Source organism: Herbiconiux flava (assembly GCF_013409865.1).
GTDB classification, from domain to species: domain Bacteria; phylum Actinomycetota; class Actinomycetes; order Actinomycetales; family Microbacteriaceae; genus Herbiconiux; species Herbiconiux flava.
Window position 1 is genome coordinate 2,354,536 of sequence record NZ_JACCBM010000001.1, and the last position, 114,183, is coordinate 2,468,718.

At 71.9% G+C, this 114,183-nt stretch carries 100 protein-coding genes and 1 tRNA gene (2 of these 101 cut by a window edge); 59 read left to right on the top strand and 42 right to left on the bottom strand.

Going from position 1 to position 114,183, the window contains the following annotated elements; all coding sequences use genetic code 11:
* Positions 1–127 carry the final stretch of an oxygenase MpaB family protein gene (locus BJ984_RS11375; RefSeq protein WP_179548119.1) on the top strand. It extends 677 nt beyond the left edge of the window, so the window shows 127 of its 804 coding nt (coding positions 678–804); its start codon lies beyond the left edge, outside the window; its stop codon occupies positions 125–127.
* 112 nt (positions 128–239) lie between these two features.
* Here BJ984_RS11375 and BJ984_RS11380 read toward each other — a convergent pair whose 3' ends face one another.
* The 3 genes from BJ984_RS11380 to BJ984_RS11390 all read right to left on the bottom strand — a co-directional run bounded on the left by BJ984_RS11380 (position 240) and on the right by BJ984_RS11390 (position 2,702).
* A complete protein-coding gene (locus BJ984_RS11380) occupies positions 240–1,022 on the bottom strand; it encodes an ABC transporter ATP-binding protein (RefSeq protein ID WP_271206590.1) in 783 nt (260 codons plus the stop codon).
* A gap of 182 nt (positions 1,023–1,204) precedes the next feature.
* The gene (locus BJ984_RS11385) at positions 1,205–1,657 is read right to left on the bottom strand and encodes a protealysin inhibitor emfourin (RefSeq protein ID WP_246306455.1); all 453 of its coding nucleotides are present in this window, start codon (positions 1,655–1,657) and stop codon (positions 1,205–1,207) included.
* Positions 1,635–2,702 carry a M4 family metallopeptidase gene (locus tag BJ984_RS11390; protein ID WP_179548121.1) on the bottom strand — a complete coding sequence of 356 codons (1,068 nt, stop codon included), beginning with the start codon at positions 2,700–2,702 and terminating at the stop codon, positions 1,635–1,637. Before BJ984_RS11390 ends, BJ984_RS11385 begins: the two co-directional genes overlap by 23 nt.
* Before the next feature lie 157 nt (positions 2,703–2,859).
* Here BJ984_RS11390 and BJ984_RS11395 point away from each other — a divergent pair, with 157 nt between their 5' ends.
* Together BJ984_RS11395 and BJ984_RS11400 are read left to right on the top strand one after the other, a co-directional pair.
* Complete coding sequence (locus BJ984_RS11395; RefSeq protein ID WP_179548122.1) at positions 2,860–4,512, top strand: Ada metal-binding domain-containing protein; 1,653 nt, start codon at positions 2,860–2,862, stop codon at positions 4,510–4,512.
* Complete coding sequence (locus BJ984_RS11400) at positions 4,509–5,012, top strand: methylated-DNA--[protein]-cysteine S-methyltransferase (protein WP_179548123.1); 504 nt, start codon at positions 4,509–4,511, stop codon at positions 5,010–5,012. Before BJ984_RS11395 ends, BJ984_RS11400 begins: the two co-directional genes overlap by 4 nt.
* A gap of 143 nt (positions 5,013–5,155) precedes the next feature.
* On the opposite strand, the gene BJ984_RS11405 is transcribed toward BJ984_RS11400, so the two are convergent.
* Positions 5,156–6,208 (bottom strand): LLM class flavin-dependent oxidoreductase, encoded by a 1,053-nt coding sequence (locus BJ984_RS11405; protein WP_179548124.1) that lies wholly within the window; start codon positions 6,206–6,208, stop codon positions 5,156–5,158.
* Positions 6,209–6,357: 149 nt separating this feature from the next.
* Here BJ984_RS11405 and BJ984_RS11410 point away from each other — a divergent pair, with 149 nt between their 5' ends.
* Positions 6,358–7,227 (top strand): universal stress protein, encoded by an 870-nt coding sequence (locus tag BJ984_RS11410; RefSeq protein WP_179548125.1) that lies wholly within the window; start codon positions 6,358–6,360, stop codon positions 7,225–7,227.
* A gap of 125 nt (positions 7,228–7,352) precedes the next feature.
* Positions 7,353–8,369 (top strand): J domain-containing protein, encoded by a 1,017-nt coding sequence (locus BJ984_RS11415; RefSeq protein ID WP_179548126.1) that lies wholly within the window; start codon positions 7,353–7,355, stop codon positions 8,367–8,369.
* Positions 8,370–8,544: 175 nt separating this feature from the next.
* On the opposite strand, the gene BJ984_RS11420 is transcribed toward BJ984_RS11415, so the two are convergent.
* Positions 8,545–9,519: an NAD(P)H-quinone oxidoreductase gene (locus BJ984_RS11420; protein WP_179548127.1), complete on the bottom strand. Its 975-nt coding sequence runs from the start codon at positions 9,517–9,519 to the stop codon at positions 8,545–8,547.
* Between the two features lie 119 nt (positions 9,520–9,638).
* Between BJ984_RS11420 and BJ984_RS11425 the strand changes: the two genes are divergently transcribed.
* The 3 genes from BJ984_RS11425 to BJ984_RS11435 all read left to right on the top strand — a co-directional run bounded on the left by BJ984_RS11425 (position 9,639) and on the right by BJ984_RS11435 (position 12,531).
* Positions 9,639–11,237, top strand: a complete 1,599-nt coding sequence (locus BJ984_RS11425; RefSeq protein ID WP_179548128.1) for an AMP-binding protein — start codon at positions 9,639–9,641, stop codon at positions 11,235–11,237.
* Between the two features lie 75 nt (positions 11,238–11,312).
* Positions 11,313–12,074, top strand: coding sequence for a dienelactone hydrolase family protein (locus BJ984_RS11430; protein WP_179548129.1), 762 nt, complete (start codon positions 11,313–11,315; stop codon positions 12,072–12,074).
* Between the two features lie 70 nt (positions 12,075–12,144).
* Positions 12,145–12,531: a VOC family protein gene (locus BJ984_RS11435; RefSeq protein WP_179548130.1), complete on the top strand. Its 387-nt coding sequence runs from the start codon at positions 12,145–12,147 to the stop codon at positions 12,529–12,531.
* A gap of 123 nt (positions 12,532–12,654) precedes the next feature.
* Here BJ984_RS11435 and BJ984_RS11440 read toward each other — a convergent pair whose 3' ends face one another.
* Together BJ984_RS11440 and BJ984_RS11445 are read right to left on the bottom strand one after the other, a co-directional pair.
* The gene (locus BJ984_RS11440; protein ID WP_173180692.1) at positions 12,655–12,993 is read right to left on the bottom strand and encodes a GNAT family N-acetyltransferase; all 339 of its coding nucleotides are present in this window, start codon (positions 12,991–12,993) and stop codon (positions 12,655–12,657) included.
* A gap of 59 nt (positions 12,994–13,052) precedes the next feature.
* The gene (locus BJ984_RS11445; RefSeq protein ID WP_271206589.1) at positions 13,053–13,718 is read right to left on the bottom strand and encodes a DNA-3-methyladenine glycosylase I; all 666 of its coding nucleotides are present in this window, start codon (positions 13,716–13,718) and stop codon (positions 13,053–13,055) included.
* A 43-nt stretch (positions 13,719–13,761) separates the two neighbouring features.
* Here BJ984_RS11445 and BJ984_RS11450 point away from each other — a divergent pair, with 43 nt between their 5' ends.
* On the top strand, positions 13,762–13,923 hold the full coding sequence (locus BJ984_RS11450; RefSeq protein ID WP_179548131.1) for a hypothetical protein: 162 nt from the start codon (positions 13,762–13,764) through the stop codon (positions 13,921–13,923).
* Here the strand turns inward: BJ984_RS11450 and BJ984_RS11455 are convergent.
* From BJ984_RS11455 to BJ984_RS11470, 4 genes are read right to left on the bottom strand one after another with little or no spacing between them, the layout of a single operon-like run.
* A complete protein-coding gene (locus BJ984_RS11455; RefSeq protein ID WP_179548132.1) occupies positions 13,920–14,357 on the bottom strand; it encodes a YdeI/OmpD-associated family protein in 438 nt (145 codons plus the stop codon). The genes BJ984_RS11450 and BJ984_RS11455 overlap by 4 nt on opposite strands.
* A 28-nt stretch (positions 14,358–14,385) precedes the next feature.
* Positions 14,386–15,180 (bottom strand): ferritin-like domain-containing protein, encoded by a 795-nt coding sequence (locus tag BJ984_RS11460; protein ID WP_179548133.1) that lies wholly within the window; start codon positions 15,178–15,180, stop codon positions 14,386–14,388.
* 18 nt (positions 15,181–15,198) lie between these two features.
* Entirely contained in the window at positions 15,199–17,550 is a 2,352-nt protein-coding gene (locus BJ984_RS11465) for an SDR family oxidoreductase (protein ID WP_179548134.1), read from the bottom strand.
* Positions 17,547–18,515, bottom strand: coding sequence for a hypothetical protein (locus tag BJ984_RS11470; RefSeq protein ID WP_179548135.1), 969 nt, complete (start codon positions 18,513–18,515; stop codon positions 17,547–17,549). Before BJ984_RS11470 ends, BJ984_RS11465 begins: the two co-directional genes overlap by 4 nt.
* 101 nt (positions 18,516–18,616) lie before the next feature.
* On the opposite strand from BJ984_RS11470, the gene BJ984_RS11475 reads away from it, so the two are divergent.
* From BJ984_RS11475 to BJ984_RS11485, 3 genes are read left to right on the top strand one after another with little or no spacing between them, the layout of a single operon-like run.
* On the top strand, positions 18,617–19,417 hold the full coding sequence (locus BJ984_RS11475; protein ID WP_179548136.1) for an SDR family NAD(P)-dependent oxidoreductase: 801 nt from the start codon (positions 18,617–18,619) through the stop codon (positions 19,415–19,417).
* Positions 19,417–20,124, top strand: coding sequence for a lysophospholipid acyltransferase family protein (locus tag BJ984_RS11480; protein ID WP_179548137.1), 708 nt, complete (start codon positions 19,417–19,419; stop codon positions 20,122–20,124). Before BJ984_RS11475 ends, BJ984_RS11480 begins: the two co-directional genes overlap by 1 nt.
* A complete protein-coding gene (locus BJ984_RS11485; protein WP_179548138.1) occupies positions 20,121–21,851 on the top strand; it encodes an FAD-binding oxidoreductase in 1,731 nt (576 codons plus the stop codon). The genes BJ984_RS11480 and BJ984_RS11485 overlap by 4 nt, the downstream gene beginning before the upstream one ends.
* A gap of 9 nt (positions 21,852–21,860) precedes the next feature.
* On the opposite strand, the gene BJ984_RS11490 is transcribed toward BJ984_RS11485, so the two are convergent.
* Positions 21,861–22,451, bottom strand: coding sequence for a TetR/AcrR family transcriptional regulator (locus BJ984_RS11490; protein WP_179548139.1), 591 nt, complete (start codon positions 22,449–22,451; stop codon positions 21,861–21,863).
* 92 nt (positions 22,452–22,543) lie between these two features.
* Here BJ984_RS11490 and BJ984_RS11495 point away from each other — a divergent pair, with 92 nt between their 5' ends.
* Entirely contained in the window at positions 22,544–23,437 is an 894-nt protein-coding gene (locus BJ984_RS11495; RefSeq protein ID WP_179548140.1) for a hypothetical protein, read from the top strand.
* Positions 23,438–23,452: 15 nt separating this feature from the next.
* On the opposite strand, the gene BJ984_RS11500 is transcribed toward BJ984_RS11495, so the two are convergent.
* The 3 genes from BJ984_RS11500 to BJ984_RS11510 form a co-directional block, all read right to left on the bottom strand.
* Positions 23,453–24,106 (bottom strand): TetR/AcrR family transcriptional regulator, encoded by a 654-nt coding sequence (locus BJ984_RS11500; protein ID WP_179548141.1) that lies wholly within the window; start codon positions 24,104–24,106, stop codon positions 23,453–23,455.
* 121 nt (positions 24,107–24,227) lie between these two features.
* Positions 24,228–26,255: a coiled-coil domain-containing protein gene (locus BJ984_RS11505; RefSeq protein ID WP_179548142.1), complete on the bottom strand. Its 2,028-nt coding sequence runs from the start codon at positions 26,253–26,255 to the stop codon at positions 24,228–24,230.
* Between the two features lie 65 nt (positions 26,256–26,320).
* On the bottom strand, positions 26,321–26,752 hold the full coding sequence (locus tag BJ984_RS11510) for an RNA-binding S4 domain-containing protein (protein ID WP_179548143.1): 432 nt from the start codon (positions 26,750–26,752) through the stop codon (positions 26,321–26,323).
* 65 nt (positions 26,753–26,817) lie between these two features.
* Between BJ984_RS11510 and BJ984_RS11515 the strand changes: the two genes are divergently transcribed.
* Complete coding sequence (locus tag BJ984_RS11515) at positions 26,818–29,325, top strand: DEAD/DEAH box helicase (protein ID WP_179549433.1); 2,508 nt, start codon at positions 26,818–26,820, stop codon at positions 29,323–29,325.
* A 97-nt stretch (positions 29,326–29,422) separates the two neighbouring features.
* Here BJ984_RS11515 and BJ984_RS11520 read toward each other — a convergent pair whose 3' ends face one another.
* Genes BJ984_RS11520 through folP form a run of 3 tightly spaced genes read right to left on the bottom strand, consistent with a single transcriptional unit; the run spans position 29,423 to position 31,649 of the window.
* A complete protein-coding gene (locus BJ984_RS11520) occupies positions 29,423–29,962 on the bottom strand; it encodes a GNAT family N-acetyltransferase (protein ID WP_271206588.1) in 540 nt (179 codons plus the stop codon).
* The gene (locus BJ984_RS11525; protein WP_179548144.1) at positions 29,959–30,726 is read right to left on the bottom strand and encodes a pyrimidine reductase family protein; all 768 of its coding nucleotides are present in this window, start codon (positions 30,724–30,726) and stop codon (positions 29,959–29,961) included. The genes BJ984_RS11520 and BJ984_RS11525 overlap by 4 nt, the downstream gene beginning before the upstream one ends.
* A 26-nt stretch (positions 30,727–30,752) precedes the next feature.
* On the bottom strand, positions 30,753–31,649 hold the full coding sequence (gene folP / locus BJ984_RS11530) for a dihydropteroate synthase (RefSeq protein WP_179548145.1): 897 nt from the start codon (positions 31,647–31,649) through the stop codon (positions 30,753–30,755).
* A 58-nt stretch (positions 31,650–31,707) separates the two neighbouring features.
* On the opposite strand from folP, the gene BJ984_RS11535 reads away from it, so the two are divergent.
* Together BJ984_RS11535 and BJ984_RS11540 are read left to right on the top strand one after the other, a co-directional pair.
* On the top strand, positions 31,708–32,610 hold the full coding sequence (locus tag BJ984_RS11535) for an NUDIX hydrolase (protein WP_179548146.1): 903 nt from the start codon (positions 31,708–31,710) through the stop codon (positions 32,608–32,610).
* A gap of 123 nt (positions 32,611–32,733) precedes the next feature.
* On the top strand, positions 32,734–33,738 hold the full coding sequence (locus tag BJ984_RS11540; RefSeq protein ID WP_218870048.1) for a DNA-3-methyladenine glycosylase family protein: 1,005 nt from the start codon (positions 32,734–32,736) through the stop codon (positions 33,736–33,738).
* 70 nt (positions 33,739–33,808) lie between these two features.
* Here BJ984_RS11540 and BJ984_RS11545 read toward each other — a convergent pair whose 3' ends face one another.
* Positions 33,809–35,038, bottom strand: a complete 1,230-nt coding sequence (locus tag BJ984_RS11545; RefSeq protein WP_179548147.1) for a coiled-coil domain-containing protein — start codon at positions 35,036–35,038, stop codon at positions 33,809–33,811.
* 187 nt (positions 35,039–35,225) lie between these two features.
* Between BJ984_RS11545 and BJ984_RS11550 the strand changes: the two genes are divergently transcribed.
* Positions 35,226–35,780 (top strand): YceI family protein, encoded by a 555-nt coding sequence (locus tag BJ984_RS11550; protein ID WP_179548148.1) that lies wholly within the window; start codon positions 35,226–35,228, stop codon positions 35,778–35,780.
* 366 nt (positions 35,781–36,146) lie between these two features.
* On the top strand, positions 36,147–37,334 hold the full coding sequence (locus tag BJ984_RS11555; RefSeq protein ID WP_179548149.1) for a DUF4192 family protein: 1,188 nt from the start codon (positions 36,147–36,149) through the stop codon (positions 37,332–37,334).
* A 197-nt stretch (positions 37,335–37,531) separates the two neighbouring features.
* Here BJ984_RS11555 and BJ984_RS11560 read toward each other — a convergent pair whose 3' ends face one another.
* The 3 genes from BJ984_RS11560 to BJ984_RS11570 are packed head-to-tail and all read right to left on the bottom strand — an operon-like array spanning position 37,532 to position 40,914.
* Entirely contained in the window at positions 37,532–38,998 is a 1,467-nt protein-coding gene (locus tag BJ984_RS11560) for an NAD(P)/FAD-dependent oxidoreductase (protein ID WP_179548150.1), read from the bottom strand.
* A 12-nt stretch (positions 38,999–39,010) separates the two neighbouring features.
* The gene (locus BJ984_RS11565; RefSeq protein WP_179548151.1) at positions 39,011–40,450 is read right to left on the bottom strand and encodes an aspartate aminotransferase family protein; all 1,440 of its coding nucleotides are present in this window, start codon (positions 40,448–40,450) and stop codon (positions 39,011–39,013) included.
* The gene (locus tag BJ984_RS11570) at positions 40,447–40,914 is read right to left on the bottom strand and encodes an Lrp/AsnC family transcriptional regulator (RefSeq protein ID WP_173180713.1); all 468 of its coding nucleotides are present in this window, start codon (positions 40,912–40,914) and stop codon (positions 40,447–40,449) included. The genes BJ984_RS11565 and BJ984_RS11570 overlap by 4 nt, the downstream gene beginning before the upstream one ends.
* Positions 40,915–41,206: 292 nt before the next feature.
* On the opposite strand from BJ984_RS11570, the gene BJ984_RS11575 reads away from it, so the two are divergent.
* From BJ984_RS11575 to BJ984_RS11625, 11 genes are all read left to right on the top strand, one after another.
* On the top strand, positions 41,207–42,022 hold the full coding sequence (locus tag BJ984_RS11575; protein ID WP_271206587.1) for a PP2C family protein-serine/threonine phosphatase: 816 nt from the start codon (positions 41,207–41,209) through the stop codon (positions 42,020–42,022).
* An 8-nt stretch (positions 42,023–42,030) separates the two neighbouring features.
* Positions 42,031–43,398, top strand: a complete 1,368-nt coding sequence (locus BJ984_RS11580) for a serine/threonine-protein kinase (protein WP_179548153.1) — start codon at positions 42,031–42,033, stop codon at positions 43,396–43,398.
* On the top strand, positions 43,395–49,547 hold the full coding sequence (locus BJ984_RS11585) for an Ig-like domain-containing protein (protein ID WP_179548154.1): 6,153 nt from the start codon (positions 43,395–43,397) through the stop codon (positions 49,545–49,547). Before BJ984_RS11580 ends, BJ984_RS11585 begins: the two co-directional genes overlap by 4 nt.
* 18 nt (positions 49,548–49,565) lie before the next feature.
* Positions 49,566–50,537, top strand: a complete 972-nt coding sequence (locus BJ984_RS11590) for an AAA family ATPase (RefSeq protein WP_179548155.1) — start codon at positions 49,566–49,568, stop codon at positions 50,535–50,537.
* Complete coding sequence (locus BJ984_RS11595; protein WP_179548156.1) at positions 50,534–51,736, top strand: DUF58 domain-containing protein; 1,203 nt, start codon at positions 50,534–50,536, stop codon at positions 51,734–51,736. The genes BJ984_RS11590 and BJ984_RS11595 overlap by 4 nt, the downstream gene beginning before the upstream one ends.
* 167 nt (positions 51,737–51,903) lie before the next feature.
* Entirely contained in the window at positions 51,904–54,198 is a 2,295-nt protein-coding gene (locus BJ984_RS11600; RefSeq protein WP_179548157.1) for a transglutaminaseTgpA domain-containing protein, read from the top strand.
* Positions 54,195–54,809 (top strand): FHA domain-containing protein, encoded by a 615-nt coding sequence (locus BJ984_RS11605; protein ID WP_179548158.1) that lies wholly within the window; start codon positions 54,195–54,197, stop codon positions 54,807–54,809. Before BJ984_RS11600 ends, BJ984_RS11605 begins: the two co-directional genes overlap by 4 nt.
* Before the next feature lie 166 nt (positions 54,810–54,975).
* The gene (locus BJ984_RS11610; RefSeq protein ID WP_246306457.1) at positions 54,976–56,202 is read left to right on the top strand and encodes an ABC transporter substrate-binding protein; all 1,227 of its coding nucleotides are present in this window, start codon (positions 54,976–54,978) and stop codon (positions 56,200–56,202) included.
* Positions 56,202–57,401 (top strand): ABC transporter ATP-binding protein, encoded by a 1,200-nt coding sequence (locus BJ984_RS11615; RefSeq protein ID WP_179548160.1) that lies wholly within the window; start codon positions 56,202–56,204, stop codon positions 57,399–57,401. Before BJ984_RS11610 ends, BJ984_RS11615 begins: the two co-directional genes overlap by 1 nt.
* Before the next feature lie 9 nt (positions 57,402–57,410).
* A complete protein-coding gene (locus BJ984_RS11620; RefSeq protein WP_179548161.1) occupies positions 57,411–58,322 on the top strand; it encodes an ABC transporter permease in 912 nt (303 codons plus the stop codon).
* Positions 58,319–59,122: an ABC transporter permease gene (locus BJ984_RS11625; RefSeq protein WP_173180724.1), complete on the top strand. Its 804-nt coding sequence runs from the start codon at positions 58,319–58,321 to the stop codon at positions 59,120–59,122. Before BJ984_RS11620 ends, BJ984_RS11625 begins: the two co-directional genes overlap by 4 nt.
* A 73-nt stretch (positions 59,123–59,195) precedes the next feature.
* Here the strand turns inward: BJ984_RS11625 and BJ984_RS11630 are convergent, their stop codons facing one another.
* Together BJ984_RS11630 and gabT are read right to left on the bottom strand one after the other, a co-directional pair.
* Positions 59,196–60,200 carry an asparaginase gene (locus BJ984_RS11630; RefSeq protein WP_179549436.1) on the bottom strand — a complete coding sequence of 335 codons (1,005 nt, stop codon included), beginning with the start codon at positions 60,198–60,200 and terminating at the stop codon, positions 59,196–59,198.
* 56 nt (positions 60,201–60,256) lie between these two features.
* Positions 60,257–61,624, bottom strand: a complete 1,368-nt coding sequence (gabT, locus tag BJ984_RS11635; RefSeq protein ID WP_179548162.1) for a 4-aminobutyrate--2-oxoglutarate transaminase — start codon at positions 61,622–61,624, stop codon at positions 60,257–60,259.
* Positions 61,625–61,676: 52 nt separating this feature from the next.
* Here gabT and BJ984_RS11640 point away from each other — a divergent pair, with 52 nt between their 5' ends.
* Together BJ984_RS11640 and BJ984_RS11645 are read left to right on the top strand one after the other, a co-directional pair.
* A complete protein-coding gene (locus tag BJ984_RS11640) occupies positions 61,677–62,144 on the top strand; it encodes an OsmC family protein (protein WP_179548163.1) in 468 nt (155 codons plus the stop codon).
* A gap of 52 nt (positions 62,145–62,196) precedes the next feature.
* Positions 62,197–62,601, top strand: a complete 405-nt coding sequence (locus tag BJ984_RS11645; RefSeq protein WP_179548164.1) for a hypothetical protein — start codon at positions 62,197–62,199, stop codon at positions 62,599–62,601.
* On the opposite strand, the gene BJ984_RS11650 is transcribed toward BJ984_RS11645, so the two are convergent.
* Complete coding sequence (locus BJ984_RS11650) at positions 62,598–63,707, bottom strand: glycoside hydrolase family 76 protein (RefSeq protein WP_179548165.1); 1,110 nt, start codon at positions 63,705–63,707, stop codon at positions 62,598–62,600. The genes BJ984_RS11645 and BJ984_RS11650 overlap by 4 nt on opposite strands.
* Positions 63,708–63,786: 79 nt before the next feature.
* Between BJ984_RS11650 and BJ984_RS11655 the strand changes: the two genes are divergently transcribed.
* From BJ984_RS11655 to ispG, 5 genes are all read left to right on the top strand, one after another.
* Positions 63,787–65,259: a DHA2 family efflux MFS transporter permease subunit gene (locus BJ984_RS11655; RefSeq protein WP_246306458.1), complete on the top strand. Its 1,473-nt coding sequence runs from the start codon at positions 63,787–63,789 to the stop codon at positions 65,257–65,259.
* An 82-nt stretch (positions 65,260–65,341) separates the two neighbouring features.
* Positions 65,342–66,325, top strand: a complete 984-nt coding sequence (locus BJ984_RS11660; protein ID WP_179548166.1) for an FKBP-type peptidyl-prolyl cis-trans isomerase — start codon at positions 65,342–65,344, stop codon at positions 66,323–66,325.
* Between the two features lie 335 nt (positions 66,326–66,660).
* Complete coding sequence (gene dxr, locus BJ984_RS11665) at positions 66,661–67,746, top strand: 1-deoxy-D-xylulose-5-phosphate reductoisomerase (protein ID WP_179548167.1); 1,086 nt, start codon at positions 66,661–66,663, stop codon at positions 67,744–67,746.
* Between the two features lie 74 nt (positions 67,747–67,820).
* Entirely contained in the window at positions 67,821–69,152 is a 1,332-nt protein-coding gene (locus BJ984_RS11670; protein WP_179548168.1) for a M50 family metallopeptidase, read from the top strand.
* Between the two features lie 89 nt (positions 69,153–69,241).
* Positions 69,242–70,393, top strand: a complete 1,152-nt coding sequence (gene ispG, locus BJ984_RS11675) for a flavodoxin-dependent (E)-4-hydroxy-3-methylbut-2-enyl-diphosphate synthase (protein WP_179548169.1) — start codon at positions 69,242–69,244, stop codon at positions 70,391–70,393.
* Between the two features lie 87 nt (positions 70,394–70,480).
* Here the strand turns inward: ispG and BJ984_RS11680 are convergent, their stop codons facing one another.
* The 5 genes from BJ984_RS11680 to BJ984_RS11700 all read right to left on the bottom strand — a co-directional run bounded on the left by BJ984_RS11680 (position 70,481) and on the right by BJ984_RS11700 (position 74,756).
* Positions 70,481–70,783 carry an endonuclease domain-containing protein gene (locus BJ984_RS11680; RefSeq protein WP_179548170.1) on the bottom strand — a complete coding sequence of 101 codons (303 nt, stop codon included), beginning with the start codon at positions 70,781–70,783 and terminating at the stop codon, positions 70,481–70,483.
* A 344-nt stretch (positions 70,784–71,127) separates the two neighbouring features.
* Positions 71,128–72,462 (bottom strand): NtaA/DmoA family FMN-dependent monooxygenase, encoded by a 1,335-nt coding sequence (locus tag BJ984_RS11685; protein WP_179548171.1) that lies wholly within the window; start codon positions 72,460–72,462, stop codon positions 71,128–71,130.
* Positions 72,459–73,106 carry a cysteine hydrolase family protein gene (locus BJ984_RS11690; RefSeq protein WP_179548172.1) on the bottom strand — a complete coding sequence of 216 codons (648 nt, stop codon included), beginning with the start codon at positions 73,104–73,106 and terminating at the stop codon, positions 72,459–72,461. Before BJ984_RS11690 ends, BJ984_RS11685 begins: the two co-directional genes overlap by 4 nt.
* A complete protein-coding gene (locus tag BJ984_RS11695) occupies positions 73,103–74,200 on the bottom strand; it encodes an LLM class flavin-dependent oxidoreductase (protein ID WP_179548173.1) in 1,098 nt (365 codons plus the stop codon). The genes BJ984_RS11690 and BJ984_RS11695 overlap by 4 nt, the downstream gene beginning before the upstream one ends.
* A 133-nt stretch (positions 74,201–74,333) precedes the next feature.
* Positions 74,334–74,756, bottom strand: coding sequence for a hypothetical protein (locus BJ984_RS11700; protein ID WP_218870052.1), 423 nt, complete (start codon positions 74,754–74,756; stop codon positions 74,334–74,336).
* A 221-nt stretch (positions 74,757–74,977) separates the two neighbouring features.
* On the opposite strand from BJ984_RS11700, the gene BJ984_RS11705 reads away from it, so the two are divergent.
* From BJ984_RS11705 to BJ984_RS11730, 6 genes are read left to right on the top strand one after another with little or no spacing between them, the layout of a single operon-like run.
* The gene (locus BJ984_RS11705; RefSeq protein ID WP_179548174.1) at positions 74,978–76,093 is read left to right on the top strand and encodes an ABC transporter substrate-binding protein; all 1,116 of its coding nucleotides are present in this window, start codon (positions 74,978–74,980) and stop codon (positions 76,091–76,093) included.
* On the top strand, positions 76,090–77,175 hold the full coding sequence (locus BJ984_RS11710; protein ID WP_179548175.1) for a zinc-binding dehydrogenase: 1,086 nt from the start codon (positions 76,090–76,092) through the stop codon (positions 77,173–77,175). The genes BJ984_RS11705 and BJ984_RS11710 overlap by 4 nt, the downstream gene beginning before the upstream one ends.
* A complete protein-coding gene (locus tag BJ984_RS11715; RefSeq protein WP_179548176.1) occupies positions 77,172–77,975 on the top strand; it encodes an ABC transporter ATP-binding protein in 804 nt (267 codons plus the stop codon). The genes BJ984_RS11710 and BJ984_RS11715 overlap by 4 nt, the downstream gene beginning before the upstream one ends.
* Entirely contained in the window at positions 77,972–78,787 is an 816-nt protein-coding gene (locus tag BJ984_RS11720) for an ABC transporter permease (protein WP_218870053.1), read from the top strand. Before BJ984_RS11715 ends, BJ984_RS11720 begins: the two co-directional genes overlap by 4 nt.
* A gap of 9 nt (positions 78,788–78,796) precedes the next feature.
* Positions 78,797–79,825 carry a LacI family DNA-binding transcriptional regulator gene (locus tag BJ984_RS11725; RefSeq protein WP_179548177.1) on the top strand — a complete coding sequence of 343 codons (1,029 nt, stop codon included), beginning with the start codon at positions 78,797–78,799 and terminating at the stop codon, positions 79,823–79,825.
* A 52-nt stretch (positions 79,826–79,877) separates the two neighbouring features.
* Complete coding sequence (locus BJ984_RS11730; protein WP_179548178.1) at positions 79,878–81,242, top strand: NtaA/DmoA family FMN-dependent monooxygenase; 1,365 nt, start codon at positions 79,878–79,880, stop codon at positions 81,240–81,242.
* 4 nt (positions 81,243–81,246) lie between these two features.
* Here BJ984_RS11730 and BJ984_RS11735 read toward each other — a convergent pair whose 3' ends face one another.
* The 5 genes from BJ984_RS11735 to BJ984_RS11755 form a co-directional block, all read right to left on the bottom strand.
* A complete protein-coding gene (locus BJ984_RS11735) occupies positions 81,247–82,632 on the bottom strand; it encodes a hypothetical protein (RefSeq protein ID WP_179548179.1) in 1,386 nt (461 codons plus the stop codon).
* An 83-nt stretch (positions 82,633–82,715) separates the two neighbouring features.
* Positions 82,716–84,458, bottom strand: coding sequence for a dipeptide ABC transporter ATP-binding protein (locus tag BJ984_RS11740; RefSeq protein WP_179548180.1), 1,743 nt, complete (start codon positions 84,456–84,458; stop codon positions 82,716–82,718).
* Complete coding sequence (locus BJ984_RS11745; RefSeq protein WP_179548181.1) at positions 84,455–85,312, bottom strand: ABC transporter permease; 858 nt, start codon at positions 85,310–85,312, stop codon at positions 84,455–84,457. Before BJ984_RS11745 ends, BJ984_RS11740 begins: the two co-directional genes overlap by 4 nt.
* Positions 85,309–86,400 carry an ABC transporter permease gene (locus BJ984_RS11750; RefSeq protein ID WP_179548182.1) on the bottom strand — a complete coding sequence of 364 codons (1,092 nt, stop codon included), beginning with the start codon at positions 86,398–86,400 and terminating at the stop codon, positions 85,309–85,311. Before BJ984_RS11750 ends, BJ984_RS11745 begins: the two co-directional genes overlap by 4 nt.
* A gap of 7 nt (positions 86,401–86,407) precedes the next feature.
* On the bottom strand, positions 86,408–88,063 hold the full coding sequence (locus BJ984_RS11755; RefSeq protein ID WP_271206585.1) for an ABC transporter substrate-binding protein: 1,656 nt from the start codon (positions 88,061–88,063) through the stop codon (positions 86,408–86,410).
* Between the two features lie 99 nt (positions 88,064–88,162).
* Here BJ984_RS11755 and BJ984_RS11760 point away from each other — a divergent pair, with 99 nt between their 5' ends.
* The 5 genes from BJ984_RS11760 (at position 88,163) to ndk (ending at position 94,668) form a co-directional block, all read left to right on the top strand.
* Complete coding sequence (locus BJ984_RS11760; protein WP_179548183.1) at positions 88,163–88,738, top strand: TetR family transcriptional regulator; 576 nt, start codon at positions 88,163–88,165, stop codon at positions 88,736–88,738.
* A 231-nt stretch (positions 88,739–88,969) separates the two neighbouring features.
* Positions 88,970–92,359: an isoleucine--tRNA ligase gene (locus tag BJ984_RS11765; protein ID WP_179548184.1), complete on the top strand. Its 3,390-nt coding sequence runs from the start codon at positions 88,970–88,972 to the stop codon at positions 92,357–92,359.
* A complete protein-coding gene (locus tag BJ984_RS11770) occupies positions 92,352–93,827 on the top strand; it encodes a bifunctional folylpolyglutamate synthase/dihydrofolate synthase (RefSeq protein WP_179548185.1) in 1,476 nt (491 codons plus the stop codon). Before BJ984_RS11765 ends, BJ984_RS11770 begins: the two co-directional genes overlap by 8 nt.
* A complete protein-coding gene (locus BJ984_RS11775) occupies positions 93,824–94,222 on the top strand; it encodes a DUF4233 domain-containing protein (RefSeq protein ID WP_271206584.1) in 399 nt (132 codons plus the stop codon). Before BJ984_RS11770 ends, BJ984_RS11775 begins: the two co-directional genes overlap by 4 nt.
* A gap of 23 nt (positions 94,223–94,245) precedes the next feature.
* A complete protein-coding gene (gene ndk, locus BJ984_RS11780) occupies positions 94,246–94,668 on the top strand; it encodes a nucleoside-diphosphate kinase (protein WP_173180749.1) in 423 nt (140 codons plus the stop codon).
* Between the two features lie 30 nt (positions 94,669–94,698).
* Here the strand turns inward: ndk and BJ984_RS11785 are convergent, their stop codons facing one another.
* Entirely contained in the window at positions 94,699–95,313 is a 615-nt protein-coding gene (locus BJ984_RS11785) for a vitamin K epoxide reductase family protein (protein ID WP_271206583.1), read from the bottom strand.
* 307 nt (positions 95,314–95,620) lie between these two features.
* Between BJ984_RS11785 and BJ984_RS11790 the strand changes: the two genes are divergently transcribed.
* Positions 95,621–98,647, top strand: coding sequence for an Rne/Rng family ribonuclease (locus BJ984_RS11790; protein WP_179548187.1), 3,027 nt, complete (start codon positions 95,621–95,623; stop codon positions 98,645–98,647).
* 10 nt (positions 98,648–98,657) lie between these two features.
* On the opposite strand, the gene BJ984_RS11795 is transcribed toward BJ984_RS11790, so the two are convergent.
* Positions 98,658–98,960, bottom strand: coding sequence for a DUF4031 domain-containing protein (locus BJ984_RS11795; RefSeq protein WP_179548188.1), 303 nt, complete (start codon positions 98,958–98,960; stop codon positions 98,658–98,660).
* A gap of 157 nt (positions 98,961–99,117) precedes the next feature.
* Here BJ984_RS11795 and rplU point away from each other — a divergent pair, with 157 nt between their 5' ends.
* From rplU to BJ984_RS11845, 10 genes are all read left to right on the top strand, one after another.
* The gene (gene rplU, locus BJ984_RS11800) at positions 99,118–99,426 is read left to right on the top strand and encodes a 50S ribosomal protein L21 (RefSeq protein ID WP_173180753.1); all 309 of its coding nucleotides are present in this window, start codon (positions 99,118–99,120) and stop codon (positions 99,424–99,426) included.
* Between the two features lie 12 nt (positions 99,427–99,438).
* Entirely contained in the window at positions 99,439–99,699 is a 261-nt protein-coding gene (gene rpmA, locus BJ984_RS11805; protein ID WP_173180754.1) for a 50S ribosomal protein L27, read from the top strand.
* Between the two features lie 94 nt (positions 99,700–99,793).
* Entirely contained in the window at positions 99,794–101,302 is a 1,509-nt protein-coding gene (obgE, locus tag BJ984_RS11810; RefSeq protein ID WP_179548189.1) for a GTPase ObgE, read from the top strand.
* Positions 101,299–102,105, top strand: coding sequence for a glutamate 5-kinase (proB, locus tag BJ984_RS11815; RefSeq protein ID WP_179548190.1), 807 nt, complete (start codon positions 101,299–101,301; stop codon positions 102,103–102,105). Before obgE ends, proB begins: the two co-directional genes overlap by 4 nt.
* A 10-nt stretch (positions 102,106–102,115) precedes the next feature.
* A complete protein-coding gene (locus BJ984_RS11820; protein WP_179548191.1) occupies positions 102,116–103,366 on the top strand; it encodes a glutamate-5-semialdehyde dehydrogenase in 1,251 nt (416 codons plus the stop codon).
* Positions 103,367–103,411: 45 nt separating this feature from the next.
* Complete coding sequence (locus BJ984_RS11825) at positions 103,412–103,633, top strand: hypothetical protein (protein WP_179548192.1); 222 nt, start codon at positions 103,412–103,414, stop codon at positions 103,631–103,633.
* 9 nt (positions 103,634–103,642) lie between these two features.
* Positions 103,643–104,320 carry a nicotinate-nucleotide adenylyltransferase gene (gene nadD, locus BJ984_RS11830; RefSeq protein WP_271206582.1) on the top strand — a complete coding sequence of 226 codons (678 nt, stop codon included), beginning with the start codon at positions 103,643–103,645 and terminating at the stop codon, positions 104,318–104,320.
* A 47-nt stretch (positions 104,321–104,367) separates the two neighbouring features.
* Positions 104,368–105,399 carry a hypothetical protein gene (locus BJ984_RS11835; protein WP_179548193.1) on the top strand — a complete coding sequence of 344 codons (1,032 nt, stop codon included), beginning with the start codon at positions 104,368–104,370 and terminating at the stop codon, positions 105,397–105,399.
* A 25-nt stretch (positions 105,400–105,424) separates the two neighbouring features.
* Positions 105,425–105,796, top strand: coding sequence for a ribosome silencing factor (gene rsfS / locus BJ984_RS11840; RefSeq protein ID WP_179548194.1), 372 nt, complete (start codon positions 105,425–105,427; stop codon positions 105,794–105,796).
* Positions 105,797–105,876: 80 nt separating this feature from the next.
* A tRNA-Ala gene (locus BJ984_RS11845) sits at positions 105,877–105,949 on the top strand.
* Between the two features lie 70 nt (positions 105,950–106,019).
* Here the strand turns inward: BJ984_RS11845 and BJ984_RS11850 are convergent.
* The 4 genes from BJ984_RS11850 to BJ984_RS11865 are packed head-to-tail and all read right to left on the bottom strand — an operon-like array spanning position 106,020 to position 111,048.
* Entirely contained in the window at positions 106,020–106,835 is an 816-nt protein-coding gene (locus BJ984_RS11850) for a hypothetical protein (RefSeq protein WP_179548195.1), read from the bottom strand.
* Between the two features lie 7 nt (positions 106,836–106,842).
* A complete protein-coding gene (glmS, locus tag BJ984_RS11855) occupies positions 106,843–108,654 on the bottom strand; it encodes a glutamine--fructose-6-phosphate transaminase (isomerizing) (RefSeq protein ID WP_179548196.1) in 1,812 nt (603 codons plus the stop codon).
* Positions 108,654–109,664, bottom strand: coding sequence for an NAD-dependent epimerase/dehydratase family protein (locus BJ984_RS11860; protein WP_179548197.1), 1,011 nt, complete (start codon positions 109,662–109,664; stop codon positions 108,654–108,656). The genes glmS and BJ984_RS11860 overlap by 1 nt, the downstream gene beginning before the upstream one ends.
* Positions 109,665–109,698: 34 nt before the next feature.
* Complete coding sequence (locus BJ984_RS11865; RefSeq protein WP_179548198.1) at positions 109,699–111,048, bottom strand: nucleotide sugar dehydrogenase; 1,350 nt, start codon at positions 111,046–111,048, stop codon at positions 109,699–109,701.
* A 313-nt stretch (positions 111,049–111,361) separates the two neighbouring features.
* Between BJ984_RS11865 and BJ984_RS11870 the strand changes: the two genes are divergently transcribed.
* The gene (locus BJ984_RS11870; protein ID WP_179548199.1) at positions 111,362–112,666 is read left to right on the top strand and encodes a glycosyltransferase family 2 protein; all 1,305 of its coding nucleotides are present in this window, start codon (positions 111,362–111,364) and stop codon (positions 112,664–112,666) included.
* 3 nt (positions 112,667–112,669) lie between these two features.
* Here the strand turns inward: BJ984_RS11870 and BJ984_RS11875 are convergent, their stop codons facing one another.
* On the bottom strand, positions 112,670–114,183 hold the 3' portion of the coding sequence (locus BJ984_RS11875; protein WP_179548200.1) for a helix-turn-helix transcriptional regulator. 1,123 nt of this gene lie beyond the right edge of the window; the window shows 1,514 of its 2,637 coding nt (coding positions 1,124–2,637); its start codon lies beyond the right edge, outside the window — the gene reads right to left on this strand; it ends in the stop codon at positions 112,670–112,672.

Genomic DNA, 114,183 nt, shown 5'->3' on the forward strand with positions numbered 1-114,183 from the left:
TGTGCAGCAGCACCGCCTCGACCGCCTCTTCCGGGTCGTCGGTCCCGTCTACCGGCGCCTCCCGCGCGCCCTCCGCCACCTCCCGCAGCGCCGTTACCTCGCCACCCTGGCCCGCCGCTACCCCTGACGCGCCAGCCGCGCGCCGGGCTGCCGTCCGACGTGGCCGGGCCGATCGTGGTCGCTGTCGGGGTGGGCGGACCGCGCATCCCTCACCCGCCCGTGGGGCGGCGGGGCGGCGGTCAGGCGCGGTGGGCGGCCGAGTGAGCGTGCCAGCGGCCGTGGCGGTGCTCGATGGCGATGGGGTGGGCGAAGGCGGCCGTGACGTTCGCCGTCGTGAGGACGGTGGCGGCCGGGCCGATCGCCGTGACGCGGCCGTGAGCGAGGAGCATCGCGTGGGACGTCGTGCTCGGGAGCTCCTCGAGGTGATGCGTGACGAGCACCGAGGCGAGGCCCGGGTGCGTCTCGCGCACGCGGTCGAGGGTCTCGAGCAGCTGCTCGCGGGCGGCGACGTCGAGGCCGGTCGACGGCTCGTCGAGCAGGAGCAGCTGCGGATCCGTCATCAGCGCCCGCGCGATCAGGGTGCGGCCGCGCTCGCCTTGCGAGAGCGTCGTCCACGGTTCGGCGGCGCGGTCGGCGAGGCCGAGCAACTCGACGAAGGCGTCGGCGCGCTCGCGATCATCCGCACCCGGGGCCCACCGCGGCACGAGCTCGACCGACCCGGTGAGCCCGGTGAGCACCACCTCGCGGATGCTCAGCCCCGACCCGAGCGGATGCCGCGGATTCACGTGCCCGATCGACCGCCGCAGCGCCTGCAGCTCGACGCGCCCGATGCGCTGCCCGAGCACGTGCACCTCTCCGCTCGACGGATGCTGCACCGCCCCCGCGAGGCTCAGGATCGTGCTCTTCCCGGCCCCGTTCGGCCCGATCAGCGCCCAGTGCTCGCCGGACCGCACCTCGAATGACACGTCGTCGAGCAGCACCCGCCCCTGCCGCACGAACCGCACCCCGCGGAACTCGAGCACCGCCGCATGCGCGCTAGCGGGCGCCTCGAGGTCGATTGGCGCACGCGTGGCGCCGACCGAGCCGCTATTCGCCTCGGTGGACGTCTCGCGTGGTCGAACCCACGCTCCGGGTTCGGGGGAGGAGGGCGGAACGCTCATCCGTCCATTCTCACCCGGGCCGGGGACGCGGGTGGTGCGCGCGGTCAGCGGCGGGAGGCGTCCTTCACCCGGTCGACGAGGTCGCGCCACGGTCCGTCGAGGTGCTGCTCGGGCACGCGAGCGCCATGCTCGACCTCCGGCTCGTCGGGCGCGTCGACGAGCACGCGGATCGTGTAGACGAAGCGGTCGGCACCGGATGCCCCGTCCCCGTCCCCGTCCGCCCCGGATGCTCCGCTCCCGTCGGCCGGATCGGGTGCGTCCCACGGGCACGACTCCACGAGCGACAGCCACGAGTCGACGTCGTTCTCCTCGGACGCCTCGATGCTCCACTTCGGAGACATGCCGGCGACGCCGCCCGACCGCGCGACCGTGATCCGCAGTTCCCGACCACCGGCAGCGGACTCGGGCGCACCGGCACCGGCATCGCCGTCGTCGCCCACGGGCTGCGGTGCTCGCGCGGGTTCGGTGTCGGGTTCAGGCGGGGTCTGGTCGGTCATCGCTCCTCACGCCCACGGTAGCCCATGCCGACACGATCGCGGCAGCCTCGGTGGAGTCGTCGCCGAAGCGCGAGCGGGCCGCCGCCACGGTGGCCTCGGCGAAGGCCGCGAAGTCGGCGGTCGGCGCGAGCGACCCGGTGATGGCGTCGTACCAGACCTGCCCCGCCCGCTCCCAGGCGAAGCCGCCCAGCTCGATCGCCGCCAGCGCGAACGCCCGGTTGGGGATGCCCGAGTTCAGGTGCACCCCGCCGTTGTCGTCGGCGGTGTCGACGTAGTCGTCCATCGACGCCGGCTGCGGATCCTTGCCGAGAACGTCGTCGTCGTACGCCGTGCCGGGCGAGAGCATCGAGCGCAGCGCCCGGCCCTCGACGGCGTCGGTGAACAGTCCTTCGCCGATCAGCCAGCTCGCCTCGGCGGCGGTCTGACCCAGCCGGTGCTGCTCGACGAGGGCGCCGATCACGTCGCTGAACGACTCGTTCAGCGCGCCCGACTGCCCCTGGTACTCCAGTGCCGCCGTGTACTGCGTGACCCCGTGCGCCAGCTCGTGCCCGATCACCGACAGCGATGCCGTGAATCGGCCGAAGACCTCGCCGTCGCCGTCGCCGAAGACCATGCGCTGCCCGTCCCAGAAGGCGTTGTCGTAGTCGACGCCGTAGTGCACGGTGGCGTCGAGCGGCAGCCCGCGCCCGTCGATCGAGTCGCGCCCGAAGGCTTCGGCCAGTAGCGAGTGCGTCGCACCGAGCCCCTCGTAGGCCTCGTTCACCGCCGGGTCGCCCGACACCGCATCGCCCTCGCGCCGCACCACCCGGCCGGGCAGCGTCTCGGTGCCCCCGGCGTCGGAGATCGTGCGCTCGGGAGCGGCGTCGTCGGCCGCCACCGGCTGCCCAGGGACGGGCGGCACGAACGCCTCCCGGCGCCGCTCCTCGCGCAGCGGCGGATCGGCCAACAGCGAGCGACGAGCCGCCTGCGCGGCCCGCTGCATGCCGTCGGCCTCGGTCTCGGCGATACGGGCCAGCAGGTACGGGGGAACGATCGAGTGCGCCATGCCCCGACCCTACGGCCACCCTCCGACACCCGCACCGGCCGGGGCGGCCGACCCCTGCACCAGTCCCGAGGCCGCCGCGCCCGGCCGATCAACCCCGCCCCACCGCCGTGTCCGATTCCCGCTAGAAGCGAGCGGATGCCCGTGCGAGACTCCCTCCATGGACTTCGCCGAGCGCTACCGGATCATCTCCTCGCGCGACCCCCGCTTCGACGGCCAGTTCATCACCGCCGTCCGCTCCACGGGCATCTACTGCCGCCCCAGCTGCCCCGCGCGCACCCCGAAGGAGCAGAACGTCACCTTCTACGAGACCAGCGCCGCCGCCCACGAGGCCGGCTACCGCGCCTGCAAGCGCTGCCTCCCCGAGGCCGTGCCCGGAACGCCGGCATGGAACCTCCGCGACGACCTGGCCGGCCGCTCCATGCGCCTCATCTCCGACGGCGTGGTCGAGCGCGAAGGCGTCGACGGCCTCGCCCGCCGCCTCGGCTACTCGACCCGCCACCTCGCCCGCGTGCTCACCGAGGAGCTCGGTGCCGGCCCGCTCGCCCTCTCCCGCGCGCACCGCGCCCAGACCGCGCGCACGCTGCTCACCTCGACCGACCTCCCGATGGCCGACATCGCCTTCGCGGCGGGCTTCTCGAGCATCCGCCAGTTCAACGACACCGTCGCCGAGGTCTTCCAGCTCACTCCGACGTCGATCCGCGAGCGCCAGTCGCGGCACGACACGGCCGCCCCCGGTTCGATCACGCTCTCCCTGCCCTATCGCGAGCCCCTCGACATCGGCGGCCTCTTCGTCTGGCTCGCGGTCCGCGCGATCCCGGGCGTCGAGCACCTCGGAACCGACGCCGAGGGCACCTTCGACTCCTACTCCCGCTCGCTCGCGCTGCCCGGAGGCCCTGCGTGGTTCACGGTTCGACGGATGCCCGGCGGCAGCAGCCCGCGCCTCCTCCTCGACGCCCACCTCACCGCTCTCGGCGACCTGCCCGTGCTGGTCTCGCGCATCCGCCGCCTGTTCGACCTCGACGCCGATCCGGTGGCGATCGACGAGGCGCTGTCGGCCGCCGCGCAGGCCTTCGGCGCCGAGGGGGGCGCGTCAGCGGTGGCGGGGCGGGCGCTGGCCGCTCGGGTGGCGGCGACCCCGGGCATCCGGATGCCCGGGGCGGTCGATCCCGCCGAGATGCTGTTCCGCGCCATCGTCGGCCAGCAGATCACCGTGGTCGCGGCCCGCACCCTGCTGCACCGGTTGACGCTCGCGGCCGGGTCCGCGTTCCCCGCCCCGCCCCCGGGCGCCGCCCCGGATCCGTCCACGCCGACCCTCCTCTTCCCCACGCCGGCGCAGATCGCCGAGCACGCCGGAGCGGTGCTCACCGGCCCCCGCGCCAAGATCGCCACCGTGGTGAACACCGCTGAGCTGCTGGCCTCGGGCGCCCTCGAGCTCTCGTTCGGCGACGACGCGGCCGAGCAGCGGCGGCGCCTCGTCGCCCTGCCGGGCATCGGCGACTGGACCGCCGGCTACCTCGCCATGCGCGTGCTCAAGAACCCCGACGTGCTGCCCACCGGCGATGTGGCGCTCCGAACCGGTGCGCGCCGCCTCGGGTTCCCGGATGCTCCGCGGGCGCTCGCGGCCTGGGCCACCCCCTTCGCACCGTGGCGCACCTACCTCTCCCTGCACCTCTGGTCGGCGTCGGCCCCACCGCCTCGCCCGCCCGAAGCCACGCCGACCCGGCGGACAACCGCCACCGCGGCCACGCGCACGCCAACACCCACGACTCGCCGGAAGCCGCCCACCATCCCCACCGAGGAGACCCCATGACCGCCGTCATTCAGTTCGTCGACACCCCCGACGGCCCGTTCGGCCTGATCGCCGACGCCGAGGGCCGCGTCATCGCCTCCGGCTGGACGGCCGACCCCGCCGCGCTGCTGGCGCGCCTCGCGCCCGCCCTGCAGCCGGCCGAGCTGGAGCCGGGCGAGACGAGCGCCGCGGAGGCGGTCGCCGCCTACTACGCCGGCGAGGTGAGGGCAATCGACACGGTCGAGGTCGCCCAGACGGGAGGGGGATTCCACCGCGCCGGATGGGAGGCGCTGCGGACGATCGAGCCCGGGCATCCGCTCAGCTATCAGCAGTTCGCCGCGCACCTCGGACGCCCCACCGCCGTCAGGGCGGCGGCCAGCGCCTGCGCGCGCAACGCGGTCGCGCTGTTCGTGCCGTGCCACCGGGTGCTGCGCACCGACGGCACCCTCGGCGGATTCGCCTGGGGCACCGCCGTCAAGCGCTCGCTGCTCGCCCGCGAGGCCGAGGCCGCCGCGGCCTGACCCGCCCTTCGCTCGCCACCTGACACAACATGTGGCACCTCGGCGCGACTTGACGCAAGTTGTGGCAACTGGGCGCGACCTGACGCAAGTTGTGGCGACTGTGCGCGACTTGACGCACGTTGCGGCAACTCGCCGCACAGCGATCAGGCCGGAACCGGCGCCTCCGCCAGCAGCTCCCGCACCCGCGGGATGACCTGCGTGCCGTACAGCTCGATGCTCGTCATGAGGTTCGCGTGCGACAGCGGCCCGTTCCCGTACTTGAGGTCGAAGCGGTCGACGCCGAGCACCCGCACGGCCGACGCGATCTTCTGCGCCACCGTCTCGGGCGATCCCACGTAGAGCGAGCCGTGCGGCCCCGCCTCCTGCTCGAAGTGCGCCCGCCCCATCGGCGACCAGCCGCGCTCGCGCCCGATGCGGTTCATCTGCGACTGGTAGTGCGGCCAGAGCTGCTCGCGCGCCTCCTCGTCGGTGGCGGCGACGTGGCCGGGGGAGTGCACGCCGACCGGCTGGCGCTCGAAGCCGAACTGGTCGAGGGCGCGGTGGTAGAGGTCGGCGAAGGGGGCGAAGCGCACCGGGTCGCCGCCGATCACCGCGAGCATCAGCGAGAAGCCGTAGCGGGCGGCGCGCACGACCGACTCGGGGCTGCCTCCGACGCCGACCCAGGTCTTCAGGAGGCCGGTCTCGAGCTGCGGGAACACCTGCTGGTCCTTCAGCGGAGCGCGCGTCGAGCCCTCCCAGGTGACCGGCTCGCCCGAGCGCACGGCGGCGAAGAGGTTCAGCTTCTCCTCGAACAGGCGCTCGTAGTCGCCGAGCTCGAAGCCGAACAGGGGGAACGACTCGGTGAACGACCCGCGCCCGAGGATGACCTCCGCGCGCCTGTTCGACAGCGCATCCAGGGTCGAGAACCGCTGGAACACGCGCACCGGGTCGTCGCTCGAGAGCACCGTGACGGCCGAGCCGAGGTGGATGCGCGAGGTGCGCGCCGCCACCGCCGCCAGCACGACCTCGGGGGCCGAGACGGCGAAGTCGTCGCGATGGTGCTCGCCGAAGCCGATGAAGTCGACGCCCACCTCGTCGGCGAGCACGGCCTGGTCGACGAGGTTCCGCAGCACCTGCGCGGCGGGCAGCAGGCTGCCGTCGGGGGCCGCGGTCACGTCGCCGAAGGTGTCGAGTCCGAGCTGGAGCTGCTCTGCCATGATCTGAAGTCCTGTCCGTCGGTGCCGCGTCTCACGCCCATTATCCATGCGTGTGTATGAAACCAGCCAACCGGATGCTCGCCCGCAGTATTCCGCGCGGCCCCCGCCTGCCAGACTGGAGCCCAGTCACCCGTCGTGAGGAGCCCTCCATGCCCGCCCCCATCCTCGTCGGATTCGACGGATCGCCCGCCGCCCAGACCGCCCTCGACTGGGCCCTCCGCCGCGCGGAGGCCACCGGCTGCGACCTCGAGGTGCTCTACGTCGCCGACACCTCGTGGGACTCCGAGGCGTTCACCGCCGCCCCGCTGCTGCAGCAGAAGGGCGAGGTCGTCGCCGCCGAGGCCGCCTTCCATGCCGACAGCAAGGCGCCGCACGTCACCGTCACCTCGAAGGTGCGGCGGGGCAACCCCGTCACCGAGCTCGTCGCCGAGGCCGAGGCGATCGGCGCGAGCCTGCTGGTGGTCGGCAGCTACCGCAAGGACCTCTACGAGCGCCTGACCACGAGCGCGGTGAGCCTGCGGGTCGCGGCCTCGGCGACGGTGCCGGTCGCGGTGATCCCCGACGTCCCCGCGACGAAGCGGCACGGCGTGGTCGTCGGCATCGACGGCGGGCCGTCGTCGGCGCGCCTGGTGAAGACGGCGCTCACAGAGGCCGGGCTGCTCGGCGAGCCGCTGCAGATCCTCACGGCCTGGACCTTGCCGCCGCTGATGCAGCCCGAGTTCACCGACGGCTCCGAGCTCTACGAGGCGCTCGAGCAGCGCGCGAAGGACGTGGCCGAGGAGACGGCGGGGGAGGCCCGCGGCGAGGGCGGCACCGAGACGCCGGTCGAGACGCGCGTCGTGCTGGCGGCTCCGTCGGCCGCCCTGGTGACCGCGGGCAAGGAGGCCGCCCTGCTCGTCGTGGGCAGCCACGGCCGGCACGGCATCGGCCGCTTCCTGCTCGGCTCGGTGAGCCACGACGTCATCCTCGGGGCGCAGTGCCCGGTGCTCGTGCTGCGGGTGACCGACAAGGTGTCCTGACCCGGGCTACCCCGCGGCCCGACCCGCGCCACCCCGCAGCCCGACCCGCGCCGACGGCCGGAGCGTGCGATTCCGCTGACCGCGCATTCGGCGAACACCCCGGAAACGCCCGGTATCGTGAACGCGTGTCCGACAGCCCTCTCGCCCAGAGCCCCTACGAGGTGCTCGGCGTCGGTGCAGCGGCGACTCAGGACGAGCTGAAGAAGGCCTACCGCCGCCTGCTCCGCGAGACCCACCCCGACACCGGCGGCGACGCCGTGCGCTTCGTCGCGGTGCAGCGGGCCTGGGAGCTCGTCGGCGCTCCCGACGACCGGGCCGCCTACGACCGCGGGTCGAGGGGCGGAGGCGCCGGCAGCACGCACACCGCCGGAGCGTCGGGCTCGGCGTCGACCCCGGGGTCGGGCTTCGGCCCGGCGACCGGCGGCCGCGCATCCGGTCGCCCCGCCAGCTCGACCGTGAAGGCCCGCACCTACGGGCACCCCGGTGGACAGGAGCGCGAGGTCTACCTCACCCTGCTGCGCGAATGGGTGGGCCGCGGCGTCGAGATCGCCGACCCCTACGACCCGGCGCTCGTGCGCAGCGCACCGCGCGAGATCCGCGGCTGGCTGGCGAAGGCGATCGCCGAGGAGTCGACCGCCGGCCTCGTCTCGACGCTCGGCATCGGCTACACGATCTGGAACAACGTGCTCTCGGGCCGTTCGGCGAACGGCGTGCCCGAGACCATCGACCACGTCGTGCTCGGCCCCTCGGGCCTCTACGCCATCCAGTCCGAGGACTGGGGCGCCGAGGTGCGGCTGAAGAAGGACGAGCTGGTGGGCGAGTCGGTGCACCCCGACGAGGAGCCCATGCACGAGCTGCACCGGGCCGCGAAGTCGCTCGGCCGCTCGCTGGGCGTGAAGTTCACCTCGCTCGTCGTGGTGGTTCCGGATGCGGCACTCGCCGAGCCCGCGGAAACGGTCGATCGCGGCCGGCTCTCGGGCTCGGTCGTGGTGCGCCGATCGCTGCTGCCGCAGCTGCTGCGGAACGGCGTCGACGGGGCCTCGGGCGGGCGCGGAGGCTGGGGCGGTGGCGCCGAGCGCACGAGCATCGACCGCGTGTTCGAGCTGCGCACCCGCCTGCAGAACGGCATCCGCCTGGCCTGACCGGCCCACCTGCCCGCGCCCGCGCCAAACCGCTACCGGGTGGCGGTGAGTCGCGCCAAACCGCTGCACTTACCCGCGACTCAGCTCCCAGAGCAACACTCAGGCGCGACTCAGCCTCGGTGCGCTCATGCGGGCTCTGCCGGGCGACCGCGCGCCTCGCCCGTCAGCCGGCCGGTCAGACCACGAGCAGGATCTTGCCGATGTGCGCCGAGGACTCCATCAGCCGGTGGGCATCGGCCGCGTCGGCGAGCGGGAAGCGTGCTCCGATCACCGGCCGCACCCGCCCGTCGGCCAAGAGCGGCCAGACGTCCTCGAGCACGCTGCGGATGATCTCGGCCTTCTCCTCGTCGGGCCGGGCGCGCAGGCTCGTCGACCGCAGCGTGCCGCGTTTCCGCATCAGCGCCCCGAGATCGAGGGCGGCCGGCCCGCCGCTGGAGGAGATGTTCGCGATCCGCCCGTTCACCGCGAGCGCGGCGACGTTGCGGTCGAGGTAGTCGCCGCCCACCACGTCGAGCACGACGTCGGCGCCTCCGGCCTCGCTCTGCACCCGCTCGACGAAGTCGTCGCGGGTGTAGTCGATCAGGATGCTCGCCCCGAGCTCCCGGCACGCCTCGAGCTTCTCGGCCGAGCGTGCCGTCACCGCGACCCGGGCGCCGAACGCGCGGCCGAGCTGCACCGCCATCGTGCCGATGCCGCTGGATCCGCCGTGCACGAGCAGGGTCTCGCCCGAGCGCAGTCCGGCGAGCTGGAAGACGTTCGACCACACCGTCGCCACCACCTCGGGCAGCCCGGCGGCGTCGACGAGATCGACGGAGTCGGGCACCGGCAGCACGTGCCCGGAGTCGACCACGACCCGGGTGGCGTAGCCCCCGCCGCCCAGCAGGGCGCAGACCCGGTCGCCCACCGCGAAGCCGGAGGCCTCCGCACCCGGCCCGAGCTCGCCGACCGTGCCCGACACCTCCAGGCCCGGCCACGCGGGAGCCCCGGGCGGCGGGGGATAGTGACCCTGCCGCTGGGCGACGTCGGCGCGGTTCACCCCGGCCGCCGCCACCTCGATCAGCAACTGACCGGGGCCGGGGCGCGGGTCGTCGACGTCGGAGAGTTCGAGAACGGATGCGTCGCCGGGGTGGGCGATCAGAACGGCCTGCATGACGGCCACGCTACGCCCCTGTCCGCGCTCGGAGTCGCACCCGCGAGAACGCCGGAGAACTTGCGAGAACTCCTCGATTCGGTGTCGAATAGGCCAACGACTATCGAAGGAGATAGCTCATGACCCGTTCGTCCTACCCCGACGTCGACATCCCCGACCTCAGCGTCTACGACGCCCTCTTCTCCGGCATCGCGGAGTCCGACCTCGACCGGGTCGCCCTCGTCGACGGGCCGAGCGGCGACGAGACGAGCTACCGCGCCCTGATCGCCCAGATCGACGCGCTCGCCGGCTCGCTCGCCGCCCGGGGACTCGCCGTGGGCGACCGTGTCGGCATCCTCTGCCCGAACGTGCCGGCCTTCGCGACGGTCTTCCACGGGGTGCTGCGGGCGGGCGGCACCGCCACCACGATCAACTCCCTCTACACCGCGGAGGAGATCGAGAACCAGCTGACGAGCGCCGGCGCCACCTGGCTGTTCACGGTCTCGCCGCTGTACGCCCACGCCGCGGAGGCGGCGGAGAAGGCCGGCATCGGCGCCGACCATCTCGTCGTGATCGACGGCGCCGAGGGCCACCCGTCGCTCCGCGACCTGCTGTTCGAGCGGGCGGCGCCGCCCGAGGTCTCGTTCGACCCGTCGACGCACCTGGCCGTGCTGCCCTATTCCTCCGGCACCACCGGGCGGCCGAAGGGGGTCATGCTGACGCACCGCAACCTGGTGGCGAACATCCACCAGTGCCGCGACGTCATCCCGCTCTCCCGCGACGACCGGGCGCTCGCCGTGCTGCCGTTCTTCCACATCTACGGCATGTCGGTGCTGCTCGACTACGCCCTCCTGCAGCGGGCCGCCCTGGTCACGATGCCCAAGTTCGACCTGGTCGAGTTCCTCCGCACGGTCAGTGACGAGCGCTGCACGTGGGTGTTCATCGCGCCACCGATCGCGGTCGCGCTGGCCAAGCATCCGCTCGTCGACGAGTACGACCTCTCGGGCGTCGAGGTGATCTTCTCGGGGGCCGCCCCGCTCGACCGGGAGCTGGCCAAGGCGGTCGCCGGCCGCATCGGCTGCCAGGTGCGTCAGGGCTACGGCATGACCGAGACGAGCCCCGTGACGCACGCGATCCCGATCGAGGGCGACATCGATCTGTCGTCGATCGGCCTGGCCATCCCGAACACCGAGTGCCGGCTGGTCGACCCCGAGACCGGTGCCGACATCGAGTTCCCGGATGCCGGCACCAGCGCCCCCGGTGAGCTGCTGATCCGCGGGCCCCAGGTGATGAGCGGCTACCTCAACGACGAGGAGGCCACGGCCCGAACCATCGAGGCCGACGGCTGGCTGCACACGGGCGACATCGCGACCGTCACGGCGGAGGGCGTGTACGCGATCGTCGATCGGCTGAAGGAGCTGATCAAGTACAAGGGCTACCAGGTGGCTCCCGCCGTGCTCGAGGCGGTGCTGCTCTCCCATCCCGACGTGGTCGACGCGGCCGTGGTGGGCGTTCCCGACGACGACGCGCAGGAGGTGCCGAAGGCCTTCGTGGTGCGCCGTCCCGACGCCGGCGCCGACTTCGACGAGACCGCGGTGATGGCCTTCGTCGCCGACCGGGTCGCGCCGCACGAGAAGGTGCGGCTGGTGGAGTTCATCGACGCCATCCCGAAGTCGACCTCCGGCAAGATCCTGCGGAAGGACCTGCGCTCGCGGGTGGGGCGGCACGCGCTGACCTGAGGGGCGGGGTGTCGCCCGCGGCAGCCGACCGCACCCGTCCACGGGACTGTCGGCGGGAGGTGGTAGACCGAGAGGATGACCGACTACAGCTCCACGCACCAGGCCCTGCTCGACACCGTCCCGCTCCGCGAGGGGGCGCGCATCGCGAGCGAGCGTGTGCACTACGACGAGGGCGGTACCGCGCTCGACGGCTTCTTCGTCGCCGACGCCGCGATCGACGGGCCGCGGCCGGCGGTGCTGGTGCTGCACGACTGGACGGGGGAGCAGGAGTACACCCGCGTGCGCGCCGAGATGCTCGCTCGCCTCGGCCTACTGGCCTTCGCCGCCGACCTCTACGGCGCCGGGGTGCGCCCGACCGGTGACGACGCGGCCACCGAGGCCGGGAAGTACTACGGCGACCTGCCGCTCCTGCGCCGCCGGGTGCAGGCGGCCTACGACGTTCTGGCGAGCGACCCGCGGGTCGATCCGTCGCGCATCGTCGTGATCGGCTACTGCTTCGGCGGCTCGGCCTCGATCGAGTTCGCCCGCACCGGAGCAGCGCTCGCCGGGGCCGTGAGCTTCCACGGCGGTCTCGTCACGCACGAGCCGGCCGACGTCGAGAGCATCCGCACGCCCCTGCTCGTGCTCACCGGCGCCGACGACCCGGTCGTCCCCGACGACGCGGTCGTCGCCTTCGAGGACGAGTTGCGGCAGAACCCCGCGCTCGACTGGCAGATCGTGCTCTACAGCGGCGCCCCGCACGCGTTCACGCTGCCCGAGGCGCCGAGCTGGCGGCCGGTGGCCGACGCCCGCAGCTGGCGGGCCTTCCGCGCGTTCCTCGACGAGGTGCTCGCCTAGTCCGTCAGCCGGAAGCCTTTACCCGCCGCCGGAGCCGTGGCATTGTGGACACTGTACACAGGAGGTGCACATGCTCACGACCACCCACGGTTTCAGCGGTTTCAGTGTGACCGACATCGAGGCGTCCACGACGTTCTACCGCGAGGTCCTCGGGCTCGAGGTGTCGGCGAACGAGATGGGCATCCTCGACATCGCCCTGCCCGGCGGGGGCGCGCACGTGCTCGCCTACCCCAAGGACGACCACGTGCCGGCGGTGTTCACCATCCTGAACTTCGCCGTCGACGACATCGACCGGGCGGTCGACGAGCTCGAAGCGGCCGGGGTGGCGCTCGAGCGCTACGAGGGCATGCCGCAGGACGAGCGGGGCGTGATGCGGGGCAAGGCCGCTGATCGCGGCCCCGACATCGCGTGGTTCCTCGACCCGTCGGGCAACATCCTGTCGGTGCTCAGCGACTAGCCCGGGTTCGGCGCCCGGGCGGGCGGCGTCGCGCGAGCATCCGTCGCCCGAGCATCCGTCGCCCGAGCATCCGTCGCCCTAGCATCCGTCGTCCGAATATCCGTCGCCCGAGCAACCGGCGCTCTAGAGCGACGAGCGCAGCTCGATCGACACCGGGTCGATGATGTCGTCGAAGTCGTGGTGCTTCTCGACGTAGCGCACGACGAAAGGGCAGATCGCCACGGCCCGGAGGCCGGCGTCGCGCACCTGCTCGAGCGTGCCCTTGATCAGGGTGCTGCCGTAGCCGTGCCCCTCCTGGGCCGGATCGACCTCGGTGTGCAGGAAGACGCGGTCGACGCCGCGGTCGGTGTACTCCGTGAAGCCCACCTCCTCGCCGTCGACGAGCAGCGCGTAGCGGTTCTGCTCGGGCTGGGGCACGACCTCGACGGTCGCCTGGGGGTTGTCGCTCTCGTTCTCGCTCATGACCCCAGCGAAGCAGATTCCGAGCGGATGCGCGAGCGGCGCACCTGGCCCCGCCGGGGTCACCTCGGCGAGCCGTCGGGCGCCCACACCCCCGAGCTGCCCCGGCGATGACTGCCGACCAGATGCGTGTCGAGGATCCCGACCGCCTCCATCAGCGCGTGCATCGTCGTCGGACCGACGAAGCGGAAGCCCTTCGCGCGGAGCGCCGCCGCCAGCGCGGTCGACTCGGGGCTCACCGTCGGCACCTCGGCCATCGACCGCGGAAGCGGGGTGCGGGCCGGCCGGAACGACCAGATCAGCCCGGACAGCCCACCCGGAGTGGCCGGATCCTCGCGCAGGGCGACCGTCGCCCGGGCGTTTCCGATCGTCGCGAGGATCTTGGCACGGTTCCGCACGATCCCGGCATCGCCCAGCAGCCGGTCGATGTCGTCGTCGCCGAAGCCGGCCACGGCCTCCGGGTCGAAGTCGCAGAACGCCGCCCGGAACGCCGGCCGCTTCCGCAGGATGGTCGCCCAGGACAGCCCCGACTGGAAGCCCTCGAGGCTCAGCCGCTCGAACAGCCCGCGCTCGTCGCGCACCGGCACACCCCACTCGGTGTCGTAGTACTCCCGCAGCAGCGGATCGACCGAGGCCCAGGCCGGGCGGGCCAGGCCGTCAGGACCGGTCACGACGTCGGAGCCGGACACGGCGGGGGAGGCGGCGGGGGCGTTCTCTGCGGGCGGCACCCGTCTAGTATTGAACGAAGCCACTACTGAGGAGGATCACCGGATGAACGTGCTCGCTGCCATCGGAGCCATTCTGCTGTTCCTGCTCGGCATGTTCCTGTTCGGCACCCTCGCCAACGCGTGGGTCTTCTTCGCCGGCATCCTGTGCGTCTCGGGCTCGGTCTTCCTGGCCACGTCGATCCTGTCGACGCAGCGCCGCCACTAGGAGACCAGCTCCTCCAGCGCCTTCGCCAGGCGTCGCTCGCGCGTGGCATCGGTCTTCGCGTCCTGGATCGAGAGCGCGATGCGCTTCTTGTTCGTGAACGAGAGTGCGGCGAAGGCGGCCGCGGCATCGGCGTCCCCGGCCAGAGCGGCGGCGAGGGCATCCGGGAGCTCGACCTCGCGCGGAGCCTCGTCGAGCTCGACGCCGACCACGACGGTGTCGCCGGCGACCACGCCCGCGGCCGCCCGGTTCTCGGCGCTCAGCGCGATCAGGTACTGACCGGTGTAGAACACGATCGAGCTTCGGTAGCTGTGGCCGCCGACGGTGACGACGACCGGGATGCGCTTGCCGCGATCGAGTGCCGTCACCACGCTCTCGGGCACCGGGATGCCCGTGTTGTTCTTGCCGCTGGCGAGGATCGTCGTGCTGAACTCCATGTCAGCAGTATGGCCCAGCGGAATGGCGTCAGGCGGCGATGCCGCGCGCGTCCAGGGCGTCCTGCACGATGGTGAGACCCTCGAGCCCCGGCATGCGGGCGATGTGCGCGTCGATCTTGGCCGCCTCGCGACGACCCTCCGGCCCGCCCATCAGGTGGCCCATGACGTGCTTCACCTCGTCGTCGCTCATCACGCCCGAGCCCACGGGCCCCCAGAAGTTCTTCAGCGCGAAACGGGCCAGCACCTGGGCCTTCTTGCTCTTGCCGAGACGCTCGCGGGCCTGCGTGGCGTAGAAGGCCACGTGACGCGCCTCCTGCTTCGCGATGCGGCGCAGCAGCTCGGCGAGCACCGGATGCGCCTCGAGGTCGGCGAGCCGGTTGTAGGCGGCGACGGCCGACCACTCGTTGGCCGCGCCCCACACCATGTGCACGGCGATGAAGCCCGAGCCGACGATGTTGCCGAGCAGGGACTGCTTCACCGGGTCGAGACGGTCCTTCCAGCCGAGCTTCAGGCGGGTGGCCTTCAACTCGTCGAAGTCGACGATCACGTCGTGCTCGGCCAGTACGGCCGCGAGGGCCTCGCCGTGCCAGAACTCCTCGCGGTTCCACATGGTCATGAACGCCGTGACGTCCTCGTCCTTGTGGGAGGGGGTGACCAGCATGTCGCGCAGGTAGCAGACCGTGTGGTACTCGATATCGCACATGTAGCGGAGGCTCCGCAGCGTGCCCTCGGGAAGGGGGTGCTCGCGGAAGTCGGAGAAGTCGAGATCCTGCCACGCGACCTTCGTGGAGGTCTCCGTGTACTTGTCGATGTCGAATGCCATGCGGGTGTCGGGGGAGCGTCAGGTGGCGCTCGACCGGTCTCCTTCCTCGGGTGCGGATGCCGGTGCGTCGGGCAGCAGAGCCAGATTAGCCGGTGTGACGGGGCGATCGGATGAACGTCTGGTCCAGTCCTCCACCGTCCACTTCATTCGTTGCGCGTGCCGATACAGATCGGTGTCGGGATTCACGACCGAGGCGTTTCCCAGCAGCTTCAGCCAGGCGACGTCGGCGAGGCTGTCGCCGTAGCCGTACGACTGGGTCAGATTCGCGCCGTGACCGGCCGCGTACTCGCGGAGCCAGGCGGCCCGCGCCTCGTCGACCAGCGGGGGAGCGGCGAGGTAGCCGGTGAGCACGCCCTTCGAGGCGTGCATCTCGCCGGCGACGACCTCGTCGAAGAACGCGGAGAAGGGTTCGGCGGCCGAGCTCATCGCACCCGTGACCAGAACCGTGCGGTGCCCGGCGGCGCGGTGCTGGGCGACGCGGTCCAGAGCATCCGGAATCGCCCGGCTCAGCATGGCGGCGCCGAAGCGGCCCTGCACGAGCTCCTGCAGCTCCTCGACGCGGATGCCCTTGTAGCGGCGCACGAGGGTGCGGATGAACTCGCCGCGGTCGCGCCGCTCGGCCCGGAGGAACCCGGGCACCGAGACCACGAGGCTCGCGAACTCCTGCGGCCACTGGGCCTTCGGGGTCATGCCGAGCCGCATCCAGAGGTACTGCTCGACGAGGTTCGACTCGACGACGGTGCCCTCGAAGTCGAACACGGCCAGCACGTCGCTGCGCACCGGCAGTGCGCGCTTGGCTCGGACCCGGCCGGCGGGCCGCTTGGCGAACGCCTTCGTCAGCCCGGTGATGGAGGGGAAGTGGATGCTCTGGAAGTACTCGTGCCAGTCGATCTCGGCCACGTCGAAGCCGCGGTCGGCCTTCAGCTCGTCGGGGATCGAGGCGTGCAGCGCCCGCGTGTTGCGGTCGTCGAAGATGAGCTCGGTCTGCACGTAGGCGCGGTAGAGCTCGGCGAAGTAGCGCAGCTGGTCGAGGCCCTGCTGGCGGCGGCGGAGCGTCTCGGTCCACTGCCGCGTGCGCGGGTTCGAGGGCATGCGGATGACGGCCTGGTCGGCGACCGAGGCGATGCGCTCCTGGAGGCGGAGCGTCCGCTCGACCGAGCGGCCGCCGGGGAAGCGCCACGACGGGACGGCGATGCCGCCGTCGTCGCCCGGCATGGGGTTCTCGGTGAAGAACTCCTTGACGTTCTCGTACATGGTGTGGAACGGCAGCGGGTTCCGCGCGCCGGACACGACCTGGTAGTAGCGCGGCTCGTCGACGGGCGCCGGCGTCACGGCGGCCGCGAGGATCGCGTTCACGACGAAGTCGACCGGGATGACGTCGAGGATCGAGTCGGGCACTCCCGGGAACTCGGGCAGCTGGCCGCGGCCGTAGGCCATGATCAGCGGGTCGGCGACCTTGAAGCCGTCGAGCCAGCCCGGGAACGGGTGGCGGAGGGCGCTCTCGATGATGGAGGGGCGGACGATCGACAGGCGGTGCCCGGCCGTGCCCCACAGCTCCTCGGCGGCGCGCTCGGCGAAGGCCTTGGTGAGCGTGTAGACGTCGGTCCAGCCGAGCGACTCGGCGCGGATGCGGCCGTGGTCGATCAGGCGCTTGGTGACCCACTCGATGCGGGCGGCCTCGGCGTCGGCGGCGACCGCCTGCGGGCCGACCTTGCCGAGCTTGGCGCGGCTCTTCGCGAGCAGGCCCCGCAGCACCTCGGGCTGGCGGGAGGCCATCTCGACGCGGCGGCGGGCCGACTTCGCGGCGGCGTTCTCGGCGCGCCAGTCGATCTCGTGCTCGAGCGGCGCCTCGGGCGAGACGCCCTTGCGCATGCCCCCGACGTAGGCGGTGGAGACGTGCACCACGTGCGGGTCACTGCCCGAGGCGAGCAGCGCGCCGTAGAGGCCGGTGGCTCCGTCGACGTTGGTCTGGAAGGCCTCGTCGATCGGCGGGTCGAACGAGACGGTGGAGGCGCCGTGCAGCACCACGTCGATGTCGCCCGGCAGCTCGCCCGGGTTGGCGAGGTCGCCCTGGATGACGGTGAGGCGCTCGCTGATGGCGCGCTCGACCTCGGCCTCGCCGACGGCCTCGCGCCAGGTGCGGAACACCGGCTTCTTCAGCAGCGTCTGCAGGCGGGTCTCGCCGGTGGTGCGCGACTTCGGCCGGATCAGCAGCGAGACCCGGGTGTCGGGGTGCGAGGAGAGCAGCCGTTCCAGCACCGCCTGGCCGACGAAGCCGGTGGCGCCCGTGAGCAGCACACGGGAGCTGCCCAGAGAGAAGGCGGGGTCGGCGGGGGTCGTCGTGGGGTCGGTGGGGGTGGCGTCGGTCATCCGGTCGCTCCGCCTTTCGTGGAGGTCGAGGTGGTCGAGGAGGTCGAGGTCGTTCGGGTGGATCGGGTCGTTCGGGTGGATCGGGCCGCTCGGGCGGGTGCGAGACCGTGGCGGAGGCCGGCGAGGCGGCGGCCGAGGGCGTGCCCCGCTCCCCGCGAGGGGGCGAGCGCGCGCTCGCGGGCCGCCCGCACCACGTGCAGCGCGCCGAGCCCCGGGAGCTCCCGCACCTTCGCGTCGACGCCGGCGGTGAGCTCGGCGTCGAGGAGTTCTTCGTAGAAGAAGGCCGAGGCGGATTGCTGCACGCTGGCCGCGCCGATCGGCCACGGGGTGCGCGGCAGGGCGCGGCGGGCGAGGTTCTGAGCGCGGCGCGAGGCGGTCAGGCGCGCTCGGGCGTCGGGCTCGACGAAGGCGCGGTGACGCTTCTTCACCTCGAGGATGCGCTCGAGCAGCGAGACCAGCTCGGGGTTCGGGTCGAGCGTCTTGAGGCGGAGATAGGCGGCCTCGGTCATCCACTCGTCGACCGCCACGGTGGTGAGGTGCACGCCGATCACGTCGGGCCCGATCGCGTTCGCGCGGAACGACTCGACGATGGGCGTCGCCCGCTCGGACAGCTCGAGCGCGATCGCCTTGAGGCGGGGGAGCTCCTCGATCGCGGTCGGGTCGACGCCGTGGGCGCGCACGATCACCTCGAGGGCGTCGGCGATCCAGTACTTCTCGAACGCCCAGGTGGTGAGGAACGCGGTGACCCGCGCGTCCTTGTGGGTGGGGGTGACGAGCACGTTGCGCAGGTAGGTCATGGTCGAGCGCTCGAGCTCGCGCAGGTAGGCGAGCAGGCGCACGGTGCGATCGGTGAGCGGATGCTCGGCGAACGCCTCGAGATCGATCTCGCCGCGGTGGCTGCCGACCGCGGTGCGGGCGAAGTCGCGCACGTCGAAACGCTCGGGAACTCGTTCTTCGACGGACATCTGGTCTCTCCGAGGCGGACTGTCCCCGGCGTGGTCGGCGAGGAGGGGTGAACGGATGCGCTCGTCTAACGCTACGCACTCCGTAGCGTATCCTAAGCACCATGGCGACGGCTCTGGTGACCGGTGGAACCTCGGGGATCGGTGCAGCATTCGCCCGGGCCCTCTCCCTTCGAGGGTACGACCTCGTCCTCGTCGCGCGCGACGAGGAGCGGCTGCGCGAGACGGCCGCCGAGCTCTCCCGCGACGGCGCGACGAAGGTCGAGACCATCTCCGCCGACCTCTCCGTGCGGGCCGATGTCGACCGCGTCGCCGAGCGGCTCGAGTCGACGGATGCGCCCATCGACTTCCTGGTCAACAACGCCGGCTTCGGCATCCACGGCTCGCTGCTCGAGCGCGACGTCTCCATCCACGAGCGCGCCCTGTCGGTCATGTGCCTCGCCGTGCTGGTGCTCGGCGGTGCGGCCGGACGGGCGATGAAGGCCAGGCACAAGGGCGCGATCCTGAACGTCTCCAGCGTCGCGGGCACCATCGCGACCGGCAACTACTCGGCGGTCAAGGCGTGGACGACGGCGTACACCGAGGCGCTCGCGGTCGAGCTCAAGGGCACGGGCGTTCAGGTCACGGCGGTTCTGCCGGGCTGGGTGCGCACCGAGTTCCACGAGCGGGCGGGCATCCGCACGAAGTCGATCCCCGAGTTCCTCTGGCTCGACGCCGACGCGCTGGTGGAGGAGTGCCTGCGCGACGTCGCACACGGCAAGGTGCTCTCGGTGCCGTCGAAGCGGTTCCGTTTCCTCATGCTCTTCACGCGCCACCTGCCGCGCCGTACCATCCGCTGGATCTCGGGCCGCATCTCGTCCAGTCGAAGCAAACCGATCGTGCCGTCGGAGGCGAAGACCTCATGATGACCCACAACCACCCGCACCTCATCCGCGCCCCGAAGGACCGCTTCACGAGCGGCGTCATGGCGAACATGCGCTTCGTCGCGCAGCGGATGCTGCTGAAGCCGGTGGTCTGGTCGATCACCCGCGTCAGCGTGCACGGGCACGACGCCGTCAAGGGTGTTCAGGGCGCGTTCATCGCGGTCGCGAATCACTCCAGCCACCTCGACGCTCCGCTGATCATGTGCGCGCTGCCGCGGCGCATGGGCCGGTACCTGGCAGCCGGAGCCGCTGCGGACTACTTCTTCGACATCTGGTGGCGGCGCATCCTGACCGCCCTGTTCTTCAACGCCTTCCCGATCGACCGCACCGGCACCGCGCAGAAGCAGGGCGTGTCGAAGAAGCTGCTGAACCGCGGGGTGCCGCTGCTCGTCTTCCCGGAGGGCACGCGTTCGAAGACCGGCGAGATGGCCGACTTCAAGGCCGGCGCGGCCGCGCTCTCGCTCGCCTGCGACGTGCCGCTCGTGCCCGTCGCGCTGGTCGGCGCGAGCGCCGCCATGCCGCGCGGACGCAACTGGCCGATCCCTGGGCGCCCGCCCGTGGCGGTCATCTTCGGGGAGCCTATGATCGGACTGCCCGGCGAGACGCCCGACCAGTTCTCGAAGCGCATCAAGGCCGAGGTGCAGCGACTGCACGCGACCGGAAGCAGCACTCTGAAAGGATCCTCATGACCGACGTGAAGCACATGAAGTGGTGGGGCTGGGGCCTCGAGGGCGTCGGATTCCACTTCGAGGACAAGCCCGACTTCGCCCCGTTCGTTCAGAAGGCGGTCGCGCTCGACATCAGCGTGCCGCCCGTGCCGCCCCTGTCGTTCGACGAGCTCACGGTCGAGCCGCCGCGCATCACGGCGTCGTTCGAGGCCGAGCTGGTGTCGATCGTGGGGGCGTCGCACTCGACGACGGATGACATGGCGCGGGTGGTGCACACCTACGGCAAGAGCATCCGCGACCTGCTGCGCGTGCGCCGCAACGAGATCGCCCGCGTGCCCGACGTCGTCGTCTACCCGGCCGACGAGGCCGAGGTGCAGCGCATCGTCGACGCCGTCGTCACCGAGGGCGCCGTGCTCATCCCGTTCGGCGGCGGCAGCAACATCGCCGGCAGCCTCGAGCCGCTCGCCGACGAGAAGCGCACGATCGTCTCGCTCGACCTCGGCCGCCTCCGTCGCGTGCTCGACATCGACGAGGGCTCGGGCCTCGCCCGCATCCAGGCCGGCGCCCAGGGCCCCGACCTCGAGGAGCAGCTGAACGCCCGCGGCTGGACGCTCGGCCACTTCCCCGACAGCTTCACCCACTCGACGCTGGGTGGCTGGGTCGCGACGCGCTCCTCGGGCATGCAGAGCGACAAGTACGGCGACATCGCCGACATCGCGCGCGGCCTCCGCATGGTGCGCCCGGGCACCGTCGTCGTGCTGCGCCCGCTGCCCTCCACCTCCACCGGTCCGTCGGTGCGCGAGATGATCATCGGCTCCGAGGGCCGTCTCGGCGTGATCACCGAGGTCACCGTGCAGGTGCACCGCCAGCCCGCCGTTCGCGAGGTTCAGGCCTACTTCTTCCCGAACTGGAAGGCCGGCCTCGCGGCGATGCACGAGATCTCGGAGTCCGACGCGTCGCCGTCGATCACCCGGGTGTCGGATGCTCGGGAGAGCGGCTTCTCGCTCGCCACCCGCAAGGAGTCCAAGGGTGTCTCGTCCTTCGTGACCAAGACGCTGATGTCGGTGCTCCAGCGCCGCGGCTGGGTGCTCGAGGACATGTGCCTGTCGTTCATCGGCTTCGAGGGCAGCTCCTCGCACGTCTCCTACGAGAAGAAGCTCGTCTCGAAGATCGTGCGCAAGCACGGCGGCCTCGGCGTCGGCAAGGGCCCGGGCGCCCTCTACGACCAGAAGAAGTTCGACACGCCCTACCTCCGCGACTTCCTGCTCGACCGGGGCGCCGCCGCCGACGTGTCGGAGACCGCGGCCCCGTGGTCGAAGCTGCAGAAGGTCTACGACGACACCGTCGCCGCCGCGAACAAGGCCTACGACGCGCTCGGCGTGCACGGCTGGATCATGTGCCACCTCTCGCACTCGTACCACTCCGGCGCCTGCCTCTACTTCACCTTCGCGTTCGTGCACGGCGACGACCCGATCGCCCAGTACGAGGTCGTGAAGTCGAGCATCCAGCAGGCCTTCATCGACGCCGGCGGAACCCTCTCGCACCACCACGCAGTGGGCGTCGAGCACTCGCCGTGGATGGAGCAGGACATCTCGGCCGGCGGCGTCGCCCTCATGCAGGGCCTGTTCGACGCGGCCGACCCCGGGCAGCAGTTCAACCCGGGCAAGATCCTCGGCACGCCGATCACGCCCGAGGAGGTCGCCGACCGCGTCGCGCACGCGCCCCGCGCCGGCACCCCCGCCCACTAGCGGACAGGGCTACTGCGGGGGAGTCAGGGCCGGCCAGAGCAGCGTGAGCAGCCGGTCGGCCCACTCCTCGTCGGGTTCGCCGCCGCGGATCACCTGACCGACAGCCGAGCCGAGCAGCACGCTCACCACGAGCTTCACGTCGAGGCCGGCCCGCAGGTCGCCGCGCTCGACGGCCTCGTCCAGGAACGAGACGAGCTGGTGGCTGCGCATCCGGATCATGTCGCGCAGCTGCTCGGTGAAGGGCGCGTCGCCGTCGTCGACCAGGATGGCGGCGACCGTGCCGCGTCCCACGATGTCCTGCACGCGCACGCGCGCCGCTCCGAGCAGCCAGTGCAGCGTGTCGTAGGTGCTCATGCCGCTCGGCAGGGTCACCTCGGTGGTCGCGGCGTCGATCGCGGCGGTCAGGAGCGCCTCGCGGTCTTCGTAGCGGCGGTAGATCGTCGTCTTCGCGACGCCGGAGGTCGCGGCCACCGCCTCGACCGTCACCCCGGCCGGGCCGCGGTCGCGCAGCAGCTGCAGCGTCGCCGCCACGATCCGCTCGTCGGCGGCACCGCGCTGCGCGCCGTCGTGCTGCCCCGCGGGGGCGCCGGAGCCGCTCATCCTGCCATCATGCCAGTCCCGATGGGTGCGCTCACGTGGCTTGACATGAGCTATGCTCGCGTTCCATGAGGAAATTGATCCTGATCCTGGCGGTGCTGCTCGCCGTCGCCGGCGGGCTCGTGGCAGGGGCGCCACCCGCGCAGGCTCTCGGCTGCGTGCTCGGGCCCAGCCTCGCCAGTGCGGCCCGTGCCGTCGGGATCAGCTGCCCCCAGATCGACGGAGGCTCAGGCGCTGAGCACTGGGGTGCGGCCGGTGGGGCGTGCAACTTCGGCTGGGAGTCCACGAACCTCCCGCCCGGCCTCCTCGACTTCCTCTCGGCCACGATGATCACCCGGGCGCATTTCACGTCTGACGGCGACTCGGTGACCGCGACTTTCTTCCGGAAGAGGGGGAAATTGGTCGGCGCCATCACGATCATCTCGAGGCCCGACAAGACGTTCACCATGAACGTCGATGTCTATGGTCGTGACGGCATCGGCTGGGAAGGCGTCGGCTTCGACTGCAAGACCTCGAAAGACGGTCCGATGTACAAGATGGAGCCCTTCCTCGAGACGAAGGTCCTCCCGGATCCCGGTGGCACCCGATCCGCAGTGACGAGTTTCGTGTCGGTGCGCGGTTCGATGACGGCGGTGGGGACGGCCACTCATCTGCTCCGGGTCGACGTCACGAACAACGGTACCCATGACACGATCGCCGACGTGCAGCTCGATCTCGACGGGTACCGGGTGACGGGTGTTCCCACCCTGCCGCCGGGTGCCTTCTGCACGCCGGCGGAGGGTTTGGTCTGCATGGCCGACGGAATCGCTCCAGGGGCCACAGCGAGCTATGTGCTTCTGCTGCAATCCGACGGCGACTTCGCGGCAGGGGCCTCGATCGATGCCGCTGTCTCGAGTCAGGGGCTCGTGAAGTCGAAGACCTCGATCGGAGCACCGCCGGTCAGGAGGGCTGGTCTGGTGACCGACTTCTTCGTCATCGACCGGCCATGACGCCGACGGGGCGGGTCAGAGGCCGCGGTCGACCATGTCGAGGAGGCGGGAGGTCGCGAAGTCGACCATGCGGTCGTCCAGGCCCCGGAGGGGGCCGTCGATGATGAGCATGCCGAGGCCGTGCACGGTGGCCCAGGCCAGGAACTCGGCGTTCTGGCGGCGGGCCGCGGGCATGGCGCCGGTTTCGACCATCGCGTCGAGCGCGAGGCCGACGAGCTGGAACGGGGTGCGGCCGGCGCGGCCCGCCTTGGCGGCGTCGAAGGCATGGCTGAGGTCGTCGGGCACCGAGTAGGCGGTGCGGAAGAGGCCGGGCTCCTCGCGGGCGAAGGCGAGGTAGCCGAGGCCCACGGCCCGAAGCATCGCGCGGGCGTCGGCTTCGGTCAGCGTTCCGTCGGGGCCGGTGGGCGGATGCTCGGCGAGCTCCCGCTCGATGCGATCGGCCGCGAAGCCGAGGCAGCTGTCGCTGACGGCCTTCAGCAGCGCCTCCCGGTCGGCGAAGTGCCGGTAGGCGGCGTTGGGGGAGACCCCCGCGCGGCGCGTCGCCTCACGCAGAACGACGGCGTCGGGTCCGCCTTCGCGAGCCATCCCGATTCCGGCCTCGAGCAGCGCCTCGCGCAGCCCGCCGTGCCGGTAGGTCGACCGCGACGGCGGTGGCTCCTCATCGCTCATGCTCAGCCTCTGGGGGTAGGGATGCGTCCGCGGGTGACGGACGCTCTTGTGGACAGCGTACACATGGCGACGCCGCTCCTTCCGCGAATCGGGCGGAGCGACGTCGCCAGGCGAACCGGTTCTACTCGTCGGCGCCCGCGATGGCGTTGAGCACGAGCACGGCCGAGTCGTTGGCGCCGATGGCGTACTCGTTGGTCTCGTCCTCGTCGCAGAGCTGGCCGGTGGCGATCTCCTCAATCTCGGTGACGAGGGCCCTGGCCTGCCGCAGCTCGACCTCGAGCGTCGAGGCCTGGGTCGACCGGTTGGCCTGGGCGGCCATCAGCGCGTCGCTCAGCTTCTCGCGGTCCTCGAGCGAGATGGCCGCGTCGGAGAGGGCGCGGTCGCGCTCGTCGGCGAGGATGCCGATCTCGGTGCGGGCGGCCCGCAGTTCGCTCTCGAGGCGGGCGACCCGGTCGCGGGCGTCGTCGAGGTCGTCGCCGCCCCCGCCGAGGCCGAGGGCCTCGAACCCCTCGGGCTCGCGCTCGGTGTCCCGGCTCGACACCGAGGCCGCGGCCGACGCGGCGGCGGCCGCCGTGGCGGCGGCGGCATCGGCGTCGCGACGCGCCTGAGCGGCCTCGGCCTGCGCCTCGGCCAGCTCGCGCTCGAGGGCGTCGACCCGGCCGCGCGCTTCGGCGAGGGCCGCTTCGTGCTCGGCCCCCGCATCCGTCGCCGGGGTCTCGTCGGCGAAGGTGGCCGCCGTCGCGGCGTCGCTCTCGGCCCGCGCGGCCGCCAGCTCGTTCTCGAGCTGCACGACCCGCGCGCGGCTCTGCTCGAGCTCGTCGGCGGTCTGCGCGATCGCGGTGGCCGCGCCCTCGCCGTTGGCCGACAGGGCGGCGACCGTGGTGGCGTGGTCGCTGCGGAGCTGCTCGATCTCGGCGGTGAAGCGCTCGGTGAGGGTGGTGTTCTCGCTGCGGAGGCCGTCGAGCTCGGCGGCGGCCGCGGTGCGCTCCTGCTCGAGCTCGGCCTCGTGCTGGGTGCGCAGCTGCTCGAGCTCGGCCTGGTGGGCCGCGGTGAGCTGCTCGATCTCGGCGACGTGGGCGGCGCGCAGCTGCTCGTCGTGCATCCGCAGCTGGTCGCTCTCGGAGGCGTGACCGGCGCGCAGCTGGTCGGTCTCGGCCGCGTGCGCCTTGCGCAGCTCGTCGACCTGGGCGGCGTGCGCGGCGGTGAGCTGCTCGATCTGACCCGCGTGCGAGGAGCTGAGCTGCTCGAGCTGGGCGACATGGGAGCCGCGCACCTCCTCGAGCTGGGCGGCATGGGCCGTGTGCAGCCCCGCGATCTGCACCTCGTAGCCCGAGGCCATGGCCTGGTGCTCGTCGGTGAGGCGCGAGGTGGTCGACGCGAGCTCGGTCTGCAGGCGGCCGGTCTCGTCGAGGCGCTGGGCCTCGAGTCGTGCGGTCTCGTCGGCCAGCTGCGCCTGCAGGGCGGCGGTCTCGGAGGCGAGGCGCTGCTGCAGCGCCGTGGTCTCCGACGCGAGACGCGCCTGGAGGGCGAGCAGCTGCTCCTCGCGCTCGGCCAGGTCGGCCGCGGTGGAGTCGAGGGTGGCCTGGGTGCGCTCGTAGCGCGCAGTCATCTCGGCCAGGCGGTCGCTCGTGTCGGCGAGGCGCTGCTCGGCGTCGGCGCGGGCGTCGTCGCGGAGGCGCCGGTCGTCGAAGACCAGGCCGAGCTGCGAGCGGATGATCTCCAGCGGGTCCGTCTCCTCGACGTCCTCGATCGGCGGCACGGGCGGCGGCTCGTAGGCCGGGTGCGCCTTCGGGTCGATGAAGTGCTGGCGGTAGAGGTCGTCGATGACGGCGGCGTAACGGGCCCGGAACTCGGGCGTGCCGATCTTCAGCGAGGCGCCGACGAAGCTGAGGGCGGTGCGGTCACGCCCGGTGAGCTCGTAACCCGGGTCGGGCTCGGGGGCCGGCTCCGACGCCGGGGCCGTGTAGGCGGCGGTCGCGGCGGTGCCGGAGGCGTCGTCGTCGTGCTCGGCGAGGCTCGCGAACAGGTCGGTCTCGGGCTGCGCCTCGTCTGCCTGTGCGGCGGGCCGGGCGGTCTCGGCCCCGTCGACCTGGGGGTGGGTGGTGTGGGGCCGGGTGGCGTCGGGGTCGGTGGGGGTGGCGTCGGACATGATGCTCCTACTGGCCTCGCGGGGTGGTGGTGAGGGCTGCCGCTCGTCGTCGCGGCTCGTCGTGGTCAAGGGTACTGGCCGTGCCTGAGTCCCGGGTCTCCGTCTTCGTCGTCGCGCGGGCCTGCGCCCGTACCGAGACCGCGCAGCCGCTCCAGCTCGCGCCGATCGCGCTTGGTGGGGCGCCCGGTTCCGCGATCGCGCACGGGCACGGAGGCCACCTCCTCGCGCGGCGGCGGCGGCGGAGTGAGGTCGGCGAACAGCTCGGCCGCGACCGAGGCCGAGCCGCGCTTGGCGCCCAGCTTCTGCACAATCAGAATGCGGTCGAAGCCGCTGATGCGCGCCCGCACCTCGTCGCCGGGCCGAACGGGCTGGGCAGCCTTGACGCGGTCGCCGTTCAGCTTCACGTGACCGGCGCGGCACGCCGCGGTGGCGAGCGAGCGGGTCTTGTAGACGCGGGCAGCCCACAGCCAGCTGTCGATGCGCACGCCCTCGCTCATCCGTCAAGCCTCGCACAGGCCGCCGTAGGCTGGGGCACGTGATCTCCACCCCCTCCCGCCCGGCGATGCCGCAGCCCTTCGACCCCGATGCGGCCTACGACGCCTTCACCGAGTGGGCGGCCGAACGCGGCACCCCGCTCTACCCCGCGCAGGACGAGTCGGTGCTCGCCATCGTCTCGGGCGAGAACGTCATCTTGAGCACCCCCACGGGCACGGGCAAGTCGCTGGTCGCGGTCGGTGCCCATGCCACGGCACTGGCCCAGGGCATCCGGAGCTACTACACGGCCCCGATCAAGGCGCTGGTGAGCGAGAAGTTCTTCGACCTGGTCGAGATCTTCGGTGCGACGAACGTGGGCATGGTGACGGGCGACTCGTCGGTGAATCCGGATGCTCCGATCATCTGCGCGACCGCCGAGATCCTCGCCAACCTCGCACTCCGGCACGGGGCCGACACCGAGGCCGGCCAGGTCGTGATGGACGAGTTCCACTTCTATGCCGACCCCGACCGCGGCTGGGCGTGGCAGGTGCCGATCCTGGCGCTGCCGAACGCGCAGTTCGTGCTGATGTCGGCGACCCTCGGCGAGGTCGACTGGCTGGCTGAGGACCTCTCCCGCCGAACCGGCCGCGAGACCACCGTCGTGACCGGCGTGGAGCGTCCCGTGCCGCTGACCTTCAGCTACGCCACGACGCCCATCCAGGAGACGGTCGAGGAGCTGCTGCAGACCCAGCGCGCCCCCGTCTACATCGTGCACTTCTCCCAGCTCGCCGCCATCGAGCGCGCGCAGGCCCTGTCGAGCATCAAGGTCGCGAGCCGTGAGGTGCGCGACGAGATCGCCGAGCTGATCGGCCCGTTCCGCTTCACGACGGCGTTCGGCAAGACGCTCGCCCGGCTGATCCGCATGGGCATCGGCGTGCACCACGCGGGCATGCTGCCGAAGTACCGGCGGCTCGTCGAGCGCCTCGCCCAGCGGGGCCTGCTCAAGGTCATCTGCGGCACCGACACGCTGGGCGTCGGCATCAACGTGCCGATCCGCACGGTGCTGCTGTCGGCGCTGACGAAGTTCGACGGCACACGGATGCGCCAGCTCACCGCACGCGAGTTCCACCAGATAGCGGGTCGCGCGGGCCGCGCCGGCTACGACACCGCGGGCACGGTCGTGGTGCAGGCGCCCGAGCACGAGACCGAGAACCTCAAGGCGCTCGCGAAGATCGGCGACGACCCCAAGAAGCGCCGCAAGTTCATCCGCAAGAAGGCTCCCGAGGGCTTCGTCTCGTGGGGCGAGCCGAGCTTCGAGAAGCTGATCGCGGCCGAGCCCGAGAAGCTCACCTCGCAGCTCACGGTCACCCACGCGATGGTGCTCAACACGATCGCGCGCGGCGGCGACGTCGTGGCGAACATGCGTGCCCTGCTGGAAGACAATCACGAGCCCCGCGCGAAGCAGCGCGAGCTCATCCGCCAGGCCCTCGCGATCTACCGCACCCTCCGCACCGCCGGAGTGGTCGAGCAGGTCACCGATGCGGTCACGGGCATCACGATCATCCGCCCCACGGTCGACCTGCAACCGAACTTCGCGCTGAACCAGCCGTTGTCGCCGTTCGCGCTGGCGGTCTACGACCTGCTCGACGAGGACTCGCCGTCGTTCGCGCTCGACGTGGTGTCGGTCACCGAGGCCATCCTCGACGACCCGCGGCCGGTGCTCTCGGCGCAGCAGTTCGTGGCGCGTGGCGAGGCGGTGCAGGCGATGAAGGCCGAGGGCATCGAGTACGAGCAGCGCATGGAGCTGCTCGACGAGGTCACCTACCCGAAGCCGCTGCTCGGCCTGCTCAGCGAGGCCTTCGACACCTACCGGGCCTCGCAGCCGTGGATCGGCGACTTCGACATCTCGCCGAAGTCGGTCATCCGCGACATGTACGAGCGGGCGATGTCGTTCGGCGAGTACATCGCGTTCTACCGGCTGCCCCGCTCAGAGGGCCTGGTGCTGCGCTACCTCTCCGACGCCTACCGCACGCTGCGCTCGACCGTGCCCGACGAGCTGAAGAACGACGACCTGCTCGATCTGATCGAGTGGCTCGGCGAACTCGTGCGCCAGACCGACTCGAGCGTGCTCGACGAGTGGGAGGCGCTGATCGACCCCGCCGCCGTCGAGGCCGCCGCCCGGCGGGAGGAGTCGGAGGAGGCCGTGGTGCCGCCGGCGCCGAAGCTGCTGACCTCGAACCCGCGGGCGTTCCGCATCCTGGTGCGCAACGAGCTGTTCCGCCGGGTCACTCTCGCCGCGCGCGAGGCCTGGGACGAGCTGGGCGAGCTCGACGGCTCCTCGGGCTTCACCGCCGACCGCTGGGCCACCGCGATGGACGACTACTACGACGTGCACGACTCCGTCGGCATCGGCCCGCACGCCCGCAGTGCCGCCCTGCTCATCCTCGAGGAGCAGCCGACGGTGTGGCGGGCGCGGCAGATCTTCGACGACCCGGCCGGCGACCACGACTGGGGCATCACCGCCGAAATCGACCTCGCGGCCTCGAACGAGGCGGGCACGGCGGTCGTGCGGGTGACGGCGGTCGACCAGCTCTAGGCTGCTGCCTCACTTATCGCTGCTGCCTCTCTTATCGCTGCCGGCGTCTCTTATCGCTGCCGGCGTGGCCGGCGACGAACGGATGCTCGGCCGGCGTTCACCCGTCGGCGGGCCGTTCCAGGCAGACGAGCCCGGCGCGCGGGTCCCACGACGCCACCCTCCCGAAGCCGAGCCGCTCGTAGAGGGCGATCGCGGTGGTCCGCCACTCCCAGACCGAGAGCCGGAGCCCGCAGCCGTCGGCGGCGGCGCGGTGGGTGGCCTCGACCAGCAGATGCCTCGCTGCACCCCGGCCGCGGGCCTCCGGCTGCACCCAGAGCCGCTTCACCTCGTGCCAGCCGGAAATGGCGGGCGTGAGGACGAGCATGCCCAGAGATGCCTCGCGCGACGTTTCGCCCGCTGCTGCCTCGTCCGCCCGGTCGGCGGCGCGTCCCCTCGCCAGGAGCACCGTCGAACCCGCGAACGCCGCCGCCGGGTCCTCGGCCTCGGAACGGTAGCGGCCGGGCAGCTCGACCGCCCGCGACCCCTTCTCGCTCTCGGTCTGTTGGTGGTAGCGCAGCACCATCGCCGCGACCGCGGCCCGGTCTTCGGCGTCCGCCGGGTTCCAGGGTTCGACGTGCAGCGGGGCCGTCGCAGTCACCGTGCCGCCCTGCTCCAGCGCGAGAGCAGCAGGCTGCCGCTGCGGAGGAGACCCGCGAGCTCGAGGTGTCGCGGCACGACGGTGTCGCCGCCGGCCCGGGCGATGCGCGGGCCGATGCCACCCTCGAGCACCGGGCTGATCGTGAGGCAGAGCTCGTCGACGAGATCGGCTGCGATCAGGTCGCCGAAGAACGACGGACCGCCCTCGCAGAGGATCTGGGTGAGGCCCCGCACGTGCAGCTCCCGCACGACGAGGGTCGGGTCGACCCGCTCGTCCCCGGCGTCGACGACGTCGGCGACGGGGGCGAGCCGCCGCCGGGCGTCCGGCGGCGCTGCCTTCGAGGTGAACACGAGGGGTCGGCGGGGCGCCTTCGCGAAGAGGTCGGATGCCGGGTCGAGGTCGAGCCGACCGCTCACCAGCGCCATGGCGGGGTGCACCGGCATCCGGAGTGCCTCGCGCCAGCCGTGGAAGCGCTCGTCGACGGTCAGGGCGCCGTACCCTTCGGCGCGTGCGGTGCCGGCGCCGACGAGCACGACGTCGGAGACCCCGCGCAGGATGTCGAAGACGACCTTGTCGGCCGGGCCGCCGAGGCCGCCGGAGAGGCCGTCGACGGTCGCCGATCCGTCGAGACTCTGCACGAAGTTGACCCGGAGTCGCGGGGTCGCGCGGTCGGGAGCGTACAGCGCGAGCAGCTCCTCGGGGGCGAGCGGGGCGGAGGGCAGGGGGAAGAGCTCGACGATGTCGGGGGTGGGTGGGACGGTCATCCTGAGGCCTTCTCTCGGCAGGGGGGTCAGACGTTGTGCGACAGGAAGGAGGGGTCGCGGAAGCCGAGCACGGTCTCGAGCATGCGCATCGACGCGACCGAGGCGCGCACGTCGTGCATGCGTATGATGCGGGCGCCGAGCATCGCGCAGACGGTGGCAGCCACGAGCGAGCCCTCGAGACGGTCTGGCTTGGCGGCGTCGAGCGATTCGCCGACGAAGTCCTTGTTCGACACCGCCGCGAGGGCGGGCAGGCCGATCGAGGCGATCTCGTCGAAGCGGCGGGTGAGCTCGAGGCTGTGCAGCGTGTTCTTGTTGAGGTCGTGCCCGGGGTCGATGTAGAGCGCGCTCTCGGCGACGCCGGCGTCGACCGCGCGTTCGACCCGCTCCACGAGGAAGGACCGCACCTCGTCGACCACGTCGTCGTAGTGCGGCCGCGGATAGGGCGTGCGCGGCTCGGCGAGCGAGTGGGTGATGACGAGCGATCCGCCCCCGTCGGCGACGGCTGCGGCCATCTCGGGGTCGCTCAGCCCGGTCGTGTCGTTCACGACGTGCGCGCCGGCGGCGAGGCAGGCGGCGGCGACGGATGCGCGGAAGGTGTCGACCGAGATGACGACGTCGCTCGCCCCCGCCAGCTGCGCCACCACCGGCAGCACGCGGTCGAGCTCCTCGGCCTCGCCGATCTCGGGCCCCGGAGCGAACTTCGCCCCGCCGATGTCGACCCAGTCGGCGCCCGCCTCGGCGGCTGCGACAGCACTCGCGACCGCCTTGTCGAGCGCGAAGGTGGCGCCGCGGTCGAAGAAGGAGTCGGGCGTGCGGTTGACGATCGCCATCACAGCGATGCGCCGATCGAAGTCGATCACCCTCTCGCCGAGCCGCGTCGGGAAGCGCCGCAGGGGGTGGCGGAGCTCGGGTGTGACGATCATGTTTCCATCATGGTCGTTCGGGCGGGTCGGCCGGGCCGCACCGTGAGAAGGTGGAGTCATGACGGCACCTCCCCCGACGCATCCGCGGGACAGCGGCGACGCCTGGGTCGAGGGGCCGGACGGCCGCCGGTTCTGGGGGCGCTACGGTGCCGCGGGGCTGCTGGTGCACGACGAGACGGCGGGAATCCTGCTGCAGCACCGCGCCGAGTGGAGCCATTTCGGCGGCACCTGGGGGCTGCCGGGCGGTGCCCGGCACGAGGGCGAGTCGGCGGTCGACGGCGCCATCCGCGAGGCCGAGGAGGAGGCCGGGGTGCCGGCTGACGCGTTGCGGCTCGCGTTCACCTCGGTGCTCGACCTCGGCTACTGGTCGTACGTGACCGTCGTGACCCGCACGGCGCGTTTCTTCGACCCCCGCATCGGCGACGCGGAGAGCCTCGAGCTGCGGTGGGTGCCGCTCGACGAGGTCGAGTCGCTGCCGCTGCATCCCGGGTTCGGCTCGGCCTGGCCGGCACTGCGGGAGCGTCTCGGTGAGCGCATCCGGGTCGTGGTCGACGCGGCGAACGTGGTCGGCTCGGTGCCGGACGGGTGGTGGAAGGATCGCGCGGGCGCTGCTGCCCGGCTCATCTCGCGGCTGGAGCTGCTCGGCGACGCCGGCATCGCCACCTCGGAGTTCTCGCCTGAGGCCGGGGCGGGCCGCAGTTGGCCGCAGTTCAGTGTCGTGCTCGAGGGGCAGGCGAAGGATGCGGTGGTCGCCTCCTCGGGTCAGGTCGGCGTGCTGCGAGCGGCCGGCTCCGGCGACGACGCGATCGTCGACGAGGTCGCGCGGGCTGCCGCGCTGCCGGTTCCCGGCCGGATCGTCGTGGTGACGGCCGACCGCGGGCTGAGCGAGCGGGTGCTGGCGCTCGGCGCCGAGGTGCGCGGGCCGGGCTGGCTGCGGGGGCTGCTCGACGCAGTGGAGTGACGCCGGTGCGTGACTCCCGGAGGCGACGCCGTCGTGGGATCGCGATGTCTGGGGCATGACTCTCGCAGGTGACGTCGGCGTGCGACCGCGATGTCCGGGGTGTGACGTAGTCTTCATGCCACGATGAGCTCCCCGACCGCTTCGCCCCAGGTGCACGCACCCGGGCTCGAGACGGTCTACCGGCCGCGGGGGCGGCTCGATCTGCGGGCCACGCTGGCGCCCCATCGGCGTGGGCCCGGAGATCCGTGCACGCGGCTCGACGAGAACGGCGGGGTGTGGATCGCACTGCGCACCGCCGGTGAGAGCCCGGGCGTCGCGACCCTGCTGCTCACGCCGGTGTCGGGCGAGGTGAGGGTGCGGGCCTGGGGGAGTGGAGCATCCGCTGCTGTGTCGATGGTGCCCGAACTGCTCGGCGAGGGCGACGACTGGAGCGATCTCGACACCTCGGGCCACCCCCTGCTCGCCGACTCGGCGCGCCGCAACCCGGGCCTGCGGCTGACGCGCTCGGGACGGGTGCTCGATGCTCTGGCACCGGCGGTGATCGAGCAGCGGGTGACGTCGGTCGAGGCGTTCCGGGCGTGGCGCATCCTGGTGACGGCGTACGGCGAGCTCGCGCCGGGGCCGCTCGGCAGCGGGGCTGTCTCGCACGGTCGCGCTCGCCCGGCCTTCGGGCACGCGCCGCTGCGGCTGCCGCTCACGCCGGAGCAGTGGCGGCGCATCCCCTCGTGGGAGTGGCATCGGGCCGGAGTCGACCCGGGGCGGTCTCGCACCGTGCTGCAGGCCGCGACCGTGGCGTCGGGTCTCGAGCGCACGCTCGCGCTCGGCCGCGGCGGCGACGAGGTCTGGCGACGGCTTCGCACGGTGAACGGTGTCGGCGTGTGGACGGCGGCCGAGACGGCCCAGCGGGCGCACGGCGACCCCGATGCGGTGAGCTTCGGCGACTACCACCTCGCGGCCACCATCGGCTGGGCGCTCGTCGGGGAACCCATCGACGACGACGCGCTGGCCGAGCTGCTGGAGCCGTGGCGGGGTCAGCGGCAGCGGGTCGTCAGGCTGGTGCTCGCGAGCGGGTTCCGGCCACCGCGGCGGGGGCCGCGGATGACGATCCAGGATCATCGGGGGTACTGAGGGGCGCCGGTCTGCGCTCACGTGGGTCGTGCGTGCCGCGGGGTGCGGCTCGGAGGGGTGCCGGGACGGCTCAGTACCAGTGGGGGTTGCGCGCGTTCCAGGCCGAGAGGGCGCCGCAGGGGGTGCCGTAGCGGTCGGAGATGTAGTTCATGCCCCAGATGATCTGCGTCTCGTGGTTGGTGACGTAGTCGGTGCCGACCGACGCCATCTTCGACGCGGGCAGAGACTGCGGGATGCCGTACGCCCCGCTCGAGGGGTTGTAGGCGTTCGCGCGCCAGCCCGACTCGCCGATCCAGAGCTGCACGAGGCAGCCGAACTGGTCGCCGCCCCAGCCGTAGTTGCCGAGGATGCTCTGCGCGTAGGCCTGCGCCACCGACGCCGGGGCGACCTCGCCGGGCACCCAGGCACTGCCCGGCGCCTCCTGGTCGGCGAGGGCCTGGCGCTGACGCTCCTCCTCCTGCCGCTTGGCCTCCTCGCCGGCGCGGTAGCGCGACTCGACGTCGGCCGTGACGTTCTTCAACGAGGCCAGCTGGGTGACGAGGAAGTCGCTGCGGTCCTGCTCCTCCGCGAGCTGGGCGTCGGCGGCGGCCTGCGCGTCCTGGGCGGCCTGCAGCCGCTCGTCGGCGGCCGTCTGCAACGTGTCGCGCTCGTTCTTCGCCGTCTGCGCCTGCTTCTCGAGGGCCTGGGCGGTGTTCTTCGCGGCCTCGGCCGCATCCCGGATCTGGCCCGTGCGCTCGGTCAGCTTCGTCATCGTGCCGAGCTGGTAGAGCAGCGAGTCGGAGTCGTTCTGGTTGAGCACGAGGTTCATCGTCGTGTCGCCGCCGGAGCGGTAGAGCTGTGCGGCGAGGGCGCCGACCTGGGCGGTCGCGGTGTCGGCCTTCGCGGTCGCGTCGTCGGCCTGGGTCTGCAGGGTGGCGGCGTAGGCGCTCGCGGCCTCGGCGGCGGCCTTGGCCTGGAGGTACTCCTGGCCGGCCTGCAGCGCCTCGTTCGCGCGCTGGGCCGAGACCGACGAGAGCTCGTCGAGGAGGGAGGTGATCTTGGTGACCTCGGCGGCGGTGGCCTGCTCGTTCTGCTTGGCGGCGTTGACCTCGTCCCAGCTGGGGTAGTCGACGCGGGGGGCGATGGCGACGGCGGCCTGCACTGCCTGGGCCGTGCCGGCCTGCGCCGAGCCTGTCTGGGCTGTGCCGGTCTGTGCGGCGCCGGGCGTCCCGGCGGCCGCGCTGGCCGGCACCCCGGCGCAGGCGACGAGCGCGCTCACGACGGCGACGGTGCCCCAGCTGCGGGCGGACGGCTTCCACATGGCCTCCAGGGTATGTGACGAAAGTGAAAGATGGGACGATCGCACCGGGCGCGTCCGCCCGCTTCCACGCCGATTCGGAGCTTCGCGTCACGAGCCCGGAATAAAGCTGTGCTTTCATGCATTTGTATAGACCGTGGGGACGGGTGATCGCTCCCCGCCATTGCTCACACTCACGAAAGAGGAACACATGACCGACACCATCGAGATCCCCGGGTACAAGGCCGGCACCTGGACCGTCGACCCCTCGCACTCCGAGGTCGCCTTCTCCGTCCGCCACATGCTGATCAGCAAGGTCAAGGGCAAGTTCGAGAAGTTCGACGCGACCTTCGTCACGACCGAGAACCCGCTCGAGACCAAGGTCACCGCGACCGCCGACGTCGCCTCGGTCAACACCAACGACAAGAACCGCGACGGCCACCTCGCGACCAACGACTTCTTCGACGCCCCCACCCACCCCGAGCTGAAGTTCGTCTCCACCGGCGTGCGCGTCGAGAACGGCGACTACAAGATCGACGGCGACCTCACCATCAAGGGCGTCACCAAGCCGGTCACCTTCGACTTCGAGTTCGGCGGCTTCGGCACCGACGCCTACGGCAACTACAAGGCCGGCTTCGAGGCCAAGACCGAGATCGACCGCAACGACTTCGGCGTCAACTGGAACGCCGCGCTCGAGACCGGCGGCGTCCTCGTCGGCGACAAGGTCACCATCTCGCTCGACGTGCAGGCCGTCCTCTCCGCCTGATCCACCCCGTCCCGACGGCCCGGCTGCGCCCTGCGCACGCCGGGCCGTCGTGCGTCCGCGGCCCTGCCTCCTCCACAGATCCCGGATGCGCCCGAGCCCTCCACAGATCACCCCACGAGGCGGGTCGCCTCCGCCCCCGCCGCTCACACTGTGGCCATGACATCGTCGACCGCCCCGAGCGCGCTCCCCACGACCCTCCCTCCTGCCCCTCGTCACCCGTCGCCTGGTGCGGTGACGCTCGATCAGGCTCCGCCTCCACCGCCCGGTGCCGGCCGGCCGCCCGCAGACGGTCACCGCACTCTGCGGCAGCGCGAATCAGCTCCGACGGCGTCGCCCCAGCCCGACCGACCTCTCGAGGTGAGGATCGTGGCCGACATCGTCACCACACTCGGCTTCGTCCCGCGCGGGAGTCTGGCTCTCCGTATCCGCCGCCGCCGGCGCCCCTTCGCGGTGCTCCGACTCGATCTGCCACCTGCGACCGATGCCGATGCCGATGCCGATGCCGATGCCGATGCCGGTGGCGGTGGCGGTGCCGACTCGGGTGCCGACTCCGACGCGGTCCTCCACGTGGCCGGCACCCTCACGACGCTGCTCTCCCGCCTGACCGGCGTCGCACGCGTCGACCTCGTCTCCTTCGCCCTGGCCGGCGGCGACGATTCCCTCACTGCACCACCCCGGCGACCACGCCGGGCGGGAGTAGATGCGGGCACTGCCGCGGACCTCATGGCGCTGGCGGCGCGCCTCGACGCGGCGGGCTTCTCCGTCGGAGCACTGCTCGAGGTGTCCGAGAGCGCCGTGCACCGCCTCGAGCCCGACTCGTGGCGCGGCGACCGGCCACGCCGACCGCGAGCGGGAACGCCTGTCCCACTTCCCGAGTCGATGCTCTCCGCCGAAAGAGTGCCGACTGCTGCCTCTCATCACCTCCTCGGCGGCGATCGATCAGGTGGCGAACCAGCCGGCGACCCGCACCGGGGCGCTTTCGTCCCTTTGCGCCGGGCGCCCGAGGAACTGACGAACGCGGCACTGGCTGCCCTGGGGCTGCCGGCCGACGACCACGACCGCGCCGAGGTCGATCCGATGCGGGCGCTGCAGCTGTGGTGCACTGCCCTCGACCCGGCGGGTGGCCTGCCGACGGAGCTCGGCGCGATCCGCCTGGCATGGCCCTTGAGGCGACGACTGCTCCGAGACCTGGTGCTGATGCAGTGCGCCTGGGGGCTCGACGGTGCGGTCACCGCGCTGGCCGAGTCCCTCGACGGCAGTGACGCCCGAGCCGGATCCGTCTTCTCCACCTTCCTCGGTGCCGCCGCCGACGCGCCGCGTCCGCAGACCCTCTGCCGCTCGGTCGACGTGCTGCGCCGGGTCGCCGAGTGCGTGCCGCCCTCGCTCGCCGCCTCTCCGCTCGTGATGCTGGCCTGGCTCGAATGGTGCCGGGGGCGCGGAACGGTGGCGGCGGCCTACCTCGACGAGTGCCTCGCCGCCGACCCGGCCTGCTCCCTGGCCCACCTCTTCCGCCAGATCCTCGACCAGGGCCTGGTGCCGCAATGGCTCGATTGACCCGTCCGCACAGCCTGTGCCCCACGCCGCCTTCGCCGGCCCCCGGTGCGGCGAAGGTGGCCGGCGATGCTGTCCGTCGTGAGGGCGGCGCGGAGATCGACTCGGTGGCCCGAGACCGGGCGCTGGCTGCCCGTGGGCGGGCACCGGCCCCCGACGACCCCCATCGTGAGGGCGGTGTCGGCAGCTCGCGGCTGGGGTCAGTGACCCGTCAGGGGGCCGAGCAGGCGGGCGGCGAGGGAGGGGCGGCCGGTGAGTGCCTCTTCCGTGTCGGCGGCGGTGGTGCCGAGGAGGCCGAGGTTCGCGCCGAGGAAGCGCAGCGGCTCGGGTTCCCACTTGGGCGAGAGGTGGTTCACCCACGGCAGCACGGTGAGCTCGGTGTCTCGAACGCCGATCAGGTCGGCCAGGGTGCGGCCGGCCAGATTGGTCGTGCTCAGCCCGTCGCCCACGTACCCGCCCGCGAAGGCCACGCCGGTCCGCGGGTTGAAGCTCGCGGTCGCGTGCCAGTCCCGGGGGACTCCGAGCGGCCCGCCCCACCGATGGGTGATCTCGGCGTCGGCGACGGCCGGGAACAGGTCGACCAGTGCGCGCTCCAGGTGGGCGAAGACCGGAGCCGAGCGGTCATGGCCCGGGGTGATGCTGCTGCCCCAGTGGTAGCGGGCCCCGCGCCCGCCGAAGGCGAAGCGATCATCCGCGGTGCGCTGCCCGTAGACCAGCAGGTGACGGAAGTCGGAGAAGGTGGTGCCGTGCTCGATCCCCAGCTCGTCCCAGAGCTCGGCCGGCAGGGGTTCGGTCGCGATCATCAGCGAGTACAGCGGCAGGATGCGCCGCCGCACTCCCGGCAGGCCCGCCCCGTAGCCCTCGGTGGCGATCACGACCGTGTCGCAGTGCACCAGCGACTGCCCGGTCTCGCCCTGGCAGAGCACGCGACGCGGCGCCCACTCGACGACCTCCGTCTGCTCGGCGATCACCACGCCCATCGTCTCGACGACCTCGGCGAGCCCCCGCACGAGCTTGGCAGGATGAAGCCGGGCACAAGACGGATCGAACGCCGCGGCCGACGACCTCGTCGCCTCGAGGGCCCGCACCAGCGCAGCCGTCCCACCCAGCTCGTCGGCGTCGCCGGTGCCCGAGTCGGAACCACCGGCACCGCTGCGGGCGGCTGCCGTGATCAGCTGCAGGCGGTCGGGCCCGAAGGCGCTCGCCGCAGCGACCTCGGCGCGCGCCGCCGCGAGCTGCACGTCGCTCCGGGCGAAGGTGAGCGTTCCGCCCTTGACGTAGTCGCAGTCGATGCCCTCGGCCGCGACGACGCGGCCCACCTCGTCCACGGTGTCGATCATCGCCTGCCGCATGGCGATCGCGGCCTCGTCGCCGTAGGCGCGCCTGAGGGCGTCTGTCGAGGTGGGGAACAGGGCCGAGCACCATCCGCCGTTCCGCCCCGAGGCCCCGAAGCCCGCGATGTGCTTCTCGACGACGGTGATCGCGAGCTCCGGATTCGCCCGCTTCAGGTAGTACGCCGTCCAGAGGCCGGTGAGCCCGCCGCCGACGATGCACACGTCCGTGCGCTGGTCGCCGACGAGGCCGGCCCGCGGTGTGAGGTCGTCACGGCCCGATCCGGCGAGCGAATCGAACCAGAACGAGAGGTCTCGGTAGTCGGTCGCAGCCATGTGGGGCGGGGCCTACAGCCGCGTCCAGGCTTCGGACAGCACGCCGCGGAGGATCTGCTCGATCTCGTCGAACTCGCTCTGCCCGATCGTCAGCGGCGGTGCCAGCTGGATGACGGGGTCGCCCCGGTCGTCGGCCCGGCAGTACAGTCCGGCGTCGAACAGCGCCTTCGACAGGAACCCGCGCAGCAGCCGCTCCGACTCGTCGTCGTCGAAGGTCTCCTTCGTCGCCTTGTCCTTCACCAGTTCGATGCCGAAGAAGTAGCCGTCGCCGCGCACGTCGCCGACGATCGGCAGATCGGTCAGCTTCTCCAGTGTCTGGCGGAACAGCGGCGAGTTCTCCCGCACACGCTCGTTCAGCTTCTCCTCCTCGAAGATGTCGAGGTTCTCGAGGGCCACGGCCGCCGAGACCGGATGCCCGGCGAAGGTGTACCCGTGGTAGAACGCCGTCTGACCGTGCTTGAACGGCTCGTAGACCCGCTCGTTCACGATGGTGGCGCCGATGGGGGAGTACCCGCTCGTCATCGCCTTGGCGCAGGTGATCATGTCGGGCTGGTAGCCGTAGGTGTCGCAGGCGAAGTAGTTGCCGATGCGGCCGAAGGCGCAGATGACCTCGTCGCTGACGAGCAGCACGTCGTACTTGTCGCAGATCTCCCGCACCCGCTGGAAGTAGCCGGGGGGCGGCGGGAAGCAGCCGCCCGAGTTCTGCACGGGCTCGAGGAAGATCGCGGCCACCGTCTCGGGCCCCTCGAACTGGATCATCTCCTCGATGCGGTTCGCCGCCCACAGGCCGAAGGCCTCCTCGGTGCCCTCGAAGCCCATCTCGTGGGCGCGGTAGTAGTTCGTGTTCGGCACGCGGAAACCACCGGGGGTGACCGGCTCGAACATCTCCTTCATCGCCGGGATGCCCGTGATCGCCAGGGCACCCTGCGGGGTGCCGTGGTACGCGATCGACCGCGAGATGACCTTGTGCTTGGTGGGCCGGCCCTGCAGCTTCCAGTAGTGCTTCGCCAGCTTGAAGGCCGTCTCGACGGCCTCACCGCCACCGGTGGAGAAGAACACGCGGTTCAGGTCGCCGGGCGCGAGATCGGCCAGGCGGTCGGCGAGCTCGATGGCCGACGGATGCGCGTACGACCAGATCGGGAAGAAGGCGAGCTCCTCGGCCTGCTTCGCCGCGACCTCGGCGAGGCGTCGGCGCCCGTGCCCGGCGTTCACCACGAAGAGTCCCGACAGGCCGTCGATGTACTTCTTGCCGGTGGAGTCCCAGATGTGGTGGCCCTCGCCCTTGGTGATGATGGGCACACCGCCGCCCGACTCCATCACCGACTGGCGGGAGAAGTGCATCCACAGGTGGTCCTTCGCCATCTGCTGCAGCTCGGCGTCGGAGCGCGCGGCCCGCCCGCCCAGTGGTGCGCCGGTGCCGGAGGTCGTGACGGGCTGTTCGGTGGTGGTCATCGTGTACCCCAGTTGTAGAGCTGCTTGTGCAGCTTCAAATAGACGAATGTTTCGGTGGACTGCACGCCGTCGAGCTTCCGGATCTCGGAGTTCAGCAGGGCGATGAGGTCGTCGTCGTCCTCGCAGACGACTTCGGCCAGGATGTCGAACGTTCCCGCGGTGAGCACCACGTAGTCGACCGCCGGCATGGCGGCCAGGGCGTCGGCGACCTCGCGGGTGTCGCCGGAGACCTTGAGGCCGATCATGGCCTGACGGTAGAAGCCGAGCTGCAGGGGGTCGGTCACGGCCACGATCTGCATCACGCCCGACTCGGTGAGCTTCTGCACGCGCTGTCGCACCGCCGCCTCCGACAGCCCGACCGCCTTGCCGATCTCGGCGTAGGAACGGCGCCCGTCGTCTTGCAGCTGCTCGATGATCGCCTTGGAGGTGTCGTCGAGAGCGGAGGGCTTCGGCTTCGTGCTCATGCTTCGATCCTGTCAGGTGATCGGCCCTCGGGCAAGCGAATCCGTAGGTGGATGGCCAGAACAACGCGGATTCCGTCGTTATGGACGTAACCCTCGACCGCAGGCGAGAGCGAGGGAGTCCATGCGGCGGGATTCGGCGGTCGCGGGCCGGTCGGCTATCGTCGGAATCGGCGTCGGGAACCGCATCCGCACCCCGCCGCAAGGCCGAACAAGCACCGGGATCACACCGTAGGGTTCCGGAACGTCGTCAGGAGTTGTCACCGTGACCCAGATCGGTCGAACGAGTGCGCGCGTGAGCGTCACGCGCGAGGGCGCCGTGCCCCGGCAGGTCACCCTCTCCTGGGCGGCCATCAGCGACAAGGGCAACAAGCGCGCGGGCAACGAGGACAGCTCGATCTCCGACATCCCGATCTTCGCCGTCGCCGACGGCATGGGCGGCCACTCGGCCGGCGACGTCGCCAGCGCCGCCGTCGTCGACCGGCTCGGGGAGATCGGTGACGCCGTCACCACCGCCGACCGCATCGAGGAGGCGCTCGCCGAGGCGCTGACCGACATCGACCGCGTGGGCGACGAGTCCGTGCTGGGCACGGGCACCACCGTCACCGGGGTGGCGCTCGTCGAGGTCGAGGACGATCTCGCGTGGATGGTGTTCAACATCGGCGACTCGCGGGTCTACCTGCTGCAGGACGGCGAGCTCCAGCAGCTCACCGTCGACCACTCCGTCGTCCAGGAGCTCATCGACGCCGGGCTGATCACGCCCGAGCAGGCCGAGCGCCACCCCGACAGCAACGTCATCACCCGCGCGGTGGGGTTCCACGAGAAGCCGATCCCCGACTACTCCACGATGCCCGTCGTCGCGGGGCAGCGGGTGCTGATCTGCTCCGACGGGCTGACGAAGGAGCTCACCGACGTCGGCATCCGCCACTACCTCTCCATCTCGCCGACGGCCGAGCGGGCCGCGAACGAGCTGGTCGCCGCGTCGCTCGCCAACGGCGGGCGCGACAACGTGACGGTCGTCGTGGTCGACGTGGAGTCCGACGAGAACGACGGCGCACCCGCGGGCGACGCCGATGAACGCCCGGGCGACCGCGGCACCTCGCAGCCCTAGACCGCACCGTGCCGCGCCGCCTCCCCTCACCGCCCCCCACGCTCCCCGGGTTCACCCCGGTGCGCGTGCTGGGCTCGGGCGGCTTCGCCGACGTGTTCCTGTTCGAGCAGAACATGCCTCGCCGCCAGGTGGCGGTGAAGGTGATGCTGCCCGAGGTCGTCGACGAGCAGGTGCGCCGCATGTTCCAGGTCGAGGCCGACCTGATGGCGGGGCTGAGCGCGCATCCGTCGATCCTGACCGTGTACGAGGCGGGCGTGTCCGGTGACGGCCGGCCGTATCTCGTGATGGAGCTCTGCTCCTCCTCGCTCGGCCAGCGCTACCGGCGGGAGCCGCTGCCGGTGGCCGAGGTGTTGCGCATCGGCGTGAAGATCGCCGGGGCGCTGCACACCGCGCATCAGCAGGGCATCCTGCACCGCGACGTGAAGCCGTCCAACATCCTGATCACGGCCTACGGGGCGCCGGTGCTCTCCGATTTCGGCATCGCGCAGTCCACCCGCGGGCGGGCCGCGGGTACCGACGCGGTCGGGCTGTCGGTCCCGTGGTCGGCTCCCGAGGTGGTGTCCGACCAGACCCAGGGCACGATCGCCTCCGAGGTGTGGGGGCTCTCGGCGACCCTGCACTCGCTGCTGGCGGGGCGCTCGCCGTTCGAGGTCCCGGGCGCGGCGTCGACGACCTCGTCCGAGCTCTCGTCGCGGATCGTCACGGCCAGGCCCGCCCCGATCGGCCGTACGGATGTGCCGGATTCCCTCGAGAGGGCGCTCCTCCGGGGGCTGTCGAGGAAGCCTGAGAACCGCCCGGCCTCGGCGCTGGAGCTGCTCCGAGACCTGCAGTCGATCGAGACCGGGCTCGGCCTTCCTCAGACCGAGGTCGAGGTCTCCCGAGCCGAGTGGGCCGCCGACTCGAGTCGAGACCACCCCGACCGCACCGTGCTGCAGGCACCGTCCGGCGAGACCCGTCGGATCCGTCAGGGCGGCGGCACGGAAGGGCTCCGAGCATCCGGAACCGAGCGACGGACAGGCCGGGGACACCGGCGAACGCGAGTCATCGCGGGCCTCGTCGCCGCGGCGGTCGTCGTGGCCGGGGGAGCGGTCGCCGCGGGTCTGGTGCTGCTGCCGCGAGGCGACGACATCCCGGCGGTCGGGGCGATCAGCACGGAGGTCGACGGCGGGCGCATCCTGTTCCGCTGGAACGATCCGGGTCTCGCCGAGGGCGACAGCTTCCGCGTCGAGACGTCGACGGGCGAGAGCTCGGTGCAGCGCAGCAGCGAGTTCGCGGCCTTCCCCGCCGACGGCACACCGGTCTGCATCACCGTGACCATCGTTCACGCGGGTCGCTCCGGCGACGCCGGCACCGAGAAGTGCGCGAGCCTGCCGTGATCCGGGTGATCCGGGCGATCCGGGAGCGCGACGAGGGAGGCCGGCACCGTCGCTCGTCGGCCGCCAGCATCGGGGTCGGCGCCCTGATCACGGCCGTGGTCGCGGTGACGGCCGTCGTCTCGTCGGGGTACAGCGCGCAGAAGGTCGACCTCGACGACGCCGCCGTCTGGGTGACGAGCGACCTGCACCAGGCGGTCGGCCGGGCGAACCCGCAGGTCGGGGAGCTGAACACGGCCATCCGCATGGAGTCGGGCTCGCTGTCGGTCGCGCAGTCGGGGCAGAACGTCGTCGTGCTCGACGAGGGCGGCGGCGAGGGGCGCCTCATCGACACAGCCTCGGCGGGAGTCTCCGACACCTTCCCCCTGCCGGCCGGCGACGTCGAGGTGGCGCTCGCCGGAGGCGTCGCCGTGGTCACCGCCCTCGCTTCGGGCGACGTCTGGGTCGTTCCCGTCGCGTCTCTCGCCACCTTCGATCCGGCTAGCCCGGCCGACCTGACCCTGGGGGCGGGCGGCGCGACCGCGGTGACCGCCGACGGCACCGTCCTCGCCGTCTCGGCCGCCAGCGGGTCGGTGTTCAGCGTCGACACCGACGCCCTGGCTCGCGGCGAGCGAGCGGATGCCCGACCGCTCGACGTCGCCACCGACGACGAGCTGGCGATCAGCGCGGTCGGCGACCGCTGGGTCGTGCTCGACCGTTCGGCGGGGCGTCTCATCACCGCCGACGGCACTGTGCCCGTCGATCTCGCGGCCGGCACGGGCGCGGGTGACGCCGGAGGCAGCCCGCAGCCGGGCGATGAACCGGACGAAGGGACAACCGATCCCGCTGGGAACCCGCCCGGTGCCGAGAGTCGGCCCGTCTGGCTGCAGAGCCCGTCAGAGGACGCCGACAGCGTGATCGTCGCGACCCCGGCGGCCCTCCTGTCCGTCACCCTCGCCGATGGCTCGGTGGACGTGCTCTCCGACGGACACTCGGGCACCTCCACCGCGCCGGTGCAGATCGACGGCTGCTGGTTCGCGGCCTGGACCGACGGCCGCAGCTGGACGGGCTGCGACGACTCCGGCGCCGACGGCCGGAGCGAGGGCGGCACGACGGCCGGCGGCCCGGACGCGGGCCCGTCGGCCGCCTCGGGCGGGGCCGACGGGGTCCTCCCGGGAGCAGCATCCGGAGACCGTCTCGTCTTCCGCACGAACGGAACCGGCGGCGTGCTGCTGAGCGACGCGGCCAGCGGTCGCTCGTGGGACGTCACCCGCGGCAACGCCCCCATCGACGACTGGGACGCCCTGCTGCCCGAGAAGCCCACCCGGCCCACGAGTGCCCAGACGGTCGCCGACGACGACCAGGCTCCCGACCCCGACCAGCAACCGCCGGTCGCGACTGACGACGAACTCGGCGCCCGCCCCGGCCGCTCGATCGTGCTGCCGGTGCTGCAGAACGACTTCGATCCGAACGACGACGTGATCGTGATCGACTCGGTCGCTCTGCCCGAGGGCGCCGGCTACACGGTCGACCTCGTCTCCGACGACCAGCAGCTGCAGCTCACCACGCCGGCCGCCGCGGGCCCCGGCGGGGAGGCCGGCGACGTGCTCGAGTTCGGTTACACGGTCTCCGACGGCCGCGGCGGAACCGACGACGCCGTCGTGAGGGTGACGCTGCGCGCAGACGACGAGAACACGGGCCCCGTGCAGAGCACCCGCGAGACGCTCGACGTGGCGCTCGGCGGCCGGGCCGAGCTCGACCTGCGCGGCGACTGGTTCGACCCCGACGGCGACGCCTTCTATCTGCAGTCCGCCGCCGTCGCGGCCCCCGACTCCGTCAGCTGGACGCCGGAGGGCGTGGTCACGGTCACCGACGCCGGCGCCACCACCGGAACGAAGGAGGTGACCGTCACCGTGGGCGACGGCGTCACCTCGACGACCGGCTCGTTCACGGTCGAGGTCCATCCGCCCGACCAGGTGCCGCTCCGGGCCGAGGGCTTCGTCGTGCTGGCCCGGGTGGGCCAGGCCGTCGAGATCGACCCCCTCGCGCACGTCACGGGCGGCGACTCCGAGCTCCGGCTCGCCGCCGTGCCCGCCCGGGAAGGGTTCACGATCGCGCCCGACTTCACCGGCGGCACGGTGCGCGTCACCGCCGACACCGCGGGCAGCACCACCCTCGACTACGCCGTCGGCGACGGCAGCCGCAGTGCGACCGGGGTCATCCGCGTGGTGGCGACCGTACCGCCCGACGCGAACGCCCGCCCGGTCACGGTGCCGCACTCCGCCTTCGTCCGCCAAGGCTCCGTGGTGCCGGTCGACGTGCTGGCGGGCGACTTCGACCCGGCGGGTGGCGTGCTCATCGTCACGGGCGCCGACGCGGCGGGCGATCCTGCGCTCCGGGTCGAGGTGATCGAGCAGCGGATGCTCCGCGTCACCCTCACCGGCCCGCTCACCGGTGGGCGCGCCAGCGCCGCCTACACCGTCACCAACGGCTTCACGGCGGCGCAGGGCACCGTGACGGTCGTCGAGATCCCGGAGCCTCCCGTGCGGCAGCCCCCGGTCGCCGTGCCCGACCGGGCGGCCGTGCGCGTCGGCGACGTGGTCGACATCCCCGTTCTGGCGAACGACGTCCATCCCGACGGCGACCGGCTGAGCCTCGACCCCGCCCTCGTCTCGGCCCCCGCCGGGCAGGCCGGGCTGCTGTTCGCCTCGGGCGACCGCCTGCGATTCCTCGCCCCCGCGACGCCGGGTGACGTCACGGCGGTCTACCGGGTCGACGCGCCCGACGGGCAGTGGGCGACGGCGGCGGTCACGATCACCGTGCGCGAAGCCGATGCGACCGTGAACGCGGCACCGGTGCCCGCGCTCGTCACGGCCCGGGTGATCGCCGGCGAGACCGTCCGCGTCAGCGTGCCGATCGAGGGCATCGACCCCGACGGCGACTCCGTGCAGTTCCTCGGCATCGACTCGGTGCCGGCGAAGGGGCAGGTCGTTCGGACCGGGCCCGACTGGATCGAGTTCGCCGCGGGGGAGTACTCCTCCGGAACCGACACGTTCGGCTACACCGTCGCCGACCGCCTCGGCGCCAAGGCGAGCGGCACCGTGCGCGTCGGCATCAGCCCGCGCCTCGACAGCGTCCGGAATCCCGTCGCCACCCCCGACGAGGTGCGCGTCCGTCCGGGGCGCACCGTGCTCCTCCGCGTGCTCGACAACGACTCCTCGCCCGGGGGCAGCCCGCTGAGCATCGCCGCCGTGGAGCCTCTGACGGGGCCGGGCGTGGTGCCGTCCGACGGTGGGCCGGGCTCGGCCTCCGCCGCCGAGACGGTGTCGATCGAGGGGGCGCTGCTGAGCATCCGTGCGCCCGATCAGCCCGGGCGGTACGGCGTCGTGTACACGGTCGCCGACGAGCGCGGCGGCACCGGGTCGAGCTTCGCCACGATCGACGTCGACCCCGATGCCCCGCTGGCCCGGCCGGTCGTCGACGACACCGTGCTGACGCTCGGCGACATCCTCGACCGCTCGGTGGTCGACGTCGACGTTCTGCGGAACGTCTTCTTCGCCGAGGGGCCGCCGAGCGCCCTCACCCTCACGGTGCAGGACGGCTTCGCCGAGAGTGCCCGCGTCGTCGACGGACGGCTCCGCGTGCGGATCGCGTCTGCGGCGCAGGTGATCCCCTTCACCGTCGCCCATCCCGACGACCCCGCCGTCCGATCGTCGGGCTTCGTCCGGGTGCCCGGAACCGACGACGCCCTGCCCCAGCTGCGCCAGGGCGCGCCGGTGCTGCAGGTGGAGTCGGGTGCCCTGCTCGAGATCGACGTGAACGACGTCGTCGTGGCCGTCGGCGACCGCCCGGTGCGGATCGCCGACCCGAACACCGTGCGGGCCACGCACGCCGACGGCGGCCCGCTCGTGGTCGGCGACGACACGCTCGCCTTCCGCAGCGCCGACCGCTACTTCGGCCCCGCCTCGCTGTCGTTCGAGGTGACCGACGGCGACGGACCGTCGGCGCGGCGCGCCACCCTGGTGCTGCCCATCACGGTGACGCCGCGGGAGAACCAGCCCCCGGCCTTCGCCGGCGCGGTCGTGGAGTTCGAGCCCGGGCAGCAGAAGGCGATCGACCTGGCCCGGCTCACCACCTCCGCGACTCCCGGCCCCCTCGCCTTCGCCGTGCAGGACGCGCGGCCCGAGGGCTTCCAGGCGGTGCTGATCGGCAGCACGCTCACCGTCACCGCCGCTCCCGGCACGCCGATCGGCACGACCGGCGAGCTCGGCGTGCAGGTCACTGCGAACGGCGACGCGGCAGCCGGCACCTCGGGCACGATCGCGGTGTCGGTGGTGCCCTCGACCCGCCCGATCGCGGTGCCGGCGGTCGACTCCGTTCTGGCGCCGCGAGGCCGCACCACCCCGGTCGACGTGCTCGCCAACGACGCCGCGACGAACCCGTTCCCGGCCACGCCCCTCCGCGTCGTCGCCGTGCGGGGCCTCGACCGTTCCCGGCTCCCCGCCGGTGTGAGCATCGCCGCGGGGAGCAGCGACAGTGTGCTCGAGGTCACCGTCGCCCCTGACGCGCCCGCGGCCGACATCGCCGTGCAGTACCAGGTGCTCGACGCCACCGGCGATCCCTCGCGCGCCGCCTGGGGCACGGTGCGCATCTCGGTCGCCGATCGGCCGTCTCCGGTGACCGGCCTGTCCGTCACCGGCTTCGGCGACCGCAGCATCACCCTCGCCTTCTCGCCGGGGCCCGCCAACAACTCAGCCATCACGGGCTTCGAGGTCGAGGCCCGCACCGCGGCCGGCGCGGTGACGACCAGTCGTTGCGCGAGCACGAGCTGCGACGTCGGCACCCCGGGCAACGGCCCGGGCGACGCCGTCACGCTGAGCGTCTCGGCCGTCAACGCGATCGGCTCGTCGGATGCACGGAGCTACTCGGTGCCGGTCTGGTCCGACCTCCTGCCCGCAGCTCCCGGCACCCCCGAGCTCGCCCCGCTCGACGGCGCCCTCGGCGTGCGGTGGGAGCCGGCCTCGGTGCCCGCCGGTGGCTCGGCCGTGCGGCAGTACGACGTCACGGCGAACGGCGTGGCGGTCGCCACCGTCGATGCGGCGAGCTGCGCGGGCGACGGATGCTCGACCACCGTCACCGGCCTCCAGAACGGCTCCTCGGTCGACGTGGTCGTCACGGCCCGCAACGGGGCGTACCCGCCGCTCGCGGCCTGGCCGTCGGCCGGCGCGACGGGCACGCCGTACGGTGCGCCGGCCGCATCCGCCGTCACGGCCGTCGCCACACCCGAGGCCGGCCCCGGCACCGTCGTGCTCAGCTGGCCGGGCTTCGAGGGCAACGGAAGCGCTGTCGCCGGCTACTACGCCCAGGCCCTGCGCCCGGGCACCGGGCAGCCGGCCGGAGCGCAGGCCTGCTCGGTCTCGACACCCGCGCCGGGGCGCCCGACCGCACCTGAAGCCGGCGGCGACGTCATCGCACAGCAGGCGCTCGGCTCCGGAGCGGGCAGTGCGACCTTCACCGGCCTGACCGACGTCGACGCGGCCTACGGCTTCGTCGTCTGGGGCTACAACGCGGCCGGCTGCGTGGCCTCGTCGGTCGTGACGGCGGTCGCCTACCCGAGCCCCGGCCAGGTGCAGGCGGCCGGGGTCTCGGTGGCCATGGTGCAGTCCGGCACCGCCTTCGACGCCCAGGTGCTGTCGGCCCCCACCTCCGGCACCTCGTCGGGAGACACCCGCTACCGGGTGCGCCGGGTCGATTCGTCCGGGTCACCGACGGGGGAGCCGCAGGCGTTCACCCTCGGCGGCTTCCCCCGCTCGCTGACCGGCGGAGCGTTCGGCGAGGCCTACCGCTTCCAGCTGCAGGCGTGCAACCGCTGGGGCGGTGCGGAGGTCTGCGGCGCGTACTCCGACACGGTCACGGCGCCCGAGCCCTCCCTCACCTTCGCGTTCGACCGGGGGCCGGACTACGACGGCACCCGCTGGACCTGGTCGGGCGAACCGTCGAACGGTGCTCTGGCTCCGGCCTACACCTGCGGCTCGGCCGACATCACGCCCGAGGGGGAGCCCGGCGGCCAGGTCGTCGTGCCCGGCTCCTGCACACCCGGGACCCCTGCCGCACCCGGTGACGCGGGACTCTCGGTGCAGATCGGCGATCACCACTATGTGTACCGTGGCTAACGGAGAGGCAGCACCACGATGACGATGACGAGCGAGCAGGCGACCCGGTTCGCCGATGTCTTCGACCGCCTCACCGCGACCATCGAGCAGACGCTGCACGGCAAGGCGCACGTCATCCGGCTCGCACTGGTCGCCCTGTTCAGCGAGGGCCACCTGCTGCTGGAGGACGCGCCGGGAACGGGCAAGACCTCGCTCGCGCGCGCGATCGCCGACAGCGTGCGCGGGTCGTCGAGCCGCATCCAGTTCACCCCCGACCTGCTGCCCGGAGACATCACCGGCGTCAGCGTCTACGACCAGCGCACCGGGGCCTTCGACTTCCACGCTGGGCCCGTGTTCGCGAACGTCGTGCTGGCCGACGAGATCAACCGGGCCAGCCCGAAGACGCAGGCCGCGCTGCTGGAGGTGATGGAGGAGGGGCGCGTCACGGTCGACGGCGTCTCCCACCCGGTCGGCGAGCCGTTCATGGTGATCGCCACCCAGAACCCCATCGAGCAGGCGGGAACCTACCGGCTGCCCGAGGCACAGCTCGACCGCTTCCTGATCAAGACGAGCATCGGCTACCCCGACCACGCGACGACCCTGCGCATCCTCGAGGGCGCCACCGAGCGCGCCCACGGCGAGCCGAAGCCCGCGGTGATCACCGCCGAGGGCGTCGTGCTGCTCGCGTCCGAGGCCCGCACGGTGCACGTCGACGCAGCCATCAACGACTACGTCTCGCGCCTGGTGCAGGCGACCCGCGACGCCGAGGAGACCCGGCTCGGCGGCAGCGTGCGCGCCGCCCTCGCCCTGGTGCGCGCCGCCAAGACCTACGCGGCGTCCGACGGCCGGCACTACGTCATCCCCGACGACGTCAAGGCGCTCGCGGGCCCCGTGCTCGCGCACCGCCTCGTGCTCGACCCCGAGGCCGAGTTCGACGGGGTCACCGCGCTCGGCGTCGTCTCCCGCGTGCTCCTCGACGTCGCGCCTCCCGGGGACGCGCCGGGCGCATGACCGGCGCGACCGCCGCCGTCCCGTCCCGCCCGGTCGCCGTGTCCGCCGCGGGGTGGTCGGTGCTGGCTGCCGCCGTGATCGGCCTCGCCCTCGGCGTCGCCCTCGGCTGGACCGAGCTCCTCGTCGTCGGCCTCACCGCCGCCCTCCTCGTGCTCGTCGCCGCGCTGTTCCTCGTCGGACGCAGCTCGGGCGGCCTGGCCGTCTCCGTGCTCGAACGCCAGGTCGTCGCGGGTGGGACGGCCACCGTCGTGGTGCGGGTGACCGGCGACGGCCGGGGGCGGCAGCGGGCCCGCGACGCGGAGCTCCCCGTGGGTGATCGGGTCGAGAGCGTCCGGCTGCCCGCCGTCGCCGCGGGGGAGACCCGCGAGGTGCAGCTCCGCGTGCCGGCCGGGCGCCGGGGCGTCGTGCAGCTCGGCCCCGTGACGCTGGTGCGCCGCGACCCGTTCGGGTTCGCGCGGCGCGAGTCGGCGCGGAGCGGACGGGCGCTGCTGTACGTGCATCCGCCGACCGCTGCTCTCACCGTCGCTACGAGCGGCCTGCTGCGGGATCTCGAGGGCATCGCCACCACCGACCTGACCGACAGCGACATCGCGTTCCACGCCCTGCGGCCCTACGTCGCGGGCGACGACCGGCGGCACATCCACTGGAGGAGCACGGCCAAGACCGGCGCCTTCCTCGTGCGGCAGTTCGAGCAGACGCGGCGCAGTCACCTGATCGTGCTGCAGTCGCTCGCGGCCGCCGACTACGCCTCGGACGACGAGTTCGAGCTCGCGGTGAGCGCGGTCGGGTCGATCGGCGCGCGGGCCATCGCCGACGGCACCACCCTGTCGGTGTTCGCCGGGGCCCCGCGCACCCGTGGCGAGGCCGGCCGGCTGCGTTCGCGGGGCCGGCGGGAGCTGCTCGACGACCTCAGCGGCATCCACGAGCTGCCCGCCGCGACCCCGGTCGCCGGGCTGGCACGCACCGTCGCCCAGCAGGCGCCCGATGCCTCGCTCGTCTTCGTCGTCTGCGGGTCGACCGTGCCCGCGCGCCGCCTCCGGGCCGCCGCGGCGAACTTCGCGCCGGGGGTCGAGGTGGTGGCGGTCGTCACCCGGCCCGAGTCGCCGCCGACGCTCGTCCGCATCGAGGCGCTGCGGATCATGCGCATCGGCTACCTCGACGACCTCGTGCGGGGACTGGCCCGGGCGGTGGGCGCGTGAGTGAGGCAGCCCGATCGTCCGGGTCGGCCCGGTCGGTTGCTCGGGCGACGTCGGTGCGTCCGGCGGCACCGCAGCCGGAGGGCGGGGCGCCGCCGCCGTCACGGCGGCCCCGGCGCGGAGGCGGGGGGCGCGACGCCGCCCGGAGCGTCCGGAACCGCGCGGCGGGGATGGTGCTGCTCCTCGGGATCGGGGCAGCTGCCTGGTGGCCGGTGCACGAGTCGCTGTCGTTCGTGGTCGCGGCGGGCGTCGCGATCGCCGTGGGGGTCGCGATCGGCGCTCTCGGGGCGGCGTTCCGGTGGAGCGGGCCCGTGGTGCTCGGAGCGACCGTCGCCGCGTGGCTCGTGCTCGGTGTGCCGCTCGCGGTGCCGGGCAAGGCGCTCGGCGGGGTGCTGCCGACAGGTGAGGGCCTCCTCGACCTGATCGTCACCACCGCGACCGGCTGGCGCCAGCTCGTCACCATCGAGCTGCCCGTCGGCGACTACCAGGCGCTCCTCGTGCCGGTTTTCTCTCTGACCCTCGCCGCGGCGGTCGTGGGCACCACCGTCGCGACCCGCACGCCCCGTCCCGAAGCCGCCCTGCTGCTCCCGGCGCTGGTGCTCGTCGCAGGAATCGCGCTCGGCGCCCCGCGAGGTCACGCGCCGGCCGCCCTCGGAGGCGCCTTCGCCGTCGTGTCACTCCTCTGGCTCGTCCTCGTCCGTCCCCGGTCGTCGACGCCGTCGGCCGGGCGGCGGCGAGGGCGGGGGGTCGCGGTGGCGCTCGTCGCCGGTGCCGCCGCGGTGTCGGTGCTCGTGGCCGGGGCACTTCCTGCCCCCGATCGACGCGTGGTGCGTGAGGCGGTCGCGCCGGTGTTCGACGCCCGCGACCACGCCAGCCCGTTGTCCGGGCTGCGCGCCCTGCTCAAGCAGCCCGCCGCCGACGAGACCCTGCTCACGGTGACGGGCGCCGAGCCCGGATCGCGGCTGGCCCTCGCCCGCCTCGACGCCTACGACGGCGTCGTCTTCACCGTGGCCGGCAGCGACGCCGCGCCCGCTGCGACCGCCTCCGGCGAACCCGCCGCCTCTCCGACCGATCTCTTCCAGCGCGTCACCGGCCGGCTGAGCGCCGCCACCGACCCCGCGAGCGCAGCGGGCGGTGTCCACGACGTGACGGTCGGGGTCGAGGGGTACGCGGGCGTCTGGGTCCCGATCCCCGACGGGGCGTCCGCCGTCGCGTTCACCGGCCCCGACGCGTCCACGCTGCAGAACGCGTTGTTCGCGAGCAGGCGGCTCTCGATGGTCGCCGATCTCGTCGCGCTCCGGCGGGGCGACGGGTACGTGGTCACGGGCACCGCGTCCGCGCCGTTCGTCGCGGTCGATCGGCTGTCCGAGCTCGAACCGGGGGCGGCGGCGTCCCCGGCGGCGACGGCTCCGGATGCCCTGGCCGAACGGCTCGCCGAGTGGGCCCCCGATTCCCGGCCGCCCGGTGATCGCCTGGCCGGTGTGATGGCCGGTCTCCGCAGCGGCTACCGCTCCGGCGCCCCCGGCAGCGACGTCTTCAGCCGGTCCGGCCACGGGGCGGACCGCCTGCAGGAGCTCCTCACCGCCTCGCCCATGGTCGGCGACCCGGAGCAGTACGCGGCCGCCGCCGCTCTCCTCGCCCGCGCGGCCGGCTTCCCCTCCCGGGTCGCCGTCGGCTTCGTCGTCCCGGCACTCGCCGACACCGGCGCCGACACCGAGCCGGACGCCGACACCGACACCGACACCGGCGCCGAGGGCTCGCCGGTCGACCTGCAGGGGAGCGACGCCACCGCGTGGGTCGAAGTCCTCACCACCGAGGGCTGGGTCGCGATCGACCCGACGCCCGAGGTGAAGCCGATCCCGCCGAGCGCCCTCGAGGACGGCGCCGGATCCGTGCAGCCCCCCGAGGTGCTGCCGCCGGCGTCCGAAGGGCTCGCCGACCCGGATCCGGGCACACCCGCGCAGCAGAGCGACGACGAGCCCGCGCCGCGTGACGACGACCCCGGCCCCCTGCTCGCGATCGTGCTGGGCGTGGGTCTCGGGTTGCTCGTGCTCGCGGTGCTGCTGGCGCCGTTCGCGACGGTGCTCGCGCTGAAGGCGCGGCGGCGCTCCCGGCGCCGGAGCCGCGGCAGCGCGCGCGAGCGTGCCGCCGGCAGCTGGGCCGAGGTGCTCGACACCGTCCGCGACCGCGGCGAGCCCCCGCCGCCCCGGACCACCCGGCGCGAGGCCGCGGCGGCGCTCGAGTCCGAGAGCGGCCTGCTGCTCGCCGAGCGAGTCGACGCTGCGCTGTACGGGCCGGGCGACCCCTCGGCGGCCGAGCTCGACGCCCTCTGGGCCGCGTCGGATGCCGAACGCCGCCGCCTGCTCGGGCAGGAGCGCGGGCTCGCGCGCCTGAGGGCCCGGCTCTCGCCGCGGTCGCTGCGCACCTATCATGGCAAGGAGATGAACAGGCGGACCGAGCGGTGAAGTGCAGAACCTGCGGCACGACCCTGAGCGCGGGCGCCGTGCTCTGCGGCGAGTGCGGGACCTCGGCGATCGCCCCCCGCCCCACCCTCGGTGACACCGCCCGGCACGACCGCCGCGCCCTCCTCGCGGCGCTCACGGCCGAAGCCGCCGCCCGCGCCGCGACCCCGCCCGCGCCCCGAGCCACAACCCAGCCAGCGCCCCGAGCCGCGACCCCGCCGGCACCTCCGGCCGCCGCCACCCCGCCCCCGCCCCCGGCGTTCACCCTCGTCTTCAGCACCGGCGAGAGCATCCGCGTGCACGGCCCGGGCCTCGTCGGCCGCAACCCCCAGCCCGCCGACGGCGAGCGCGTCGACTACCTCGTGCAGCTGATCGACCCCCAGCGCAGCGTCTCGAAGACGCACCTCGCCTTCGACGTCGACGGTGACACCCTCTCGATCACCGACCGCCGCTCCTCCAACGGCACCCGCCTCGTCACCCCACCCGACCTCGACGCGGCCCCCGGCGACCCTTCTGCCCGCCCGCGGAGCATCGAGCTCGAGCCCGGCGTGCGAATGCCGGTGCCCCGCGGCAGCCGCGTCGGCATCGGCGACGAGTGGTTCGACGTGCGCTGACGCAGGCCGCGCATCCGTCGCCCGGAATGTCGAAAAGACACGTCGATCGACCGATACGGCACTGATTTCGTAACGAGTATGTTTCGCGGGTGTGTTTTTCGTCGTTCGCGCTAACTCCCTGAAGCACCCGTGTGCCAGTATCGAGTCACTCATTTCAGGGAGGATGATGACCGTGCACACTCCGCGAGACCCCCAGATCCTGCAGGCGATCAAACACTCCCAGGCACTGCAGCGTGCCCGGGCTCTTCAGCTCACTCGACGCGGTTTCCTCGGCGCCACGGGTGTCGGAGCCACGGCCCTCGCCCTGGCCGCGTGCGCCCCGGGCGAGAAGAAGGAGCTGACCCCGGCGAAGGACGTCAGCGCCACCGAGAAGACCCTCACCTGGGACAACTGGCCCGCCTACATGGACGAGGACGACGCCGGCGACTACCCGACCCTGATGGGCTTCGAGGACCAGTCCGGCATCACGGTCACCTACAACGTTGCCGTCGACGACAACAACAGCTACTACGCCAAGGTCAAGGACCAGCTCGCGCTCGGCCAGGCCATCGGCGCCGACACGGTCTGCCTCACCGACTGGATGGTCGCCCGCCTCGTGCGGAACGGCTACCTCCAGGAGCTCGACCACGCGAACATCCCGAACATCGCCAACCTCAGCGAGAGCTTCGCGAACCCCGACTTCGACAAGGGTCGCAACCTCTCGCTGCCCTGGCAGGGCGGCTTCGCCGGCATCTGCTGGAACAAGGAGAAGGTGCCGAACGGCCTCAAGTCGGTCGACGACCTCTGGGCCGCCGACCTCAAGGGCCGCGTCGGGGTGCTCAGCGAGATGCGCGACACGATGGGCCTGATCATGCTGAACCAGGGCACCGACATCACCGGCGAGTGGGGCGACGACGAGTTCGCGAACGCCATGGATGCGTTCACCGAGCAGGTCGAGAACGGCCAGATCCGCAACATCAAGGGCAACGCCTACCTCAACGACCTCCAGTCCGAAGACACCTACGCCGCCATCTGCTGGTCGGGCGACATCACCTCGCTGAACGCTCAGGCGGGCGACAAGTGGGAGTTCGCCATCCCGGATGCGGGGGGCACGCTCTGGAACGACACCTTCGTCGTGCCCATGGGTGCGACCCACAAGGCCAATGCCGAGGCCGTCATGAACTACTACTACGAGCCCGAGGTCGCGGCCGAGCTCGCCGCCTGGGTCAACTACGTGACGCCCGTCAACGGAGCGAAGGAGGCGATGGACGCCATCGATCCCGAGCTCGCGGCGAACCAGCTGATCTTCCCCGACGAGGACACGCTGAGCACGGTGCACGTGTTCCGCACCCTCACCCCGCAGGAGGAGAACGACTACCAGGCCCAGTTCCAGAAGGTGCTGCTGGGCAGCTGATGGCCATCGCATCCTTCGCCGAGAGCGGCGCCGACCTCCAGCTGACCGGCATCACCAAGCGGTTCCCCGGCTTCACGGCCATCGAAGACCTGGAGCTGACGATCCCGGCGGGCTCGTTCTTCGCCCTGCTCGGCCCCTCCGGCTGCGGCAAGACGACGACGCTCCGGCTGGTGGCCGGGCTCGAGGAGCCCACCGAGGGGAAGATCCTGATCGGCGGCAAGGACGTCACCGAGACGAAGCCCTACCAGCGGCCGGTGAACACGGTGTTCCAGTCGTACGCGCTGTTCCCGCACATGACGATCCTCGAGAACGTCGCCTTCGGGCTGAAGCGCCGCAGGATCGGCGACGCGGTCGCGAAGGCGCACGAGGCGCTGAAGCTGGTCGAGCTCGACCACCTCGCGTCCAGGCGCCCGGCGCAGCTCTCGGGCGGCCAGCAGCAGCGTGTCGCGCTGGCCCGTGCGATCGTCAACCGCCCGGCCCTGCTGCTGCTCGACGAGCCGCTCGGCGCCCTCGACCTGAAGCTCCGGCGACAGATGCAGCTCGAGCTCAAGACCATCCAGACCGAGGTCGGCCTGACCTTCCTGCACGTCACCCACGACCAGGAGGAGGCCATGACCATGGCCGACACCGTCGCGGTGATGAACAAGGGCCGCATCGAGCAGCTCGGTGCGCCCGAGGAGCTCTACGAGCTGCCCCGCACGGCGTTCGTCGCCAACTTCCTCGGCCAGTCGAACCTGTTCACGGGCGACGTCGTCGCGAGCGGGCCCGACCACATCAGGGTCGACGTGGCCGGGGTGTCGATCGTGGTGCCGCGCATCCGGAGCCGTCGTCACGCGGGAGAGGTCGCGATCGGCGTTCGCCCCGAGAAGGTCACGCTGCTCACCGAGGCGCCGGCCACGGTGACCGGGCGCAACGTGCTCGGCCCGGGGCGGGTCACCGACGTATCCTTCTCGGGCGTCAGCACGCAGTACCTCGTCGAGGTGCCGCACGTGGGCGAGCTCGTCGTGTTCGCGCAGAACATGGTGTTCGGGCCGGTGGTGAACGTGGGCGCCGAGGTGTGGCTGTCGTGGAACGTCGAGCACGGCTTCGGCCTCGACGACGAGCCCGGCACCGTGCCGCGCTTCGTGGCGGATGACTCGACCGAGTCGATCGCCGTCCAGCGCCGCATCGCGCTCGAAGAAGAGCTCGAGCAGGCGTAGGGCGCGGGCATGGCCTTCACCGCGTTCGCCTCCACCCCGGCCGTCGAACAGGCGCCGAGGAAGCGGAGCTTCGTCGCGCTCGTGCTGCTGCTGCCGGGCATCCTGTACCTCGTCCTGTTCTTCCTCACTCCGCTGATCTCGCTGGTGCTCACCTCGTTCCAGCAGCCCGTGCTCGACGGCGACATCGGCGAGTACCAGGCCGGCTTCAACTGGCAGAACTACACCGACTCGGTGGGGGAGTACTGGCCGCTCATCCTTCGCGCGTTCGGCTACGCGCTCGTCGCGACCGTGCTCGCGCTCGTGATCAGCTACCCGATCGCCTACGTCATCGGCGTGAAGGCCAGGCGCTGGCCGCTCCTGCAGAGCCTGCTGCTGACGCTCGTGATCGCGCCGTTCTTCATCAGCTTCCTGCTGCGCACGCTGGCCTGGAAGCAGATCATGTCGGATGAGGGGCCGATCGTGCAGGCGCTCAAGGCGGTCGCGATCCTGCCCTCGGACGGGCACCTCACCGGCACCACCTTCTCGGTGATCTTCGGTCTGACGTACAACTTCATCCCGTTCATGACGCTGCCGCTCTATGCGACGCTCGAACGGCTCGACCTGCGCTACATCGAGGCGGGGGCCGACCTCTACGCGAGCCCGTTCACGGTGTTCCGCAAGGTCACCATCCCGCTGTCGATGCCGGGCATCGTCTCGGGCACGCTGCTGACCTTCATCCCCGCGGCCGGTGACTACATCAACGCGAGCCGCGACTTCCTCGGCTCCTCGTCGACGGCGATGGTCGGAAACGCGATCGAGGCGAACTTCCTCGTGCTGCAGAACTACCCGGCGGCCGCCGCGCTGTCGATCGTGCTGATGGCGGTCATCCTGGTGATCGTCGGCGTCTACGTGCGCCGCTCGGGAACGGAGGACCTCGTATGAACCGCCGCACGAAGGGCCTCGGGCTCTGGATCTACACGATCATCGCCCTCGTCTTCCTGCTCATCCCGATCGCGTACACCTTCGTCTTCTCGTTCAACGACTCGGGCAAGCTCAACATCGCCTGGCAGGGGTTCACGCTCGACAAGTGGCTCACGGTGTGCAACACGCAGGGGCTCTGCGAGGCGTTCGGCAACAGCATCCTCGTGGGTCTCGTCGCGACGGTGCTCGCCACGGCGCTCGGCACCCTGATCGCGATCGCGCTGGTGCGCTACCGCTTCAAGGCACGGTCGGCGATCAGCCTGCTGCTGTTCCTGCCGATGGCGACCCCCGAGGTCGTGCTCGGTGCCGGCCTCGCCGCGCAGTTCCTGACGGTGGGCGCCGAGAAGGGGCTCGGCACGATCATCCTCGCCCACACCATGTTCTGCATCAGCTTCGTCGTCGTGACGGTGAAGGCGCGCGTGGCGTCGCTCGACCCGGCGCTCGAGGAGGCCGGGCGTGACCTCTACGGATCGCCCGGGCAGGTGTTCTGGCGCATCACGTTCCCGCTGCTCATCCCCGGAATCGCGGCGGCGGCGCTGCTGTCGTTCGCGCTCTCGTTCGACGACTTCATCATCACGAACTTCAACTCGGGCGCGGTCGACACCTTCCCGAAGTTCATCTACATCGCTGCCGCTCGCGGCATCCCGGCACAGGTGAACGTGATCGCGTCGGCGGTGTTCCTGCTGGCGATCGTGATCGTGGTGGTGACGCAGGTCTCGCGGGCGGCGCGGGCGAAGCGGCTCGCGCGGCAGATGGGCTGACGCGGGCGAAGCGGCTCGCGCGGCAGGTGGGCTGACGCCCGCTACAGCGTGGGCCCGTTACAGGGTGGGCCCTCTACAGGGTGGGGGAGACGCGGATGGTGCCGACGGGGTTCGCGCCGCCGTAGACCGCCAGGCCGAGCTCGGGCGTGAGTTCGGCGACCTGCTCGCGGGTGAGTGAGCCGTGCCGGGCGAGCAGCTCGAGCGCCACGACCGTGGCCGCGCGCAGGCTGCCGTCGAGCATCTTCAGGGCGACGGATGCGCCATCCGGCGTCGCCATCACCATGACCCCCTCGGCGCCGAGCTTCGCCACCACGCCGAGGCGGTCGATGACGACCGTGTTCGCCCGCCCGGGCCCGTCGATCGCCCACCCGTTCGCGAGGATGCTCTCGGTGAGCTGCCTCGCCGGCCCCTCGGTGGCCCGGCGCAGACGGCCGATGCCGCGGGCCAGGGCGACGAGGGACATCGCGTGCACGGGAGCACCGCATCCGTCGACGCCCGAGTGCGCGACCGGAGCACCGGTCTCGCGCTCGACCACGGCGAGGATGCGCTGCTGCAGCGGGTGCTCCGGGTCGAGGTAGCTCGCCGTGTCCCACCCGTTCTGCACGCAGGCGAGCAGCATGGCGGCGTGCTTGCCCGAGCAGTTCATCAGGATGCGCTCCTGATGCCCGTGCGCACGGATGACGCCGTCACGCGCGGCCGAGTCACCGGGCCAGTCGGGCGGGCAGCCGAGGTCGTCGGCGTCGAGGCCGGCCTTCTCGAGGATCGAGTCGACCACGCGCACGTGCTCGGGGGTGGCCGCGTGGCTCGCCGTGGCGAGCACGGTCTGCACCGGGTCGAGCTCGACGCCCGACTCGAGCACGGCCAGCGCCTGGAACGGCTTCATGCACGAGCGAGGGTAGACGGGGAGCTCGGGGGAGCCGACCGCGATCGCGACCTCGCCCGTGGCGTCGAGCACGACGGCCGAGCCGATGTGGCGCGACTCGACGAAGCCGTTGCGCTCGAGCACGGCGAGCTCGACCGACTCGGCGAGACCGGCGGTGCCGGGAGTGCCGGCCCCGGGCGTACCGGCCCCTCGCATGCCGGACTTGCGCATCCCGGACTCGCTCACCGGCTTGACCCGGGCGTGCTGCCCGCTCACAGCTGCGCGAACGCCTCGTCGATGACCGACAGCGCGTCGGCGATCAGCGCGTCGCTCGTGGCGAGCGACGGCAGGAATCGCAGCACGTTGCCGTAGGTGCCGGCCGTGAGCACGAGCACACCCCGCTGGGTCGCGTAGGACACGATCGCGTTGACGGCATCCGTGTTGGGGGCCTTCGTGGTGTCGGCGGTGCCGGGCTGCACGAGCTCGATCGCGATCATCGCGCCGATGCCGCGGATCTCGCCGATGATGTCGTACTTGCGCTGCAGCTCGGTGAGGCCGCCGACCAGAGCGGTCTCGATGCGGGCCGCCTCGGCGAGCAGGTCGTTCGACTCGATCGACTCGAACACGGCCACCGCGGCCGCCGCCGCGACGGGGTTGCCGCCGAAGGTGCCGCCGAGGCCGCCGGGCTGCGCAGAGTCCATGATCTCGGCGCGGCCGGTGACACCCGCGAGCGGCAGGCCGCCCGCGATGCCCTTCGCCGAGAGCACCATGTCGGGCACCAGGCCGAAGTGGGTGCTCGCGAAGTACTCGCCGGTGCGGGCCATGCCCGACTGGATCTCGTCGGCGATGAACACGATGCCCTCGGCGGTGCACCACTCCTGCAGCGCGGTGAGATAGCCCTCGGCCGGCACGACGAAGCCGCCCTCGCCCTGGATGGGCTCGACGACGAGGCAGGCCAGGTCGGCAGCTCCCACCGTCTTCTCGAGGTAGGCGATGGTGCGGGCCGCGGCCTCGGTGCCGGAGAGGCCGTCGTGGTACGGGTACGAGTTGGGCGCGCGGTAGACGTCGCCGGCGAAGGGGCCGAAGCCGGTGGCGTAGGGCGAGGCCTTGTAGTTCATGGCCATCGTGAGGTTGGTGCGGCCGTGGTAGGCGTGCTCGAGCACCGCGACGCCGTTGCGGCCGGTGTGCTTGCGGGCGATCTTGACGCCGTTCTCGACGGCCTCCGCGCCCGAGTTCACGAGCACGGTGCGCTTGGCGAAGTCGCCGGGGGTGTGCTGGGCGAGCAGTTCGGCGACCCGCACGTACTCCTCGTAGGGCGTGATGGTGAACAGCGTGTGCGTCACGTCCTGCAGCTGGGCCGCGGCGGCGGCGACCACCGAGGCCTCGGTGTGGCCGATCGTGGTGACGCCGATGCCGGCGCCGAGGTCGATGAACTGGTTGCCGTCGACGTCGACCAGGATGGCGCCGTTCGCCTTCGCGATGTACACCGGCAGCGCGCTCGACACACCGGGCGGCACGACCTCGAGGCGTCGGCGGTGCAGCTCCTCGGACTTCGGTCCGGGAACGGCGGTGACGATCTTCCGCTCCTGGGGGACCGTGTAGACGGGGGTGGCGACCGGGGTGTCGAGGATGTCAGTCATAGTCCTCCGAGTTTAGGCCAGCCTTCCTGTGGCCCCGCGCTAGCATGGCCGGGTGAATCGTGAGCATCACTACAGCGTCGATGTCGCCTGGCTTGGCAATCGCGGCACCGGCACGAGCGGCTACCGCGAGTACGGTCGGCAGAGCGTCGTCACGGCCGCCGGTAAGCACGACCTCGAGGCCTCGGCCGACCGCACCTTCCACGGCGACGCCGACCGCTGGAACCCCGAGGAGCTGCTGCTCGCCGCCCTCGCCGAGTGCCACATGCTCTCCTTCTTGCACGTCGCCGTGAAGCACGGCGTGGTCGTCACCGACTACACGGATGCCGCCGAGGGCACCATGGAACAGCAGGGCGACGGGGGCCGGTTCACCTCCGTGACGCTCCATCCCGTCGTCACCGTCTCGGCGCCTCTCGACGACGAGCTGTTCGCGACCCTGCACCACGAGGCGGGTGAGGCGTGCTTCATCGCCAACTCGGTGAACTTCCCTGTGCGGCACGAGCCGCGTGTCGTCGTCGGCTGATCGTCCCGCCGGCACGAGTGGCGGGGATGCCGTGGCTCATCGTCCCGACGGCATGAGCGGCCTGGATGCGGTGCACCTCGTCCTGGTCGGGCGGACGCTCCGGGGAACGCTCGGGCAGGTGTTCCGGGCCGAGGCTCTCGCTCTGGTGGGCGCCACCGGCGCTGCGACGTCGGCCATCAGCCGGACGGTGGAGCTGACGGCGGTCGCCGTGAGCGAGGTCGGGGCGGTGCGGGTGAGGGCGTCGATCGCCGATCCGTCGTTTCCCGGGGGAGGTGTCGCCGCCGCGCCCGTCGAGGAGGGGTGGCAGCGGTTCGTCGTCGCGGTGGACGGGGTGGCGGGCATCCGGCCGCTGACCGGGCCGCCGGGGGTGGATCTCGCGCGCACGGTGACGGTTGACGTCGCCGCGCCGGCGGGCGGGCGCCCTCGGCTCGAGGTGCACGTCGTGGAGCGGGACTAGGCGGGGACGGGGGCCGGGGTCGTCCGGTCCAGGCGCCAGCGCGCCTCGAGCGCGAGGGTGGCCGCGAGCTGCGTCGAGAGGAACGTGACCGGCGGGGCCGGGCGGCTCCAGTCGTCGCCCACGCGGCCGGTCTCCTCGGCGGACCGGGTGCGGATCAGGGCATCCGTCGACCCGGCGATGAAGTGGGTGAGCGTCTCCCGGTCGGCACCCGTGGGCAGGGCTGCGGCGACCTCGGCCAGGTATCTCACGTGGATGCCCTTGAAGAGGCCGGCGTCGCCGCCGCCGGGGTGGTCGGCGCGGGCCGTCTCGCCCTCGACGAGACCGTGCGGGGCGAGGCGGGGGAGCGCGGCGCGGGCGATGCGGGCGGCGGCGGCCGGGGCATCCGGAACCCAGGCCCGCTCGAGCACGGCGGCAGCCACCACGCCCTGGTCGTAGCTGAAGACCCAGTCGGTGTCGACGCGGTGGTCGCCCTGGCGGTTGACGCCGTCGAGCACCGTGCCGTCTTCGGCGACGAGACGCTGCTGGAGCCACGCGACGGTCTCGTCGGCCGCGACGCGGTAGCGCGGGTCACCCGTGCGGGCGTGCAGGCGGGCCGACGCGAGGGCGAAGGTGCCGTTGCTCGGAGCGTTCTTGTAGTCGGGCTGCTGCTCGCGCCAGGCGACGCTCGGGCCCTCGTGGTCGTTCCAGCCACGGGTGCGGATGCGCTGCCAGAGCGTCTCGGCGTCGCGGAGGTGCCGTGGGTCGGCGGTGGCGTCGAAGAGACCGATCAGGGCGAGGGTCAGCCAGCCCATGTCGTCGAAGTAGTCGTTGGCGAGGCCGCGGTTGCGGATCCGGAGGAGGCGCAGCACGCTCTCGGCCTGGCGGAGGCGGCGTTCGTCGCCGGTGCGGTGGAAGGCGTCGAGGCGGGCGTCGACGAGGTGGGAGAGCCACCAGTGGTTGAGGGGGAGCAGCTGCGGGAGGCGGCCGAGGCTCGGCGGGGCGACGTTCAAGGCGGCACCGGGGATCGCGCGGATCGAGAAGGTGCGGTCGAGGGTGCGCTGGGCGCCGTCGGCAGCGGCCTGCACGGATGCCGCCCGCTCGGCTGCGGCGCGAGTCTCCTCCTGCACAGCCACACCCTACGGCGGATCGGCGCACATTCGACATCCTGCCGTCGTCGGGCGGGCACGGATGCACGAGACTGAGCAGATGGCCGAGAAGATGTCCTCCCCCCAGCGGCTGGTGCTGGTCGTGGCGATCCTGAGCGCGTTCATCTCGTTCCTCGACGCGACGGTGATCAACGTGGCGCTGCCCGCCATCAGCCGCGAGCTCGGGGGCGAGCTGTCGTCGCAGCAGTGGGTGGTCGACGCCTACCTCATCACCCTCGGCGCGGTCATCCTGCTCGCGGGGTCGCTGAGCGACGTCTTCGGGCGCAAGCGGGTGCTGCTCGTCGGGCTCCTCGGGTTCGGGCTGACGTCGCTCGCCTGCGCGTTCGCCCCCACCATCGAGTTCCTGATCGTGTCGCGCGGGCTGCAGGGCGTGGCCGGGGCGCTGCTCGTTCCCTCGTCGCTGGCGCTCATCCTCGCGAACTTCAGCGGGCCGGCGCAGAGCCGCGCCATCGGCACCTGGACGGCGTTCACCAGCGTGGCCAACATCGCCGGGCCGATCCTCGGCGGGGTGCTGGTCGACCAGTTCACCTGGCGGCTGGTGTTCGGCATCAACGTGCTTCCGATCATCGTGGCCGTCGTGCTCGTGGCGAAGTTGCCGAACGACGCCCACCACACCACGGGCGCCCGCATCGACGTGTTCGGGGCCGTGCTCGGCATCCTCGGGCTCGGGCTGCCGGTGTTCGCGCTGATCGAGCAGGCGAACTTCGGCTGGGGCTCACCGGTCGTGCTGGTGCCGCTGATCGTCGGGGTGCTGGCCTTCGCCGCTTTCCTCGTGCACGAGCGGCGGGCATCGCAGCCGATGCTGCCGCTGTCGCTGTTCCGGGTGCGCAACTTCTCGGTCGGCAACATCTCGACGTTCCTCATCTACGGGGCGCTCTCGCTCGGCTTCTTCAGCATCGCCGTGTTCCTGCAGCAGGTCGCCGGCTACACCGCCACCGAGGCGGGTTTCGCCATGATCCCGACGAGCCTGCTGCTGATCGGCCTGTCCTCGCTGTTCGGGCGGCTGTCGGGCCGCCTCGGGCCGCGGTTGTTCATGACCGTGGGTCCGATCCTCGCCGGCGCCGGGTTCCTGCTGATGCTCCGGGTCGACGAGAGCGCCGACTACCTCACCCAGGTCCTCCCGGCCATCGTGGTCTTCGGCCTCGGCATGGCGATCACGGTCGCGCCGCTGACGGCGGCCATCCTCGGTGCCATCGACCCGGCGCGCTCGGGCATCGCCTCGGCGGTGAACAACGCGGTCTCGCGGGTCGCCGGCCTCATCGCGGTCGCGCTCGCCAGCCTCATCGCCGGAACGGCCGTGCTCGACCTCGAGGGCTTCCACCGCGTGGTGCTCGTCACGGCGATCGTCTTCATGGCGGGCGGCCTCGTCTCCCTCGCGGGCATCCAGAACCCGAAGCGCGACGCCCCCGCTCCGGCGACTCCTGCGCCGACCCCGGTCCCGGGCCATGCGCCGGCCCCCGCCCCGGCCCCGGCCCCGGCCCCTGCGCCGGCCCCCGGCACGCCCACGGCCTGAGCCGCTCCCAGCGCGTCACCAGCTTGCTGCAAGGCGGCTGGGCGAGACTGGGCCCTTCCCCCCACTGTCACGAAGAGGACTCATGCGCTCACTCCCGGCCTTCGCCGCCGCAGCCGTCGCCGCCACGCTCCTGCTGGCCGGCTGCTCGGCCTCGACCCCCTCGTCCGACGACGCGACCTCGTCGCCGGCCGCCGACGCCGTCCAGTGCGCCACCGACGGCAGCGCCTCGAAGGCCGTCACCGTCACCGGCGACTTCGGCGCCCTGCCGACCACGAGCTTCACCGGCCCGCTGAACGTCGACACCACCGAGCGCAGCGTCGCCATCGAGGGCGACGGCGAGACCATCGAGACCGGCATGACCGCCACCGTCGACTTCACGGTCTACAACGGCACCAGCGGCACGAAGGTCTTCTCCACCCTCGACGAGGGCGGCACCGCGCTGCAGCTCAGCACCGACGACACGCAGTACATCCCGGGCCTTCTGAAGGCCGTGCTCTGCAGCACGGTCGGGTCGCGCGTCGTCGCGGTCATCCCGCCGGCCGAGGCGTTCGGCGACCAGGGCAACGAGTCGCTCGGCGTCGCGGCGAGCGACTCGCTCGTCATGGTGGCCGACGTCGAGGCGATCATCCCCGACCGGGCCGACGGCGTCGACCAGCCCGCGCAGGACGGCTTCCCCACCGTCGAACTCGCCGACGACGGCGCCCCGACGGTCACGATCCCCGACGCCGACCCGCCGACCGAGCTCGAGATGGAGACCCTCAAGAAGGGCGACGGCGCGGTCGTCGGCGACGGCGACAACGTCACCGTCCAGTACCAGGGCGTCATCTGGGGAACCGGCAAGGTCTTCGACCAGAGCTGGGGCACCGGCGGCCCGACCACGTTCCAGACCACGGGCGTCGTGAAGGGCTTCTCCGCCGCCCTCGTCGGCCAGACGGTCGGCTCGCAGGTGCTCGTCGTCATTCCCCCGGAGCTCGGCTACGGCAGCGAGGGCAACACCGCCGCCGGCATCTCGGGCACCGACACCCTGGTCTTCGTGGTCGACATCCTGGCCAGCGCCTCGGCGTAGCCCGCCCGCAACCGCACCACCCCGACGGGGCCGACCTCCACCGAGGCTGGCCCCGTCCGCGGTTCCGCGCGGCCCCGTTCGCGGTCCCGCGCGGCCGCGGTCGCGGTCCACCCGCGGTCGCAGTCCACCCCGCGGTCGCAGTCCACCCGCGGTCGCAGCCCACCCACGGTCGCCGGCGATCCCAGCACCTCTGCGACGAGTGGGGCGTTCGCGCACGCGAGCCGGCTGCCGACCTCACCACGCGCTCGGCACCCGCCAGGCGTGCGCGACGGCAGCAGGCGGCCCGTCGGCGACCCGCCTCGGCGTAACCGGGGCGGATGCGGGATGATGGCGGGGTGAGACGCGTCATCATCCTCGGTTCCACCGGCTCCATCGGCGTTCAGGCGCTCGACGTGATCCGGGCCAATCCCGAGCGCTTCGAGGTGGTCGGCCTCGTCGCCGGATCCAACCGCACGGTGCTCGACGCCCAGGCCGCCGAGTTCGGCGTCGCCGACACCGGCCTCGGCGAGATCGAGGCCGAGCAGCTCGTGCGCGACATCGACGCCGACGTCGTGCTGAACGGCATCACCGGCAGCGTCGGCCTCGGCCCGACCCTCGCCGCCCTCGAGGCCGGACGCACCCTCGCCCTGGCGAACAAGGAGAGCCTCATCGTCGGCGGCGACCTCGTGCGCGGCGCAGCGAGCCCCGGCCAGATCGTGCCCGTCGACTCCGAGCACTCCGCGATAGCGCAGGCGCTCCGCTCGGGCACGGCGGCCGAGGTGTCCCGGCTCGTGCTCACCGCCTCCGGCGGCCCCTTCCGCGGACGCACCCGCGAGCAGATGAAGGACGTCACGCCGGGCGAGGCCCTCGCCCACCCCACCTGGGACATGGGCCTCGTCGTCACCACCAACTCCGCCACCCTGGTCAACAAGGGCCTCGAGGTGATCGAGGCGCATCTGCTGTTCGACGTCGCCTACGCCGACATCGAGGTGACCGTGCATCCGCAGTCGGTCGTTCATTCGATGGTCGAGTTCGTCGACGGGTCGACCATCGCCCAGGCCTCGCCCCCCGACATGCGGCTGCCGATCTCGCTCGGTCTCGACTGGCCGAACCGCGTCGCCGGCGTCGGCACCCCGCTCGACTGGACGGCCTCGCACGAGTGGACCTTCGCCCCGCTCGACGAGGTCGCCTTCCCCGCCGTCGCGCTGGCCAAGCAGGTCGGCCGGGCGGGCGGCAGCTTCCCGGCGGTGTTCAACGCGGCGAACGAGCAGGCGGTGGCGGCGTTCCACGCGGGGCGCATCGGCTTCCTCGATATCGTCGACACGGTTCAGCGGGTCGTCGACGCCCACGAGATGCCGGGGGAGACGGTCACCCGCGAATCGCTCGCCGAGTCCGAGCTCTGGGCGCGGGCCACCGCCGACCAGCTGATCGCCGCGCACTAGCGGCACCGCGCGCGTCGAGCATCCGTTCAGCCAACGGTCAGCGCCGCCATCGGGGCGGCGGGTAGTGTCCTCGTGTGGAAACGGTCCTGCAGTTCATTCTCGGCGTGCTCATCATCGCCGTCGGGCTCGCCGTCTCCATCGGCCTGCACGAGGTCGGCCACCTGGTGCCCGCGAAGCTGTTCGGCATCAAGGTCACGCAGTACATGATCGGCTTCGGCCCGACCGTGTTCTCGCGCCGCAAGGGCGAGACCGAGTACGGCTTCAAGGCCATCCCGCTCGGTGGCTACATCTCGATGATCGGCATGTTCCCGCCGCGTCGCCAGGGCCAGAAGGCGGTGGCGAACAGCACGGGCTTCTTCCAGTCGATGGCTCAGGATGCGCGCGAGCAGTCCCAGCTCACCATCGGTGTCGACGAGGACGACCGCGCCTTCTACCGCAAGCCTGTCTGGCAGCGCGTCATCGTCATGCTCGGCGGACCGTTCATGAACCTCGTGCTCGCGGTGCTCTTCTTCTCGATCACGCTCGTCGGCTTCGGCACGGCCCAGTCCTCGACCACCATCGGCAGCGTCTCGGCGTGCGTGCTGCCCGCCACGAGCGAGCGCCAGACCTGCGAGGCCGGCGACCAGCCCTCTCCGGGTGCCGCCGCCGGGCTGCAGCCGGGCGACACCCTCGTCAGCATCGACGGCACGCCCATCGACACCTGGGAGCAGTCGACGGCGATCATCCGCGACGCCGCCGGCGAGACCCTTCCGGTCGTCGTCGAGCGCGACGGCGCCGAGCAGACCCTGAGCCTCACCCCGCTCCTCACCGAGCGCTACGTCTACGGCGACGACGGCAAGATCGCCACCGGCGCCGACGGTCAGAACCTCACCGAGGAGGTCGGCTTCGTCGGAATCGGCGCCGCCAGCGAGCTCGTGCCCCAGCCGATCACCGCGGTGCCCGCGTTCATCGGCGAGAACATCGGCCACACGGTCGCCCTCGTGGCGAACCTGCCGCAGCGCCTCTACGACGTCGCGCAGGCCGCCTTCGGCTCGGGTGAGCGCGACCCGAACGGACCGATCAGCGTCGTCGGCGTCGGCCGCGTCGCCGGCGAGATCGCCTCGATCGACACGATCCCGCTCGCCTCCAAGGCCGCGAGCCTGCTGGGCCTCCTCGGCTCGCTGAACATCGCGCTGCTCGTGATCAACCTCGTGCCGCTCACCCCGCTCGACGGCGGTCACGTCGTGTCGGCGCTCTGGGAGGGCATCCGCCGCTTCGTCGCCAAGCTCTTCAAGCGCCCCGACCCGGGGCCGGTCGACGCGGCGAAGCTGATGCCGCTGACCTTCGCGGTCGTCATCCTGTTCGGCGGCATGACCGCGCTGCTCGTCTACGCCGACATCGTGAAGCCGATCGACCTCTTCGGCTGACGGGCGAGCTCGTCGGCCGAGGCTCGGCGAACACCCAGGATGCGAGCCGCGCTGACCGTGCATCCAGCCGACGGATCTAGACTGAAGCCGTGCCTGCAGTCAACTTGGGGATGCCCAAACCCCCGCCCGAAACCCTCGCTCCCCGTCGGAAGTCCCGCCAGATCAAGGTCGGCAAGGTCCTCGTGGGCGGCGACGCCCCGGTGAGCGTGCAGTCGATGACCACGACGCCCACGCCGAACATCAACGCCACCCTGCAGCAGATCGCCGAGCTCACCGCCTCGGGCTGCGACATCGTCCGCGTGGCCGTGCCCTCGCGCGACGACGCCGAGGCGCTGCCCATCATCGCGAAGAAGTCGCAGATCCCGGTGATCGCCGACATCCACTTCCAGCCGAACTACGTGTTCGCCGCGATCGACGCCGGATGTGCGGCGGTTCGCGTGAACCCCGGCAACATCCGCAAGTTCGACGACAAGGTGGGCGAGATCGCCGCCGCGGCCAAGGCCGCCGGGGTCTCGATCCGCATCGGCGTGAACGCCGGCTCGCTCGACCCGCGCCTGCTCGAGAAGTACGGCAAGGCCACCCCCGAGGCACTCGTCGAGAGCGCCGTCTGGGAGGCGTCGCTGTTCGAGGAGCACGACTTCCACGACTTCAAGATCTCGGTCAAGCACAACGACCCGATCATCATGGTGAAGGCGTACCGCCTGCTCGCCGAGCGCGGCGACTGGCCGCTGCACCTCGGGGTCACGGAGGCCGGACCCTCGTTCCAGGGCACGATCAAGAGCGCGACCGCGTTCGGCATCCTCCTCTCGGAGGGCATCGGCGACACCATCCGCGTCTCGCTGTCGGCCCCGCCGGCCGAGGAGGTCAAGGTCGGGCTGCAGATCCTGCAGTCGCTGAACCTGCGCGAGCGCAAGCTCGAGATCGTGTCGTGCCCCTCCTGCGGGCGTGCGCAGGTCGACGTGTACAAGCTCGCGAACGACGTCACCGACGGGCTCGAGGGCATGACCGTGCCGCTCCGCGTCGCCGTGATGGGCTGCGTCGTGAACGGCCCGGGCGAGGCCCGCGAGGCCGACCTCGGCGTCGCCTCGGGCAACGGCAAGGGCCAGATCTTCGTCAAAGGCGAGGTCATCAAGACCGTCCCCGAGTCGGAGATCGTCGCGACCCTGATCGAGGAGGCCAACCGCCTCGCGGCCGAGATGCCCCCCGGCGAGCTCGGCGCCCCCGAGGTCGTCACGGTCTGACCGACGGTCGGTACGGGAGGAGAATGCTGCCGTTGACCCCATATCCGGGTCAAGGGCCTGATTCTCCTCCCGTGCCGACCTGGGGGGTCACGGGCGGCAGCCGCCCGGCGGCCATCGGTGCTCGCCCGCCCGCACGAGCCGCATGGTGACTCCCTCGTACGCGTCCCAGTCGAACGTGACCTGCCGCCAGCTCAGCCGGAGCACGCGGTACCCGCGCCGGGCGAGCTCGAGGTCACGGTGCCGGTCCTCCTCGAATCCCGTCCTCGACGAGTGCCAGCGGTACCCGTCCAGCTCGAGAACCAGACGGTCGCCGAGCAGTAGATCGACCCGGCCGACGCCCTCGATCTGAACCTGGCTCCGCAGGCGCTTGCGCCGACTCCGGATGCGCAACCAGGGATGCGCAGGCGAGCGCTGTCGCGACGTCGTCGAACGCGGCAAGCGGTGGGGCGATCCGCGCCGAGCGATGCAGTCGTGCGGCGCGATCCACCCTACGGAGGTGGCCGGCATGCGGCGCGACCCGCACGTGCAGCCGGCCATCATGGGCCGTCCAAACCTGTCGGTGGTCGAGGAGCGAGGTGCAGCTGAGAGCGCCGCCGATACCGACGCCACCCCTCCCGCCGACGCCAGCTGCTCGATCATCCACCGAGGATGGTGGCCGAAGCGACGGCCGGTGAGGGCGACACGCAGGTGGTGGACGGCTGAACGCCGACCGCGTCTGTGCAGGAGGGGGCACGTCAGGGGCGGAGGTTGTCGCGCAGGGTGGGCCCGGGGTAGCGCGGGGCGAGGGCACCGCGGCGGCGGAGTTCGGGCACGAGGAGCTCGGCGAGGTCGGCGACGCCCGAGGGTGCGGCGAGGGGGCTCGCGAACATGTAGCCGCCGCGCGAACCGGTGGCGGCGAAGTTCTGCTCGAGCTCGTCGGCGATGGAGGCCGCCGTTCCGCAGAGCGTGTGGTCGAGCCCGGTCGCGTGGCGCCAGCCGTGCTCGAAGAGCTCCGCCCGTGTGAGCGACGCCGACGGGCCGAGCTCGGTGACGAGCGCCCCGACGAAGCCGCCCTGGGCGCCCTGCACGCGCTTGACCTCGTCCATCAGCTCGCCGACGGTGAAGCGCGCGGGCAGCGTCGAGAAGTCGAAGCCGACGTTGTGCGAGAGGAACGCGCCCACCGCCTCCTCGTGCCAGAACGCCGCGACCTCGTCGCGTCGAGCGGCCGCCTCGCGGGCGCTCCGCCCCACGATCGCCTGCGTCGCCCAGAGGATCCCGACCGATGCGGGGTCCCTCCCCGCGGAGACGAGCGCCGCGTCCAGCGCAGAACGGTGCCGCTGCTGACCGGCGACGCTCCCGCCGAAGCCGAAGACGAGCTCCACGAACTCCGCCGAGGTCGCGATGCCTTTCGGCGAGTTGCCTGCCTGCACGAGCACGGGTGACCCCTGCGGGCTCGGCATGCTGGCCAACGGCCCCTTCACGCGGAAGTACCGCCCGACGTGGTCGATCGCCGCGATCTGCGACGGGTCGGCGAAGCGCCCCGACGAGCGGTCGGCGATGATCGCCGAGGCCGGCACGGATGCCCAGAGCGCCCGGCAGACGGCCATGAACTCGCTCATCCGGTCGTAGCGCTCGTCGTGGTCCATCCGCTCGTCGAAGCCGTAGTTGGCGGCGTCCGCCCCGCGCGCCGACGCCACCACGTTGAAGGCGATGCGCCCGTTCGTCACGTGGTCGAGCGAGTTCAGCAGCCGGGCCACGGTGAACGGGTGCAGGAAGGTCGACGAGTAGGTCAGCCCGAAGCCGATGTGCTCGGTGACCGCGGCCATCGACGTCACGACCGGGCTCATGTCGTGGCGCGGCCACTGGATGCCCCACTCCAGAGCCGCGTCCATCGACCCGCGCCAGGTGTCGGGGATGCCGCTGCCGTCGCCGAAGAAGAGCAGGTCGACGCCGGCACGCTCGGCGGTGCGGGCGATCTCCTGGTAGATCCGCACGTCGGGGAAGCCGGCGCCGATCCAGGACCCGGGCCGCGCCCAGCGCCCCTCGGTGTGGGCGAACGACAGGTCGAAGGCGGTGTGCATCCCGGTCATGCGGCGCTCCAGAGTCGTTCGACGTCCGCGACGCTCCGCACGTCGGCGACGTTCAGCGCCATGCTGGCGAGCGCCGCATCGTGCAGCGCGACGTCATAGGCGGCGGTCGCGTCCCGGGCGATGACGACCGGCAGATCGTGCTGGGCCGCATCCGTCGCCGTCGCCTGGATGCAGCACTCGGTCGTCAGCCCCGCGACCACCAGCCACCCGGCCTGCAGCTCGTCGAGCACGCCGGCGAGGGAGGTCTGCACGAAACCGCTGTAGAACCGCTTCGGCACCCGCGCCTCACCGGGGCCCGGCGCGAGCCGCCACCATTCGGCACCCGGGCTCCCGGCCACACAGGGGAACGTGTCGGTGGGGGAGTCGGGGCTCCCGGTCTGCAGCCACGCGCTCGCCCGCCAGGGCCGCGCCGGGTCATAGGCGAGCTCGACCCAGACCACGGGCACGCCGAGCCGTCGCGCGGTCGCGACCAGCTCGCCGCACCGGGTGACGGCGGCGTCGACCGCGGCGAGGCCCGTCTCGTCGACCCCCCAGCCGGCCAGGAGCGCCGGGTCGGCGAAGTCCCGCTGCACGTCGACCATCACGAGCACCGGATGCCCGGCGGCGCGCAGCCCGGCCCCCCGCACGTCTTCGTCGCCGCTCATGCCCGCACCCCCTCGAGGTTCCGCAGCTCCGGCAGCACCGACTCCCCGAACACCGGCAGATCCGCCAGGTAGTCGGGGAAGATCAGCATCAGCCCGTCGAGCTCGGCGGTGTCCATCACGGTCGCGATGTGCTCCACGACCCTCGACGGACCGCCCGCGACGTACACGGTCTGGAAGGCCTGCTCGCCGTCGGCGCCCTCCGCCCAGGCGAGCGCCCGCTCCTCGGGCATGCCCCAGGACTTCCGCATGTTCGCGAGCGCGACCCGGTCGAGCCCGCGACCGTACTCCGTGGCCCGGGCGGTGGCGTCGGCATCCGTGTCGCCGAGCACCACCGTGAGCATCGCGTAGGTCTTGACCGAGCGCCCGAGCGAGGCCGCGCGATCGTGCACGTCGCGGGAGGAGGCCCGCATGTCCTCGAGGGTGTCGGCACCGAGGAACGCGCCGTCGGCGTACTCAGCCTGGAAGGCCCGGCCCGCCGGCGACGTCGCCGCGTTGATGATCTCGGGCCTCGTGACCGGATGCGGCCGGGACTGGCAGTCGGTGAGGGTGTAGAACTCACCGGCGTGCGTCACCGAGTCCTCGCTCCAGAGCCGCGTGACGAGGTGGGCCCACTCCGCGGTCATGCGGTAGCGCTCGTCCTTCGTCATGCCCGCGTCCCAGATGCCCATCTGCTCGAACTCGTCGGCGTAGGAGCCGTTGACGATGTTCATGCCGGCGCGGCCGTGGCTGATCTGCTGCAGGGTCGTGAAGACCTTCGCGGCGAAGGCTGGGTTCTGCATGTTCGCGTGGATCGTCGCCCACACCTTCACCCGCTCGGTGGCCTCGGCGATGCCCGCCATCATCGTCATCGACTCGATGGTCTCGCCCCAGTGGTCGGTCGAGCCGCCGAAGCCGCGCCACTTGGCCATGGCCATCACGAAGTCGAGGCCGATCTCCTCCGCGAGCCGGGCGATCTGCTTGTTGTGGTCGTAGTCGGCGGGTGGGTAGGGCGCCGTCGTCGAGACGAGCCAGCCGCCGGCCGCGTTCGGCAGGAAGACGCCGTACTCGCGGGGCGACGCGGGCGACGTGGGCGACACGGGCGGTGATGCGGACATGGTGCTCCTCCAGTTCGAGTGCGCCGGCGGACGCCGACGAACCAGGACACGGTGGGAAGCGTGCGATGCGAACCGTGGTTGCGTCGCGGAGTCCAGCCTGGTCCGAGTATAGGAACCCCGCGTTTCGGGCGGGTTACGGCCCGGACGACTCCGTCAGCGGCTCCACGTGGCCGGGGCCCTGCACGACGACGACGGTGATGCGGAGGTCGCGCGCGGCGGCGGCGAGCCAACCGCGGCGGGCCAGGAGGGTGGCGACGGTGGGGCTGACGCAGAGCACGGCGCGAGCATCCGGAACCAGGGCCTGCCGCACCCAGACCAGCTTGAACAGATCGGCCGCCACCTTGTTGCGCAGGGTGGACTTCACCGCCCCGCCGTTCAGCACGAACTGGGCCACGACGGTGCCCTCGGCGTCCATCGCCTCGACCTCGACGGCGGTGCCGTCGGCGAGGGTCAGCCGACGGGGCCTGAGGGCGGTGCCGAGGTGCTCCGCGAGGGCAGCGGCCGCCATGGCCTCCGGGCTCCCGGGGCCGTAGCGCGTGCTGTCCGTCTCGTTCATCTCACCACCCGCGATCAGGATGCCAGCGTCGCGGGCGGCGCAAAGAGTCCGTGACGAACCTTTTACACGCTCGAAATAAAACGATTTACCGCGGGGCGGGGGGTGTTGTTAGTGTGCCGAACACGCGATCGCTCACGCAGCTCCATCACGGGCACGCCGGCTCCACGAAATTCCCCCCTCAGTCAGCCGGGACCTCCCCGGCGCCTCTCGGAAGGCCTCGTATGTCACCCGCACCGCTCCTGAAGACCAAGCCCCTCGTGGCCCTCGCGGCCCTCTCCGCCTCAGCCCTCGTGCTCACCGGATGCTCGGGCTCGAGCACCGCCTCCGAACCGAGTGCCTCGACCTCGGGCGGCAGCGACCTGATCAGCGCCGAGCGCTGCGCCGAGAACGAGGCGGCCGGCCCGATCACCTTCCTCACCTCGTTCGGCTACGTCGCCTCGGCCGGTCTGCTCGACGTGATCACCGCCAAGGAACGGGGCGTATTCGAGGACCTGTGCCTCGACGTCACCCTCCAGCCCGGCTCGAACAACGCGCAGCTGGTGAGCGCCGGCACCGCCCAGTTCGCCGGGGTCGGCAGCCCCTCCGACGCGCTCGTCGCCATCGACAACGGCGCCGACATCTCGGGCGTCGCGACCTACGGCAACACCGTGGCGATCACCCTGATGACGATGACCGACGGCGGACCCGCGTCGCTCAAGGACTTCAGCGGCCTGACCGCCGGCTACAAGGGTGCGATCCCACCGCAGATCCAGGCAATGTTCCTCGCCGAGGACGTCGACCCGGCGACGATCAACTGGGTGTCGGTCGGCTACGACCCGACCATCCTGCCGAACGGACAGGTGCAGGCGCTGACGGGCTACAAGTCGAACGAGCCGCTCGCACTCAAGGCGCAGGACTACGACATCACGGAGTGGGACCCGGCCGAGTACGGCATCGAGTCGGCCTTCAACACCCAGATCGTCAACAACACCTTCAAGGAGGAGCACCCCACCGCGGTCGAGGACTTCCTGCGCGCGAGCCTGTACTCCTACGACTGGATCAACGAGTCCGACGCGAACCTCGACGAGGCCCTGTCCTACGCCGAGGCGCTCTCGGATGCCGGCTACGACCTCGAGTCGAGCCGCGCCCGCTGGGCCACCGAGGTCGGCCTGATCGACGAGAGCCAGCCCGAGGGCCTGCCGATCGGCGGCGAGACCGTCGAGCAGTGGACGCCGGAGGCCGACATGCTCGTGCAGTTCGACCTCGTCAAGGCCGAACCCGACGTCGAGGCCGCGATCGACCCGAGCTTCATCGAGGCCATCCACGACGGCACCGAGCTCATCTGGCCCGCTCCGTGAGAGCCTGGCTGCAGACGGGATTCGGGGGGCCGGAGGTGCGGCGGCTGACCGAGGTCGCCGCGCCCGCCCCGGCGGCCGACGAGGTGACGGTGCGGATGCTCGCGGTCGCCCTCAACCGTCTCGACGTGCTGCAGCGGCGGGAGCCCGTCATCCCCGGCATGACCGTGCCCCACGTAGCGGGCATGGACCTGATCGGCGAGGTCGTCGCGGCGGGGGCCGACGGCCCGGAGCTCCTCGGAGTCGTCGTGCTGATCGACCCGGTCGTCAGCTGCGGCCGGTGCGAGCTGTGCCTCGCCGAGACGCCGACGTACTGCGAGGCGTTCCAGACCATCGGCTCTACGCGCGACGGGGGGATGGCCGAACTGGTCACGGTCCCGGCGCGCAACTGCACGGTGGTGGAGGTCGCGGCCGACGACTCCGACTCGCTCGCGCGCCTCGCCGCCGTGCCGGTGGCCGGTGCGACCGCGTGGCGGGGCCTGCTGGGTGCCGGAGGGCTGCGCGCCGGGGAGACCGTCGTCATCCCCGGTGCCGGCTCCGGCCTCGGGGCGGCGGGCATCCAGATCGCCCTCGCGCACGGTGCCGAGGTGATCGCGCTGGTGTCGGGGGCCGCGAAGAAGGAGCGCGCCGAGCGAGGCGGCGGGGTGCGGGTGATCGACCGCTCGGCCACCGACGACTGGGTCGCCGAGGTGCTCGCCCTCACGGGCGGCCGCGGGGCCGACCTGGTCTGGGACCACGTCGGCGGACGCTTCCTCGGCCAGGCCCTCCGTGCCACGCGCGCCGGCGGCCGGGTCGTGCTCTCGGGCACCACCGACGGGCTCGACACCGAGCTGCACCTGCCCGACCTCTACCAGCGCGGCCGCAGCATCATCGGGCACGGCAGCTACAGCCGGGCCGACATGGCGGCGGCGGTCGCGGCGTTCGGCACCGGCCGCTTCGAGGTCGTGATCGACAGCGTGTGGCGGTTCGAGCAGCTACCCGAGGCCGAAGCCCGCCTGGAGTCGAACGACTTCTTCGGCAAGATCGTCGTGCTCGGGCCCTCGTTCTCCCCCTCCACCGCACCCGAACGGAAGGATGCCGCATGAGCGACACGACGGCGCAGATCGAACTGACCCGGGTCGGCCGCACCTACACCCGCGGCAAGAAGACCGTCGAGGCCCTCACGGGCGTCGACCTCACCATCGAGCAGGGGGAGTTCATCACCCTCTTCGGCCCGTCGGGCTGCGGCAAGTCGACGCTGCTGCGGCTGATCGCCGGGCTCGACACCCAGACCACGGGCGAGATCTCGATCTTCGGCAGCACCCCCAAGGAGGCGTCGTCGCGGAAGGACATCGCCTGGATCCCGCAGTCCTCGGCGCTCCTGCCCTGGCTCGACATCGAGTCGAACGCCTCGCTGTCGTCGGTGGTCAACACCCGTGCCGACCGCAGCGGCGCGACGACCCGACGACCCGAGGCCTCCGTCGGCATCCTCGAGGAGGTGGGGCTGGGGGACTTCCGTGCCTCTCGCCCCGACCAGCTCTCCGGGGGCATGCGGCAGCGCGCCTCGATCGCCCGCGGTTTCGCGCAGGGCGCGCCGCTGATGCTGATGGACGAGCCGTTCTCGGCACTGGACGAGCTCACCCGCGACACCCTGCGCATCCGTCTGCTGGAGCTCTGGGAGCACCACCGCAAGACGATCGTCTTCGTCACCCACTCGGCGATGGAGGCGGTGCTCTTGAGCGACCGGGTCGTGGTGATGAGCCCGCGGCCGGGCCGCATCCGCGAGGTGGTTGACATCGACCTGCCCCGGCCGCGCACCTGGGAGCTCACGGAGACGCCGGAGTTCACCGCCAAGGTCGCGCAGGTCAAACAGATCCTCTGGAGCGCCTGGGAGGGTGACGAATGACCGTCGGAATCGATCCACTGAACCCCGCGGTGGCCGTGGCGCCCGCGCGCCGCAGCCGTCGGCGGATGTCCTCGCGCACCGGAGGGGCCCTGCTCACGGTCGGCGCCCCGCTGGCCCTGTTCGTGCTGCTCGCGATCGCCTGGCAGTGGACTGCGGCGACGTTCAAGAGCGTGCTTCCGCCGATCCAGGACATCGTGACCGACATCGCGGGGCGGCCGGAGTTCTACCTCGAGAACCTCCTCGTGACGCTCGAGGCCGCGCTCCTGGGCTTCCTGATCGGCGTCGTCGTCGCGCTGCTGCTGGCCGCTGCGATCGTGCACTTCCGCTTCCTGCGCGCCGCGATCATGCCCGTGGCACTGCTGCTCAACGTCACACCGATCGTCGCGATCTCTCCCGCCCTCGTGGTGGCGTTCGGGTTCAACCAGATCCCGCACGTCATCGTCGCGGCGCTCAGCGCCTTCTTCCCGACCCTGATCAACTCGATCACCGGGCTCCGCGCGGTCGACCCGCAGGCGCTCGAGGTGTTCGACGCCATGTCGGCGTCGCGCACGGAGGTGTTCTTCCGGCTCCGGGTGCCGTCGAGCCTGCCCTACCTCTTCGCGGGGGCGCGTCTGTCGGTGGCGGCGGCCGTGATCGGTGCGGTGGTGTCGGAGTTCACCGGCTCGAGCAAGGGGATCGGTGCGGTGATCGTGATGGCGACGACCTACCTCAACCTCCCGCAGATGTGGGCGGCGATCTTCTTCTCGGCTCTCACCACGCTGGCGCTGCTCGGTCTCGTCGGGCTCCTCGAACGCCTGGTGGTGCGCTGGTAGCGTCGGCACATGAAGATCGTCCCGCCCGGCCGCGGCCCGGTCACGCTCCGAGACGTCGCCGAGCACGCGCAGGTGAGCATCGCCACCGCGAGCAACGCGTTGACGGGCGCGCGCCGGGTGGGCCCCGACTCCGTGGAGCGGGTGCTCCGCTCGGCGGCCGAGCTCGGCTACCGGCCGAACGGGGTCGCGCGGTCGCTCCGCACGGGGCTCCACCGGAGCATCGGCCTCGTCATCCCCGACGTGACGAACCCGTTCTGGGCGGGCATGGTCAGCGTGATCGAGGGGCTGGCCGACGAGTCGGGCTTCCAGCTCTCGCTCGTCAACACGGGCTTCGACGCGGGGCGTGAGTCGGCGTCGCTGACCCGGCTCGCCGGCTCGGTCGACGGCGTGCTGCTGTTCTCCACGAACCCGAGGGCGACGATGCTCGCTCCGGCTCTCGGCGGCGGCCTGCCGATCGTGGCCGTCGACGAGGGCTTCGAGCTCGAGGGCATCGGCGGGGTGTACAGCGACAACGTCGGCGGGGGACGGCTCGCCGCCGAGCATCTCGTCGACGCCGGCGGCACGGTCTTCGGCCTGCTCGCCGGCCCCGCCAGCCTCACCACGGCCGCTCAGCGCAGCGCCGGCTTCGCAGCAGGCCTGGCCGGGCGCGGGGTCGACCCCTCCCGCCTGCACCGGGTGACCGCTCCGTACTCCTTCGAGGGCGGCCGCGAGGGGGTGCGCCGGATGCTCGACCGGCACCCCGAGGTCGACGCCCTCTTCGCCTGCACCGACAACCAGGCCATCGGCGCCACCTTCGAGGCGCACGACCTCGGCCGGCTCGTCCCCGACGACCTGCTCGTCTGCGGATTCGACGACATCAGCTGGGCGTCCCGCATCACCCCGGCTCTCACCACGCTCCGCCAGGACTCCGCCGGCATGGCCCGCCGTGCGTTCGAGCAACTGGTCGAGCTCGTCACCCACGGGGGAGCGCCCGAGGTGACGGTCTTCCCCGTGTCCCTCGTGGAACGGGCGTCGACGCGCCGCGTTACGAGTGTGTAAAACGTTTTAGCGCGGCTCGCGGCGGTCCGATCCCCTCGACGATGCTGGAGGCATGGTCAAGCCCCTCTCCCTCGGCGTGTTCGAGATCCTCACCCCCTCCAACGGCGTCCCGACGTGGCGGCACCCGAACGGCCGAGGGGACCGGTACGGCAGCCCCGAGTACTGGACCGGGCTCGCGAAGACCCTCGACGACGCCGGGTTCGACTTCATCCTCTTCGCCGACAGCTACGGCTACCCGCAGATCGACGGCGACGTGCCCGAGGAGGTGCTGACGCACGGCATCCTCTTCCCGGGCTACGACCCGATGCTGCTCGTCGCCGCGCTCTCGCAGGCCGCCCCCTCGCTCGGCATCGTGGTGACCTCGTCGACCTCGCTCGAGCAGCCGTTCCCCACGGCCCGGCGCTTCGCCACCCTCGACGCCTTCACGAACGGCCACATCGGCTGGAACGTCGTCACCGGCAGCACCGCCCAGGTCACCGAGCAGCTGTTCGGCATCACCCAGTTCGACCACGACGCCCGCTACGACGTGGCCGACGAGTTCGTCGACCTCGCGCGCAGCCTGCTCGAGGACGTCTGGGACGACGACGCCTGGGTCTTCGACCGCGAGAGCAACACGCTGATCGACCCCGCGCGCATCCGCCCCGTGTCGTACCGCAGCGAGCACTTCTCCAGCCACGGGCTGTTCAAGGTGCCGCCGGGGCGTCAGCGCACGCCCGTGCTGTTCCAGGCCGGTATGTCCGGCCGCGGCCGTGACTTCGGGGCGCGCAACGCCGAGGCGATGTTCATCCAGGGCCAGACCGCCGAGCAGGCGCGCACGGCCTCGCAGGACATCCGTTCCCGGGTCGCCGCCGCCGGCCGCGACCCGCACGACCTCAAGATCATCAGCGGCGTCACGGTGACGGTGGCGCCGACCCGCGAGGAGGCGCTCGCGAAGCGCCGGGAGCTCGAGGAGCAGTTCTCGATGGACGACGCAGCGGTGCTGTTCGCGGGCTTCACCGGCATCGACCTGCGTGCCCTCGACCGCTCGATGCCGATCGAGGACATCGCCGGCACTGATCAGGGCCACACCCCGCTCGACCGGTACCGCTCGATGCCCGGCATCGAGACGGTGCAGGACGTGCTCGACGCCTTCCGGGTGCAGGAGCGCGGCTTCGTGATCACCGGCTCGCCGGCCGAGGTCGCCGAGGAGCTCATCGCCACGGCCGAGACCGCCGACCTCGACGGCTATCTGCTGGAGCCCACCTTCGGCGACTCCGGGGCCTACGAGGAGTTCATCGCGCTGGTGCTGCCCGAGCTCGAGGCCCGCGGCGCGTGGCGGCGGCCCGACCGCTCGCTCACCCTCCGTGAACGCCTCGGCTTCCCCGGCCCGCACCCGGGCTTCCGCCCCTCGACGAAGAATCTCGAGCCCGGCGCCTGAGCTCTCAGGGTGCCGTCCTCGAGGCGGACGGGCCCGGTGCGGTCGGCCTCGGCGGGGCGACGGCCGCATCGGGAACGGGTGGGATCGGGTCTGCGGCGGGCCCTCCGTCGGGTGACACGGGCGCAGCGCGCCGCGCCGTGTCGGCCGGGGCCTTCGAGGTCTCCACGACGATCGGATGCGCCTCCGCGTAGCTGTCGTGGCGGATGCCCGTGACCTGCCACGACACCTCGATGCCGGGTTTGTCGGTCTTCAGCTCGAAGCTGTTCCGCGCGACCTTCCGCGAGACGACGGCCTGGGCGAAGCCGCCGCCGATCACCGTCAGCTGGTAGCGGAAGTCGCGGTTCAGCGCCTCGAAGTAGTCGGGGAGCGTCACGGTCGCGTCGCCCTTCGCGTCGGTGGTGACGTTGCCGTTGTAGACGTTCATCATGTCGGGCGACTCGACGAACGAGTGCGAGAGCCACTTGTTGTCGGGGTCGAGCGGATGATCGATCTGGAACGAGCCGGAGGACTTCGACAGGGTTCCCGTCACACGGGCGTTCCCGGAGGCGTAGAGGGCGTAGCCGGTCGGGCTCGCGGTGGAGCCGAACAGGCCGTAGTTGTCTCCGCTGGTGCCGGTCGCACGCCCGTAGACGCCGTAGGTGGCGCCGTCGCCCCAGACACCGACGTAGGGGCTGACGCCGCGGACGCTCGCCGTACCGCCGTTCTCGGCCAACACCCCGTACTGGCCGCCGGCGGCGCGCACGGCCTGGGCCGACCCCGAGGCGTAAACGGCTGTCGTCCCGAAAGCCCGCACGCCGAACGCCGCGCCGTCGGCCTGGAGGCCCGTGTCGCCGCCGCTGAAGAAGGCGCCGTAGCCCGTTCCCTCGCCCCGCATGGCGACCGATCCGCGGGCGTAGACGCCGAGGTAGGCGCCGTCGCAGTACCCGGCGGTGTCGTCCGACTTCGCGAACACGCCGTACCCGCCCTTGGCGATACCCGAGAGCGCCCGGCCGGCCGTGGTGGTGGCGGTGCTCGTGCCCTGCACCGCGATCGTGCTCCCGACCGCGTCCAGCCGGGCCTTCGGGTCGGTGACGCCGAGCCCCAGCCGGCCGATGGCCGAGAGCCGCATCTTCTCGCTCAGGCTGGAGCCGGCGTCGTTCTTCGTCTTGAAGATCAGCGGTGCACCCGCGTTCGTCGGGCCGAGGAAGTTGTTCGTGCTGACGCCGGTGTTGCCACCGAGCGCCCACGGGGTCGTGGCGGGAGCGGCTTCGGCGGGCGGAGCACCGGCCAGGGAGAGGGCGGCGACGCCGGCCGCTGCACCGGCGAAGAGGAGGCGGCGGGGGAACCGCCGTTCGAACTCCGGCGAGACCGGATCGGTGGTGAGGGCGGTGGAGCTGGCGTTCTCAGGCATGGCGACCTCCGTGGCGGGCACGCGCACGTCGCGCGCGTTGCGCGAGAGTGTAGCGCCGGGAGGGCCCCAGGGATACGGCGGATTCAGCGGGGGCCGATGCGCGGTGCGGCGGCGAGCAGCGCCTGCGTGTACGGGTGCGCGGGGTTGTCGAAGACCGCGGATGCGCGTCCCTGCTCGAGCACGCGACCGTCCTTCATCACGGCGAGCGTGTCGCTCATGTGCTGCACGACGCCGAGGTCGTGCGAGATGAAGAGGTAGGCGACGCCGTGCTCGCGCTGCAGGCGGTCGAGCAGGTCGAGGATCTGCGCCTGGATCGAGACGTCGAGCGCCGAGACCGGCTCGTCGAGCACGATCACGCGCGGGGAGGGCGCGAGGGCGCGGGCGATCGAGACGCGCTGGCGCTGTCCACCGGAGAGCTCCAGGGGGCGGGCTCCGGCGAGCGAGGGCGAGAGACCGACGTCGTCGAGCAGTTCATCGACGGGGCGGGGGGCGGATGCTCCACGGAGCGCGTCCGCGAGGATCTGCCGCACGGTCATCCGCGGGTCGAACGACGACAGGGCGTCCTGGTAGACGGCGCCGACGAGCGGACGGCGGGAGCGGCGGTCGCGCTCGGGGCCGGGCGCCCAGGGGAGCCCGTCGAGGCGCACGGCACCCGTGTCGGGGGCGGCGAGACCGAGGGCGATCCGGGCGAGGGTGGTCTTGCCCGAGCCGGACTCGCCGACGAGGCCGAGGGTGGTGCCAGCCGGGAGCGACAGGCTCACGTCGTCGACGGCGAGCCGATCGCCGAACCGCTTCGAGACACCGGTCACCTCCAGCACTGGATCCGACGATGATGCACCCGTGGGAGCGCCGGAGACCGCCGGGTCGGGCGGCGCAGGCGGGGCGGGGCGGGCGCTCAGCGCGACGCCGCGCGGCACGCCCGTCGGCACCGCGCGCAGCAGCGCCTTCGTGTACTCGTGCCGCGGGTCGCCCAGCACCTGCGCCACCGGGCCCGACTCGACGACGCGGCCGGCGCGCATCACGAGCACGTCGTCGGCGATGCGGGAGACGACCGCGAGGTCGTGGCTGATGAAGAGCAGGCCGGTTCCGGCGTCGCGCACGCCCTCGAGCAGCGCGAGGATCTGCGCCTGCACCGTGCTGTCCAGTGCCGTCGTCGGCTCGTCGGCGATGAGGAGGCGGGGAGAGGCGGCCAGCGCCGAGGCGATCAGCGCGCGCTGACGGAGGCCGCCCGAGAGCTCGCCCGAGCGCTGGTGCACCCGCGACGCGGGGTCGGGCATCCCCACCGATTCGAGCAGCGACAGCACCCGTGCGCGCCGCTCCGCCGCAGAGAGCGGCGTGTGCAGCCGCAGCGCGTCGCCGATCTCGCGCCCGATCGGCCGCAGCGGGTCCAGCGACACCAGCGCGTCCTGCACCACCAGCCCGATCGCCCGCCCACGCAGCTTCCGCCAGGCGGCGGCCGAGAGGCCCCGGGCGATCCCGTCCGCTCCGACGGGTCCGAGAACGGATGCTCCGACCACCTCCAGCGCCGACGCCGACGTCCACGCCCCGGCACCCGCCAGCCCCACCAGCGAGCGCGCGGTCACCGACTTGCCCGACCCCGACTCGCCCACGATCGCGAGAGACCGCCCCGCCCGGAGCGTGAACGACACCCCGTCCACGACCGCAGGACCGCGCCGAGCGCCCCTCCCGCCGAAGCCGACGCGCAGCTCCTCGACCCGCAGCAGCTCCTCGACCCGCAGCAGCTCCTCGCCCGCCGAGCCGCCGATCGAGTCGCCGATCGCGTCGCCCGTCGAGCCGCCCGTCGAGTCACCCACCGTCCCGCTCATCGCGCCCCCCGCTTCTGCAGTGCCCGCCCCAGCACGGTCGTCGCGGCGGCCGCCAGCACGATCGCGAGCCCGGGGAAGAACGTCAGCCACCACGCCGTCGCCAGGTAGTTCTTGCCGGCGTAGAGCATCGCGCCCCACTCCGCGGCGGGCGGCTCGGCGCCGAGCCCGAGGTAGCTGAGCGCCGCGGCCCACACGATCGCCTGGCCGACGCCGAGCGTCACCAGCACGAACACGGGCAGCACGGCGTTCGGCAGGATGTGCTGCACCAGGATGCGCCCCCGCGACCGTCCGAGCACCACCGCCGCCTCCACGTACGGCGAGGTCGCCACCGACCGCGCCTGCGCCCGGATGATCCGCGCGTACCCCGGCGCCGTCGCCAGCCCCACCGCGATCGTCGAGGTCACGATGCCCGGTCCGTAGACCGTGATGACGAGCAGCGCCAGCAGCAGCCCGGGGAACGCGAACAGCACCTCGAGCAACCGGTTCACGCCGAAGTCGACGACCCGGCCGCCGAGCGCGGCGGCGAGCCCCAGCACGAGTGCGAGCGAGATGCCGATCGCCGTGGCGGCGACGCCGATCACGAGCGAGGTGCCGGCGCCGTGTACGACGCGGGTGTAGATGTCCCGGCCCGATTCATCGGTGCCGAGCGGATGCCCCCACCGCGGCGACAGGAACGCGTCCACAGGGGCGATCGCGAACGGGTCTCCCGGCGCGAGCACCGCGGGCGCCACGGCCGCGAGGAGCAGCAGCACGAGCACGGCGACGGCGACCCACTGGGCGGGACCGAGCATCCGTCGGCCCCGTCGGGCGGCCGTCGCGACGGCGGCCACCGTCGACACGGGAGGGAGGCTCATGCGCGCACCCCTTCAGCAGAGGCCGGCCGCGAGGACGACGGCCGCGACGAGCGGGAGGGCCGCGAGGCGGCCAGCCGCGGGTCGGCGATCCGCGACACCACGTCGGTCAGCAGCGTCATCACCACGTACCCCACCGCGACGACGAGCACCACGCCGATCACGAGCGGCACGTCGCGCAGCTGCACGGCGTTCAGCAGCGTGCGCCCGAGCCCGGGCCGCGCGAAGATCGTCTCGACCACGACGGCGCCCGAGATCAGCCAGCCGAACGCCCAGCCCGAGAGCGCGATGCCGGGAAGGGCGCCGTGCCGCAGCACGTGCCGCCAGCGCACCCCGGCCTCGCTCTCGCCGCGGGCGCGGGCCGAGAGCACGAACGGCGCCTCAAGGGCGTCGAGCACCGACTCGCGCATCACCTGCCCGAGGAAGCCGGCGAGCGGCAGCGCGAGGGTCAGCACCGGGAGCACGAGCCCGGCGGGCCCGTCGGTGCTGACCGCGGGGAACCAGCGCAGCGTCGTGCTGAACACGAGCACCAGCACGGTCGCCAGCCAGAAGTGCGGCACCGCGGCGGCGACGATCTCGAGGCCGGATCCGACGGCGGCGGCGAGCCGGCCCCCACGGGTCGACCACACGGCGAGCCCGAGCGCGAGCAGCCAGGCGACCGTCAGTGCCAGCACGGCGAGCAGCAGGGTGCCGCCGATCTGGCTGCCGATGATCGAGGCGACCGACTGCCGCTGCGAGTACGAGGAGCCGAGGTCGCCGGTGACGAGGCGGCCTAGGTATCGGAGGTACTGCATCCAGATCGGCTGGTCGAAGCCGTACTCCGAGCGCACGGCGGCCAGCGCCTCGGCGCTCGCCTGCGACCCCGGCCCGCCGAGCACGGCCTGCGCCGGGTCGCCCGGGATCAGCCGGAGACCGAAGAACGTCAGCGTCGCCGCCGCCCAGAGCACGAACACGGCCCCGCCGAGAGCCGCGGCGACGCGCAGCACCCGGCTCCGCAGAAGACCCGAGCGCGGTCGACCCGGACCGCCCGGCACCCGGCCATCGAGCGGGCCGCCGGAGGGGCGGCGCCCGCCGAGGGCCGAGCCGCGCATCCGCCCGCTACTCACTCACCCAGGTGTCGCCGAAGTACGGGATCTGCAGCGTCGGCAGCAGCGACAGCCCCTGCACCCGGTCGCCGTAGCCGATCTTCTGCAGGTGGTCGTACAGGGGCAGCACGTACGCCCCGTCGGCCAGCAGCTCCTGCGCCTTCTCGTACAGGGCGGCCCGTTCGTCGGGGTCGGTGGTCTGCCCCGCCGCGGTCACGGCGTCGTCGAGCTCGGGGATCGACACGTGCGCGTTGTTCGGGTGGTACCCACTCGGTGCCGGGATGATGTTCTCCGAGTCGTACAGGATGCGCAGCACGTCGGGCGAGTTCTTCGTGTAGATCGCGCTGGTGAGGTCGAAGTCCCAGGAGCCGAGCGCGGCGTACCAGCTCGACAGGTCCATCGGGTGCAGTTCGACGTCGAAGCCGACCGCCTTGGTGGTGGCCTGGATCTGTTCGAACAGCGACACCTCGGCCGGGATCGACTGGTTCGTCGAGACGGGGAAGTCGACGGTCAGCCGCTCGCCGTCCTTGGTGCGGTAGCCCTCGGAGTCGCGCGACATCCAGCCGGCCTCGTCGAGCAGCTGGTTCGCCTTGTCGGCGTCGATGGCGTAGTCGTCCTCGAACGAGGCGCCGAACGGCGTCGACGACGACAGCACCGAGTACGAGCGCTCGACGGTGCCGAAGAACAGGCTCTGGATGCCCGGGTTCACGTCGGCCGCGGCGATGAAGGCCTTGCGCACCAACTCGTCGTCGAAGGGCGCGTAGCCCGAGTTCAGCTCGAGCCGGATCGAGGCACCGGGCAGCGCGCCGGTGAGCACGTCGAGCCCGCTGCCGTCGGCGGTCGCGGCCACGACGTTGTCGGGCTGCATCTCGTCGATCGCGTCGACCTCGCCCGACTGCAGCGCGGCGAAGCGGGTGGCCGGGTCGGGGATGAAGCGCCATTCGATCGTGTCGAGGTAGGCCGGCCCCTCGTGGGTCGCGCCCGCAGGCGCCGAGGTCCAGTCGTCGTTGCGGGTCAAGGTCACGTGGTCCTGCTTGACCCACTCCGAGAAGACGAACGGGCCGGTGCCGATGGGCGCCTCGCAGTTGGCTTCCATGCCGCGCTCGAGGCCGGCGGGCGACTCCATCGCGAGCCAGGTCTGGGCGAGCGACTCGAGCAGCGCGCTGTCGGGCTCGCTCAGCACGAAGCGGGCGACGGTGGGGGAGACGACATCGACCGAGGAGACCTTGCCGAGCGCGAGGATCGCGGTCGAGGAGGCGGTCTCCGGATCCTTCATGTGCTCGACGTTGGCCTTGACGGCCTCGGCGTCCATGGGCGTGCCGTCGGTGAACGCGATGCCGTCGCGGAGGGTCACGTCCCAGCTCAGTCCGTCGTCGGCCGCGACGCCCGACTCGGCGAGCCAGGGGACGATGGCGCCGGTCTCGTCCTGCGAGAAGAGCGACTCGAGCACGTTGGTGCCGACGAGCGCCTGCGGCATGTTGCCGCCAACGTGCGGGTCGAGGCAGGTGGGCTCGCCGAAACCGGTCGCGTAGGTGAGGGTGCCGCCGGCGACCGGGGTGGCGGGGGTGTCCGACGGGCCGGCGTCGGCCGAGCATCCGGCGAGCAGCAGGGCGGAGGCGGTGGCCAGCCCGGCGAGCGAGAGGGCGAGGGAGCGGTGACGCAGAGGCACGACGGAGCCGTTCTGTATGGGATGGTGGGAGGGCGATCTGCTGTGATCGTCACCCAGTCTAATTCTTGTACGCGATCTATTTATTCCCCGGGAGCGAGAATGGCCGGTCGGCCGAGGGCGTCGTCGGAGCGGATGCTCGAGGAGGCCGCCTCCGAGCTCTTCCTCGAGCAGGGCTACGCGAAGACCACCATCGAGCAGATCACGCGCCGCGCCGGGGTCAGCCGCAACACCTTCTTCAACTACTTCCCCGGCAAGGCCGACCTCCTCTGGGTCGAGCTCGACGCGAGCCGGGCGGTGCTGACGGATGCTCTCGCCGCAGCCCCCGCGACCACCGACCCCCTGGCCGCCGTCGAGGCGGCCCTCGCCACGACGGCCGCCGCCCTCACCCCCGGCCGAGCGCCGCTCGCGCTGACCCAGTGGGAGGTGATGGGCATCGACGAGGAGCTGAAGGCCGCCGGACTCGCCCGTGCGCTCGCCCACGCCGGAGTCGTCGAGGCCTTCCTCCTCGGCCGCGGCCTCGACGCCCTGACCGCGCGGGGGATCGCCCTGGCGGTGGTCGGCGCGGCGTCGGCCGCCGTGGGTCGGTGGGCCGCCGACGGACCGGAGCGCGCACCGCTCGAGACGTATCTGCAGAAGGTCGTGCATCCTGTGCTCTCGGGCTTCGGCATCGGTTAGAATCGCCTACTGAACGACTGTGAACCGGCCATCACCGGGGAGTCTTCGGAAGAACGGCGGCCGGGCGACCGGAGGCCAAGTAGAACCGAACGGGTCGGGCCCGTCACAGCCTAAGAACGAGCGGCCATCCGGGGCGAACGCACCGGGCGGCAAGCGAGGTGGTACCACGGCGGGTGAGAGCCCACCGTCCTCGTGGAACAGGCAGCACCGATCAGGCCGTCCAGGAGAACCATGACGTACCCCAAAGACTCCGACGAGTTCAGCTCCGTCGTCCCGTCGCCGAGCTTCCCCGAGGTGGAGGAGGGCGTGCTCGCCTTCTGGAAGGGCGACGACACCTTCCCCGACTCGATCGCGAACCGCGAGGGCGGCGCGGAGTGGGTCTTCTACGACGGCCCCCCGTTCGCCAACGGCCTGCCCCACTACGGGCACCTGCTCACCGGCTACGCCAAGGACGTGTTCCCGCGCTTCCAGACCATGCGGGGCAAGAAGGTCGACCGCCGCTTCGGCTGGGACACCCACGGCCTGCCCGCCGAGCTCGAGGCGATGAAGCAGCTCGGTATCACCGAGAAGAGCCAGATCGAGGAGATGGGCGTCGAGGTCTTCAACGCCGCTTCCCGCAAGTCGGTGCTGAAGTACACCGACGAGTGGCGCGCCTACGTCACCCGCCAGGCCCGCTGGGTCGATTTCGACAACGACTACAAGACGCTCGACACCACGTTCATGGAGAGCGTGCTCTGGGCCTTCAAGCAGCTGCACACGAAGGGCCTCGCCTACGAGGGCTACCGCGTGCTGCCGTACTGCTGGAAGGACGAGACCCCGCTCTCGAACCACGAGCTGCGGATGGACGACGACGTCTACCAGATGCGCCAGGACCAGACGGTCACGGTCACCTTCCCGCTCGTCGGCTCGCGCGCCGAGGCGCTCGGCCTCACCGCCGTGCGAGCCCTGGCCTGGACGACCACGCCCTGGACGCTGCCCACCAACATGGCGCTCGCGGTCGGCCCCGACATCGACTACGCCGTGGTGCCCGCCGGTCCGAACGGAACCGCGGATGCAGAGGTCGCTGGGCGCGCTGCAGCTGAAAGTGACGATCCGGTGGATCGTCACCGCGACGCCAGCGCCGACGAAGCTGTGCTTCGTCGGTCGTCGACGTTGACCGTGCTGGGTTCCGACTACCTCCTCGCGAGCGACCTGGTCGGCAACTACGCCAAGGAGCTCGGCTACGACTCGGCCGACGAGGCCCGCGCATCCGTCACCCGCACCCTGAAGGGCCGCGAGCTCGAGGGCGTCGCCTACGCGCGGCTCTGGGACTACTACGCCGACACCGAGAAGTGGGGCACCCAGAACGCCTGGCAGATCCTCGTCGCCGACTACGTCTCGACCACCGACGGCACCGGCATCGTGCACCAGGCCCCCGCCTACGGCGAGGAGGACCAGAAGGTCTGCGAGGCGGCCGGCATCCCCGTGATCATCTCGGTCGACGACGGCGGGCGCTTCCTCTCGACCGTCTCCGACGTGGCCGGGCAGCACGTGTTCGAGGCGAACAAGCCGCTCACGCAGCTGCTGAAGGCCGAGGGCAGGCTGATGCGCCAGGCGAGCTACGAGCACAGCTACCCGCACTGCTGGCGCTGCCGCAACCCACTGATCTACAAAGCGGTGTCGAGCTGGTTCGTGCGCGTCACGAGCATCCGCGACCGCATGGAGGAGCTCAACCAGCAGATCGACTGGGTGCCCGAGAACGTCAAGGACGGGCAGTTCGGCAAGTGGCTCTCCGGCGCCCGCGACTGGTCGATCTCGCGCAACCGCTACTGGGGCTCGCCCATCCCGGTGTGGAAGAGCGACGACCCCGAGTACCCGCGGGTCGACGTGTACGGCTCGCTGGCCGAGCTCGAGGCCGACTTCGGCACGCTGCCGCTGAACCGCGACGGCGAGCCCGACCTCCACCGCCCGTTCATCGACGACCTCACCCGGCCGAACCCCGACGACCCCACCGGGCGCTCCACCATGCGCCGCATCCCCGACGTCTTCGACGTCTGGTTCGACTCGGGCTCGATGCCGTTCGCCCAGGTGCACTACCCGTTCGAGAACCAGGACTGGTTCCGCACCCACAGCCCCGCCGACTTCATCGTCGAGTACATCGGGCAGACCCGCGGCTGGTTCTACGTGATGCACGTGCTGTCGACCGCGCTGTTCGACCGGCCGGCCTTCCGCAACGTGATCAGCCACGGCATCGTGCTCGGCTCCGACGGGCAGAAGATGTCGAAGTCGCTGCGCAACTACCCCGACGTCTCCGAGGTCTTCGACCGCGACGGCTCGGATGCGATGCGCTGGTTCCTGATGTCGAGCTCGGTGCTGCGCGGGGGCAACCTCGTCGTCACCGAGGAGGGCATCCGCCAGGGTGTGCGCGAGCTGCTGCTGCCGCTCTGGAGCACCTATTACTTCTTCACGTTGTACGCCAACAGTGCGTCGGAGGGCGGCTACGAGGCGCAGTGGCGCACCGACTCGAGCGACGTGCTCGATCGGTACCTGCTCGCCAAGACGCGCGAGCTCGTGCAGTCGGTGACCGCCGACCTCGAGGCGCTTGATGCGACCGTCGCCTCGGCCAAGCTCCGTGACTTCGCCGACGTGCTGACCAACTGGTACGTGCGCCGCTCGCGCGACCGCTTCTGGTCGGGCGACGACCACGCCGCGTTCGACACGCTCTTCACCGTGCTCGAGACCGTCACCCGGGTGGCCGCCCCGCTCATCCCGCTGGTCGCCGAGGCGATGTGGAAGGGCCTCACCGGCGGACGCAGCGTGCACCTGACGGACTGGCCCGACGAGAACGACTTCCCGGCCGACGCCGGCCTGGTGCACACGATGGACACGGTGCGCGCCATCTCGTCGACCGTGCTGTCGCTCCGCAAGCAGAACGGGCTGCGCGTGCGCCTCCCGCTCGCCGGGCTCACCATCGTCACCGACGACGCGTCGAACCTGGAGCAGTTCGAGGCGATCCTGCGCGACGAGCTGAACGTGAAGAGCGTGAGCTTCGTCGACCAGCACGCCACGAGCGCCGCCGAGTTCGGCATCACCTCGCGCCTCACGGTGAACGCCCGGGTCGCCGGCCCGCGCCTCGGCAAGAGCGTGCAGCAGGCCATCAAGGGTGCCCGTTCGGGCGACTGGAACGAGGCCAACGGCGTCGTGAACGCCGGCGGCATCGACCTGCTCGAGGGCGAGTACGAGCTCGTGCTCGAGGCCGCGGCCGACTCGGCCGAGGGGGAGTCGGGGCAGAGCACCGCGCTCGCGCTCCTGCCCGCCGGCGGCTTCGTTCTGCTCGACACCACGCTCACCCCCGCGCTGGAGGCCGAGGGCCTCGCCCGCGACGTCATCCGCGCGGTGCAGAGCCAGCGCAAGTCGAGCAACCTGCTCGTGACCGACCGCATCCGGCTCACGCTGAAGCTCGACGACGAGTCGCGCACCAGCTTCGCCGAGTATCCCGAGCTGCTCGAGCTGGTCGGCCGCGAGGTGCTGGCTGCCGGCGTGCCCGTGCTGACGGAGATCTCGGAGGAGGAGCGGGTCAAGCCCGTCCCGGTGGGCTCGTCCGGCCGGGTGTCGATCGAATTGGAGAACGCCCTTGTCTGACAACTTCTTCGGCGGCGACTTCGGCCCGCCCGCCGACGACCCCGACGAGAACGAGGTGGAGGCGGGCGTCTCGCCCGGCGACGACTTCGACCGTGTCGGCCTCGACGCGCCCGACGAGTACGTCGAGCAGGGCGACGCCGTGTACGAGGCGCTGCTCTCGCGCCTCGGGGAGGCGCAGCCCCAGCCTCGGCTCTCGGCCACGCGGCGGGTGGTGGAGCTGCTCGGCGATCCGCATCACGCGTACCCGATCATCCACATCACCGGCACCAACGGCAAGACCTCGACCAGCCGCATGACCGAGAGCCTGCTGCGCGCACTCGGTCTTCGCACCGGCCTCTTCACGAGCCCGCACCTCGAGCGCCTGAACGAGCGCATCATGATCGACGGCGTGCCCATCACGAACGAGGCGCTGGCGTCGAACTGGGGCGACATCGAGCCCTTCCTGGAGCTCGTCGACAGCGAGCTGGAGGCCGCGGGGGAGCCGCACCTGACCTTCTTCGAGGCCCTCTCGGTGCTCGCCTTCGCCTCGTTCGCCGAGGCGCCGGTCGACGTGGCCGTGATCGAGGTCGGCATGGGCGGCGAGTGGGACTCCACGAACGTCGGCGACGGCCAGGTCGCCGTGATCACGCCGATCTCGCTCGACCACACCAACCGGCTCGGCTCGACCGTCGCCGAGATCGCGCGCACCAAGGCCGGCATCATCAAGCCCTCGGCGCAGGTCGTCACGGCGGCCCAGCCGCCCGAGGCGCTGGCCGAGCTCCAGCGCGCCGCCGAGCTCTCCGAGGCGACCTTCGCCGTCGAGGGCACGGCTTTCCGGATGCTCGACTCCACGGTCGCGGTCGGGGGGCAGCTCGTCACGATCCAGGGCCTCGCCGGCACCTACCGCGACGTCTTCCTGCCGCTCTACGGAACGCACCAGGGCCACAACGCCGCCGTCGCCATCGCGGCGGTGGAGTCGTTCCTCGGGGGCGGAACCCAGGCCCTCGCCGACGACGTGGTGACCGAGGGGCTCGCCACGGCGACCTCGCCCGGCCGCCTGCAGCTCGTCGGCACCGAGCCCACCGTGCTCGTCGACGCCGCGCACAACCCCGGCGGCGCCGAGGCGCTGGCCACCGCCGTGGGGGAGTACTTCACCTTCGACAAGGTGGTCGCCGTCGTCGGCATCCTGGCCGACAAGGACGTGGCCGGCATCATCCGCGCCCTCGACCCCGTGGTGTCGGAGTTCGTCGTCACGACGAGCTCCTCCGAGCGGGCGATCGACCCCGACGAGCTCGCCTCGGTGGTCGTCGGCATCGCCGGCGCCGACCGGGTGCTCGTCGAGCCGTCGCTGGAGGAGGCGCTCGAGCAGGCGCGGGAGTCGGCCGGCGAGACCGAGAAGGGGGCCGTGCTCGTCACGGGCTCGATCACCCTCGTCGGAGAGGTCATCACGCTGGCCGCCCGCGAGGGCTGGAAGGGCGAGACCGAGTGAGGGGAGCATCCGTTCGCCAGAGCCTCGCCTCGATCGTGCTCGGCTTCGAGTCGATCGTGATGTTCTTCGCGGCGCTGGTGATCTTCGGGCTGAAGGCGCTGCCGGCGCCCGCGGCCCTGATCGGCGGCGCGGTGCTCTGCCTGCTGCTCGTCGTGAACGTCGCGCTGCTGCGCTTCCGCTGGGGCTACTGGCTCGGCTGGGCGCTGCAGGCCGTGATCGTGGCGGCGTGCTTCCTCGTGCCCTCGCTCGCGATCGTCGCGGCGATCTTCATCGGCCTGTGGATCTACTGCATGGTCAAGGGCGCCCAGATCGACCGCCAGCGCGCCGCCTGGCGGGCCGCGCAGGAGGCCGAGGAGGGCGACGGGCAGGGCGGCTCCCCGGCGGCGGCCGTCTAGTTTCGTTCGCTAGGGTTTAGGGCATGACCACCTACGTCGAAGAAACCCTCGTCCTCGTCAAGCCCGACGGCGTGGCCCGCAACCTCACCGGCGAGATCCTGCGCCGCATCGAGGCGAAGGGCTACCAGCTCGTCGACATCAAGCTGATCGAGCCCGACCGGGAGCTCCTGGCGTCGCACTACGAGGAGCACCAGGGCAAGCCGTTCTACGAGCCCCTGGTCGAGTTCATGGAGTCGGGCCCGATCGTGGCCCTGCGCATCACGGGCAACCGTGTGATCGAGGGCTTCCGATCGCTGGCCGGCACCACCGACCCCACCACGGCCGCGCCCGGCACCATCCGCGGCGACCTCGCCCGCGACTGGGGCCTCGCCGTGCAGCAGAACCTCGTGCACGGCAGCGACTCGCCCGAGTCGGCGCAGCGCGAGCTCGCCCTCTGGTTCGGCTGAGCCCGGCCGCTCGGCCGAGCCGCTTCTCGGCTAGAGCGTGCGGAGGATCGTGGTGAGGGCGTCCAGCCTCAGCTGCGCCAGCACCACGATCACCAGGTAGCTCAGCAGCACCAGCGTCCACACCCAGGGGTAGACGAGCGCCGCGATCTCGCGGCTGCCGCGCCCGTTGCCGAAGTGGCCCTGCTTCACGTTGTACGCCGTGACGTACCAGAACATCGGGATGACAACGGCCCAGACGAGCATGCAGTAGGGGCAGAGGGTGCCGAGCACGAAGATGCTCACGCTCATCAGCCACACGATGAACGCCACGGCGCCCACGAAGCCGAGGTTGAACAGCACCCAGAACCACTTCGCGAAGCGCGCCCCGGCCAGGATGGCCATGCCCACCACGATCGGCGCGATGAACGCCGCGACGCCGATGATCGGGTTCGGGAAGCCGAACACCGAGCCCTGCGAGCTCGCCATGTTGGGCCCGCAGGTGACGAGCGGCGAGATGTTGCAGCTCGGGACGTAGTCGGGGTTGATCAGCGTCTGGATCTTCTCGAGCGTCAGATCGAACGAGGCGTACCAGCCCAGGAGGCCCGCCACGATGAGCAGAACGGCGAGGCCGATCGGGCGGCGGTATTCAGCTGTTTCGGCAGGCACCCGGCCAGTATCGCAGAGCGCGTTCGCGAGCATTCTGGGAATGCGTGCGATAATCGACGGAGGTTTCGGTGATCGTCAGCGAAACCGCCAACGAAGGCTTTCCGGGCTCATCGTCCCCGGGCACCGCAGACGCGCTGCCCCACGAGGCGTCAGACCCCGACACGAAGACAGACAGAGCGACCGGGTCCGCCAGCAGGCGGGCCGGCGCATGAGCGAGATCAGCGGAGGAGACGCGCAGGCGGACCTTCGCTCGTGAGAGTACCTGCCGGTGGGTGAGAGCCCCTGGCTGGCAAGGAGTGCACCAGAGATGGTGGAGAACAGTTCACACAATGACAACGACACGAACAACCAGGAGGGAACGGGCCGGCGCAAGACGCGGCTGTTCGGCGGTCGCCGAGCAGGCAAGAAGACGGATGCTCCGGTGACCTCCTACCGCGACGCCCCCACGTCGCCCGAGCCGGAGCCCGCGGCATCGGCCGAGCCCGGGGTGCCCGCTGACGTGCTTCAGGCCCCCGCCGAGGCGCCCGCCGCCGAGGTGCCCGCGGATGCAGGCGAGGCCCCTGCGGATGCGTCCGAGGTCCCCTCCGATGCGTCCGAGGTCCCCGCCGCCGACGAGCCGGAGGCTCCCGTGCTCGAGGCCGGCCCGCACGACGACGAGCCGGGCCTCGCCCCGTTCAGCGCCGCGGGTTCCGCCTTCCAGGCGCCCGAGCGCCCGCGGGCGCTCAGCACCACCTCGCTGATCTTCCAGGCGCCCGACCTCCCCGACCTCCCGCCGCTGCCGCCGCGCGACCGCGACCCGCGGGACCGGGATCGGGACCGCGACCCGCGCGACCGTGAACCCCGCGATCGCGACCCGCGAGACCGTGACCCCCGCGACCGCGACGAGCAGGCCGCGGAGTCCTCTGTGCGCCGCCGCTCCCGTCGCCGCTCGGGCGAGGAGACCCGCGGAGGCCAGGACGACCCCGAGAACACCGTCGTCAAGGTGCGCACCCCGCGCGAGCGCGAGGAGCGCCAGCCCGAGCTCATCACCGAGCCGCAGCGCATCAAGGGCTCCACCCGCCTCGAGGCCAAGAAGCAGCGCCGCCGCGACGGTCGCGACGCCGGCCGCCGCCGCCCCGTGGTGACCGAGGCCGAGTTCCTCGCCCGCCGCGAGGCCGTCGACCGCCAGATGGTCGTGCGCGCCAAGAACGACAAGATCCAGATCGCCGTGCTGGAAGACGGCGTGCTGGTCGAGCACTACGTCGCCAAGGCGCAGGATGCCTCGCTGATCGGCAACGTCTACCTCGGCAAGGTGCAGAACGTGCTGCCGAGCATGGAGGCCGCCTTCGTGGACATCGGGCGCGGCCGCAACGCCGTGCTCTACTCCGGCGAGGTCGACTGGGACGCCGCGGCCGAGAACAACGAGGGCAAGGGCTCGCAGCCCCGCCGAATCGAGCTCGCGCTGAAGTCGGGCGACACCGTGCTCGTTCAGGTCACCAAAGACCCGGTCGGCCACAAGGGCGCCCGTCTCACCAGCCAGGTCAGCCTCCCGGGCCGCTACCTCGTCTACGTGCCCAACGGCTCGATGAACGGCATCTCGCGCAAGCTCCCCGACACCGAGCGGGCCCGCCTGAAGCGCATCCTCAAGGAGGTGCTGCCCGAGAACGTGGGCGTCATCGTGCGCACCGCGTCCGAGGGCGCCACCGAGGAGCAGCTGACGCTCGACGTCAACCGCCTCACGGCTCAGTGGGCCCACATCAGCGAGCAGGTGCAGAAGCAGCAGGCGCCGCACCTGCTGCACTCCGAGCCCGACCTCCTGATCAAGATCGTGCGCGACGTCTTCAACGAGGACTTCCACAAGCTCGTCATCTCGGGCGACGAGGCCCGCGCGACCATCGAGAACTACCTCGCCGCCGTCGCGCCCGACCTGCTCGACCGCGTCGAGAAGTACGAGGGCGAGAAAGACGCCTTCGACGAGTACCGCGTCTCGGAGCAGATCGAGAAGGCCCTCGACCGCAAGGTCTGGCTGCCCTCGGGCGGCTCGCTCGTGATCGACCGCACCGAGGCCATGACCGTGGTCGACGTGAACACCGGCAAGTTCGTCGGCTCGGGAGGCAACCTCGAGGAGACCGTGACGAAGAACAACCTCGAGGCCGCCGAGGAGATCGTGCGCCAGCTTCGTCTGCGCGACATCGGCGGCATCATCGTCGTCGACTTCATCGACATGGTGCTCGAGTCCAACCGCGACCTGGTGCTCCGGCGCCTGATCGAGTGCCTCAGCCGCGACCGCACGAAGCACCAGGTCGCCGAGGTCACCTCGCTCGGCCTCGTGCAGATGACCCGCAAGAAGCTCGGCCTGGGCCTCCTGGAGTCGTTCAGCGAGCCCTGTGAGCAGTGCGCCGGCCGCGGCATCATCGTGCACCACGACCCCGTGGTGAAGCACCGCTCGAGCCAGCAGCCCGCGGGCGGCTCCAACGGCGGCTCCGGCAACGGCGGCTCCACCGGCTCGAACGGCGCCGGCCGCCGCAACGGCCGCGGCGGCTCGAACGGCGGGGCCAACGGCTCCGGCTCGAACGGCAACGGCTCCGGCGCGAACGGCTCCGGATCGCAGACGGCCCCCGTCGGCGGCACCCACGCCATCACCGAGAACGCCAAGAACGCCCTCGCCCAGATCGCGGCCTCCACGATCGCGGCTTCCGCGATAACCGCGGCGAAGCACACCGGTGACGAGGTTCCGGATGCCGGTTCCGCGCCCGTGACCGAGACCGCAGCCGCCCCGTCCGACGCCCCCACGGCCGTCGCCGAGGCGCCCGCCGCCGAGGCCGTCCGCGGCCCTGACGCGGCGGTCGCGGCCGAGCGCTCGACCCGGCGCCGCAAGTCGCGCCACTCGCGCGGCGACGCCGAGCAGGCACCCGCGACGGAGGCACCCGCGTCGGAGGCACCCGCGTCGGAGGCATCCGCCGCAGAGGCACCGGCGGCAGAGGCACCCGCGGCAGCACCGGCCGGGGCACCCGCCACCGGGGCCGCCCCGGAGGAGACCGCGCCGGCCCAGCCGGCCTCGGCCCCCTCGTTCGACGAGGTCGCCGCCCCGGTGTCCACCGCGCCAGCGGTCGACCCGGAGGCCGCCCCCCAGGCCCCCGTGTCCGACCCCGAGCCCGCCATCGCGATCCTCGACATCCCCGTCACGAAGGCCGCCCGCGCCCCGCGGGTGAAGCCCGAGGAGGCCTCGCACCTGCTCGACTCGGTGCTCGACGCCCTCCCGGCGCCGAAGCAGCCCGGACAGGGCCGCTCGCGCAGCCGTCGCGTGTCGACGACCGCCGTCGTCTCGGCGCCCGCGGAGTCGAGCGACTCCTGAGCCGCCTCCGCTAGTGCGCGGAGCGCGTCCCCCGGTGGGCGCGCTCCGCGTCGCGGTCCCGCCCGCGCACCCGCAGCCCGCTGGAGCGCAGACGAACCACGAGCTCCCGGTAGCTGACGGGCACGGCCCCCGCGGCGACCAGCTCGTCGTGCCGGTCCACCGGCACGTCGTAGTGGTCGAGATCGAAGCTGCGGGGCGGCAGTCCGGCCGCCCGGGCGAAGCGGTGCAGCTCCTCCAGCGAGTCGTCGCTGACGAGGTGGCCCCAGATGGTACCGTGGGCTGGCCACATCGGCTCGTCGATCAGCACGGTCATGGTGCGAGTATCCCACTTGCCCCGGTTTGACCGAAATCACTCCGTCGAGTAGGCTTGACCGCTGGTGTGCGTGGAGCGTCGCTCCGCCGTTTGCCAAGACTTCCATGAGCTGCAGAGTGCGCTCGTGAGGGCCCCGAAGAAGAGTTAGGTACGTAAATTGGTTTACGCAGTTGTGCGCGCCGGTGGTCGGCAGGAAAAGGTCGAGGTCGGCACGATCGTCACCCTCGATCGCATCAAGGCCGACGAAAACGGCAACATCGAGCTGGCGGCCGTGCTGCTCGTCGACGGTGACACCATCACCTCCGACGCGTCGTCGCTGTCCAAGGTGAAGGTCACCGCCGAGGTCCTGAACGACCTCCGCGGCCCGAAGATCGTCATCCAGAAGTTCAAGAACAAGACCGGCTACAAGAAGCGCCAGGGCCACCGCCAGGAGCTCACCCGCGTCAAGGTCACCGGAATCAAGTAGGGATCAGGAAACATGGCACACAAAAAGGGTGCGAGCTCCACTCGCAACGGTCGTGACTCCAACGCTCAGCGTCTGGGTGTCAAGCGCTTCGGCGGCCAGGTCGTCGGCGCCGGCGAGATCATCGTCCGCCAGCGCGGCACTCACTTCCACCCCGGCGTGAACGTCGGCCGTGGCGGCGACGACACGCTGTTCGCCCTCTCGGCCGGTTCGGTCGAGTTCGGCCGGAAGGGCGGCCGCAAGGTCGTCAACATCGTCGCGGCGGTCGCGGAGTAACCTCCGCCGCTTCGGCATCATCTTCGCGCGATGGGCGGGCTTCGGCCCGCCCATCGTCGTTTCGTCTCCCAGAAAGATCGTGAGGTAACCGCAAATGGTGACTTTCGTCGACCATGTGACCCTCCATCTCAAGGCGGGCAACGGCGGCAACGGCTGTGTGTCCGTTCGCCGTGAGAAGTTCAAGCCGCTGGCCGGCCCCGACGGCGGCAACGGCGGCCACGGCGGCGACATCGTGCTCGTCAGCGACCCGCAGACCACGACGCTGCTCGGCTTCCACCGCGCCCCGCACCGCTCCTCGCAGAACGGCGGCCCCGGCATGGGCGACCACCGCGCCGGAGCGAACGGCGAGGAGCTCGAGCTCCCGGTGCCCGTCGGAACGGTCGTCAAAGACGCCGACGGCGCCGAGATCATCGACATGAGTGAGCCCGGCATGCGCTTCGTGATCGCCGAGGGCGGTCAGGGCGGCCTCGGCAACGCGTCACTCGCCACCACCAAGCGCAAAGCGCCCGGCTTCGCCCTGCTCGGCACCGACGGCTGGACCGGCGACGTGCTGCTCGAGCTCAAGACCGTCGCCGACGTCGCGCTCGTGGGCTATCCCTCGGCCGGCAAGTCGAGCCTCGTCGCCGCCATGTCGGCCGCGAAGCCGAAGATCGCCGACTACCCCTTCACCACGCTGCACCCGAACCTCGGCGTCGTCGAGTCGGGCGGCACCCGGTACACCATCGCCGACGTGCCCGGGCTCATCGAGGGCGCGAGCGAGGGCAAGGGCCTCGGCCTGGAGTTCCTCCGTCACGTCGAGCGCTGCAGCGCCCTGCTGCACGTGCTCGACTGCGCCACGCTCGAGCCCGGCCGCGACCCGATCAGCGACCTCGATGTCATCCTCGGCGAGCTCGGCGCCTACCCGGTGCCCGAGGGGCAGGTGCCGCTTCTCGAGCGCCCCCAGCTGATCGCCCTGAACAAGATCGACGTGCCCGAGGCGCGCGAGCTCGCCGAGTTCGTCAAGCCCGAGCTCGAGGAGCGCGGCTACAAGGTCTTCGAGATCTCCACCGCGAGCCACGAGGGACTCCGCCAGCTCTCGTTCGCCCTCGCCGAGCTGGTCGACCGCGCACGCCGCGAGGCCGCCGAGAACCCGGCCCCCGCGAAGATCGTGCTGCGCCCCAAGGCCGTCAACGAATCGGGCTTCCACATCGAGGTCGAGGGCGGAAGCTACGGCGACGTCTTCCGCATCATCGGCACGAAGCCGGAGCGCTGGGTGCAGCAGACCGATTTCACCAACGACGAGGCCGTCGGCTTCCTCGCCGACCGGCTCGCGAAGCTCGGCGTCGAGGACCAGTTGTTCAAGAAGGGCGCCGTCTCGGGATCGACGGTCGTCATCGGCCGCGGCAACGCGATCGTGTTCGACTGGGAGCCGACCCTCACCTCCACGGCCGAGCTCGTCGTCGCCCCGCGCGGCTCCGACCCGCGCCTGGACGGCGGGCGCCGCCGCACCAACGTCGAGCGCCGCGACGACTACTACGACCTGATGGACGCCAAGGCGGAGGCCCGGGCCGAGCTCGTGCGCGAGAAGGAAGCGGGGCTCTGGAACCAGGAGGACGAGTCGTGACCGACGGTCACGATCTCCGCGCACAGGTCACCGAGCGCAGCGGCATCCCGTCGGCCCGGCGCGTGGTCGTCAAGGTCGGCTCGTCGTCGATCAGCGGCGACAACGCCGGGCAGATCGAGCCCCTGGTCGATGCCTTGGCCGCAGCTCACGCCCGGGGCACCGAGATCATCCTGGTCTCCTCGGGCGCGATCGCCACGGGCATGCCCTTCCTGAAGCTCGACGCCCGCCCCAACGACCTCGCCACCCAGCAGGCCGCAGCCGCGGTCGGCCAGAACGTGCTGATCTACCGCTATCAGAACAGCCTGCGGCGCTTCGGCATCACCGCCGGTCAGGTGCTGCTGACGGCGGGCGACCTCGAGAACCCGACGCACCGCTCCAACGCCCAGCGCGCCATGGACCGGCTGCTCGGCCTCCGCATCCTGCCCATCGTGAACGAGAACGACACCGTGGCCACCCACGAGATCCGCTTCGGCGACAACGACCGGCTCGCGGCCCTCGTCTCGCAGCTCGTCGAGGCCGACGCCCTCGTGCTGCTCTCCGACGTCGACGCCCTCTACACCCGCCCCCCGCAGGAGCCCGGCGCGGTGATGATCAGCGAGGTGCCCATCGGTGACGACCTGGCCGGGGTCACCTTCGGCGACATCGGCGCGGCCGGGGTCGGCACCGGGGGAGCGGCCACCAAGGTCAGCGCCGCGCGCCTCGCCGCCGCCGCCGGCACGGCCGTGCTCGTCACCTCGACGGGCCGCGTGGCCGAGGCCCTGGCGGGCGCCGACATCGGCACCTTCTTCGCGCCCGCCCCGTAGACTCTCGGGCATGTCCGACGCCTTCGACGAGAAGCTGGCCGCCGCCCGAACGGCCTCCCTGGTGCTCGCCACCGCCACCACCGACGTCAAGAACCGGGGCCTCACGGCCATCGCGGCCGCGCTCGAGGCCGGCGCCGACGAGATCCTCCGGGCCAACGAGGTCGATCTCGCGAACGGCCGGGAGAACGGCCTGTCCACCGCCCTCCAGGACAGGCTGCGACTCACCCCCGAGCGCATCGTCGCCCTGGCCGGCGCGGTGCGCGAGATCGTCGTGCTGGCCGACCCGGTGGGCGAGAGCATCCGGGGCCGCAAGCTGCCGAACGGGGTGCGCATCGACCAGGTGCGGGTGCCCTTCGGTGTCGTGGGCGTCATCTACGAGGCGCGGCCGAACGTGACGGTCGACATCGCGGCCCTGGCGCTGAAGAGCGGCAACGCGGCCGTGCTGCGCGGCGGCTCGGCGGCCGAGAGCACGAACCGCGTGCTGGTCGGGCTGATCCAGGATGCCCTGGCCTCGGCCGGCCTCCCGCCGGCCTCCGTGCAGACCGTCGACGAGTTCGGGCGCGAAGGCGGCACCCGCCTGATGCGCGCCCGCGGCGCCGTCGACGTGCTCATCCCGCGCGGCAGCGCCGGCCTGATCAAGGCGGTCGTCACGGAGTCGCAGGTGCCCGTGATCGAGACGGGTGACGGTGTCGTGCACGTCTTCCTCGACGCCTCGGCGAACGAGGAGTGGGCGGTCGACATCGTGCACAACGCGAAGGTGCAGCGCCCGAGCGTCTGCAACGCGCTCGAGACGCTGCTGGTGCACGAGGCGGCGGCCGAGCGACTGCTGCCGACGGTGCTCGGCCGGCTGCGGGCATCCGGGGTGACCGTGCACGGCGACGAGGCGACCCGCGCCGTCTTCCCCGACGCCGTACCCGCCACCGACGAGGACTGGGCGACCGAGTACATGAGCCTCGACCTGGCCGTGCGCGTGGTGGCCTCGCTCGACGAGGCGATGGAGCACATCCGCCGCTACTCGACCCATCACACCGAGTCGATCATCACCGACGACCTCGGCAACGCCGAGCGCTTCCTGAACGAGGTCGACAGCGCCGTGGTGATGGTGAACGCCTCCACCCGCTTCACCGACGGGGGCGAGTTCGGCTTCGGGGCCGAGGTGGGCATCTCGACGCAGAAGCTGCACGCGCGCGGACCGATGGGGCTCTCGGAGCTCACCAGCACGAAGTGGACGGTGCGGGGGTCGGGCCAGTCCCGCGGTTAGCGGTATCGTAGAAGGGTCGTTCCGTCCGAAACACCGGGAGAAGCAATGTCCGTACTCGTGAGCACGCTCGCCGCCGTCAACGAGCCCGTCGCCCTTCCGATGCCCCCGATCGTGTTCGGCCTGATCGCGGCGGTCGTCTTCGTCGCGCTCGGCTTCGTCACCTGGAGCTACCGAGACGTGGCCAACCGCCACCCGTCGAAGTCGGCCAAGTTCGCCTCGACGCACGACGTCCACGGCCACGCCGACCGCACGGGTGCGGATCACTAGTCCCGGTAGATGACGTCTTCGATGCCCGCGGGGCACCCGAGCAGCGAGCCTGCGGGCGACCCGGCCGAGCAGCCTGAGGGCGAGCAGACCCGTGAGGGCTCCGGCCGACGCCGCATTGGCGTGATGGGCGGCACCTTCGACCCCGTGCACCACGGCCACCTCGTGGCCGCGAGCGAGGTCGCCACCTCCTTCGACCTCGACGAGGTCGTCTTCGTGCCCACCGGGCGGCCCTGGCACAAGGAGCCGGTCACTCCCGCCGAGCACCGCTACCTCATGACGGTCATCGCGACCGCCTCGAACCCCCGCTTCACCGTCAGCCGCGTCGACATCGACCGCGGCGGCGTCACGTACACGATCGACACGCTGCGCGACCTGCAGACGGCCCACCCCGACGCCGACCTCTTCTTCATCTCGGGGGCCGACGCCATCGCGCAGATCCTGAACTGGAAGGACGTCGACGCGCTCTGGGATCTCGCCCATTTCGTGGCGGTCTCCCGGCCCGGTCACACCTTCGCGGTTTCCTCTTTGCCGCGGCACGACGTAAGCTATCTGGAAGTTCCGGCGCTTGCGATATCGTCCACTGACTGTCGCAGCCGGGTCGGCCGGGGTTTTCCGGTGTGGTACTTGGTACCCGACGGTGTCGTTCAGTACATCACCAAGCACCATCTATATCGGAGTGTTGAATGAGCTTGTCACACGATGGTCAGCCGCTCACGCGGCGTCAGCTGCGTGAAATGGAGCGCCAGGGCCAGGCGCCCCTGCCCGAAGAGGGCGACGACGGCGCGCCCACCGGCGCCGCGGAGGGCGCGGCCGAGGCCGAGGCCGCCGAGTCGAACGCCCCCGTCTCCGCCGGCGGCTCGCGTCGCGTCGTGCGCGAGCAGGGCCCGGCCGACACGCTCGACGAGACCGACGCCGAGCATGAGGCCGACGCCGAGCACGAGGCCGACACCGATCACAAGGCCGACGCCGAGCACGAGGGTGTCGACGAAGACACCATCGTCCCCGAGGTCGTCTCGCCCGACGAGGCCGTCGACGACGCCGAGCCCGCCGGCTCCGCCGCGCCGATCATCGAGGTCGTCCCGATGTCCGACCCCGTGCTCGTGCAGTCGCCGCCCGACGAGGCGCAGCCCGACGACACCGCCGAGCACGCCGAGATCGTGCCGAACTCCGAGGCCGACGACTCCGACGACGACACGGTCGTCGAGGAGATGGTGATCGACGATCCCGCCGTCGGGCCGCCGTCGTCGGGTTCCGATGCCGCGCCGAACCTCGCACCGGTCTTCCAGAGCCCGTCCGAGGGCGAGCACCCCACGAGCGACCAGCTGCCCTCCTCGTTCGACGACCTCATCTCGCTGCGCAACAACGCCGCGACCAACTCCATCTCGACCACCAGCGCCCTGGTGCTGCCGACCGTCCCCGGTTCGGGCGACGTCGGCACCGCGCTCGACGAGACCGGCGAGGTCATCATCACCGGGTCGATCGACCTCCCCAAGAGCTTCGGCTCGCTCGGCGCTCCGGCGACGGGCCTCGAGTCCAACGACCTCGACACGCTCCTCGAGCGCTCCGAGGTCGAGCAGGGCGGCTCCGACGTCGCTCCGGTCAGCGCGAGCCGTGCCATCAGCACGAACACCTCCTCGACCTCGCTGATCGCCCCTCCCAAGCGGGCCAGGGCCAACGCTCCCGTGGTGCTCGCCATCACGGCGGGTGTGCTCGCCGTCGGTGTCGTCGGGCTGCTGCTCGCCGTCTTCGTCTTCCAGGTCTTCTAGACCCCGCTCTCATCAGAAAGTCTTCGTGACCGCTTCCACCGCATCCATCGAACTCGCTCAGCTGGCCGCCCAGGCCGCCGACTCCAAGCAGGCCGAGAACCTCGTCGCCCTCGACGTCTCGGGGCCGCTGCCCCTCGCCGACGTGTTCCTGCTCGCCTCGGGCCGCAACGAGCGCAACGTCGTCGCCATCGCCGAGGAGATCCAGGACAGGCTGGGCGAGAGCGGCAGCAAGGTCCTGCGCCGCGAGGGCATGTCCGAGGGGCGATGGATCCTGCTCGACTTCGGCGACCTCGTCGTGCACGTCTTCCACGAGGAGGACCGCATGTACTACTCGCTCGAGCGGCTCTGGAAGGACTGCCCGGTCGTGCCCCTCGCGGTCACCGCCGCCGAGGCCTGATGTGGTCACAGCGGCTCTGAAGATGTAGTAACCTAGACAAGTTGTTTCCGCCGAGAGGTGGAAACGGCGCCCATGAGAATGGGCCCGTGGCGCAGCTGGTAGCGCACCTGCATGGCATGCAGGGGGTCAGGGGTTCGAATCCCCTCGGGTCCACTGAAACGAGAAGCCCCCGGTCGCGAGACCGGGGGCTTCGTCGTGTGCGGGGCGCCGCTGCGCGAGTGCGTCAGCGCACCTGGCTGGTCGTCACGATCCGGGTCCACGGCCCCTCGGGAACGTCGGCGTCGTCGACGAAGCGCCACGAGACGCCCGCCTGCTCGCCGTTCAGCTCGTCGAAGCCGAGACAGCCCACCACGGCCGGCGAGACGTCCATGCCGGCTCCGCCGTAGCGGTCGTTCAGCGGGCGCTCGTCGTCGGAACCGAAGACGTACTCGGCGTCGTCGTACTCCCCGGGTCCCGCATCCTGGATCTGGGCGTAGCAGGTCGCTCCGTCGAAGCTCAGCTCCACCCAGCGGTTCTTCAGATAGCTGAACAGCGGGTCGCCGCGGTGCGAGCGGTACGGCTCCTGGCCGGCCCACGGCACCACCTCGTCGCGCCGGGCGAAGGCCCCGGGGTCGTTGACGTCGTCGAACGGCAGGTCGAGATAGAACGGATTCTCGAGCGGCACCGTCTCGGTCGGGAACCAGTCCTCCGCCGCCGTGCGCGCCTCGGTCTGGCAGACGCCGTCGACCTCGGTGCCGTCGCAGCCCCCGAAGCTCTCCATCCAGAGCGAGTCGTAGGTGGAGTGGACCTGGCTGCCGTCGGACGCGGTCGGGTCGAAGACCTCGCCGACCCAGAACGTCGTGGCGACGATCCCCGTGTGCAGCGGGTACGCGCTCGAGGGGTCCCCGGCCGCCAGCAGGCTGCAGCCGCCGAGGGGGAGTGCCGCCGCCGCCACGAGGGCGACGACGGCGGGAAGGCGGTGCCGGGCGATGCGTCGGCCGGTGGGGGGCCCGGGACGACTGGTCACCGCCCGGCACCGCGGCTTGGAGGGAGTGCTCACGGAGCGCTCATTCGACGGTGACCGACTTGGCCAGGTTGCGGGGCTTGTCGACGTCGCGGCCCAGCGCGAGGGCGAGGTCGCGGGCGAAGATCTGCAGCGGCACGACGGCCTCGAGGGGCCCCCAGCGCCGGGCTCCGGCCATCGGCCCGGCCGGGCGGCCGAGGCCGACCACCGGCACGGTGCTGCCCGGGCCGCCGATGCGCACGATCCGCCCGCCCCGCGCGTCGACCTCCGCGATGCTGCGGTCGATCCTCGGGTCGCCGGAGTCGATCACGAGCACCGGGGTGCCCCGATCGACGAGAGCGAGCGGACCGTGCTTGAGCTCGCCGGCGGGCTGGTGCTCGGCCCACCGGTAGCTCAGCTCCTTGAGCTTCAGGGCGCCCTCGGCGGCGAGCACCACGCCGGTGCCCTGGCCGAGGAAGAGGAATCCCGGTTCGTCGAGCACCCCGGCCACGATCGACGGCAGCACCTCGTGTGACACGGCGATGGCGTGGGCGAGGAGCTCGGGCATCAGCCGGAGCTCGTCGCTGTGGCGCACGGCGTCGGAGCGGAGCATCCGCTCGCTCGCCACCAGGGCCGACAGGGCGGCGGCGACCCCGGTGATGACCTGCGCCACGAAGGTCTTCGTGGCCGCGACCCCGATCTCGGGGCCGGCGTCGCAGGTGAGCACGGAGTCGGCCTGTCGGGCGAGGGTGGAGTGCTCGTTGTTCGTGATGGCGACGAGGGAGGACCGGGACAGGTCGAGGCGCTCGATCGCGTTCAGCAGGTCGGCCGTCTCGCCCGACTGGCTGAGGGCGAGCACCAGGGTGCGCGGCTCCATCACCGCGTCGGCGGCCTCGCTGGCCACGAGAGTGCGCACGGGGACCCGGCCGAGCGACGAGAGGGCGCCGCCGATCATCCGCCCCGCGTTGAGCGAGGTGCCGCAGCCGATGACCGTCACCCGGTCGAAGCGGGGGAGGGCCAGGTCGGCCCAGAGCGAGCCGTCGAGCACGTGGGGGGCCAGGCGGTCGACGATGCGGGCCGCGACGTCGGGCTGCTCGGCGATCTCCTTGCTCATGAAGTCAGGATGCCCGTCCACGCCGATGGATGCACCCGTCCAGACCGAATCGGCCATCGGCGGCTGCTCGGCGGGGAGTCCGCCCCGGCTCCAGACGAGCTCCTCGGCGAGCTCGACGACGTCGCCGTCGCGCATGGCCTGGAAGTGCTCGACCCATTCGCCGATGGCGTTGATGTCGCTGGCGGCGAAGACCCCGCGGGGGGAGCGGGCCACCAGCAGCGGCGATCGGTGCGCGGCGGCCACCAGCCGGTCGGTATGCCCGTCGAGCACCACCACGGCCCAGGACCCCTCGAGCGCCGCCACGGCGCCGGTGACGGCCCGGGCGAGGTCGTCGTCGTGCCGCAGGCCCTCCTCGACCAGGTGCCCGATCACCTCGCTGTCGACCTCCGAGGCGAAGACGTGCCCCTTCTCCTCGAGCTCGTGCCGCAGGGCGGCGGCGTTCTCGATGATGCCGTTGTGCACGAGGCTGAGCCGGCCCGAGCAGTCCTGGTGCGGATGCGCGTTCTGCTCGGTCACGGCCCCGTGCGTCGCCCAGCGGGTGTGGCCGATGCCCGTACCGGGCAGGTCGGCACCCGACCAGGCGCCGACCCGGGCCTGGAGCGACTCGACGCGGTCGATCGTGCGGGTCGTGGCGCTGTCCCCACCGCTCGTGCGGATGCTGACGCCCGCGGAGTCGTAGCCGCGGTACTCGAGCAGCTTCAGGGCGCGGAGCAGGATGGGCGCGACCGGCTCCGCCGTGCGGGCCGCGACGATGCCGCACATCAGTGGCGCCCGGCCGTGGCCCGCTGGCCGGTTGCGGCACGCACGTCCGACGGCCCGCCCAGGTGCTCGGCGACGCGGCGGATGATCTCGTCCAGGTGCGTGGCCGGGTCGAAGCCCACGAGGGCGGCGGCCTTGCCGTAGTCGGGCACCCGGCGGCGCATGTCCTCGAAGCCGGCCGCGTAGGCGTCGGCGTAGTCGACGTGCACGACGTCGCTCGAGCTGCCGGTGACCTGGATCACCCGGCGGGCGAGGGCGTTGATCGAGACCTCCTCGGCGCCCCCGAGGTTGAAGGCCTGGCCGGTCGCGCTCGGCTCCTCCAGCAGGCGCACCATGGCGGGCACGACGTCGCCGACGTAGGAGAAGCAGCGGGTCTGCTCGCCGTCGCCGTAGACGGTGAGCGGTTCGCCCCGGAGGGCCTGGCCCACGAGGTTCGGCACGACCATCCCGTAGCGGCCGGTCTGGCGCGGGCCCACGGTGTTGAAGGGACGCACGATGGTGACGTCGAGTCCGTGCTCGCTCCAGTAGGCGTGGGCGAACGCCTCGTCGATGCCCTTCGCCGCCGCGTAGGTCCAGCGGGAGCGCAGCGGCGAGCCGAGCACCCGGTCGGAGTTCTCGTGCAGACGGTCGGAGGTGTTCTTGCCGTAGATCTCGCTGGTCGAGACCAGGAGCAGCGAGGCGCCACTCGCCGAGCAGGCGTCGAGCACGTTCTCGGTGCCGTGGATGTTCACCCGGAGGCTCGCCAGCGGGTGGTCGACGATCAGCTTCACACCGACCGCGGCGGCCAGGTGGAACACCCGGTCGGCGCCGCGCACGGTGTCGAGCAGCAGCTCGCGGTCGAGCACCGAGCCGTGCACGATGCTGAGCCGCGGGTCGACGAGCGAGTCGAGGAGGTTGCGGGGGGAGCCGGTCGACATGTCGTCGAGCACGACGACCTCGTCTCCCGCCCGGAGCAGGTGGTCGACGAGGTGGCTGCCGATGAAGCCGGCGCCGCCGGTCACGATGGTACGCATCAGTTCACTGTTCTTTCTGCCGGTGCGGCGGGGGTCAGAGGTTCACACGGTGGGCGACGTCGACCCCGCGGTAGGTGGTGTCGAGCACGATCTGGCGGTCGTCGAGCCAGCTGAGGTCGGTGTCGCGGTGGCGGGTGTGCAGCACCACGAGGTCGGCGTCGAAGGCGGCCGGGTCGGCGATGCCGGCGAGGGAGCTCCCGCCCGCCAGAGCGACGCTGTCGAAGTGCGGGTCGAGGTAGCCCACCCGGGCGCCCCGGCGGATCAGCTCGTCGAGGATCTCGAGGGCGGGCGACTCCCGCAGGTCCTCCACGTCGGCCTTGTAGGCGATGCCGACCACGAGCACCCGGGCGCCGGTCATGCCGCGGCCCCGTTCGGAGAGGACGGTCTGCACCCGGTCGACCACGCGGTGCGGCCGGGCCGAGATCTCAGTCATCGCCTGCGTGATCATCGGCGCCGAGACGCGCGAGCGCTTCAGCTGCCAGAGCAGGTAGTGCGGGTCGCAGGGGATGCAGTGCCCACCGACCCCGGGTCCCGGGAGGAAGGGCATGAACCCGTAGGGCTTCGTCGAGGCGGCGTCGATCACGTCGGCGACGTCGATGTCGAGCGAGGTGCAGATGTCGGCGAACTCGTTGGCCAGGGCGATGTTGACGGCGCGAAACGTGTTCTCCAGGAGCTTGGTCATCTCGGCCGCGGCGAGCGAGCGCACCCGGTGCACCGTGGTGACGTAGCGCAGCAGCAGACGGGTCGCCTCCTCCTCGCACTGGGGCGTCGCCCCTCCGACCACGCGGGGCACCTCGTCGTGCCCGAAGGCCGCGTTGCCCGGGTCGATGCGCTCGGCGCTGAAGGCGACGAACACGTCGTTGCCGACGCTGAGGCCCAGCTCGGTCAGGGGCTTCACCAGCAGGTCGTCGGTGCAGCCGACGTAGGTGGTCGAGGTGAGCATCAGCGTCTGCCCCGGAGTGACCGTCGACAGGATGGTCGTGCACGCCGCCCGCAGGATGGACAGGTCGGGCACGAGGTGCTCGTCGATCGGCGTCGGCACGCAGACGATCACGGCGGCGGCCCGGCGGAGCTCCTCGGGATCGCTCGTCAGCACGAAGTCGGGGCGGTCCAGCGCCTCGGCCAGCCGCAGCCGGTCGCTGTCGAGCAGATCCGCGCCTTGGGCGCGGATCGTGTCGATGCGCCGGGCCGAGACGTCGAGCGCCAGCACCCGGCTGTGCGCCGAGTGGTAGGCGAGCGCCGTCGGCAGCCCCACGTAGCCGAGCCCCACGATCGCGACGTCGAAGTCGAAGTCGGGGCGGGCCGGGTGCACCAGTGGCGGTGCGATGGTGGCGAGCCACTCCTTCTCGTCGGTCGGCCGGCTGATGCTCTCGAACGTCGTCATCGTCATTCCCCTCGTTGTCCGTGATGCGGACCGTCCTGCAGCGGCTGCAGTCGTCCCGGTGGGCGGATGAGCGGAACGTCCGACTCTGGCCCCCGGTCCTCACCCTCGGCGGCGGCGCCCGGCGTCGTCAACGCGATCGGCGAGGAGTGCGGTTTACCCCGGGCCCTTGGCGTGGGGTTGCGGCCCGCCCGCCGTCGCTTGCGGCTTCCCGCACCCAGGACGGCGGGATCCGGCGACCCCCGTCCACCCGCCCGCTCCTACCGTGGAGGCAGCGAGGAGGCCGCTCCCCGCGCGAGGCGGGAGGGAGCCCTCGATGACGACGTTCTGGATCACCCTGCTGCTCGTCCTCGGACTGAGCACCCTCATCTGGACGACGGCCGGCGTGCTCCGCGTGATCGCCGCCCGCCTCACGCCGCTCCGCCGCGTCGGCGGCCTCCCCGCCGACCGGGGCGAGGGGACGGCGCTCGCCGCAGGACGGCCCGAGCGCGATCGCGTGGCCGTGCTGATGGCGGCGCACGACGAGGAGCCGGTGCTCGGCGGCACCCTCGCCGCACTCCAGGCGCTGCAGTCGGGCGTGCAGCTCTTCCTCGTCAGCGACGGCTCGACCGACGCCACGGCCGAGATCGCCCGCGAGCACGGCGCGGCGGTTCTCGAGCTGAACCCGAACCGCGGCAAGGCGGGAGCGCTGGTGGAGGCCATCCGGCACTTCGAGCTCGCCGAGCGCTTCGACGTCGTGATGCTGCTCGACGCCGACACCCGCCTCGCCCCCGACTACTTCGAGACCGGCCTCCGGGCCTTCGACGACCCGGCAGTCGTGGCCGTGGCGGGGCGCGCGACGACGCTGCTCACCCCGCGCTCGCCCGCGCGGGCCGGGCGCATCCTCGTGGCCTATCGGGAGCGCGTGTACGTCGCCATGCAGTACCTGTTCAAGTTCGGTCAGGCGGGACGGTTCGCCGACGCGGTGCCGATCGTGCCCGGCTTCGCGAGCATGTACCGCACGCGCATCCTGGCCGACATCGACATCGCGGCGCCCGGGCTGAAGATCGAGGACTACAACATGACCTTCGAGGTGCACGCCAAGCGCCTCGGCCGCATCGCCTTCCACCCGCACTGCGCCATCGCCCACACCCAGGACCCGGACGAGCTCGTCGACTACGTGAAGCAGGTCGAGAGATGGAACCTCGGGTTCTGGCAGACCGTGCTGCGGCACCGCTTCCGGCTGAGCGTGTTCTGGCTCTCGCTCACGCTGTTCATCGTCGAGCTGCTCGTCTCGAGTGCGGTGCTGGTGCTCGTGCTGCCGGCGATCGCGGTCTCGACGGCGGTCACCCTGTCGGGCGAGGCGGGTCTCGTGCCCGGCGGCGTGCTGAGCGGGCTGGCGGATGCTCTGCCGCCGCTCGCGCTGGTGCTGGGTGTCGTCGTCCCCGACTACCTCCTCACGCTGCTCGCCGCCGTCGTGTCGCGCCGGGCGGCCTACCTCGCCTACGGACTCGTCTTCCCTCTGCTGCGGGTGATCGACGCGGTGCTCTGCCTGGTGGCGCTGTACAAGGCGGGCTTCCGACGGTCGACGGGGCAGTGGACGAGCCCGTCGCGGCGGCCGGTGACCTCGTCGGCGGGCTGAGCGTCAGTTCAGCAGCGACGCCAGGTGCGATCGCGAGCGCGCCCCGACCTTGCGGTAGATGTGGGTGAGGCGGAGCTCCACCGTGCGCAGCGAGATGAACAGCTCGCCCGCGATCTCCCGGTTGCGGAGGCCCCGGCGCACGAGTTCGGCGATCACGCGCTCCTCGGCCTTCAGCAGCGTCATGATGCTGTCGGCGTCGCGCACGACGACCGGCTCGCCCGCCGAGGCCCGGCGGGCCCATTGGCTCGCGCCGGCCCGCTCGAAGGCCGCGGCCGCGGTGGCGAGCACCGTCTCCGACGCTCCGCGGAGGCCCAGCCTCGACAGCCGGTCGCCCTGGGCGATCAGGGCCCGGCCGAGATCGTAGTCGCCGGCGTGCTCCTCGTGCAGGGCGACCGCGGCGTCGAACAGGGCGGGTGCGGCTTCGTCGGGGGCGAGGACGGCGCGGGAGCGCGCGACGGCGAGGTCCAGCCACGTGCTAGGGCGCTCGCGCTGCTGCACGAGCATCCGCTGCAGCACCGCCTCAGCCTCCGCCGGGCGGCCGGAGAGCGTCAGTGCCTCGACCAGGCCGTCGGCGTGACGCACCAGGGAGAGGTTGTCGATGTGGGCCGAACCGGCATCCGCGAGCGTGAACAGGCGGACGGCCTCGTCGAGGTCGCGGCGGAGCAGCGCATCGGTGCCGAGGAAGGTCGACAGCCGTGCGAGCACCGCCGGGTTGCGCTCGGCCGAGCCTCGCGACGTGCACTCCTCCGCCCGCTCGTTCGCCTCGTCCCGGAGACCGAGGGTCAGGGCGTGCCAGGTCATCGCGAGTGCCCGGCCGGCATGGTCGCGTTCGGAGTCGGTGGGCTCGGCGTTCCAGTACTCGACCACGGCGTGCGCCCGGCGGAAGTCGCCGGCACGGATCTCGTTGATCAGGGACAGGCTCCACGCCCAGGAGCGGGCGAGGTGCGCGGTGGGGTGGTCGTGGAAGACGACGTTCACGACGCGCCGGGCCTGGGCGTACCGCTCCTGGTAGCACAGCACCGTCGCGAACGCGGTCAGCGACCAGACGGAGAGCTCCTGCAGATCGTCCGAGCTCAGCCGGGCGGCGACCGGGCTCACGGAGGAGCGGCCGTCGACGGCGTCGATCATGCGGGCTGCGTCGGTGTAGCCCGCCGGGGTCTCGCCCGCCTTCTCGACGAACAGGCCGGCGAGGAGCAGCCAGCGCCTCGCCTCCTCGAGATCCCAGCGCCCGCTGTGGAACGAGGAGACCATGCTCAGGAGCACCGCTGCACCCAGGGGGTCGTCGTCGCCGTACAGGCTCACGGAGGCTTCGACGTCGTCGGTCGGCACCACGTGGCTTCGGGAGAGCTCGATGCCGATGCGGGTGGTCGCGAGCCTCAGATTCTCGGCGGCGGTGGGAGTCCCGACGTGCACGCGGGCGAGATACCGCGACGCCAGGTCGAGCAGCCCCTGTGCCGCGAGCGCCGACGCGAAGCGGTGCATCCCCTCGTGATCGGTGGTCAGATCGGGGTCGATCA

Coding starts and splice junctions, on each gene's coding strand:
- BJ984_RS11385 (WP_246306455.1), bottom strand. CDS start 1,657: ATGACCGACCAGACCCCGCCTGAACCCGACACCGAACCCGCGCGAGCA.
- BJ984_RS11390 (WP_179548121.1), bottom strand. CDS start 2,702: ATGGCGCACTCGATCGTTCCCCCGTACCTGCTGGCCCGTATCGCCGAG.
- BJ984_RS11395 (WP_179548122.1), top strand. CDS start 2,860: ATGGACTTCGCCGAGCGCTACCGGATCATCTCCTCGCGCGACCCCCGC.
- BJ984_RS11400 (WP_179548123.1), top strand. CDS start 4,509: ATGACCGCCGTCATTCAGTTCGTCGACACCCCCGACGGCCCGTTCGGC.
- BJ984_RS11405 (WP_179548124.1), bottom strand. CDS start 6,208: ATGGCAGAGCAGCTCCAGCTCGGACTCGACACCTTCGGCGACGTGACC.
- BJ984_RS11410 (WP_179548125.1), top strand. CDS start 6,358: ATGCCCGCCCCCATCCTCGTCGGATTCGACGGATCGCCCGCCGCCCAG.
- BJ984_RS11420 (WP_179548127.1), bottom strand. CDS start 9,519: ATGCAGGCCGTTCTGATCGCCCACCCCGGCGACGCATCCGTTCTCGAA.
- BJ984_RS11425 (WP_179548128.1), top strand. CDS start 9,639: ATGACCCGTTCGTCCTACCCCGACGTCGACATCCCCGACCTCAGCGTC.
- BJ984_RS11430 (WP_179548129.1), top strand. CDS start 11,313: ATGACCGACTACAGCTCCACGCACCAGGCCCTGCTCGACACCGTCCCG.
- BJ984_RS11435 (WP_179548130.1), top strand. CDS start 12,145: ATGCTCACGACCACCCACGGTTTCAGCGGTTTCAGTGTGACCGACATC.
- BJ984_RS11440 (WP_173180692.1), bottom strand. CDS start 12,993: ATGAGCGAGAACGAGAGCGACAACCCCCAGGCGACCGTCGAGGTCGTG.
- BJ984_RS11450 (WP_179548131.1), top strand. CDS start 13,762: ATGAACGTGCTCGCTGCCATCGGAGCCATTCTGCTGTTCCTGCTCGGC.
- BJ984_RS11455 (WP_179548132.1), bottom strand. CDS start 14,357: ATGGAGTTCAGCACGACGATCCTCGCCAGCGGCAAGAACAACACGGGC.
- BJ984_RS11460 (WP_179548133.1), bottom strand. CDS start 15,180: ATGGCATTCGACATCGACAAGTACACGGAGACCTCCACGAAGGTCGCG.
- BJ984_RS11465 (WP_179548134.1), bottom strand. CDS start 17,550: ATGACCGACGCCACCCCCACCGACCCCACGACGACCCCCGCCGACCCC.
- BJ984_RS11470 (WP_179548135.1), bottom strand. CDS start 18,515: ATGTCCGTCGAAGAACGAGTTCCCGAGCGTTTCGACGTGCGCGACTTC.
- BJ984_RS11475 (WP_179548136.1), top strand. CDS start 18,617: ATGGCGACGGCTCTGGTGACCGGTGGAACCTCGGGGATCGGTGCAGCA.
- BJ984_RS11480 (WP_179548137.1), top strand. CDS start 19,417: ATGACCCACAACCACCCGCACCTCATCCGCGCCCCGAAGGACCGCTTC.
- BJ984_RS11485 (WP_179548138.1), top strand. CDS start 20,121: ATGACCGACGTGAAGCACATGAAGTGGTGGGGCTGGGGCCTCGAGGGC.
- BJ984_RS11490 (WP_179548139.1), bottom strand. CDS start 22,451: ATGAGCGGCTCCGGCGCCCCCGCGGGGCAGCACGACGGCGCGCAGCGC.
- BJ984_RS11500 (WP_179548141.1), bottom strand. CDS start 24,106: ATGAGCGATGAGGAGCCACCGCCGTCGCGGTCGACCTACCGGCACGGC.
- BJ984_RS11505 (WP_179548142.1), bottom strand. CDS start 26,255: ATGTCCGACGCCACCCCCACCGACCCCGACGCCACCCGGCCCCACACC.
- BJ984_RS11510 (WP_179548143.1), bottom strand. CDS start 26,752: ATGAGCGAGGGCGTGCGCATCGACAGCTGGCTGTGGGCTGCCCGCGTC.
- BJ984_RS11515 (WP_179549433.1), top strand. CDS start 26,818: ATGCCGCAGCCCTTCGACCCCGATGCGGCCTACGACGCCTTCACCGAG.
- BJ984_RS11525 (WP_179548144.1), bottom strand. CDS start 30,726: ATGACCGTCCCACCCACCCCCGACATCGTCGAGCTCTTCCCCCTGCCC.
- folP (WP_179548145.1), bottom strand. CDS start 31,649: ATGATCGTCACACCCGAGCTCCGCCACCCCCTGCGGCGCTTCCCGACG.
- BJ984_RS11535 (WP_179548146.1), top strand. CDS start 31,708: ATGACGGCACCTCCCCCGACGCATCCGCGGGACAGCGGCGACGCCTGG.
- BJ984_RS11540 (WP_218870048.1), top strand. CDS start 32,734: ATGAGCTCCCCGACCGCTTCGCCCCAGGTGCACGCACCCGGGCTCGAG.
- BJ984_RS11545 (WP_179548147.1), bottom strand. CDS start 35,038: ATGTGGAAGCCGTCCGCCCGCAGCTGGGGCACCGTCGCCGTCGTGAGC.
- BJ984_RS11550 (WP_179548148.1), top strand. CDS start 35,226: ATGACCGACACCATCGAGATCCCCGGGTACAAGGCCGGCACCTGGACC.
- BJ984_RS11560 (WP_179548150.1), bottom strand. CDS start 38,998: ATGGCTGCGACCGACTACCGAGACCTCTCGTTCTGGTTCGATTCGCTC.
- BJ984_RS11565 (WP_179548151.1), bottom strand. CDS start 40,450: ATGACCACCACCGAACAGCCCGTCACGACCTCCGGCACCGGCGCACCA.
- BJ984_RS11570 (WP_173180713.1), bottom strand. CDS start 40,914: ATGAGCACGAAGCCGAAGCCCTCCGCTCTCGACGACACCTCCAAGGCG.
- BJ984_RS11590 (WP_179548155.1), top strand. CDS start 49,566: ATGACGATGACGAGCGAGCAGGCGACCCGGTTCGCCGATGTCTTCGAC.
- BJ984_RS11595 (WP_179548156.1), top strand. CDS start 50,534: ATGACCGGCGCGACCGCCGCCGTCCCGTCCCGCCCGGTCGCCGTGTCC.
- BJ984_RS11600 (WP_179548157.1), top strand. CDS start 51,904: ATGGTGCTGCTCCTCGGGATCGGGGCAGCTGCCTGGTGGCCGGTGCAC.
- BJ984_RS11610 (WP_246306457.1), top strand. CDS start 54,976: ATGACCGTGCACACTCCGCGAGACCCCCAGATCCTGCAGGCGATCAAA.
- BJ984_RS11615 (WP_179548160.1), top strand. CDS start 56,202: ATGGCCATCGCATCCTTCGCCGAGAGCGGCGCCGACCTCCAGCTGACC.
- BJ984_RS11620 (WP_179548161.1), top strand. CDS start 57,411: ATGGCCTTCACCGCGTTCGCCTCCACCCCGGCCGTCGAACAGGCGCCG.
- BJ984_RS11625 (WP_173180724.1), top strand. CDS start 58,319: ATGAACCGCCGCACGAAGGGCCTCGGGCTCTGGATCTACACGATCATC.
- BJ984_RS11630 (WP_179549436.1), bottom strand. CDS start 60,200: ATGCGAGGGGCCGGTACGCCCGGGGCCGGCACTCCCGGCACCGCCGGT.
- gabT (WP_179548162.1), bottom strand. CDS start 61,624: ATGACTGACATCCTCGACACCCCGGTCGCCACCCCCGTCTACACGGTC.
- BJ984_RS11645 (WP_179548164.1), top strand. CDS start 62,197: ATGAGCGGCCTGGATGCGGTGCACCTCGTCCTGGTCGGGCGGACGCTC.
- BJ984_RS11655 (WP_246306458.1), top strand. CDS start 63,787: ATGGCCGAGAAGATGTCCTCCCCCCAGCGGCTGGTGCTGGTCGTGGCG.
- BJ984_RS11660 (WP_179548166.1), top strand. CDS start 65,342: ATGCGCTCACTCCCGGCCTTCGCCGCCGCAGCCGTCGCCGCCACGCTC.
- BJ984_RS11685 (WP_179548171.1), bottom strand. CDS start 72,462: ATGACCGGGATGCACACCGCCTTCGACCTGTCGTTCGCCCACACCGAG.
- BJ984_RS11690 (WP_179548172.1), bottom strand. CDS start 73,106: ATGAGCGGCGACGAAGACGTGCGGGGGGCCGGGCTGCGCGCCGCCGGG.
- BJ984_RS11695 (WP_179548173.1), bottom strand. CDS start 74,200: ATGTCCGCATCACCGCCCGTGTCGCCCACGTCGCCCGCGTCGCCCCGC.
- BJ984_RS11700 (WP_218870052.1), bottom strand. CDS start 74,756: ATGAACGAGACGGACAGCACGCGCTACGGCCCCGGGAGCCCGGAGGCC.
- BJ984_RS11705 (WP_179548174.1), top strand. CDS start 74,978: ATGTCACCCGCACCGCTCCTGAAGACCAAGCCCCTCGTGGCCCTCGCG.
- BJ984_RS11715 (WP_179548176.1), top strand. CDS start 77,172: ATGAGCGACACGACGGCGCAGATCGAACTGACCCGGGTCGGCCGCACC.
- BJ984_RS11720 (WP_218870053.1), top strand. CDS start 77,972: ATGACCGTCGGAATCGATCCACTGAACCCCGCGGTGGCCGTGGCGCCC.
- BJ984_RS11725 (WP_179548177.1), top strand. CDS start 78,797: ATGAAGATCGTCCCGCCCGGCCGCGGCCCGGTCACGCTCCGAGACGTC.
- BJ984_RS11730 (WP_179548178.1), top strand. CDS start 79,878: ATGGTCAAGCCCCTCTCCCTCGGCGTGTTCGAGATCCTCACCCCCTCC.
- BJ984_RS11735 (WP_179548179.1), bottom strand. CDS start 82,632: ATGCCTGAGAACGCCAGCTCCACCGCCCTCACCACCGATCCGGTCTCG.
- BJ984_RS11740 (WP_179548180.1), bottom strand. CDS start 84,458: ATGAGCGGGACGGTGGGTGACTCGACGGGCGGCTCGACGGGCGACGCG.
- BJ984_RS11745 (WP_179548181.1), bottom strand. CDS start 85,312: ATGAGCCTCCCTCCCGTGTCGACGGTGGCCGCCGTCGCGACGGCCGCC.
- BJ984_RS11750 (WP_179548182.1), bottom strand. CDS start 86,400: ATGCGCGGCTCGGCCCTCGGCGGGCGCCGCCCCTCCGGCGGCCCGCTC.
- BJ984_RS11760 (WP_179548183.1), top strand. CDS start 88,163: ATGGCCGGTCGGCCGAGGGCGTCGTCGGAGCGGATGCTCGAGGAGGCC.
- BJ984_RS11765 (WP_179548184.1), top strand. CDS start 88,970: ATGACGTACCCCAAAGACTCCGACGAGTTCAGCTCCGTCGTCCCGTCG.
- ndk (WP_173180749.1), top strand. CDS start 94,246: ATGACCACCTACGTCGAAGAAACCCTCGTCCTCGTCAAGCCCGACGGC.
- BJ984_RS11790 (WP_179548187.1), top strand. CDS start 95,621: ATGGTGGAGAACAGTTCACACAATGACAACGACACGAACAACCAGGAG.
- BJ984_RS11795 (WP_179548188.1), bottom strand. CDS start 98,960: ATGACCGTGCTGATCGACGAGCCGATGTGGCCAGCCCACGGTACCATC.
- rpmA (WP_173180754.1), top strand. CDS start 99,439: ATGGCACACAAAAAGGGTGCGAGCTCCACTCGCAACGGTCGTGACTCC.
- obgE (WP_179548189.1), top strand. CDS start 99,794: ATGGTGACTTTCGTCGACCATGTGACCCTCCATCTCAAGGCGGGCAAC.
- BJ984_RS11820 (WP_179548191.1), top strand. CDS start 102,116: ATGTCCGACGCCTTCGACGAGAAGCTGGCCGCCGCCCGAACGGCCTCC.
- BJ984_RS11825 (WP_179548192.1), top strand. CDS start 103,412: ATGTCCGTACTCGTGAGCACGCTCGCCGCCGTCAACGAGCCCGTCGCC.
- nadD (WP_271206582.1), top strand. CDS start 103,643: ATGACGTCTTCGATGCCCGCGGGGCACCCGAGCAGCGAGCCTGCGGGC.
- BJ984_RS11835 (WP_179548193.1), top strand. CDS start 104,368: ATGGAGCGCCAGGGCCAGGCGCCCCTGCCCGAAGAGGGCGACGACGGC.
- glmS (WP_179548196.1), bottom strand. CDS start 108,654: ATGTGCGGCATCGTCGCGGCCCGCACGGCGGAGCCGGTCGCGCCCATC.
- BJ984_RS11860 (WP_179548197.1), bottom strand. CDS start 109,664: ATGCGTACCATCGTGACCGGCGGCGCCGGCTTCATCGGCAGCCACCTC.
- BJ984_RS11865 (WP_179548198.1), bottom strand. CDS start 111,048: ATGACGACGTTCGAGAGCATCAGCCGGCCGACCGACGAGAAGGAGTGG.
- BJ984_RS11870 (WP_179548199.1), top strand. CDS start 111,362: ATGACGACGTTCTGGATCACCCTGCTGCTCGTCCTCGGACTGAGCACC.